Origin of the sequence: Asanoa ishikariensis, from assembly GCF_900107455.1 — a bacterium.
Taxonomy (GTDB): Bacteria; Actinomycetota; Actinomycetes; order Mycobacteriales; family Micromonosporaceae; genus Asanoa; species Asanoa ishikariensis.
On record NZ_FNQB01000007.1, the window covers coordinates 57,672 to 172,213 of the forward strand.

The following is a 114,542-nucleotide window of genomic DNA, read 5'->3' on the forward strand; positions in this document are numbered from 1 at the left end:
GCCAGGGGGCTGACGCGGAGTCCGGAGCGGCCGAGGGTGCGGAAGTCGGTCAGGTTCATGATCTTTGCTCCCAACGAAACCAACTAGTTGGTTGGATTGGGCAACGGTAGCTCCGAAACAAACCAACTGGTTGGTTTCATCTTGTGACCTACGTCGCCGCCCGGGTTTAAACCAACCGTTTGTATTGTTGGGCGATGCCGTACGACTCATCGGCCACCCGCGACCGGCTCATCGAGGCGGCCTACTGGGAGTTTGCCGAGTTCGGTCTCGCCGGCGGCCGGGTCGACCGCATCGCTACCGCCGCGGGAGCCAACAAGCAGGCCATCTACGCCTACTACGGCTCGAAGGAAAACCTGTTCGACGCGATGCTGCTCCAGCGCATCGACGTGCTGTCCGACACGGTGCCCTTCGATCCGGGCGACCTGCCGGGCTACGCGGGCGCGCTGTTCGACGCCCTCAACGCCACCCCGGAACTGCTGCGACTGACGAGCTGGCGGATGCTCGAGCGCGACGACGCCCCCGCCGGTTGGGTCAGCTCGCACCTGGCCAAGGCCAGCGAGCTACGGGCGGCCAGCCGCTTGCCCGACGACGCGACGGCGCTCGACGTGCTGGAGATCGTGATCGCGATCAGCAGCGCCTGGGTCGGTCTGCCCTCGGAGTTGCGGTCGGCCGGCGGCACGGCACCGACCAAACGCCAGAAGGCCCACCGCGCGATGGTGGTCCAGGCGGTCACCGCCATCCAGGACGCTCTCCTCAAAGACTGACCAGAGGGTCACGACCTGGGCCGACGATGGCGGCCGGGCTTGTGCCTACACGCCCAAAGCACGTAAGCCCAAAAAGACACCTACCGGACCGGGGGGAGTAAGTCCGCGACGCTGCGAGATGGCGGACGCCGCGCCAACCCGCGGCCATGACCGCCGCGTCCCGCAGCACCCGCGTCGGGCCACACGGTGGACGCCGGTCGGCCGGCCCTGTTCGGGCCGGCAACCGGCGTCGTGGGTCAGGCCGCGGTCGCGAAGACGACCACGTTGTCCAGATAGTTGTGGGCCTTGGCGTCGAACTTGCCGCCGCAGGTGACCAGGCGTAGGCCGGCTCGTTCGTTCGGGCCGTACACGAGGTCGGTCGGGAACTTCTTCTTCGGGTACGCCTTCACGCCGTCGACGGTGAAGTTGACCCTGCTGCCGTCCTTGCGTTTGATCATGATCTTGTCGTCCTTCTTCAGTTCGCCCAGCCGGAAGAAGACCGCGGTGTTCTCCTTGGTCGTCACATGGCCGACGACGACCGCGTTGCCGAGCTCTCCGGGCGAGGCGCCCAGCGAGTACCACCCGGCCATCTCGGCCTTGTCCAGCGGCGGGACCTGGAGCGTGTCGTCCTCGTTGAGGCCGAGATTCATGATCTTGGCCTTCACGCCGATCCGGCTGATGTGGATGGACGCGGGCTCCGAGCGGGCCAGGCGGGCGGGTGCGGCCGTCGTGCTGGTCGTCGGCGCCGGGACGGGGTCGAACATCGGTGCGTCCGCGGCGGCCGGCTGCGGCGGGGTGGGCGTCTCACTGAAGGACGCGCCGAGCAGGCCCGCTCCGAACAGCGCTGTCACGGCGACGAGGACGGCGCCGGCGGCGCGCCACAGTTTCTCGTGGCGGCCGCCGGTTTGCCCCGTCGTGGAATCAGGCCAGCGAGCCATCGGTCCGGCGACGACGCAGGAGAACGAGCCCACCGAGCGACGCGGCGCCCAGCAGGGTGCCACCCGCGGTGAAGAGCTTGATGTCGGTGCTGGTGCCACCGGCGCCACCGTCGACCCAGCCCTTGGGAGCGTCGCACTCCTTCTTGTCCTCGTCACCGCCCGGCTTGCCGTGCTCGTCAGCCTTGGCCGACTCGGGCTTGGCCTCCGCACCCGGCTTGCCCTCGGCGCCCGGCTTGGCTTCCTCGCCCGGCTTGCCGTGCTCGCCACCCTGCTCGGCGCACGCCTGCGGCCAGTCGTGGCTGCCAGGCTCGTCGGCCAGCGCGATGCCGGGCGCGATCAGCAGCGCCGCGCCGCTGAGTGCGGCGGTGGCGATGACCTTGCCCAAGAACTTCTTCGACATGATTCGATGTACCTTCCCTTGCCCGGTGCCCCATTTGCCCGACGAAGGTCGGGCCATGACCGACACTAACCCTTTTGCGAAGTTCGTTCCGGTATGATCGGTAAACTTCACTTTTGCCGATTGTGGGACAGGAGTGGTGCTATCGGGCGCGTGGGACTCCGGCCGAGCGCAACCGGGTCCGCAGGTCCGCAGCCACCTGGTCGGTCGATCCGTCGAGCACCGCGAGCGCTTCTGACCACGCGGCCCGCGCGCTCGCCGCGTCGCCGGCCTCGGCCCGGGCGTCGCCGAGATCGGTCAACACCTCGGCCAACGCGGCGTGGGTGGCGAGGCGCCGATAGCAACTCGCCGCCCGCTCCCAGCTCGCCACCGCCCGATCCCGGTCACCGACCTGCCGATGCGCCTTGCCGATCAGCACCCAGCTATAGCCGACGCCCTGGACGTCTCCGATCGCCTCCGACAGCGCGAGCGTCTCGTGCAGCAGGTCGATGCCCTCCGCCACCCGCCCCGACGCCGCCGTGCTGCCCGCGATGACCCGTCTGACCCGGACCTGGTCGCGCTTCTGGTCGACCGACTCCAGCAGGGCAAGCGCGCGGCGGCCGTGTGCGATGGCGTCGTCGTGGCGGTTCTGCTCGGCGCGGACGTAGGCGCGGTTCAGTTCGATGATCGCCAACTCGTGCTGGTTCCCGAGCGGCGAGGCCAGTTCCTCGGCGCGCGCCAGCCACGCCATCGCGCCGTCCAGGTCGTGCGCCACGAACAGCGCGCCGGCCAGGCTGCGGGACAACCGCGCCTCGACTTCGACGTCACCGCTGGCCGTCGCGGTGGCCAGACCGCGCCGCATGATGGCGGCCCACTCCGGCGTGCGGCCGGTGAAATGCAGGAAGTTCTGCATCGTCAGCGCGATGTGCGTGGCCACCGCGGAGGCACCGTGGGCTGCCGCCAATGAGATGACCGCGGTCAGCACCCGCCGCTCGACGGCGAACCACGCCATCGCCTCCTCCGACCCGGCCAGCGGTTCGGGTGTCACCCCGGCCTCGGGGCCGGGTGGCCGGCGCGCGGGCAGTTGCGGCTCCATCAGCAGGTGAGCGGCGTGCGCGGTGGACCGGTAGTGGTCGAACATCCGCGCCAGGGCGGCTTCCCGGTCCCGCGGCGCGTCTTCCTCGTCGCTGAGCCCGGCCGCGTACGCCCGGAGCAGATCGTGCAGGTGGTAGCGGCCCGACCGCTTCTGGACGAGGACGTGCGCCGTCAGCTCGGCCAGCAGCGCCCGCCCGGCGCGCGGATCGAGTCCGGCCAGGCTCGCCGCCGCGGCGTCTGACACGTCAGGGCCCGGGTGCAGCGACAGGAGCCGGAACATCCGTTGTGCCACCGGGGTGAGCGCCCGGTACGACCAGGAGAACACCGCGGGCAAATCGGCGTCGAAGCTGTCGAGGCGTTCGCGGGAAAGGGTCAACTCGGCGGCGATCTCCGCGAGTGGGGTCTCCGGCATGGCCGCCGCCCGCGCCGCGACGACGGCCAACGCCAGCGGGAGGCGGCCGCAGCGCTCGATGATCTCCGCCACCGCGGCGGGTTCGCGCGCCATCCGGTCGGCACCGAGGCGCCGGGTCAGGCCGTCCCGGGCCTCGTCGGCGGCGGGCAGGTCCAACGGCACCGGATGCGCGCCGCCGGTGGTGATCAGGCCGGTGATCCGGTTGCGGCTGGTGACGATCGCCAGGCTGCCCGGCGCGCTCGGCAGCAGGTGCCGGATCTGCTCGAAGTCACGGCAGTTGTCGAGCACCACCAGCACCCGACGGTCGGCGAGAATGCTGCGGTACAGCCCGGCGAGCGCGTGCAACTCGGCCGGCAGCGTCTCCTGCGGCACGCCCAGCGAGCTCAGGAAACCGCGCAGCGCCTCCGTGGCGGTCATCACGAGGCCTTGCGCGGCGAACCCGCGCAGGTCGGCGTAGAGCTGCCCGTCGGGATAGGCGGGGGCCAGCCGATGCCCCAGATGCACCGCCAGGGTCGTCTTGCCGACGCCGGGCATGCCGTCGACGGCGAGCGCCACCGTGTCCCGCCCGAGCCGCCGATCATCGTCCAAAAGGGACTGAGCCCGGGCCAGCACGTCGTCTCGCCCGCTGAAGAAGGGATGATCCGGCGGAAGCTGGGCCGGCGTGGGCATCGTGGGCTCCGCACTCTTGTCGCCCTGGTGCAGCAGCCGGTCGTACGCGTCGAGCAGCTCTGGACCGGGGCTGATGCCCAGTTCGTCGCGGAGCCGCCGGCGGACGACCTGGAACAGCACGATCGCCTCCGCCTGCCGGCTGTCGGCCGCGAGAGCCGACAGCAGCCGGGCCTGCAGCGCCTCGTCCAGCGGGTGCACGGCGGCCGCCTGGCGCAGGGCCGGCAGGACCAGCCTGACGTGCCCGCCGCGCAGGGCGATGTCGGCGGCGTCCCGGACGGCCTGGGCGCGCTCGGCCTCGATGGCGACGAACGCGGGATGGGTACGCGCGACGGGCTCCAACCCGGCCGCGCAGTGCCCGTTCCACAACGCGAACGCCTCGGCGTACAGGCGGACCGCCTCGCCCGCCTCCTCCGACTGCCGCGCCCGCCCGACCAGAGCACGGAAGCGCAGCAGGTCCAGCGACTCCTCGGTGACCCGCAAGCGGTAGCCACCACCGTGCCGCAAGAGGTAAGCGCCGGCCGAGCGGACGGGCAGGTCGGGCTCGATCAGGCGGCGCAGCGTGCCGATGTAGCGGTGCACGACGTTGACCGCGCTGCTCGGCGGATCGTCTTCCCACACGGTGTCGACGAGGTCGGCCAGGCTGACCACCGACCCCGCCCCGGCCAGCAACAGCGCCAGCACGAGCCGCTGCTGGCGACCGCCGAGGTCGAGGTCGGCCGGGTCCCGCCGGGCTCGCACGGGACCCAGGATGGTGAAGCGCACAGTCACGTCGTCCCCCTGCTCTTGAGGAACCTCTGGGGTTCACCAAGCAGAGACAGGCGACCGGTGCGGCTTGTGACACGACGACGCGGCGGGTGACGAGGAGAACCTCCCCGCCACCCGCCGCCGCCCCTTCAATCAGGCGGTCTCGCGTGCGGCCCGCTCGATGAACGCCGCCGTCGGGCCGGGCCGGGACACGAAGACCGCGTGGGACGCGCCCTTGACGCTCTCCGTGACCGCGTGCGCCCGATCGGCCATGAAGTGCTGGACCCGGGCTGGAATGTTCTTGTCAGCCTCGGCGATGAGCTGGTAGCTGGGGATGGTGTGCCAGGCCGGCTCCCCCGCCCCTTCGTTCAGCGCCGCCGCGGTGACCGGGCGCTGCGCCACGGCCATCAGGGCCGCGTCCTTCTTCGGCACGTCCGCGGCGAACTGGTCGGGGAACCGCTTCTGGTCGACGTAGAGGTCGACGTTGCCGTCCGGCAGCCCGACCGTCGTCAGCGTCTCCCCGAGGGTGCTGCCGGGGAACTTGCTCGACAGGTCGAACGCGCTCTCACCCTGCTCCGGCGAGAAGGCCGCGACGAAGACGAGCGCCTTGACGTCCGGGTCGCCGGTGGCGGCGGTCGAGATGACGCTGCCCCCGTACGAGTGTCCGACCAGGACGATCGGGCCGTCGATGGACTCCAGGAAGGCGCGGACGCTGGCCGCGTCGGAGGACACACCCCGCAACGGGTTCGCGGCCGCGACGACCGGGTAGCCGTCGTCCCGCAGGCGGCGGGTCACCTCGCTCCAGCCGCTGGAGTCGGCGAACGCGCCGTGCACGAGGACGACGGTCGGCTTCGCGGCACGGTCGCGGTTGGCCTCGGCGCCGCTGCCGATCGCCAGCACACCGCCGGCGGTGAGCAGGGCGGAGGCGGCCGCCGCGATGCCGAACAGGCGGAAGTTCTTGTTCATGGGAAATGCTCCTTCGAAAGAGTCCTTAGCGGACGGTGAACGCGTAACGCAGAGCGCCGATCGCCTGCGCCGTGGCCGCGCGGGCGGCCCGGGTGTCCTTGAGCGGGTTGAGCATCATGAAGTCGTGGCAGATGCCGTCGTAGCGCACCGTCGTGACCGGCACCCCGGCGGCACGGAGCTTGGCCGCGTAGGCCTCTCCCTCGTCGCGCAGCACGTCAGCCTCGGCGACGACCACGAAGGCCGTCGGCAGGCCGCGCAGTTCCTCCGTGCTCGCGCGCAACGGCGACGCCGTGAGCTCCCGGCGTACCGCGTCGTCCGGGGCGTAGTTGTCCCAGAACCAGGCCATCGCCTTGGCCGTCAGGTTGGTCCCCTCGGCGAACTCGACGTAGCTGCCGGTGTCCTGGCCGGCGTCGGTGACCGGGTAGTACAGCGACTGGTGCACGAACCGGACGTCACCGCGCCGCTTGGCCAGGATGGTGGTCGCGGCGGCCATGTTGCCGCCCGCGGAGTCACCGGCGATGGCCATCCGTGCGGCGTCCAGGCCATAGGCCGCACCGTCGGCCACGATCCAGCGCGCCGCCGCGTACACCTGCTCGATGGCCACCGGATAGTGCGCCTCCGGCGACGGGGTGTAGTCGACGAACGCCACCGCCACGCCGGCACCCACCGCGAGCTCGCGGATCAGCCGGTCGTGCGTGCCGGCATTGCCCAGCACCCAGCCGCCGCCGTGCACGTAGAGCACCACCGGCAGCATCCCGGTGACGCCCGGCGGCCGGACGAGCCGGACGCGCACGTCGCCGACCTCGGCCGCGACGGTCACCCACCGCTCGTCCACCGCCGGCGCCTCGACCGGCGCGGCCTGCACCGAGTCGAGGACGTGGCGGGCGGCGACCGGGTCGAGCTCGTAGATGAGCGGTGGCTTGGACGCGGCCTCGGCGAACTCCCGGGCGGCGGGTTCGAGCACAACTTCGGACATGTGATGCCTCCAACTCGGTGTGGTCCCTGTGCTCACAAAAGCTAGGGAGGCCGAGTGCGGAAGCGGTGGCGAACGAGTGACGGTCGCCGGTCACCGGATTACCTGAGGGTTTGAGCTCCGCGCGCCACGACGAGCAGGGCGACGGGTTAGGACTCGACCGTCTGCGGTGGATCGTCCGGGTGCGACCCGGCGTGCCGGCGCAGGCCCTCGCGCTCGCGCTCGTGCCGGTCGAAGCGCCGCATGGCATCAGCCACCCGCGCGTCGTCGGCACCGGCGATCGGCTCGCCCATCAGCTTCGCCGCGATCGCCTTCGGATCCAAGGCGTCCACGATCATCGAGTGTAGGCAGGGCCGCCGGGGGTTGCCCGGCGGCCCACTCGCCGTCAGGCCGGGAGGGTCCAGCGCTGGTTGGCCACACCGGCGCAGTCCCAGATCTGGATCTGAGTGCCGTCGGCCGTTCCGCCGCCGGCCACGTCCAGGCAGCGGCCCGACTGCGGGTTGACCAGCGAGCCGTTCGCGCCCGCGGACCAGACCTGCGCGCCCGTGCCGTTGCAGCCCCAGAGCTGGACCACGGTGCCGTTGGCGGTGCCGCTCGACCGCACGTCCAGGCACTTGCCCAGGCCTCGTACCGTGCCGTCGGCCCCGATCGTCCAGCGCTGCGCGCCGGTGCCGTTGCAGCCCCAGATCTGAATCTTCGTGCCGTCGGCCGTACCGCTGGCGTTGATGTCCAGGCACTTGTTCGTCGCGGCGCTGACCACCTGACCGGTGCGACCACCGCCGCTGCCGCCCGGGATCGAGACGCCGAACCGCTGCTGCGCCTTCTCGAAACCGGCGAAGCCGAGGCCGGAGCCGGCGACCCGGGTCGTGGTGCCGCGCGCGGTCACGGTGCCGTCGCCGCGGTCCAGGTAGACCGGGCCGCCGCTGTCGCCGGGACGCGCCGCGATCTGGCCGTCGAGCTGGGTCGCCTCCCACAGCCGCTGGGAGTCCGTGCCCTCGAACCGCACCTGGAGGTTGCAGATCTGGCCGCCGACCGTGTTCGCGCTGGTGTAGCCGGACTGGCACAGCCGCTCGCCGACGAACGGCGCTCCGCCGCCGGTGACCGTGAGTTGCTGGTTGCTGTTGCCGCCGCCGACGTAGATGCGGTTGCTGACCGTGTTGGTCGGGATGACCAGCACGTCGAACGTGTTGTCGTCGCCGCCGATGTTGCCGATGAGCTCGCCGGCACCGTCGGTGATCCGGTTGCCCGGCTGGCCACAGTGGCCGGCGGTCAGGACGGCCGGGCCGCTCGGGGTGTTGACGCCGTACCCGGCGGTGCAACCCGCGCCGATGCTCGTGTTGATGATCCGGGCGCCGCCGGACCAGGGCGCGCCGTCGTCACCTCGGGACACGGGCCGCAGCCGTTCCTCGACGCTGAAGGTGACCGGCACTCCGACGGCCGCGAGGGTACGGGCGCGGACGGCGTCGACTTTGACGATCAGGCCCGAGCCGTCGGGTCGGGCCTTGATCCCGTGGAAGCCGGGGTCCGTGCCGAGCTGTGCCTCGATGGTCGCGGACGCGGCCAGCAGCTCCGCCCTGGAGTAGGCCGCACTCGCGACGCGTACCGGTGCGATGGTCCTGGCCTTCGCGATGGCGGTGGCCACCGGAGCCGGCATAGGGCCTTTCCACCAGACGGCCACCGACTTCTCTTCGATGACGATGGACGCGAGTCCTGGGGCAACAGCACGTACCACCGTCGCGGCCTCGATCAACGGTAGCTGCGTGCGGGTTTCCGCGGCGTGTGCCGGCGCGGGGGCACCGAACACCACGATGGCCGCCAGGGCCGCGATTCTTCGTGAGGTCATGGGCATGACTCACTCCTTCGACGAGCGGGGACGGTCGCTCTGCCGGTCTTTGTCGCACCGGACCCGGTGCGGCGGCAACCGTCGGAATTCCGCGCCTTGACCGGTCGTACGCCGGTCCGTATGGTGCCGCGCCCGTCAGCGCCAGTCCCAGGCGATCCCCAGCACGCCGGAGTCGACGCCGGACGCGATCAGGTGCACGGCGTGGTGCCGGCTCAGCGCCAGCCCGCCGATCACGTGGCGCTGGTCGGCCAGGTCGAACTGGGCGAAGGCGCGGGTGCCGGCCGGCAGCGCGGCGGGGTGGAACTGCACCTCCAGCAGGCACTGCTCGGCCGGGTAACGGAAACCGAAAGCGAACTCGGAGCACCTGCCCGCGCCCGGGTCGACCAGCCGGCTCTCGAACACCCAGGTGTCCCCGGCCCGCAGCGCCTCCTCGAACACGAGCTCGTAGACCATCGCCGGCGCGGACGGGTGCACGAGGCGGCGGCCGAGCCGGCAGTTGCGCACGGGCCGGGTGCGCAGCAGGTGGGGGTCACAGCCGCCGTCGCCGTAGAAGCGGGCCACGTACCGGTCGACTCCGTCACGCAAGGCCCGGATCGCGGTGCGGACGCGCAGACCCGCGAAGCGGCCGTCGTCGTCGACGTCGACCCGCTGCTGGACGCTGACCAGCTCGAGGTCGTCGGGGCCGGAGTCGGCCACGGCGTCGAGCAGCTCGGCCACGGGACCGATGTCGGGCAGGCGCCTCCGCACCCGCAGCAACCGCGAAAGCGCCCCGGTGGGCAGCCGGAGCACGTCTTCGAGAGCGGCCACTGTGGAGTCGTTGCCCGGCCGGCACCGCCCGGTCTGCCAGTCGCTGAGGCTGGAGAGCGCGATGGAGACGCCGCGCCGCGCGAGATGCGCGCGCACCCGGTCGAGGGAGAGCCCACGGTCGCGGATCGCCTTCCGCAGCGCCAGATGGAAGGGCCCGGTGTAGAGCACGCGGGACGCATCGATAGCGGTCAGTGTACAGGCCGGACCGGGCCTTCGCGGAGACCCGGTCCGGCGTGCGTCACTGGGACAGCTCAGCCACCTGGTCGGCGGTGAGCCGGAGCGCCGGCCCGCGGGCCGCGGCCGCGGAGGAAGGCGGGTCGGCCGGGCGACGCGTGTGCCAGTCCGTGACCGCCTGGTACGCCGCCGCGATCGAGAGGAGCCGGTCCTCCGCGTACGGCAGGCCGCCGAGGATCGTGCCGATCGGCACACCGGCGGCGGTGAAGCCGATCGGGAACGCGATCTCCGGCAGGCCGATGATGTCGAACGGCACCGGGCCGGTCTGGAGCACCACGTCACACTTGTCGAAGATCTGGTCCAGCACGCGCTCCAGCAGCAGCACCTTGGCCCGCTGCCCCGTCAGGAACTCGTTGCCGCCGAACAGCGCACCCTGCAACCACCCCGTCAGCGAGACACCGAAACCACGCAGGTCGTCGCGCAGGTACGGCATGAACGGCTCGCTGCGCTCGGGCAACCGCACGTTGTTGAAGGTGTTGCCGGTGAGCAGGTTCCACTCGTCCGGCAGCGGCACCTCGACCACGGTGGCGCCGGGGATCGCGGCCAGCGCGGCCAGGAACGCCTGGCGGGCCAGGGCGGTCGCCGAGGTGCCGCTCGCGAAGCCGGGCGGCACACCGATCCGGGTGTTCCACCGCAGCTTGACCGCGCCGCGGTGGCGGACCGGCGTGGCCGCGTCGATCAGGTTCGGCACGTCCGGCAGACCCTGCGTACGCGGGTCCTCCGGGTCCTCGCCCGCCATCGCGGTCAACATGATCGCGGCGTCCTTGGCGTTGCGGGCCAGCGGGCCGGGATGGTCACGGGTGTAGGTCAGCGGGATGATCCCGTGCAACGACACCCGACCCATCGTCGGCTTGATGCCCGTCAGGTTCTGCGCGTTGGACGGCGCGGTGATGGAGCCACCGGTCTGGGTCCCGATGCCCGAGGTCACCATCCGGCCGGCGACCGCGGTGGCGGTGCCGGTCGACGAGCCGCCCGGGTCCTGGTTCGGGTTGGTCGGCGTCCACGCGTTGACCGTGGTGACGACACCGTCCGGAGTGGTCGCCCGGGTGGTGGCCAGCGGACCCATCTGCGTCTTGCCGACCACGATCCCGCCGGCCGCCTTGAGCCGGGCCACGGCCGTTGCGTCGAACGGCGGCACGAAGTCCTGGAACAGGAAGGAGTTGGCCGTGGTGGGCACCCCGGCCGTGTAGTAGTTGTCCTTGATGGCCAGCGGAATGCCGTGCAGCGCACCACGACCGGGCCGGCGCCGGGCGGCTTCCCGTGCCTGCTCCAGCAGAACCACGTTGAACGCCTTGTACGTCCCGTCGTACGCGACGATCCGGGCCAGGTAGGCCTCGAGCAACTCCTCGGGCCGTAGCTTGCGCTCCCGGATGAGCCACGCGGCCTCGGCGATGGTGAGCTCGGTCGGATCGCCGAACGAGCCCGGCTTCACGAACGCGTTCGGGTTGTCCAGACTGGGTTTCCTGGACCCGGTCGCCCTCGCCACGGCGGGCAGGGCGACCGCCCCGGCCGTGGTGACGGCAGCGAGGGCCGCGGTGCGGGCCAGGAACGCCCGGCGGTCGACCGTACGGTCCGCGGGCTCGGCGCTCATGACCGGCTCCATTCGGTGCTGATGGAGGGATAGAGCAGCGGCGCCGGCTGCTGCGACAGCGCCCGGGCGACGACCGGGTCCGTGCCGGCGGGCGCCGGCAACTGGTAGGCGGCGATCTGGGTGATCGTGCCCCGGACGAAGGACCGCAGCGAGGCGAGCACGGAGTCGCGGCCGGGCGTGCCGGTCTCCGGGTCGTCGGAGGTGCCGGGCGGCAACTGGTCGAGGTCGATTCCGAGGGAGGCAAGCCGGGTCCGGATGAACACATCCAGCTCGGCATCGGTCGGCGGGGTAGGCGCCACTGGCTCTCCTTGCACCGATGAATAGGTGAAAGCCAATCTGCGATCCGCCGATCACAGTACGATTACGCCAAGATCACGGCGCGGTGAACCGGTAAGGGGTCAGAGCACTGTGGTCACTGTCCGTCCCGCCGCAGGAAGTCGAGCATGACCGACAGTGTCCGATCCGGATCCTCGAAGCGGGCCGCGTGTCCGCCGGACACCTCGACCAGCCGGGCGCCGGGGATGCCGTCGGCGATCTCTCGTGAGTGGACGGGCGCCACACACCGGTCCCCGGTCGCGACGACCACCAGGGTGGGCGCCGCGACCCGGCCGAGGTCCGCCCGGACGTCGAGGCGCGCGCCGAGGTCGGTCTGGGCCACCGTGCCCGGCGCCGGGTCCGTGGTCAGCAGCGCCGCGTACTGGCCGACCTGCTCGTCGGTCAGCGTCGCCAGGAACTCCTCGGCGAAAGACATCGCGACCAGCAGTTTGCCCAGGTCGGCGTCGCCGCGGGCGAACATCGCGCCCCAGAGCTCCAGGTTGAGCCGCAGGGTCGGCCGGGCCTTGGCGAAGCCGACGACGCTGACCAGCCGCGAGACTCGCGAAGGATGCCGGGCGGCCGCGGTGATGGCGATCGGCGCGCCGAGGGACGCCCCGCCGAGCGCGAAGGTGTCCAGCCCGGCCGCGACGGCGGTCTCGACCACCCGGTCGGCGACGGCGACCACGTCCAGCGAGGCCTCGGCAGGGCTGTCGCCAGAGCCCGGCAGGTTCGGCATGACCACCGTGTGCCGGGCCGCGAGACCGTCCAGCACGGTCCCCCAGCTCTTCGGCCCGGTGCTGCCGGTGCCGTGCACGAGAACGAGTCCGGGGCCGGCGCCGCGCACGTCGTACGAAAGAGGTTCGATCACTTCTGAAACGTAGAGTCGCTAATCGCGTCGCGTACCCCGATTCCCGTAGAATTCCGCGGGGCGGAACACTAATTGATTTGTCTTCATCTCTCCGTAGTTAACGTTTACTCAAATAGCATCGCGCTCGGGTATGGGCTAGGAATGGTGACGTGAAATCCGATCCACCGGTTGCCGAGATTCTCAGCGGCACCCAGGCCATGGTCCGGTTGGTCGCCGACCAGCTCCACGCGGACGCCGCCGCCGCACTCGACACGGCCGCGCTGGTGTCCGGCTATCCAGGTTCGCCGCTGGGTGGCTTCGATCAGGAGCTCGCCCGCGCCCGCACAGGGTGGACCGACCTCCACGTGGTGCACGAGCCCGCGCAGAACGAGGAGCTCGGCGCGACGGCCGTCTGGGGCAGTCAGCTCGCGCCGCTGCTGCGCAATCCTCGCCGGCAGGGCGTGCTCGGCGTCTGGTACGGCAAGGCGCCCGGCGTCGACCGTGCCGCGGACGCGCTGCGGCACGGCAACTTCACCGGCGCGCACCCGTTGGGCGGCCTGCTCGCCCTGTGCGGCGACGACCCGACCAGCAAGTCGTCGACGCTGCCGTCCGCGAGCGAGACCCTGCTCGCCGCGCTGGGCATGCCCGTCTTCCAGCCGTCCGACGTGCAGGAGGTCCTCGACCTCGGCCGCCACGCGATCGCCGCGTCCCGGGCCAGTGGGCTCTGGACCGCGCTGAAGGTCACGACCCAGGTGGCCGACGCGGTCGAGTCGGTGATCGCGGGTCCCGACCGGGTCAAGCCGATCGCGCCGACGGTGCTCCACGAGGGCCGGCCGTACGTGCACCGGCCCAGCGCCGAGTTGCTCGGCCAGGCGTCCCTGGACAAGGAGGCGACGTTGCAGGGGCCACGAATGGCGCTGCTGCTGGCCTACCTGCGGGACAACGGCCTCAACCGGGTCGTGCACAGCTCCCCCGAGGACCGGATCGGCCTGGTCGCGTCGGGTTCGGCCTACCTGGAGCTCCGCGACGCGCTGCGCCGGCTCGGGCTGGCCGACGACGAGCGCGGCATCCGCCTGCTCAAGCTCGACGTCGTGTGGCCGCTGGAGCCGGACGCGATCCGCGGGTTCGCGGAAGGGCTCGAGGAGATCCTGGTCGTCGAGGAGAAGGGCCCGTTCGTCGAGACCGGGATCAGGGACCTGTTGTACGACCTCGAACAGCGCCCCGTCGTACGCGGGAAGCGTGCCGAGAACGGCGCTCCGCTGCTGCCGACCGGCGGCGGGCTCGACAGCGACACGATCGCTGCGGCCGTCGCGGCAAGGCTGCGACGGCTCGGCCTGCTCCCGGACGCGGCCCCGGTGCGCCCTAAGGCAGCCCGGACCGCACTGCCGTTGCTGGCGACCCGCTCGCCCTTCTACTGCTCGGGCTGCCCGCACAACCTGTCCACCGCCGCGCCGGAGGGCGCCCTGGTCGGTGCCGGCATCGGCTGCCACACCATGGTGCTGTTGCACCCGGAGCGGCGCGACCAGGTGGTGAGCGCGACCCAGATGGGCGGCGAGGGCGCCCAGTGGATCGGGCAGGCGCCGTTCGTCGACGCCGAGCACATCTTCCAGAACATGGGCGACGGCACGTTCCACCATTCCGGCTCGCTGGCCGTGCGGGCGTCGGTGGCGGCCGGCACCAACATCACCTACAAGCTGCTCTACAACTCGGCGGTCGCGATGACCGGCGGCCAGGAGGTGCGGCCGGCGCTGTCGGTGCCGGACCTGACCCGGTGGCTGGCGGCCGAGGGCGTCCGCCGGGTGATCGTCACCACCGACGAGCCCAAGCGCTACCGGGGTGTACGGCTGGCCGGCATCGCCGAGGTGCGCGACCGCACCGACCTGATGCGTGCCCAGGAGGAGCTCGCCGCGACGCCGGGCGTCACCGTGCTGGTGCACGACCAGCAGTGCGCGGCGGAGAAGCGGCGGCTGCGCGGGCGCGGCGACCTGCCGGCGCCGACCCGGCGCATCATGATCAATGAGCGGGTGTGCGAGGGCTGCGGCGACTGCGGGCACAAGTCGCAGTGCCTGTCGGTGCGGCCGGTGGACACGGAGTTCGGTCGCAAGACGCAGATCCACCAGTCCTCGTGCAACACCGACTACTCGTGCGTGCACGGCGACTGCCCGGCCTTCCTCGACGTGACGGTCGCGGCGCCGGTCGCCCGAACGCCGGTCGCGCCCCCTTCCGTCGCTGACCCCGGCGAGCCACCGCGTACGGACGCGACGATCCGGTTCGTCGGCATCGGCGGCACCGGCGTGGTCACGGCGGCCCGGCTGCTCAGCGCGGCGGCGCACCTCGACGGCCGGCACGTCCGCGGCCTCGACCAGACCGGCCTGGCCCAGAAGGGCGGCCCGGTGGTCTCCGACGTGCGGATCCACGCGGACGACCGCCCGCGCTCCAACCGGGCCGGGCGCGACGGCGCGGACGTCTACCTCGCGCTCGACCTGCTCGGCGCGACCGCACCCGACAACCTGGCCGTGCTCTCCGCGGAGCGCACGGTCGCCGTCGTCTCGACCAGCGCCGTGCCGACCGGCGCCATGGTCATCTCGCCGGCGCAGCGGTTCCCCGAGCTCGACGCCCTGGTCGGCGCCATCGAAGCGCGCACCGACCGGGACCGCAACGTCTACCTCGACGCCGAGTCGCTGGCCGAGCGGCTCTTCGGCGACGGCATGCCGGCGAACCTGATCGTGCTGGGCGCCGCCTGGCAGCGCGGCCTGTTGCCGGTGTCCCGGGCGTCGCTGGAACGGGCCATCCAGGAGAACACCCGCAACCCGGGACCGTCGCTGGCGGCGTTCGGCTGGGGACGCGCGGTCGTCGCCGACCCGGACGCGGTGCGCGCCGCCGTGGCACCTTCGCCGCGGCCGGCACCCGCGCCGGATCCCGCCGCGGACGCCCTGGTCGCCCGCGTCGACACGACCTCCGACCCTGAGCTCGGGCGGCTGCTGCGGATCCGGGTGGCGGAGCTCATCGCGTACCAGAACGCCGGGTACGCGCGGCGGTACGTCGACCTGGTCGCCCGGGTACGCGACCGCGAGACCGCCCTGGGCACCGACGGTGCGCTGACCCGGGCCGTGGCCAGGCAGCTACACCGGCTGATGGCGTACAAGGACGAGTACGAGGTGGCCCGCCTCAGCCTCGACCCCGCCCTCGACGAGGCGGTCGCGGCCGAGTTCGGCCCGGGCGCGCGGTACGCGTACCGGCTGCATCCCCCGGTGTTCCGAGCGCTCGGCCTGCGCCGCAAGCTGGCCCTGGGTCGCTGGTTCCGGCCGGCGTTCGTCGCCCTGCGCGCGTTGCGGCCGGTGCGCGGCACACCGCTCGACCTGTTCGGCTACGCCCGGGTCCGCCGACTGGAGCGGGCGCTGCTGGCCGAGTACGAAGAGGTCGTCGCGGATCTGGTCGCCGGGCTCACGCCTGGCCGCCACGCCCTGGCCGTGGAGATCGCCGAACTGCCCGATCAGGTGCGCGGCTACGAGGACGTCAAGCTCGCCAACGCCGAGCGCTACCGTACCGACCTGACCGCCCTGCGGCGTCGATGGGCGGCCGAGGAGGACGCACTCGCCACGCGTTAGCATTCCCCGATTTTGATCATCAATATCTGGGAGCGGTAATGCGACGCCTTGTTGGCGCGATGATGTTGGGTCTGGTTGTCCTGGGTGCCGCCGCGTGCGGATCCGACGACGGAAAGGCCGACGCGGCGGCGCCGTCGTCGTCCGCGGCGGCTCCGAGCGCGACCGCTGGTGGCTCCGACGCCACCAAGGCCGCCTGTGAGGAGGCCGTCGCGATGGGTGAGGCTGCCGCGACGCTGTTCACCACCAAGACCGACGAGCTGAAGGCGTTGGCCGGCGACGGCGAGAACGTCGACGACGCGGCCATGGATGCCAAGGTCACCGAGGTCGAGACGCAAATTCGTGGCGAGTTCACGAAGTGGACCGAGAAGCTGACCACGCTGGCCGCCACGGACGTCGAGGCGCCCGTCAAGGCCGCGCTGACCGACGGCGCCGCGACGATGACGAAGCTGAACAGCCCCGACGACCAGACGCCGTTGGGCCAGGTGCCGACGACGCTGACGGGGATCACCACCAAAATCAAGACCGCCTGCGCCTGATCGACAACGTGTCGCGGACCCACTACCGAGAGTGTCGGTGGCGGGTCCGCTCCGTCTGAGGGTTTACTGTGCGTGCTGAAACGCCCAGACGGGCCGAGACCGTCCCGTGCCTGGTCAGGGCCGCGTCAAGATGCGACTTGCCCTCTCGCCAGCCTCAGGAACCTGGGTTACGGTGAGGCTCCTGCCCCCGATCCCAGCGGGAACTATGACTCTCTGTAAGGAAGACGCAGCCCCGCACGTCATAGAGGTCGGCGCCATCAAGCCGGCTCTGATGCGTGCGGCGCGGCTGTTCGCCGAAACAGTTCTGGTGCCTACCGGCCTGCTCTACATCCTGCTGCACACCGCCGGCCTGCTGCCGGCGCTGCTGTCGGTCCTGGGCTGGTGCACGCTGACGGTCGCGATCCGCTGGATCTCCGGCCGCCACCTGCCCGGCACGCTGCTGGTCTGTGCCGGCTCGCTGTGTGCCCGGGCGAGCGTCGCGCTCGCGTTGTCCAGCGCCCTGGTCTACTTCGTGCAGCCGGTGATCGGCTCGCTGTTCATGGCGGCCCTGTTCCTGGGCAGCGCCCTGCTCGGCCGGCCCATCACCCAACGCCTGGCCCGTGACTTCGTCGCGCTGCCGGCCCAGTTGCACCACCACTCCGGACTCAACCGGGTCTTCGCCCAGACGGCCGCGCTGTGGGGCCTCGGCCGGTTGATCGACGCCGGGATGAGCATCGGCTTCCTGCACATGGGCGTCGACTTCGCCATCCTGTCGCGCGGCGTGTTCAGCACCGCACTCACGATCCTGTTCGTCGGCATCTGTGCGGCCTGGGGCATCCGCAGCCTGCGCCGCATGCCGGACGTGACCTTCCGCTTCGGCCGGACGCCCGCTGCGGCCTGACCCGCACCGCACGGTCCGCGCGGCCCCTTGCGCGCAACGCATGCAATCGTATGGCCGCATCGAACGGGGTATGTTTCACGCATGTCCCCCGCGCAGCGCCGGCGCCGCCCGCCGGCCGAGAGCCCCAGCGCGCCGCCCGCCGCCGCCAACCAGCGCCGGGCCGTCCCGACGATGCAGGACATCGCGGACGCGGCCGCGGTCTCGCAGAGCACGGTGTCGCGGGTGCTCAGCGGCGTCGAGACCCGGGTGCCGATCGCGGCCGCCACGCGCGAACGCGTCATCGCGGCCTCCCGGCAACTCGGCTACCGCCCCAACCCGCTCGCCCGGGGGCTGCGCGGCGCCTCGACCAACCTGATCGGCGTGGTCGTCCGCGACTTCAGCGACCCGTTCTTCGCCGAGGCGATCGAGGCGCTGGTCAAGGAGTCGATGGCGCACGGCTACAACGTCGTGCTCGGCCACGTGCACCCCGGCCTCGAGGAGGCCATCCCGCTGACGTCCGTGCTGGAGACCCGGCACACCGACGCGATCATCCTGCTCGGCGACGTACGCGTGCATCCGCAACTGCTCGACGACCTGCGCAGCTCGCGCGTCCCGGTGGTGGCGCTCTGGCAGGGCACCAGCCCGCTGGACTTTCCCAGCGCGGACACCGACGACCGGGCCGGCATCCAGGCCGGGCTCGAGCACCTGACCGCCCTCGGGCACCGGCGGATCGCCTTCCTCAGCGCGGAGCTTCCGGGCGAGTTCTGGGTCCGGGAGCGGGCCTACGTCGACTTCATGGGCGAGCGACTCGGCGGCGTTCCGGACGGCTACCTGGAGCGCTGCCCCAACACGATGGCCGGCGGCGACGCCGCGTTGCGCCGGCTGATGGCGCTGCCCCAGCCACCCACCGCGGTGGCCACCTCGACGGACCTGATCGCGGTCGGCGTCCTGCACGCGGCGCACAGCCTCGGCGCAACCGTGCCCGACCGGCTCTCGGTCGTTGGCTTCGACGACATCCAGATCTCGAGCCACACCGTGCCGGCCCTGACCACGTCCCGGATGCCCACCGCGAAGATCGTCAGTCACGCGATCAACCGGGCCGTCGCACTGGCCCGTGACCAGGACGGCGCCCGGCGACCCGACCTCGAGATCTTCACCCCGGAGCTGATCGTCCGGGAGTCGACGGCCAAGCCGGCCCGACGGCGCTAGCGGGGCAGCCACACCCGCATGCCGATGGCTCCCCGGTTCGCCCACGAGTAGTAGGGGACGAGCGGGGCGGTGCGGGCCGGCTCGACCGGGACGTCGATGCCGACCACCTCGTCACCCAGGTCCGGCCGCGGCACCGCGACCGCCTCCCGGTCCGGGTCCCAGCGGACGTCTTCGACGTCGAAGCCCGCCGGCAGGTCGACCGACTCGACACAGTAGACGATCGGGCCGCGTTCGAAGGCCACGCAGCCGCGTACGGCGTCGACCCGCGGATCCGGTTCGGTGCGGCGGACCGCCAGCGCGAGGTCGAGGGTGACCTGGTCGCCGGGCTGCCAGGCGCGCGTGCGGTGCACGTAGCCGGTGGCGACCTGGGCGGGCTCCTCCCCCGCGACCGACAGCCGCGCGTCGCGACACCAGCCCGGCACCCGCAACGACAGCGTCCACGGCTCGGCCGCCGACCGCACGACCTCGACGTCGATCCGCCCGTCCCACGGATAGCCGGTGCGGACCGACAGCTCGACCTCGTCAGTGCGGATCGCCGCGGTGGCGTACTGGTGGAGCTGGATGCCCGTCTCGTCGCCGGTCGCGAGGTACTGCCGCCAGGAGCTGAGCAGCCGCATCAGGTTGGGCGGGCAGCACGCACACGCCTGCCACGGCCGGCGCCGGCCGTGCCCGTCCGACTCGTACGTGCGGCGGGTGCGGCGGTGCAGCGGGTTGACGTAGAAGAACTCCGTGCCGGACCGGGACAGCCCGGAGAGCACGCCGTTGTACATCGCCCGCTCGATGTCGTCGGCGTACCCCGGCTCGCCGGTGGACAGCAGCAGCCGCCAGGCCAGCATCACGCTGGCGATGGCCGCGCAGGTCTCCGCGTACGCCCGGTCGGGTGGAAGCTCGTAGGGGTCGCCGAACGCCTCGTCCCGGTGTCGGCTGCCGAGCGCCCCGGTCAGATAGCGCCGGGTGCGCACCATGTCGTTCCACCGGCGTTGGACGGCGGCCAGCAGGTCCTCGTCGTCCTGCTCGGCGGCCACGTCGACCGCGCCGCAGTCGAGGTAGAGCTGCCGGACGCTGTGCCCGGCGACCTCGGGCGCCTCCCGCACCGGCGCATGGTCCTGCCAGTAGGCCGGGCCGAAGCGTCCCTCACCGAGCAGGCCGTGCCCGCGCAGGTCGAGCATCCGCGCCGCCAACGCCAGATAGCGCGGCTCGCCGCACACCCGGCCGAGCTCCACCAGCGCCATCTCGATGCCGGGGTGGCCGTCGATCCCGTCCTTGCCGCCGGCGCCGAGCGCGGCGCCGGCGTGGTCGACCGCCCGGACCGCGATCCGCAGCAGCCGGTCGTCGCCGAGCGCCCGGTGCCAGGCGATGCCCGCCTGCACGAGGTGGCCGACGCAGTAGAGCTCGTGACCCCAGGCGAGGTCGCGATAGGGCTCTCCGTCGCGAAGCACCTGCACGAAGCTGTTGACGTAGCCGTCGGGTCGTTGGGCCGCGGCCACGACCTCGATCGCCTCGTCCGCCGCGGCCCACAGCGCGGCGTCGGGTGCGGTGCCGAGCTCCCAGCCGACCGCCTCCAGCCACTTGTAGACGTCGGAGTCGAGGAACGGCAGGACCGCGCCGCCGGAGTCGGCGCTCGCCCGGTAGTCGCCTGTGGCGCCGGCGGCCAGCCGCAGGTTGTCGAGCGTGCCGGCCCGCCGCAACTGGGCGAAGCCGTGCGGGACGGTCCGCTCCCGGTTGGTCCGCAGCCGGTCGGCCCAGAATCCATCGTGGATGGTCACCCGGTCGCCACCGAGCGGCCGCAGCCGAGACCGTGCCGGCCACACCACGCCCTCACTCATTTGACTGCTCCGCTCATCAGGCCGGACACGTAGTAGCGCTGCAACAACAGGTAGACGCCGACGCACGGGATGATCGAGATGGTGATGCCCGCCTGGAGCATGCCCCAGTCCGTGCCGCCGAGGCTGGTCTCGGTGCGGGCCGCCGCGAGCACCACCGGCAGCGTGAACTTGGAGCTCTTGCTCATCATCACCAGCGCGCCCAGGAACTCGTTCCAGCTCATGATGAAGGCGAAGAGCGCGACCGTGACCGTGGCCGGGACGGTCGCCGGCAGGAACACCCGGCGCAACGACTGCACGGACGACGCACCGTCCATGATGGCCGCCTCCTCCAGCTCCCGGGGCACCGCCGCGAAGCTGTTGCGCAGCACGTAGAGGCTGAACGGAAGCTGGATCGCCGTGTGCACGACGGCCAGCCCGATCAGCGAGTTGGTCAGGCCGAGCTTGGCGAACATCAGGAACATCGGGGTCAGCAGCGCCTGGTACGGGACGATCAGCGCGAGCAGCAGCACCACGAAGAGCAGTTCCTTGCCCGGCACCGGGAACCGGGCCAGCCCGTACGCGGCCGGCACGGTCAGCAGCAGCGTGAACAGGATCGTCAGCATCGCGGTGCCGAGGCTGTTGAACAGGTAGACGGGCAGGCCCTGCTGGTATTCCCAGAGCCGTTGGTAGCTGTCCAGGCTCAGCGCGCCCGGCAGGTAGGTCGGCGGCGACGCGGCCGCCTCCGCCGTCGGCTTGAGCGAGGCGAGCACGGAGGCCAGCAGCGGCATCAGCATCACCGCGCACAGTGCCAGGCACACCGCGCCGACCAGGTAACCGCGCCGCCTCATGGGTGACTCCGCCGGGTCAGCAGGAGCTGGACGACGGTGAACGCGAGGATGGTCAGGGCCAGCACCATCGACAGCGCCGCACCGTAGCCGAGCTTCAGGTACGGGAACGAGTTGAGGTACACGAAGAACACGGAGGTGGCCGTCTCGTTCTGCGGCTGGCCCGCGGTCATGATGTAGAACTGGTCGAACGCCAGCAGCGAGCCGATGACGCTGAGCAGCGTGACCAGCAGGACGGTCCGCAGCGTGAGCGGCAGGATGATCCGGGTGACCCGCTGGCGGTAGCTCGCGCCGTCGACCAGGCTCGCCTCGGTGACGTCGCTCGGTATGGCCTGGATGGCGCCGACGAACAGCACCATGCCGAAGCCGATCACCTTCCACACCACGGAGGCGATGATCGCGAGGTTGGACCGGTCGGCGTCGACACCCAGCCAGACCACGGGATCGCCGATCACGCCCAGGTCGAGCAGCACCTTGTTGACGAAGCCGAAGTCGGTGCTGAACAGCCAGTACCAGAGCAGGCTCGAGACGCCGAGCCCGATGACCACGGGCGTGAACACGACCGTGCGGGTCAGCCGGCGCACCGGCGAGTTGTGGGCGGTCAGCAACGCCAGCAGATAGCCGCCGACGATCAGGACCGGCGTGATGATCAGGGTGTATTTCAAGGTGAACCCGAACGACACCCAGAACTGACGGTCGCCTGCCGCGCGCGTGTAGTTGTCGAACCCGACCCACCTCGGTGGAGTGAGCAACGACCAGTTGTGCAGCGACATCCAGGCCATCCGCACCAGCGGATAGACCGTGAAGATGAGCACGAACAGCAGGGCCGGGCTGAGGTACGCCAGCCCGACCCAGCCGTTCCGCCGTCCCCGACGCACGTCGCCTAACCCTGGCTGGCGACGGTCTTCATCGCCTTCTTCGCGTCGGCGATGATCGTGTCGAGGCTCTCGTCGGTGTAGTAGGCCTTCTGGAGCATCTGCAGCCACGGGCCCTGCGGCGAGTTGATCTGCTCGAAGAACGTCAGCGTGTACGGGGTGCGGCCGACGTCGAGCGCCTTCGCCACGTCCTGCACGAGTGGCTCGGCCTGGAAGTACTTGTTGTCCACCATGTCGGTGCGGGTGGTCAGGTTCAGCGCCTTGGCGTAGACCTCGACCTGCACCTCGTCGGACAGCAGGAACTTCATGAAGTTGACCGCGTCGGCCACGCGCTTGCTGCCGCGCGGCACCACGACGAGGTCGCCGCCGATGAACGACGCGGACGAGTTCGGCGTGACGCCGGGCAGCAGCCCGATGCCGAACTTCATGTTGGGGTTCTGCTGGCGGGCCAGCGTGATGTTGAAGTTGCCGGTGCCCATCATGCCGACCTTGCCGGTGCCGAACTGGAGGTGGAACGTCTCGCCGTTCTCCGCCCGGTCACCCTCGTGCACGTTGCCCGCCTTGACCATGTCGCGGGCGAACTGGAGCACCTGCTTGACGCCGTCGCCGGTCAGCGGTTCGTCGCCCTCAGCGGTGGCCTCGATCTTCGCGCCGGACGCCCACATGAGCGGACCGACGGTGAAGATGTTGCAGCCGGCGCAGTTGCCGGGCAGGTAGTAGCCCTTGACGTCGCCACCGAGCGCGGTGATCTTGTCCGCGTACTCCTTGAGCTCCGTCAGGCTCGTCGGTGGCTTCTCGGGATCCAGCCCGGCCTTGGTGAACAGGTCCTTGTTGTAGAACAGCGCCGAGACGTCCGCGTAGAGCGGCACGCCGTAGAGCTTGTCCTCGTAGGTTGCCACGGTCATGTGGCCCTTGCTGGCGGTCGCGATCTCGGGCCAGCTCTTGATGCGGTCGGTGAGGTCGACGAGCTGCTGCGCCTTCTCGAACTGGGGCGCGTAGATCAGGTCCATGCCCATCAGGTCGGGCACCTCGCCGGAGGCGATGCCCTGCGCGATCTTGCCGACCATCTCGGTGTGCGGAATGTAGGTAAGAGCGACCTTGCAGTCGGGGTTCTTGGTGTTCCAGGCCTCGACCAGCAGGTCGACCATCTGCTTGTTGCCGCCCGAGCGTTCCCACATGGTCAGCTCGCCGCTGCTCGCGCACGACGTCGTCGCGGGCTGGACGGCTTGTTCCTCGGTCGGCTCCGGATCGGAGCCGCAGGCCCCGACCAACGCGACTGTCGCCAGAGCGGCCACGACGGGCCGCCAGTGCTTCACCATCACACGCCTCCTCCATGCCGAGGGGGTCCCGGACGGCCCGAAACGAGGGCGGACGACCACCGTGAGGCATCCGGTAAGCCGGCACGCTACTCCGCACCGCATACGATTGCACTCATTCGTTTTCATATTGAGATGTTCGATGTCTTGACCCGTTGACGGGGCCGGCGGGCCGGGCCTAACCTCTGTCCCACCAAGCGGCGGACGACCGCGTACCCACCCCTGTGCGATCCCGTCTGCCGAAGGATTACCGCGATGCGTGACGTCCATCCAGCGGTCGAGAAGGCCGTCGAAACGCTCCCGCTCAACTCGTTGACCCGCCGCCGCCTGCTGCGCGGCACGGGCCTGGCCAGTGCGTCCCTCGCCGCCTCCGCGCTGCTCGCCGGCTGCTCCGACGATCCGGCGGTCGCCGAGGGCGCGGTCGGCAACTTCCCGCGTACGCCCGCCTGGAAGTTCGTCTTCGTCTGTCACGTGACGACCAACCCGTTCTTCACGCCGACCCAGTACGGCGCCGAGGACGCGTGCAAGCTGCTGGGGGTCCAGTTCCAGTGGACCGGCTCGGTCAACTCCGTCGTGGCGGAGATGGTCGACGCCACCAACACCGCGGTCAGCGCCAAGGCCGACGGCCTCGCGGTCGCGGTGGTCGACAAGGCCGCGTTCAAGGCGCCGGTGGACCAGGCGCTCGACGCCGGCATCCCGGTCGTCTCCTTCAACGCCGACGGCGCACCGGACGACCCCGGCACCAACCGGCTCGCCTACATCGGACAGGGCCTCTACGAGTCGGGCTACGAGCTCGGCCGGCGGGCTCTCACCCAGCTCGACGGCGGCGAGGTCGCGGGGTTCATCGCGACGCCGGGCCAGCTCAACATCCAGCCCCGGATCGACGGCGCGCAGGCGGCGTTCAAGGACTCCGGCAAGCCCGTCACGTTCACCCCGATCGCCACCAACGCGGACGTGACCCAGGGACTGTCCATCATCGACGCGTACGTGCAGGGTCATCCGAACCTGGCCGGGCTGCTCGCCGTCGACGCCGGCTCGACCCAGAGCGTCGGGCAGACCGTGGCCAAGTACAAGCTGCGTGACAAGGGTCTCAAGGTGGCCGGCGGGTTCGACCTGGTCCCCGAGACGCTGGCCGCGGTCAAGAGCGGCGACCTCGACTACACCATCGACCAACAGCCGTACCTGCAAGGCTTCCTGCCGGTCCTGGCCCTCTACCTGCACAAGCTGACCGGCGGCCTGCTGTTCCCGACGCAGACCAACACCGGGCTGCTGTTCGTCACCAAGGACAACGTCGACCCCTACCAGGGCACCAAGACGCGGTACGAGGGTTCGGACACCGCGGTGAAGCTGGTGGAGCGCTCCGGCCCGATCGCGCACCCATGAGCGTTGTCGTCGACAAGCCCCGCGGGCCCGCGCTGGCCCGTCGGGCGTGGACCGGGTTCATCCGCCGGCGCGAGGCGAGCGTCCTGGTGGTCGCGATCGCGCTCGTCGTCTACTTCCAGGCGTCCACGCCGCTGTTCCTGACCACCGACAACCTGCGCAACATCGCCCAGGCGACCGCGCCGACCGCGATCGTCGCCGTCGGCATCGTGTTCCTGCTGGTCAGCGGGGAGATCGACATCTCGGTCGGGATGGTCGCGGCGCTCGCGCCCTACCTGATGCACTACGCGATCGACTTCTACGGTGTGCCGGCCGTGCCGGCGATCGTGCTGGCGCTGCTGATCGCGGCCGGCATCGGCCTGGTGAACGGGCTGATCACGACCCGGCTGAAGGTGCCCTCCTTCGTCACCACACTGGGCATGTTCTACCTGCTCTACGGCATCCTGCTGACCACCTCGCGGGCGTACCCGGTGGCCGTCCCTGCTTCGGCCAAAGGCGACGTGCAGACCTGGCTCGGTGCCGGCGACTGGGCCTCGCTGAGCTGGTGCCTGCTGCTGGTGGTGTTCTTCCATCTCGTGCTGACCCGCACCCGCTGGGGTCTGCACACCATCTCGGTCGGCGGCAACATCCTCGGCGCCACCGAGGCCGGCATCCGGGTCAACCGCGTGAAGGTCGGCAACTTCATGCTCGTGAGTACGCTCGGCGCGTTCGCCGGCCTGATGGAGGCCTTCCGGATCAACTCGATCGACCCGAACATCGGCGGCGGCACCCGCATCACCTTCACTGCGATCGCGGCGGCGGTGATCGGCGGCACCGCGCTGGCCGGCGGCTCCGGCACGGTCATCGGCGCGCTGCTCGGCATGTTCGTGCTCGCCGTGCTCCAGAACGGCTTCAACCTCGTCGGCGTCAGCGCGAACCCGTTCTTCCTCATCCAGGGCCTCGCGATCCTGGTCTCGATGATCGCGAACCAGTACCTGTCGCGGCTGCGTCGCGCGGGAGGGAGCTGAGATGGCTGACGCGTTGCGGGTCGAGGGTGTGGCCAAACGGTTCGGTGCGCTGACCGCACTGCAGGACGTGAACCTCCATGTTGGACGCGGTGAGGTGCTCGGGCTGCTCGGCGACAACGGTGCCGGCAAGTCCACGCTGATCAAGGTGATCTGCGGCTTCCACCGCCCGGACGCGGGCCGCATCCTGGTCGACGGCATCGAAGTGGTGTTGCGCAGCGTCGACCACGCGCGGTCGCTCGGCATCGACACCGTCTACCAGGATCTGGCGCTGGTCAACGAGCTCAGCGTCTACCACAACATGTTCCTCAACCGGGAGCACCGGATCGGGCCGCTGCTCAACAACCGCCTGATGCGCCGCCTGGCCGAGGAGCACCTGCGCGAGATGGGCGTCGACATCCCCGACGTGACCGTCGAGGCGGCCAAGCTCTCCGGCGGCCAGCGCCAGGCGATCGCGGTCGCGCGGTCGGTCTACTCGGCGGCACGGATCCTGCTGCTCGACGAGCCGTTGGCCGCGATGGGCGCGAAGGAAGCCACGATCATCCTGGACCTGGTCGCCGACCTGAAGGCCCGCGGCGACGTCGCGATCGTCATCATCGCGCACAACTACGCGCAGGCGCTCCAGGTCTGCGACCGGGTGGCCATCCTGCAACAGGGCCGGATCACCTTCGACCGCCCGACCGCCGAGACCTCGGTGGCCGAGCTCACCGACCTGATGGTCGCGGACTACCGCGGGCGCCGCCGGGCCGCCCCGGGGTGAGGGTGGGTGGCGGCCCGGCCGGGCGCGGGCCGCCATCCCCGACTTGCGCTGCCCGGGTGGGTCGCTGTTAGTGTCCGCCAAATGAAAATGGTTTTCATTACGGCGGGCCTGTGCGCGGCGTTGGCAGTCGGTGGCTGCGCCGACGGACCTGTTCCCGCACCTGCTGCGAGCGCCGCTTCCGTGGACCTGACCAACTGCGGGCTGCCGCTGCACGTGGCGGCGCCGCCCAAGCGCGCGGTCACGCTGGAACAGAACGCGACCGAGATCATGCTCAGCCTCGGACTGGCCGACCGGATGGCCGGCACGAGCTACCAGACCGACCCGGTGCTGCCCGCGCTGCGGCCCGCGTACGACAAGGTGCCGGTGCTCGCGAAGCTGTACCCGTCGCGCGAAGCGGTCCGGGTGGCCAGCCCCGACTTCGTCTACTCCACGTACACGTCCGCGTACGCTCCGGACGCCGCCGGGCCGCGCGCCGATCTGGCCAAGCTCGGCGTGCCCGCGTACCTCTCCCCCTTCGCCTGCGAGAACGCCGCGGACGCGACCGCCACGGTCAGCTTCGACGCCTTGTTCGGCGAGATCCGCGACATCGCGAAGGTGTTCGGTGTGCCCTCGCGGGGTGAACAGCTCATCCGCGAGCAGCAGGACCGGCTGGCCGGCGCCACCGTTCCCGCGAGCGATACCTCGCTGCTCTGGTACTACTCCGGCACCACGACCCCGTACGTGGCCGGGCACGGTGGCGTGCCGGACGCGGTCAGCACGCTGGTCGGGGCGCGCAACGCGTTCGGCGACGCCAGCCAGAAGTGGCCGGCCGGCAACTGGGAGGAGATCGCCAAGCGGAACCCGGACGTGATCGTGGTGGCCGACCTGACCCGCGGCGGTGACGGTGACAGCGCCCAGTCGAAAATCGACTTCCTGCGCAAGAACCCGGTCACGTCCACATTGGATGCCGTGGCGGCGGGCCGATTCGTCGTCGTGCCGGGCTCGTCGATGGACCCGTCCATCCGCAGCGTCGAGGCCGCCGAGTTGGTCGGCGCGGGCCTTCGGAAGTTCGCCCGATGACCGCACTGGACCGGGCCGACGCCCGGCGCCTGCTCGCGCTCTGGGACACGCAGCAGTCCGCCTACGTCGCCCATCGGGAGCAACGCTTCGAGGCGATGTTCGACGTCCTGCGGCTGCACTGCCCGGCCGACCTGACGATCCTCGACCTGGCCTGTGGACCCGGCGCGATCAGTGACCGGGTGCTGGCCGCCTTCCCGGAAGCCACCGCCGTGGCGGTCGACTACGACCCGGTCCTGCTGCGGATCGCCCGCGGCGTGCTGGACGGCCCGCGGGTCGAGGTGCGCGACGTCGACCTCGTGGCCGACGGGTGGTCCGCCGCGTTGGCCGGACGCCGGTTCGACGCCGTGCTGAGCTCCACCGCGCTGCACTGGCTCTCACCCGACCAGCTCCTGCGCGTCTACACCGCCGCCGCTAACCTGCTGCCGCCCGGCGGGGTGCTGCTCAACGCCGACCACCTGCGCTACGACGGTTCGGCGACCGCGCTCGGCGAGATCGCCCGCCAGCACGAGGTCGACGTGCGGGACGCGGCGTTCGCCGAGGGCGCGCTCACCTACTCCGCCTGGTACGCCGAGGCGGCCCGCCATCCGGAGCTCGCCGGGCTGGAGGCGGAGCGGGAACGGCGGTTCGCCGACCGGCCGCCGCAGGCCCTGGCGTCGTTGGAGTTCCACCTCGCCGCGCTGCGCACGGCCGGGTTCACGGAGGTCGGCACGGTCTGGCAGTACCTCGACGACTACGTCGTGTTCGCCCGTCGATGAAGGCGGCGGCGCTTCTGCTCGTCCTGGTGCTCAGCATCGCGGTGGCGGTCACGGTCGGGGTCGCCGACCTGTCGGTCACGGACGTGCTGCGCTCCGTCGGCGCCCACCTGGGTATGCCGGTGCGGCCGTTGCCGCCCCTGCCGGACAGCATCGTGTGGGAGCTGCGGCTGCCCCGGGTGCTGCTGGCCGGGCTCGTCGGTGCCGGCCTGGCCGTCTGCGGCGCGGTGCTGCAGGCGCTGACCCGCAACCCGCTCGCGGACCCGTTCCTGCTCGGCATCTCCTCCGGCGCCTCGACCGGCGCGGTGGCGGTGCTGGTGCTCGGCATCCAGATCGGAACGGGTCCGGTCGACCTGACCACCGGCGCGTTCGCCGGCAGCGTGGCCGCGTTCGCCGCGGTCCTGCTGCTGGCGGGCCAGCGCGCCACCGAACCCACCCGGATCGTGCTCGCCGGCGTCGCCGTCTCCCAGCTCTTCAGCGCGGTGACCAGCCTGATCGTCATCTCCGACGCGCACAGCCAGGACACCCGCAGCATCACGTTCTGGCTGCTCGGATCGCTGACCGCCGCCTCGTGGACGACCGTCACGCTCTGCGCCCTGGTGACCGGCGCCGGCCTGCTCGTGTGCTGGGCCGCGGCGACGGCGCTGGACGCGTTCGCGTTCGGCACCGACGCGGCGCGCTCGCTCGGCTTCTCCCCCGGCCGCACCCGGCTGCTGCTGTTCGGCGTCACCGCGCTGGTGGCGGCCACCCTGGTCGCGGCGAGCGGCGCGATCGGTTTCGTCGGGCTGACGGTGCCGCACGCGGTGCGGTTCGTCGTCGGCGCACGACACCGGGCGCTGCTGCCCGCCTGCGCGGTGGTCGGCGCGATCTTCCTGATCTGGGCCGACACGGCGGCCAGGACCGCGTTCGCACCGCAGGAGCTCCCGGTGGGCGTACTCACCGCGCTGCTCGGAGTGCCGGTGTTCGCGTTGGTCATGCGGCGCCGGGCGGGCACACCGTGACGGCCGCTCGCGTGCACGCCGACCGGGTGGGCTGGCGTGTCGGCGCGGTGCCGATCCTGGCCGAGGTGGCGCTGACGGCCGCACCGGGCACCACGGTCGGCCTGCTCGGCCCGAACGGGTCGGGCAAGTCGAGCCTGCTGAGGCTGCTGGCCGGGCTGACCCGGCCGGACTCCGGTGAGGTGCTGCTCGACGACGTGGTTCTGGGCACGCTGCGGCCGCGAGCGCTGGCGCGGCGGATCGCGATGGTCGCCCAGCAGGCGGCGACCGATGTGGACATGTCCGCCCTGGAAGTGGTGTTGTTGGGCCGGATCCCGTTCAGGCCGCGGCTTGCCGGGGTGTCCGCGCCCGACGTGGAGCTGGCCCGGAACGCCCTCGCCGAGGCCGGGCTGGCCGGGTTCGAGCGGCGGCGCTGGTCCAGCCTGTCGGGCGGCGAGCGGCAGCGGGTTGACCTGGCCCGCGCGCTGGTGCAGGAACCGGACCTGCTGCTGCTCGACGAGCCGACGAACCACCTGGACATCAAGCACCAACTGGAGCTGCTGCACTTCCTGGCGTCGTCGCCCACGACCGTCGTGGTGACCTTGCACGACCTGGACCTGGCCGCCCAGTACTGCGACCGCCTGGTGCTGTTGCACTCCGGTCGCGTCGTCGCGGCGGGCTCGCCGGCGGAAGTGCTGACCCCGGACCGGATCGCGCAGGTGTACGAGGTGCGGGCCGACGTGGACACCACACCCGACGGCCGACTCCGAATATCGTATGGCCGCCCCGGCGACGAGGCCACCGCGGGCCGATGGGAGAAGGCGGTCAGCTAGGGCGTTCGCGGTGGCCGGCGATCACGTCCGCGGTCGCCGCCGCCAGCGCGAGCACCATGAAGCCGATCGTCACGTACAGGCCGGTTCGGAAGGCGTCGGCGTAGTTGCCGTCGGTGGTGGCCAGCCGGCTGAAGAAGACCGCGCCGATCGCGGCGATGCCGATCGCCGAGCCAATTCGTTGCCCGGTTTGCAGGACGCCGCCGGCGCTGCCCGCTTCGGCCACCGGCACCTGGCTCAGGGTGAGGTTCTGGTTGGGGCTGATCACCAGGCCGCTGCCGATGCCCGCGCAGAGCAGTGGCAGTGCGGTCGCGAAGCCCGCGCCGCGGCCCTCGACGAAGTGCAGCGCGAGGATCACCAGGGCCAGTCCACCGATCACCATGCACAGACCGGTGACGACCAGCACCCGGCCGTAGCGGTTGACGATCCGGCCGCCGAGCATCGCGCCCGACGCCGAGCCGAGGGCGAACGGCGTGACGGTTAGGCCGGCCTCAAGCGCTGAGTAGTGCAGGCCGTTCTGGAGGAACAGCGTGAAGATGAAGAACGTCGTCGTGAACCCGGCGAAGTACGCCAGGGCCAACAGCGACCCGAGCGCGAACGAGCGCCGCCGGAACAGCGTCAGGTCGACCAGGGGCGACGCGCGCCGGCGCATCTGCAGCCGCTCCCAGGCGACGAAGAGCCCGAGGACCACGAGCCCCGCCAGGATCAGCAGCCAGACGATCGGACCGTGCCACTCCCTTTCCTGTACGAGCGGCAGCAGCACCAGCGCGACCCCCGCGCCGAGCAGCACGACGCCGATCGGGTCGACACCACGGCGCGGGGCCTCCTCGCCCGTGTGGCCGGGGATCCACCTCGTGCCGAGCACGATCGCGACGATGCCGACCGGGACGTTGATGTAGAAGATCCAGCGCCAGCCGTCCTCGGTGCCGGCGATGGCGATGATCGCGCCGCCGAGCAGTGGGCCGAGAGCGGTGGAGATGCCGATCGTCGCGCCGAGCGCGCCGAACGGCTTGCCGCGTTCGGCCGGCTTGAACATCTGCTGGACGAGGCCGGAGACCTGTGGGTTGACCACGCCGGCCGACGCGCCCTGCACGAGGCGGGCGCAGATCAGCCACAGCTCGCTGTCCGCCACGCCCGCGGCCGCGCTGGCCGCGGTGAACCCCGCCAGTCCGAGGACGAACAGCCGGCGCCGCCCGTGCGCGTCACCGAACCGTCCGGCGGGGACCAGGACCAGGCCGAACGCGAGGGCGTACCCGGAGAGCACCCATTGCAGGCCGCCCGAGCTCAGGCCCAGGTCCGTCTGGATCGACGGCAGCGCCACGTTGACGATGCTGACGTCGAGCAGGGTCATGAACGCCGCGATCAGGGCGACCGTCATGGCCCGCCACCGAGCGTCTACCGCGCGCACTTTCTGGACATTACGGGAAGCTGCCGACGAGAACGACTACTCAGGCGGCCCGGTCGTCCAGTTCGTCCTCCCACTCCCGGCGCAGCACTGCCGGGATGTCGCCGCGCAGGGCGTCGCGCACCAGGTCCAGCTCATCGGAGGTCAGCGGGAACGCCGGGAACGCCTTGCCGACCACGGCGGCGAACGCCGAACCCCGCCGGGCCAGTGCCGGTGCGGCCGCGACGTAAGCGGCGACGTACGGCGTGACCAGCTCGCGCTGCGACAGCGTCCAGAGGCCCTCGGCCAGCGCCCGGAAGCGGCTGACGGAAACGTCCCCGGTCATCGCCGCCCAGGCTTCCGCCTTCGCCTCGGCCGTCGGGCGCGCCGCCAGAGCAGTCACCGCGCCGAGGTCGCCACCGGCCGTGCCGTCGCGCAGCCGTTCGGCCTCGATCTCCGCCGCCTCGATGCCGCCGAGCTCGGCCAGCCGGCGCACGGTGGCCCACCGCAGCGCCGGGTCGAGCGCCAGGCCCTGGTCGGTGGCGTCCGCGGCTAGCCAGCGCCGCAGCAGCGCGGCGTCGCTCGTGCTCCAGGCCAGCCCGCCCGCCAGCGCGATCGCGCGCTGCTCGTCCGGCTCACCATCGAGCTTGCACGCCGCAGCGACCACCTCGAGCGCGGCCGGCACGTCCGACGGCGGCAGCGCGCGGCGCACCAGATCCTTCAGCGTGCGGTCGAGGGCGGCGGCCACCAGGGTGGACGAGGTCTCGCGCGGAAGCTGTCGGGCGACCAGGTCCAGGTGCGCGGCGGGCGGCACCTGGTCGAGCAGCGTCGCCCACAGCACCGCACGCACGAGCGGATCGCTCAGGGCAGCCAGGTCGCGCACGACGATGTCGTACGAGAACGGGTCCAGCTCGATCCGGGCGAAGGTCTCGCCGTGCGCGTTGGGCACCACGACCAACCCGGCCCACTCCGGCAGCGCCACCGGCTCGTCCGCCAGGTCGACCAACCGTTCGCCGACAGGCTCCAGCGACGGGGTGTACGCGGCCACGGTGAAGCGGTGCGGCCGCACGCCCTCGCGGGTGAACACCGGCACGTCGCCCGCGCGGGAGACCTTGATCGTGTCGTGGCCCGACTGCCGCAGCCACACCTGCGCCCAGCCGCGCACGTCGCGCGGTGAGGCGGCGTCGAGCGCCGACAGCAGGTCTTCGAGCGTCGCGTTTGCGAACCGGTGCCGGGTCAGGTGCGCGTTCACGCCGGACAGGAAGTCCTCCGTGCCCAGCCAGGTCACCAACTGCCGGAGGACCGCGTTTCCCTTGCCGTACGAGATGCGGTCGAAGATCGTCGTGGCGGTGTCGACGTCGGGCACGTCCTGCGCGGCCGGCGCGACCGGGTGGGTGGAACGGCGGCGGTCGGCGAGGTACGCGCCGGGCTTGTACGCGGCCTCGAACGACACCCGGGTGCCGGCGTACCCGGCGGCGAACTCGGCCACCTCGAAGCCCATGTAGTCGGCGAAGGACTCGTTGAGCCAGGCGTCCTCCCACCACACCGGGGAGACCAGGTCGGCGAACCACATGTGCGACATCTCATGGGCGACCACCATCGCGCGGCGCCGGCGGTTGTCGTCGGTGACCCGCCCGCGCGGCAGCATGAGCTCGTTCCACGTGACGCAGCCGGGGCACTCCATCGCGCCCCAGTTGAGGTCGGGCACGAAGACCTGGTCGTACGAGTCGAACGGGAACGGCTCGGTGAAGATCTTGGCGTAGTGGTCGAAGCAGACCTCGGTCACCCGGCGCAGCTCGGCGGCGTCGCGGTTCAGTTCCGCCGCCAGCGAGCGGCGCGCGTGCCAGCCCATCGGGACGCCGCGGTGCTCCCACGTCACGCTCGCGTACGGCCCCGCCGCGACGGCCAGCAGGTCGCACGGGATCGGCGGGGTGGTGGCGAACTCGAACCGGCCGCTTTTCGCCTTCGTGAGTCGCCCGTTGGACAGCACCGTCCACTCTGGATCGGCGAGGACCGTCACCGTGATCGGCGCCTTGAGGTCGAGCTGGTCGAAGCAGGCGAACAGGCGCTGGGTGATGTCCAGGCCCAGATACCCGCCGACGTAGCGCTCCCCGTCCACCGGGTCGGTGAAGGTGTGCATGCCCTCGCCGTCGGTGACGTAGCGCAGCCGCGCGTCGACGACCACCTCGTGGGTCCCCGGGGTCAGGCCTTCCAGCGTTATCCGTTTCTCGTCGTACGCCGGCGTTATGGTCTCGCCATCGACCGTTACGTCGATCGATGTGGCCTGGTGGAGCTCGAGAAACGTGTCGCCGCCGGTGGTGTCGAAGCGCACGGCGACCTGGCTGCGGAAGTCGTCCGGGGAGGTGACGTCGAAGGTGAGGTCATAGGAGACCTCGGAGAGCATGGCGGCCCGGGCGCGGGCTTCGTTCAGGGTCAGCGACACCCCGACAGGTTAGTTGCCGTTCTGGGTGACACCTGGCCTGGTCCACTGCGGCACGGGGCGACCATCCCTGCGCCAGCGCGTGTACGTGGGGTCCTGCGGCCAGCCGTCGGGCGAGTCCTCCCACGCCTCCTGGCGACCGTACGCCGTCAGGTCCAGGAGCTTGTGCGACGACATGATCGCCTCGACGCCGCGGCCGGTCGTCTCGTACGTCAGGAAGAACCGGTCACCCTGGCGCAGGAAGCAGGCGATGACACCGCCGCCGGCGTACGCGGGGTCGGTGATGCCGTGCGTCGAATACCAGGGGTGGGTGTAGCCCATGAACTCGCGGTAGGGCGCCATCTCCGCGTAGGTGCCCTCGCCGAAGACGGCGAAGGAGATGCCGCGCGCTTCGAGGTAGGCAGCGTCGTGGAAGTCCCAGATGCTGGCGGTGCAGCCTTCGCACTGGTCCGCGAAGGACTTGCCGTCGTGCCACATGTGCTTGTAGACCACGAGCTGGTCGCGGCCCTGGAAGATCTCCTCCAGCGGCGTCTCGCCACGCGCCCCGACCAGCGAGACCGGTGCGACCTCGGTCATCGGGAGCCGGCGGCGGGCGGCGGCGATCGCGTCGCCCTCGCGGGTGTGCGCCTTCTCGCGAACCAGCAGCGTCTCGCGTTCGCGGATCCAGGCCTGGCGGTCGACGATCTCGGGTGCGGACATGCCGACTATGCTAAACATAGTCAGCACTCGGGTAAAGAGAGTAAGGCGGAACGTGCCGATCAAGCGCAGCTACGGAGAGCACGGAGACGCGTGCCGCGCCGCGAACGCCCTCGACCTCGTCGGCGACCGGTGGACGCTGATCCTCGTGCGCGAGCTGATCCTGGGCCCGAAACGGTTCGCCGACCTGCAGGAGTCGGTACGCGGCATCACCCCGGCGGTCCTCGCCGACCGGCTGCGCTTCCTGCGCGAGGCCGGCATCGTCGAGCAGGTCGTCCTCGCGGACCTGGCCCGCACTCATGCCTATGCGGCGACGGAATGGGGCCGCGGCCTGGAGCCGGTCCTGGCCGCGCTGGGGCAATGGTTCTCGGCCGGACCCGACCCGAGCACCTCCGGCGGCATGACTCCCGACGGCATCGTGGTCGCGATGCGCACGATGGGTGCGGCCGACTCAAACGTCGCACTACGCCTCTACGACGAGCGCCGATCCGACCCGCCGGTGCACACCTACGACGCCGGCACTCCCGCCGCCGCGACGGTCACGTCCGACTCGACGGTATGGAGCGAGATCCTCTTCGGCGGGCTCGCTCTGGGCGACGCGGAACGCGACCACGGTGTGGTCGTCGAGGGCGACCGGGCCGCCGTTGTCCGACTCGTACGTGGCTACGCCTCGGCGGGCGATGAATAACAGAGCAGACAGTCCCCGTTCATCAGGTCGGCTCGGCGGCCACCTCGCCCGCTACTGGCGTCAGCTCGAACAACCCGTCTTGTGCGGCCAGGTTGCACTTCGCCGTACGACCGGCGACCTTCACGAGAGCAGCGAGGTTCGCGACTCGACCGCGGTCGTTCGCCAGGGTGATCAGCCTGCGGAACACCTGCGCGGTGACGTCGACATCGGCGGTGGCCCGGTGGCGGTTCGCTGGCTGCGAGATTTCGAAGTGCGTGAGCAACGTGTCGAGCCGGTAGTTCACCAGGCCAGGAATGCAGTGCTTGGCGAGCAGGATTGTGTCGAGGAGATTGGTGCGGGCGAGCGTCGGGCAGTGTTCTCGCTGGTTGTAGATGATGTTGGCTTCGGTGGCGGCGTGGTGGGCCACCAGTAGGTACGGGGTGTCGCCCGAGAAGCGGCGGTCCACCCCGCCCAGGGCTTCGGTTGGGGTCGGGGCCACGCTGAGCTGCGCGGCCGTCAGCCCAGTCTGCGCGGTGCCAGCCGGTGTTACCGGCGCGAACGCGGGAGGCCGGATCAGCGATGTGCTCCTACCTGTCTCTTGCCACCCCTCGTCCTCGTAGCGCAGTGCCAGAACGGCTATCTCGATCGGCTGAGATGGGTAGCCGGTGGGTGTCGTTGCCTCGAAGTCGATGACCACGAACGTCATCGACCGGAAGGCGGGATCCGCGGTCAGACCGCCCATGCACTCGCCCCTCCTCTGAGCTGGAGGGATCCTGTTTGCATGCTGCCACGTTTGGCGCCACCTACCCGCCGGGCCAGCCGGCGACCTGCGTTAAGTGCCCACCCATCGGTCCGTATGGATACGAATGGTCGGCGCACCGGTACGTGCGAATCGTGCTGCGGTGGGACGTGATCTAGCGAGAGCGATCTGTAGAAACGGGCCTGTATCCCCACGAGGAGCTGGCCCGTTTCTCTGCGTTGTGTGGATGCGATCCCGTTGCGCCTAAGGCCACTGGATCGCGGACAGCGTCTGGACCGCCGTCGATCCCGCAGCGGCTATCAACGCCGCCCGGACCTCGCGACCCAACGCCTGGAGAATGCCGGCTCGCGGGTTGCCGTCTTTGAGTTCGCGGTCCATCGCATCGAGGTCGGCCCCGGTCCGCGTGCGCACATCGGCGCTGACGTTGTCGAGAAGCTGCCGCGCGGCGGCGATGAACGCCTCGACGTCGTTGCGCTGGTCGAACGTGAACGTGCCGGTCTGCGTCGCGCCAGGGCTGCCCTGCTGGATCTGCGACCCGTACACCGATCCGTGGATGTTCGTGATGTTGACCAGCGGGACGAAGTGCTCGGTCCTGGTCTTCGGGTCACTGATGGCCTCTTCCATCTCGGTGACCCCGTAGTGCGTGATCTGGACCGACGGCAGCCCGTCCATCGTCCAATGCGGCCTGACGAGATGCTCGCCCTCAAGCCACTTGATCGCGGCGGCCACGTCGTCTTCGCTCGGTATCGGACCAGACCAACCGTCTGGGACCTTGAACTCGTCTGTTTCCGCGAGGTGGTACTCGTTGCCGCCGGTCTTGTCGTAGATCCATTTCGCCAGGATCGTGCGTAGCTGACGTTTGCCTTCAAGGTCCACGAACTGCTCCTGTTGATCATTACCGGGGTATTGCCGACAGGGCTCATTAGACCGTCGTCACGCCGCGTGGGCACAATCGCCGGAGGTTCTGCCACGTAAGCCGCGAATCTCGTCACGCTGGGTGTTCTCCTTCGACTGAGACGAACCGGCGCGTCGCGCGTCGACCGCGAAGCCCCATCTCTCGGGCGCTAGCACAGCGAACACCGAACAAGTCCCGCCGCGTCCCAACGAAGGTGGCGCAATCTCCGCCCACGCGCGTGCGGTGCTGGTCAGCGGCGCGGCTCCCGCAGCCGGCTGCTTGGTCAACGACCGCATGCGAGCGTCGTCGAACGCACGTGCGCAGGCCTCGACGAAGGTTGTGGATCACATCGCGAGGCCCGCGTCGTAAGTATCCAAACTTCACCTCGGGTGTCCGCCTCACGGGTCAAGCTCACGTAATGTTCGTAGCCGATGGGCCAGAGAGGCTGATCGCTACAGCCTCGCCACGGCGGCCCGGAGGAACTCGTCGCGGCGGGGGGTGTGTTCCGGAGGGTCGCACTCGGTCCGGGTGTTGAGCGCCGCGACGGCGTCCCAGTAGGGCACGTCCGTGGCGCGGGTGTCGCTGGCGCGTTCCCAGCCCTCCAGCACGAACCGTGGCGCGTCGTTGCCATGAGCCAGGAACGCCTGCTTGCGGAGTTCGCCGAGGTCCACGCCCGGGTGGCCGACGCCCGCCGTCTTCCAGTCGATCAACGCGCCGCTCGACATCATGTTCCCCGGCCACACGTCCCCGTGTACGAAGACCGACGGACCGGGAACGGCGCCCTGGACAAGTGCGTCGGCGTGCGCGAGTAACGGCGTGGTCGGCATCCGCCCCAGCCGCCGGTCCAACGCGAAGTCGTCGACGGCGATCGGCCGAGCCCGCCACGGCAGAAGGTCGGACGGGGTCAGCGAGATCCGATGGACCCGCGCGATCGCCGCTCCGGCAGCGCGGAGCCGGTCGACGCCGACCCGGGCCGGCCACCCGCTCGCACCGGGCACGACGGTCTCGAGGCTGACCGGCACGCCGGCGATCAGCGTGCCGCCGAGCAGCCGCGGAGCCGGCAACGAATGTCGCTCGGCCATCAGCAGCGCGGCGACGTTGGTGGCGATCATGTCGTTGTCGATGCGGGATGTCGGTGCCCGAAGGACCACCTCGACCGACGAGACCCGAAGCAACCAGGGACCCTCGCCCGCGTGCAGCGCCCGCACGCTCACCACCCGGGCGGCACGGTCGACACACGTCGCCGCCCAGGCCAGCAAGGCCGAATTACCCGTCCCGCACAGTCAGTCACCGTGACAGACCCGACGGGAACTGTCCAGGGCGCCGGGCGGCGACACGAGCCGCCCGGCGCCCGAGAACTAGTGCCGGCTGTCCGCCCGGCACGGCACCTGCTGGTGCCGGAACTCACCGGCTTCGCGCCCGTTGACGAACACCGTCAGTCGACCGGACCGGAACCGCTCCGCCACCGACTTGCCGGGCTTCACAGTCTGCGCCCGGCCGTTGCCGAACCGGACCGTGATGTTGACGCGGCCCGTGTTGCGCACCGTCACCGTGCTCGACCGCTCGCCGCACCGCGCCGGGCTGAAGGAGAGCTGCCATGACGGCGCGGCGGGTGCCTTCCAGACGATCTCCTGGCACACCCTGCCGCCGGCGAAGCGCACGTGGTTCACGCGGGCCACCGTGCCGTCGTTGTACGTGCCCTGCCCGACCGCGAACGCGACCACCCGGGCGTTCGGGTTCGCCGTGCGGATCTCGGTCAGGGTGCGGTTGTTCGCGTACGACCCGCCGCCCTCGGAGACCATGCCCGGGATCGTGGCGCCGGTCCAGAACTTGCCCTGGTCCACGTCCCACGTCGTCGTCTGGCCGCGGGCCGGGTTGCCGTCGATCTGGTAGTACGGCTCGTAGACGATCGCGCCGTCCTCGGAGCCGTTGTTGGTCAGGTCGAGGAACAGCCGGTACGCCGGCAGCGCGGCGGCGTTGCCCGCCGGGATCGGTGTCCCGTCGACCGTGGTCCCGTCCAGCTTGGTCAGCTCGTAGCTCAGCGCCGAGACGTCCGAGAGCTTCACCCGCGTCGGCAGGTTGTAGCGGTACTGCACCGCCGAGTCCTGCACGGGCGTCGCGACCTGGGCTCCGTTCGGCACCACCTTCACGGTGCCGCCGGCCTTGGTCGTCCAGCCCTTCGTGTTCGTGAGCGTCGACGTCGAACACCGACTCGCGGGAGTGGCGGCCGCAGCCGGCGCGGCCGACACCACCGCCAGCCCGCCCGTCACCGCCAGAGCGGCGACCACACCACCCAACGCACGCTTCAACAAGGGAAACTCCTCGATCGATCGGCGCCGCGTCCCGACGGGAACGCGACGGGGCGGCCATCCGCCACCCCGTATGGGTCAACGACTCACCCGGCCGCGTTGAACGGACCGTCACCCGCACCGGGGTCGCCCAACCGGGGCGTACCTCACGTTCGCAAAGCCACCCAGGCGCAAGCCCGCCTAACGTCCTAAATGCCCGCTTGCGCCTACCCTGGGCGTGTGCTGGTGCTGGTGGGGGTCCACGCCGTGATGGCTGTGGTCGCACCTGGGCTGGTGCGGTGGCTCGGTCGGCGCGCGCTCTACGTCGTCGCGCTCGCGCCGCTCGCCGCGCTCTGCTGGGCGCTCGCGCGCACGAACGACACCGTGACCGAGTCGTACACCTGGGTCACTCAACTCGGCATCGGCCTCGACCTGCGGATGGCCACCCTCAACTGGCTGCTGGTCGTGCTCGTCACCGGCATCGGCGCGATCGTGCTGGCCTACAGCGTCCGCTACTTCCCTGAAGACCAGACCGGGCTCGGCCGGTACGCCGCCGTGTTCGTCGCGTTCGCCGGCGCCATGTTCGGCCTCGTGGTCGCCGACAACCTGCTCCTGCTGTACGTGTTCTGGGAGCTCACCACCGTCTTCTCCTACCTGCTCATCGCGCAGGACCCGACCCGGCGCGCGAACCGTTGGGCGGCCACCCAGGCGTTGCTGATCACCACTCTCGGCGGCCTCGCGATGCTGGCCGGTTTCGTGGTCCTGGGCGAGTCCGCCGGCACGTACCGGTGGTCGGAGATCGAGGCCAGCCCGCCGTCAGGTGGGCATCTCGCGGCCGCGGTGGTGCTGATCCTGCTCGGCGCGCTCAGCAAGTCGGCGATCTTCCCGTTCAGCTTCTGGCTGCCGTCGGCGATGGCCGCACCGACGCCGGTCAGTGCCTACCTGCACGCCGCGGCGATGGTCAAGGCCGGCGTCTTCCTCGTCGCGCTGCTCGGGCCGACGCTCGGTGCCGACCCGCCCTGGCGTCCGCTGCTGCTCGTCACCGGCGTGCTCACCATGCTCCTCGGCGGCTGGACCGCGCTGCGCCAGAACGACCTCAAACTCATGCTGGCGTACGGCACCGTCAGCCAACTCGGCCTGCTCACCGCGGTCTTCGGCGGGAGCAACCGCAACGCGGGCCTGGCCGGCGTGGCCCTGCTGCTCGCGCACGCGCTCTTCAAGTCGACGCTGTTCCTCGTCGTCGGGATCATCGACGTCAGCACCGGCACCCGCGACCTGCGGGAGCTGAGCGGTCTCGGGCGGCGGGCACCCGTGCTGGCCGCGATCGCGATCCTGGCCGGCGCGTCGATGGCCGGGCTGCCGCCGTTCGCGGGCTTCGTCGGCAAGGAGGCCGCGTTCGACGCGTTCCTGCACGGGTCCGACACAGCGGACCTGTGGGTGCTGGCCGCGCTGGTGATCGGTTCGACCCTGACCGTCGCGTACACCCTGCGGTTCCTCTGGGGTGCCTTCGCCGACAAGCACGAACAAGAAGCGAGCCTGAATCCGATCGCACGAGACTGGCTGGTCTGGCCCGGGATCCTCGCGGTCGCCGGGCTCGGCGTCGGCGCCGCCGCCAAGCCGCTCGGCGGGAGCCTGGACCACTACGCCGACCTGTTTCCCGAGGTAGGCGCCACTTACCACCTCGCGGTGTGGCACGGGTTCACCGGGCCGCTCGGGCTTTCCGTCCTGGTGCTGGTGGCCGGCGGAGCGCTGTTCCACTACCGGCAACGGATACCGGGAACGCGGCTGCCGTTCGACGGTGGCGCCGTCTACCAGCGGGTGATGAACGGCCTCGACCGTGGGGCGGTCGAGCTGACCGGTGCCACCCAGCGCGGCTCGCTCCCGTTCTATCTCGGTGTCATCCTGCTGGCGCTGGTCGCCGGCCTGGGCGGGACCCTGATCGGTTCCGCGCCGTGGCCGGACGACGCCCGCGCCTGGGACACCTCGCTGCAGGTCGTGGTCGCGGTCGGGATCGTCGTCGCGGCGGTCGCCGCGGTGCGGGCGTTGCGCCGGCTGACCGCGATGGTGCTGGTGGGCATCTCCGGGTACGGCGTCGCCGTGCTGTTCATCCTGCACGGCGCCCCCGACCTGGCGCTGACCCAGTTCCTGGTCGAGACCGCGACGATCGTGATGGTCGTGCTGGTGCTGCGCCGGCTGCCGGCCAAGTTCTCGGAGCGGCTGATCCGCACCAGCCGGGTCGGCCGGATCGCGCTCGGCATCGCGGTCGGCGTGGTCGCGGCGGGCATGACGTTCGTGGCCGTCGGCGCGCGCGAGGCGACCCCGGTCTCCACCATCTTCCCGGAGTTGGCGGGCTCGTTCGGCGGCGGCGGCAACGTGGTCAACGTGATCCTGGTCGACATCCGCGCCTGGGACACGATGGGCGAGGTCTCGGTGCTGGTCGTCGCGGCCACCGGCGTCGCCAGTCTGATCTTCCGCCGCACGGAGGCGCTGGCCCGCCGGCGGGGCGTGCCCGGGCCGGCCGTAGGACCGCCGGGCTGGCTGGGCGCCGGCCCGAGTGGACAGTCGATCATCCTGCAGGTCGTCACCCGCCTGGTGTTTCACCCCATCGTGCTGTTCTCGGTCTTCCTGCTGTTCTCGGGGCACAACGCTCCCGGCGGCGGGTTCGCCGGGGGACTGGTGGCCGGGCTGGCGCTGACGGTCCGCTACCTCGCCGGCGGGCAGGCCGAGCTGACCGCCGCCGCTCCGATCGACGCCGGCATCGTCCTCGGCGCCGGGCTGCTCGTCGCGGTCGGCACCGGCGTGCTGGCCCTGCTGGCCGGCGGCCAGGTGTTGCAGACGGCGATCGTCGACCGGCACCTGCCCGTGCTCGGCGACGTGCACCTGGTCACCTCGATCTTCTTCGACATCGGCGTGTACCTGGTCGTGGTCGGCCTGATGCTCGACATCCTGCGCAGCCTCGGCGCGGAGATCGACCGGCAGGAGGTGGCCGCGGGATGAGCCCGAACCTCACGTACGTCGCCGTGGTCGGTGTCCTCTTCGCCGCCGGGGTGATCCTGCTCCTGGAGCGCAGCCTGACCCGGGTGCTGATGGGCGTGGTGCTGCTGGCCAACGGCGTCAACGTGCTGATCCTGGCCGGCGGCCGGTACGGCGGCCCACCGATCGTCGGCACCACCCCGGACGACGAGATGAGCGACCCGCTGCCGCAGGCGATGATCCTGACCGCGATCGTGATCACGCTGGGGCTGACGGCGTTCCTGCTCGCGCTGGCCTACCGGTCCTGGCGGCTGGTCGGGCACGACGAGGTGCAGGACGACATCGAGGACCGCCGGATCGTCGAGCTCGCCGAGCGGGACGCGGGACCCGAGGTCGAGGACGTCGACGACGAGGCCGAGGCGCCGTGACCGCCCTGGTGCCGCTGCCGGTGGTGATCCCGCTGTTGGGCGCGGCGGTGACGTTGATGCTGACCCGGTTCCCGCAGGCGCAGCGGCTGGTCAGCCTGGCCGCGCTCACCGGGGTGCTCGGCGTGTCCGCCGCGCTGCTGGTCGTGGTCTGCGATGACGGCCCGCAGGTGGTCGCCGTCGGGGCCTGGCCGGTGCCGATCGGCATCGTGCTCGTGGCCGACCAGTTCTCCGCGTTGATGCTGGTCGTCTCCGCGGCCGTCACGCTCTGCGTGCTCGTCTATTCGATCGGCCAGGGCATGGCGGACGGCGGCGAGGACACCCCGCTGTCGATCTACCACCCCAGCTACCTGGTGCTCACCGCCGGCGTCACCACCGCCTTCCTCTCCGGTGATCTGTTCAACCTGTACGTGGGCTTCGAGATCCTGCTGGTCGCCAGCTACGTGCTGATCACGGTGGGCGGCACCGAGGACCGGATCCGAGCCGGCACGACGTACGTGGTGGTCAGTCTGCTCTCGTCGTTGTTGTTCCTGACCGCGATCGGGCTGATCTACGCCGCGGCCGGCACCCTGAACATGGCCCAGTTGGCCGGCCGCCTGGACGCCCTGCCGGACGGCGTGCGGCTGATGCTGAACTGCGTCCTGCTGCTCGCGTTCGGCATCAAGGCAGCGGTGTTCCCGCTCTCGGCGTGGCTGCCGGACAGCTATCCCACCGCGCTCGCGCCGGTCACCGCGGTGTTCGCGGGCCTGCTGACCAAGGTCGGCCTGTACGCCATCATCCGCGTGGAGACGCTGCTGTTCCCTGGTGGACCGACCCGCGACCTGCTGCTGGTGCTCGCCATGCTGACGATGCTGGTCGGGATCCTCGGCGCCATACCGCAGACCGACGTGAAGCGGCTGCTGTCCTTCACCCTGGTCAGCCACATCGGCTACATGCTGTTCGGGATCGGGCTGTCCAACGAGTTGGGTGTGTCCTCCGCGATCTTCTACGTGGTGCACCACATCACGATCCAGACGACGTTGTTCCTCGTCGTCGGGCTGATGGAGCGGTACGGCGGCACCACCGCCCTCGACCGGCTCGGCGGCCTGGCGGCCCTTTCCCCGCTGCTCGCCGTGCTGTTCTTCGTGCCGGCGATGAACCTGGCGGGCATTCCGCCGTTCTCCGGATTCCTCGGCAAGCTTGGCCTGATCGAGGCGGGCGCCGCGGCGGGCGGTGGACTGCGCTGGGCGCTGGTGGCCGCCGCACTCGCGACCAGCCTGCTGACGCTGTACGCGGTGGCCCGGGTCTGGAACCTGGCCTTCTGGCGCCGCCCGGTGCGGACTGCGGCGTCCGGGCCGATCGAGGGCGCGGCGTTGCCCCGCCTGATGGTCGGCGCGACCGTCGCCCTGCTCGTGCTCGGGGTCGCCCTGACCGGCATCGCCGGGCCGCTGTTCGATCTGACCGGTGACGCCGCCGCCGACCTGCTGGAGCGCGCGCCCTACGTCGACGCGGTCCGCGGCGAGGGAGTGCGATGACCCGCCGCGACAACACCATCTTCGCGCTGCTCGGGCTCACCCTCGTCTGGATCCTGCTGTGGGGCACATTCTCCTGGGCGAACCTGCTCGGCGGCCTGGGCGTCGCCGCGGTCGTGCTGATCGCCTTCCCGCTGCCGCCGGTGGTGTTCGGCGGGCGGCTCCGCCCGGTCGCGCTGGCCCGGTTCGTCGGCTGGTTCGCCTACGACCTGGTCCTGGCCAGCGTCCAGGTCGCCGCGCTGGCCTGCCGCCCCGGAGCCCCACCCCACAGCGCGATCATCGGTGTACGCCTGCGCGTCAACACCGACCTCAACCTGACGCTGACCGCCGAGGCGCTCTCGCTCGTACCCGGAAGCCTGATCCTCGAGGTGGACCGTTCTCTTGGTGTGTTGTACGTGCATGTGCTGGACGTGAGCGACCGCGCCCAGGCCGAACGCTTCCGGCGCGACGTGCTGGCCCTGGAACGGCGGATCGTCGAAGCGGTCGGCTCGCCGTCCGAGTTTCTGCTTGTCAACCAATCCGAGAGTGCAGGCCCATGACCGCTGTCGCCATCACCGTGACCGTCATCCTCGCGGCCGCCGCGCTGCTGGCCCTGATCCGGGCGCTGCGTGGACCGTCCATCCTGGACAGGGTCGTCGCCACCGACGTGCTGCTCGCCATCATCGTGGCCGCGATCGCCACGGAGGCGGCCTACACCCTGGACGCAACGGCGCTGCCGGTCCTCGTGGTGTTGTCCACCCTCGGTTTCACCAGCTCGGTCAGCGTGGCCCGCTTCGTCCGGACCGACCGGTGAGGGCCCTGGACGTCGCGGCCTCGGTGTGCCTGATCGCCGGGGCGGCGTTCAGCCTGGCGGCGGGGGTCGCGCTGATCAGGTTCCCGGACATCCTGTCCCGCATGCACGCGGCGACCAAGCCCCAGGTCCTCGGCCTGCTGCTGGTGCTGCTCGGCTGCGGGCTTCGGTTCCGCAACACGGTCGACATCACGACCCTGGTGCTGATCGGGGTGTTCGCGCTCACCACCGCGCCCGTGGCCGCGCACATGATCGGGCGGGTCGCGTACCGGTCGGGCGAACACCGCGCGGACCTGCTGGTGATCGACGAGCTAGCGGACCACCAACGTCGGTGAGACCTCCTGGTCCGGCTGCCGGCGACGCGCGTACCGTGATCTCATGCTGCGGAGTTGGCGGTGGGCCGGGTTCGCCCTGGCTGTCGGCGTGTTCGCGGCGGGCACGTCGTTCGCCGCGGGTGGCTGGTCCGCGCTCGTGGTCGCCGAGATCGTCCTGTTCGTCGCGCTGGCCTTCCTGTGGTCGCCGTTGGCCTTTCCCCGCTCGATCGGTGCGGCGGACGCGCAGCAGCGCAGCGGCGTCGATGGCCGACCGGTGATCTATTGGCGGCCCGGATGCCCCTACTGCCAACGGTTGCGGCTCCGGCTGGGCCGCCACGGGCGCCGCGCGCACTGGGTCAACATCTGGACCGACCCGGCCGGCGCGGCGGCGGTCCGGGCGATCGCCGGCGGCAACGAGACGGTCCCGACCGTCGTGGTCGACGGCGAGTCACGGGTCAACCCCGACCCGGCCTGGCTGCTCGGGCGGCTCCGCGCGTAGGTTGACACCGCTATAGCTACCCGCTATCTATTACGGCGTGCAAGACGTCGTGTTGGCCATGCTGGCCAAGGAGCCGGCCTACGGCTATGACCTGCGTGCCCGGATGCGCGAGGCGCTCGGCCCGCTGGGCGACGCGATGAACGCCGGTCAGATCTATGTCGCGTTGGCCCGGCTGGCCAAGGCCGGGCTGGTGACCTCGGAGCACGACGAGGGCCTGCCGGACCGGCCTGACCGCCGGGTCTACGCCCTGACCCCGGCCGGACAGCAGCGGGTCGCGGGCTGGCTGACCGAGGTGAGCTGGCCGAAGCCGGACCTCGCCGAGTTCCACCTCAAGCTGGTGGCCGCCGCGGCCGGCCGGCTGGCCGATCCCGTCTCGCTGGTCGACGCGCAACGGCGCGAGGTCCTGCGCCGGGTGCGTGACGCCCAGCGCGCGGCGCTGGACCGGTCGGTGGATCCGGTCGCCGGTCTGCTGCTGGAGGGCGTCGTGCTGCGGCTGCGGGCCGACCTGGAATGGCTGGAGGCCTGCGAGCGCACGTGGGCGTCGCGCGCTGGGCACGCCGAGTCGTGATGGCGCTGCGAGCCCATGGGCTGACCAAGAGGTACGGCTCGCACAACACGCTGGTACGCGCCGTCGACGAGGTCGACCTGGAGGCGCCCACCGGGCAGACGTTGGCGATCATGGGCGCGAGCGGCTGTGGCAAGTCCACCCTGCTGCACCTGCTCGGCGGGCTGCAACGCCCGACCGACGGCCAGGTGTGGCTGGGCGAGAACCGGGTCGACACGATGAGCGAACGGGCGCTGGCCCGGCTGCGGCGCGACGACGTCGGGTTCGTCTTCCAGTCGTTCCACCTCATGGATGAGCTCACCGCGGTGGAGAACATCGAGCTCGCCGCGCTGCTGGCAGGCCGGTCGCCGGGGCGAGCCCGCAAGCGGGCGTTGTACCTGCTGGACCGGGTCGGGCTGGCCGACCGCGCCATGCACCTGCCCTCGGCGCTGTCCGGCGGGCAACGGCAGCGGGTCGCGATCGCCCGCGCGTTGAGCAACGAGCCGCTGGTCGTGCTGGCCGACGAACCCACCGGCAACCTGGACACCGCCGCCACGCTGGAGGTACTGCGGCTGTTCGACGAGTTGCACGCCGCGGGGCAGACGCTCGTGGTGGTCACCCACGACGCCCGCATCGCCGCGGTCGCCGACCGGGTGATCGCGATGCGCGACGGCGCCTTCGCCGACGACAACCGGCTCGTTGGCACCGTCTACGACGGTCGCCGCTGACGTGGCGGGTCGCCTCCTGCTGGTGTGCCGGCTGTTGGTGCGGGACTTGCGCCGCCGCCGGGCCGAGACCCTCCTGCTGCTGGTCGCCGTCAGCGCCGCGACCGCCACGCTGACCCTCGGCCTCACGCTGCACGACGTCGCCGCGCGGCCCTACGAGCAGACCCGTTCCGCCACCGCGGCCCGGACGTGATCCTGACGCCCCGGGCCACTGGCCAGGCCGCGTTGGACGAGCTCGCGCCGCGGACCGCCGGGCCGGCCGTCGCTGACCACAGTGGACCGTTTCCGATCGCCTATCTGACGATGACGGCCGGCGGCACCACCGCGCACGTCGTGGTCGAGGGCCGGGACGGCGCGCCCGTGTCGGTCGACCGGCCCGCGCTGACCGACGGCACCTGGGTGCGCCCCGGCGGCGTGGTCGTCGAGCGCGCCTTCGCCGACGGCCTCGGCATCCGCACCGGCGACACGGTCAGCGTCGACGGCCATCCGCTGCGGGTGACCGGGACGGCGGTCACGGCGGCGCGGGCGACGTATCCCTATGCCGGGTGGCACTACCCGGGCAGCGTCCTGGTCGAACGCGGCGGCCTGGTCTGGGTCGACCGCACTGAGCTCGCGCTGCTCGCGGGCGATCAGCCGCCGTCGTACACCCTCAACCTCAAACTCACCGACCCGGCCGCGGTCGCCGGCTATCGCGTCGGCGACCAGCTCACGACGTGGCAGGCGATCGACGAGCTCAACGGCCGGCTGTACGGCGACGCGCGGCTGACCCTGCTCGTCGGAAGCTGGCTGCTCAGCGGCCTGGCACTGGCCGGCGTCGCCACCATCGTCACGGGCCGGATCATCGGCCAGCGCCGCCGGGTCGGGCTGCTCAAGGCCGTTGGCGCCGGACCGGCCATGATCGCCGCGGTGCACCTCGCCGAGTACCTCGTGATCGGGCTGGCCGCCGCCGCCACCGGCCTGGCCGCGGGCTGGTTCGCCGCACCCGTGCTGATCCGCCCCAGCGCCGGCCTCATCGGCTCGATCAACGCCGCGCCACCCGGGCTGCGTACGGTGCTCGCGGTAACGGTCTTCGCCCTGGGGATCGCGGTGGCGGCGACCCTGGTGCCGGTCATCCGCGCCGCGGCCACGAGCACGGTCCACGCGCTGGCGGATGCCGCGACGCCACCGCGGCGCCGACGTTGGCGCATCTGGCTGTCCCGGCAGCTCCCCACGCCCCTGCTGATCGGAGTGCGGATCAACGCGCGCCGGCCGCGCCGGGCCCGCCTCGTCACGGTGAACACCCTGATCACCACGACCGCGATCGTCGCGACCCTCATGCTCAACACCCGTCCGAAGCCGGACTTCGACCTCGGCTACACGGACCTGGCCAGCCCCCGCGGCGAGCGACAGGACCAGGCTCTGCTCGTCGTGATCGTCGCGCTGGCGGTCCTCGCCCTCGTCAACGCCGTCGTGAGCAACTGGACCGCGGTCCTGGACGCCCGGCACCCGCTGGCCGTCGCGCGAACGCTCGGTGCGACGCCCGCCCAGGCCGGCCTGGGTCTGGCGCTAGCGCAACTGCTTCCCGCCGTGCCGGGAGTCGTCGCGGGAATCCCAGCCGGCATCGGCCTCCTCACGCTCGTCAGCCGCGACGAGGTCCAGCACCCACCCGGTTCATGGCTGCTCGCCACCGCGCTCGGAGTCCTGCTCGCCATCGCCGCCCTGACCGCGATCCCCGCACTGCTCGCCACTCGCCGCGCAGTCGTGGACACCCTCCAGTCAACGCCCGGGTGATCACCAGCGAGTTGGGGGCGGTGTCGCATTCGATCCGCAGCAGGAAGTCGTCGATCACGACGTTCACCGCTATCGCGGCGCTGGTCGCGACTCGCCGGGAGTTCGTGGACTCCCTCCGGTTGGCGCCCGGCTGATCACCAGCGAAATCGGGCCGCGCCGCCGTTGATCCGTGACAGGAGGTCTTCGATCGCGCCCACGGCCCCGTCGAGGCAGCTCTCCTTCACGCCAGCACGCTGCGGCGAGCGGTCGAGCACTGTGACGGTCCGCAACACGGGCCGCGTCAACATTGCGGTCCGGTTCGGCAACGGCCGCTCGGAGACCGTGAAGCCGGGCAAGCCGGCGGTGGAGCGGTTCCGGGCGGGCCGACTGACCGTGTAGGTCAACGGGCGCGAAGCCTGCCAGTTTCCGGCACCAGCAGGTGCCGTGCCGGGCGGACAGCCAGCACTAGGTGCTCTGGCCCGGGCGGCCCACGTCTCACCGCCCGGGCCGGCCTGGACGGTTCCTGCAATGTCTGTCCCTTGTAGAGGGAAGACTTCCGCTCGAGGACTGCTAGTGACGCGCCCGGGCGGTGACACGCCAGCGAGGATCGGGGCGGTTCAACCATCGAGGTCCGAGACCGTCAAGCCGGCGAGCTTGTCCGCGCCCAGGAGAAAGGTCGATCTCGAAGATCCGCTCGTCGATCACCGTGAAGCCGGCCCCCCGGTACCAGGCTGGACCCGGTGCGGGCGATGATGCCGGCCGCGCGGTTGACCACCGCGGGCTGACAGAGGGTCACGAACCTGGTCCATGGGTCGACATGTGGTGGGCCACCTCGGCCGCCCCGGTCACCTGGGCCGGGGCGAGTAACGTACGCGAACCGGTGTCGGCCGGAAGACCACGTCGGGGTCGCGCAGCTTGATAATGTCCTCGAACTCGCCGGCCCTCGATGCGGCCAGGAACGCCCCGACCACCCGCCGTTGCGCGAGCAGGTCGGCGTTGGGTGCGGTGTCCCCACCGCGCATCCGCCCGGGGCGAGAACGTGACAGGCCCTGCCCTCCGCCGATCTCGGCGAACTGCGTAAGCAGGCGTTCTTCGCCGGTACGCCGAGGCGAGGCATAGCGATCTAGCCTGTGCCCCGTGAGCTACGACATCACGATCGCCGCCCATCGGGCGCTGACGGTTGACCTCGTGGAGGCGTGGGCCGCCGAACGGTCCTGTTCGGTCCGCCGCGAGCCGGACCACCTGGTCGTCGTACCGCCATCGGGAAAGGCACCCATCGAGGTATGGGGTCCGGACCCGGCCGAGGCGGACGACTTCGAGGAGGCGCTTGCCGCCGCCTGCCTCGCGCCGCGCTGGATGGTCGAGGTGACGACCACCGCCACCGCGCCGAAGGCGACGATCGCCATGCTGCGGAACCTCGCGCGGCACCTCGCGGAGCACACCGACGGTGCGGCCTTCGACACGCGGCAGGACGGCCTGATCTGGCCACGCGGCGTGCGGAAGTCCACGGTCGCCGCGGGCGAGCGGCAGACCTCGATGCTGACGCTCGACTGGTTCGTCGCTCCCAGCCGCTGGGCCCGCGCGGCGGGCGAGCTTGTGGACCTGCTCGCGCGGCTCTGCCCTGAAGCATTGCCGACCCGCTATGGCGAATGGGAACCGCCACCACATCGCTTCGACCGCGAACCGTTCACGCGAGCCGTCCTCGACACCGAGCTGCTCTGGCGCGCGACGCGGCCCTGCTTCGGCGGCTCGGCGCACCCGCCACACGACGGTGGCCGTCCGGTCGGTCGCATCACACTGAACTTCGACGGCGGGCTCATCCGCGCTGACGACCGGTGGCGGGATGTTGTCGTCGACCTTTTCACCGCGGGCGCCCGCAGGTTCGGCGCGTTCTTCGCGGCGGCTCAGGACGAGCCGGGCCAGGTCGTGTCCCGCAACAGCATCTGGTCGACCACCGGGTTCCTGAGCCAGCGCGCCGAGCACATCCTCCGCGGGCGTGACTGGCAGGGCCTGCCACCGGTGCCGATGTGGCTGAGCTGGTACGGCGACCCCTACGCGAGCCTGGTCAGCCCCGGGCTGGTGCGGCTCAGCGAAGATCCGCGGTCGCGCGCCGACCTGCCCGAGGTCGTACCTCCGGCGGAGCCGACCTATCGCCATCGTCCCCCGTTCGTGGACGCCCACGGGTCGACCGTGTTCGAACCGGCCCAACCGGAAGACCGCGCGCCCCACATCCCCGAGTTGGAGTCCTGATGACGTGGCCCCGGCGTGCGCCGGCGCGCGACGAGGTCGACGCGTGGTTCGCGGCCGTGCTTGCCGGCACCGCTTCCCGGGACGAAGCCGACAGGTGGGCCGCGCAGTGGTTCACCGGCGACGCCGACCGGCTCGTCCACGACGAGCACGTCTGGTGGGCACTCGGCCTGCTGTACGGCGTCGATCTGCCTGCGGACCGGACCGGCACCTTCCTGCACGACGACGAGCAGGTCCGTGAATGGCTCGCGGAGTTTCGCGCCCGCTGTGCCGCGTCGCCGATGGGCGACGGCTGAACTGTGGCTGTCGCGCACGGCCTCGGACTTCCTGTTCAATGAAGCAGCCGGGTGGACGAGCAGGCGAGGAGCAGCGACATGCAGCAGGTTCAGGGTGTGGTGGCTCGTAAGAAGGGCGCACCGGTCGAGATCGTCACGATCAATATTCCGGATCCGGGTCCGGGTGAGGCCGTGGTGAAGGTGTTGTCCTGCGGGGTCTGCCACACGGACCTGCACTACCGCGAGGGCGGCATCAACGACGACTTCCCGTTCCTGCTCGGCCATGAGTCGGCGGGCATCGTCGAGTCGGTCGGTTCCGACGTCACCGAGGTGGCGCCCGGTGACTTCGTGGTGCTCAACTGGCGTGCGGTCTGCGGACAGTGTCGGGCCTGCAAGCGCGGCGAGCCGCACTACTGCTTCGCGACGCACAACGCCAAGCAGAAGATGACCCTCGAGGACGGCACCGAGCTCACCCCCGCCCTCGGCATCGGCTCGTTGGCCGAGAAGACCCTGGTGGCCGCCGGGCAGTGCACGAAGGTCGACCCCGAGGCGCGACCCGCGGCGGTCGGGCTGCTCGGCTGCGGCGTGATGGCCGGGATCGGTGCCGCCATCAACACCGGTGCGATCACCCGGGGCAAGAGCATCGCGGTCATCGGCTGTGGCGGTGTCGGCGCGGCCGCGATCGCCGGCGCGGCGTTGGCCGGTGCGAGCCCGATCATCGCGGTCGACATCGACGCGAAGAAGCTCGCGAAGGCCAAGCAGCTCGGTGCCACGCACACGATCAACTCCTCGGACCAGGACCCCGTCGAGGAGATCAAGAGAATCTGCGCCCAGACGTACGAGGGTGCCGACGGCGCCGACGTCGTCGTCGAGGCGGTCGGCCGTCCAGAGACCTGGAAGCAGGCCTTCTACGCCCGCGACCTGGCCGGCACCGTGGTCCTCGTCGGCGTGCCGACCCCGGACATGAAGGTCCCCGACCTGCCGCTGATCGACGTCTTCGGCCGCGGCGGCGCACTGAAGTCGAGCTGGTACGGCGACTGCCTGCCGAGCCGCGACTTCCCCATGCTGGTCGACCTCTACCGCCAGGGCCGCCTGGACCTCGACGCGTTCGTGAGCGAAGAGATCGGCCTGGGCGATGTCGAGGCCGCATTCGACAAGATGCACCACGGCGACGTGCTCCGGTCGGTCGTCATCCTGTAGACCACCACGATCCAAAGGGCCGGAGCCGGGAGGCGCCGGCCCTTTTCGTCGCAGGCCGCAGCAGTCAATAACACCGGCCAGATCACGCTCTCCGCCGACCAGTTCGGCCCGCTGCAGGCAAAACTCCGCGCCAATGCCGTACCACAATGGATCTTGTCCAGCTCGAATAGCCAATCTTGCCGGCAAATTGGGCGCTGTTTTGAATAGACCAGTCCTAATGAGACCGCAAATTCGCACTAAGCGCGTCCGAGTATTGACTGCTATCGGCATGCGCGCTGATACTCGTGCCACCCCAAGGGAAGAGGTGCGATGTCGTCTCCGGTCCCCTCCGCACAGCGCTCGGCCAATCGGGCCCGGGTCGTTCGTGCGTTGCGGGAACGCGGGGCGCAGAGCCGGCGTGCGCTCGCCGAGATCGGCCTGTCGCGCTCCACCGTCAAGAGCGTCATCGAGGAACTGCTCGACGACGGCACGATCATGGAGGTGTCCGACGCCGACCGGCGGATCGGCACCGGGCGACCGCCCACGCTCGTCGGGCTCAAAGGCGATCTCGGCGTGGCCGTGGGCATCGAGATCGCCAACGGCATCGTGCGGGCGGCCGTCTGCGACACCGCTCAACAGCTCCTGTCGCACGACGCGGTGCCGATGGACGACCACACGCCGCCCGAAGCGACGCTCAAGACGGCGGGCACGCTGGTCGGGCACATGCTCGACCGGCTCGGGCTCGGCAGGGACCGGGTGCTCGGCGTCGGCGTCGCGATGCCCGGGCCGATTCAGCGCAACACCGGCGTCAACGGCCGGGCGACGACGCTCAAGCCGTGGGTCAACGTCAACCCGTACGCGACCGCGTCCGACGCGTTTCGCCTGCCGCTGGTCGTCGGCAACGACGCCAACTTCGCCGCGCTGGCCGAGACCACCTGGGGTGTCGCCCGCGGCATGCGCGACATCGCCTACGTCTACACGGCGTCGGGCATCGGCGTCGGGTTCATCCTCGGCGGCGCCCTCTACGTGGGTGCCAACGGCACGGCCGGCGAGCTCGGCCACACCACGATCGACGAGAACGGCGAGGTCTGCCAGTGCGGTGGCCGCGGGTGCCTCAACACCCTGGCCAACGCCGACTCGATCACCCAGAAGCTGTGGCGCAGCCACCGCGACCGGTTGTCCATCGCCGACGTGATCAAGATGGCGGAGATGGGCGACGTCGGCTGCCGACGGGTGATCGCGGACGCCGGCCGGCACATCGGTCTGGCGGCCGCCAACATGTACAACCTGCTCGACCCGGAGCTGATCGTCCTCGGCGGGAACCTCGCGCCGGCGGGCGAGCTCCTGCTGGCTCCGTTGCGTGAATCGATGGCCCGGCGTGCGATCCACGCCGGGGACGTGCTGCCTCCGGTCGTCGTCGGCGCGTTGGACGAACACACAGTGGTCGTCCTCGGTGCCGCGGCGGCGGTGCTGCGGGACACCGAACGGTTCCCGCTGCCCGGCAAGAAACAGTAAGAAGCCCGAACGGCCAGGACCCGAACGGGCCCTGGCCGCCCAGCCACACGCCAGTGCGGGCACTCACACCACATTTGGCCGGCGGTTGCACCCGCCGACCGAACGCCAAGCGCCGCGGGTCGAACCCGTCGCGCCTTCACCCGGTGGAGCAACCATGAATCTACCTCGATCCCCAGGAAGAGCGGCCCTGGCCGCCGTCGCGGCGACCTTGCTGCTGTTGGCCGGTGCGTGCAGCGATGCCGCCGCACCCGCCGCGAGCGGAGAGAAAGCCGGCAAGATCAAGATCGCCCTCTCCAACTCCTTCATCGGCAACCAGTGGCGCGTCGAGATGGAGAACGTCTACAAGGCCGCCTGCGCCATGCCGCCGTACGTCGACCAGGTCGAGTGCAGCGTCTTCAACGCCGGCAACGACGTCTCCACCCAGTCCCGCCAGATCTCGAACCTCATCTCGCAGGGCGTCGACGCCATCGTCATCAACGCGGCCTCGACCAGTGGCCTCAACGGCGTGGTGCAGCAGGCCTGCGACCGCGGCATCGTGATCGTGTCGTTCGACAACACCGTCGACAACCAGTGCGGTCTGACCGTCAACACCGACCAGATCAAGTTCGGCCAGCAGCTCGCCCAGTTCATCGTCGACGAGCTCAACGGTCAGGGCAACGTGGTGATGGTGACCGGTGTGGCCGGCACCGGCGCCGACAACGACCGCAACAAGGGTGCCAAGGAGGTCTTCGCGGCCAACCCCGGCATCAAGGTCGTCTCGAGCTACACGGGCATGTGGGACTCGGCCACCGCCCAGCGCGCGACCAGCGCCCAGCTCCCCAACCTCCCCGAGATCCACGGCGTCTGGGTGTCCGGCGGCACCGACGGTGTCATCAAGGCGTTCGTCGCCGCCAAACGGCCGATGCCGGTCGTCGGTGGCGAGGCCGAGAACGGCTTCCGCAAGTTCATGGCGGGCATCCTGACCCCGAAGGTGAACGGCATGTCGATCGGGCAACCCCCGTTCCTGTCGGTCATCTCGCTCGAGCTCGCCCGCGCCGTGGTCAAGGGCGAGCACCCCAAGTCGAGCATCACGATCCCGTTCCCGGTGGCGACGTCGGACAAGATGGTGCCCGGCGAGACGGTCTTCCCTGACCTGCCCGACAGCTTCTTCGCCGACTTCACCGACTCGGGACCGAACGCCACCGTCATCCTGTGCCAGGAAGCGGCCACGGACGGCACCCCGTGCCCGGGCAAGACCCTCGACGTCAACCTCGGCACGCCATGACCGAGACCTCGTCGATGGCGCCGGCGCAGGCGGAGCCCGGCTCCGAGACCCTGGCGGTGCGGGCATCCGGCGTCGACCGCGCCTTCGGCGGGGTCCAGGCCCTCCGGGACGCGTCGTTCGCGGCGCGTCCCGGCGAGATCCACGCCCTCGCCGGTGAGAACGGCGCCGGCAAGAGCACCCTCATCAAGGTCCTGTGTGGACTAATTAAGGCCGACAAAGGCACGGTCGAGATCTTCGGCACGGAGGTCAGTCGCGTCGTCGAGCCGGCCGCCAGACGCCGGATGGGGGTGGCGACGGCGTTCCAGGAGCTGTCGCTGCTCCCCGACCTCACCGTGGCGGAGAACCTGCTCCTCCAGGACCCGCCGCGGGGCCGCCTCGGGCTGGTTCAGCGCAGAAGACTGGCCCCGGCCGCCGAAGAGATCCTCAACAGGTACGGCGTCGACGACATCGACCCGCGCGCCACCGCCGCCGATCTCTCGGTCGCCCAGCGGCAGGTGGTCGAGCTCGTGCGGGTGCTGGCCGGCGAACCCCGGGTGGTCATCCTCGACGAGCCGACCGCCGCGCTGGCCGACCGCCAGGTCGACTGGCTCGCCGGGCACATGCGGCGGCTGCGGGACGCCGGCTCCTGCGTCATCTTCACCTCGCACCGCTGGCGCGAGATCGAGTCGCTCGCGGACCGGGTGACCGTGTTCCGCAACGGCACCCATGTCGCCACCCGGGACACGCTGTCCGAGGCGGAGGCCGTCACGCTGATGAGCGGACGGTCCTTCGCCGGGGCGTACCCGCAGATCACGACCGAACCGACCGACGACAACGCGCTGTCCGTGACGAACCTCCACAGCGGGCGCCTCGCCGGGGTCGACTTCGACCTGCGCCGCGGCGAGATCCTCGGCGTCGGCGGCCTCGCGGGCCAGGGCCAGCGAGACCTGTTCCTCAGCCTGTTCGGTGCGCAAAGGGTCAGGCGGGGAACGATCGCGGTCGACGGCAAGGCGGTCACGATCCGCTCCCCGAAGGACGCGATCCGGGCCGGCGTCGGCATCGCCTACGTGCCCGAGGACCGCAAGGCCGAAGGCCTGTTCCTGCCGCTGTCGATCCGGGACAACATCGCCGCGGCCACCCTGTCGCGGCGGGCCACGGCGGGCTTCGTCAACCGTGGCAAGGAACGCGCCGTCGTGAAGTCCATCGTGGACCAGCTCAACATCGGTGCCGGCCGGTCGACCAACCGGGCGGCCGACACCCTCTCGGGCGGCAACCAGCAGAAGGTCGTGATGGCCCGCTGGCTGCTCACCGAAGCGCGGATCCTGCTGCTGTTCGACGTCACCCGCGGCGTCGACGCGGCCACGAAGCACGACATCTACGAGTTGGTCGGGACGCTCGCCGCGCAGGGCCGGGCGATCCTCTACTACTCCAGCGAGACCGAGGAGATCGCCCACCTCTGCCACCGGGTCCTGGTGCTGCGCGAGGGTCGCGTGGCGGCCGAGCTCGCCGGTCCGGTCGGCGACGCGGAACGGATCGTCGCGGCGTCCATCAAGGAGGGTCAGGATGCGTGATGCGTTACGCCGGGTGAGCCTCGGCTACCTGGTGCTGGCCGCGACCGCGGTCGCCTACATCGTCGTCTACACCTCGCGACTGGGCCGGTTCCCCACCTCGTTCGACTACCTGTCGATCCTCAACACCACCCTGCCGCTCGTGTTCGTCGCGATCGGCCAGAGCCTCGTCGTCCTCACCGGCGGCATCGACCTGTCGGTCGGCGGCATGGTCAGCGTCTGTGTCGCCGTGACCGCCACGACGGTGTCGTCCTCGATCACCTGGCTCTTCGTGGTGTTGGCCATCGGCACCGCCTGCGGTGCGCTCAACGGGCTCATCGTCGCCTACGGCCGGATAGCCCCGATCCTCACGACCCTGGCCACGCTGTCCATCTTCACGGGTCTCGGTCTGCGCGTGCTGCCGGTGCCGGGCGGCTCGATCCCGCAGGAGGTGCGCCTGGTCCTGACGAACCCGGCGACCCCGACGGGCCTGATCTGGCTCGGGCTCGCGGTCGCCGGTTGGCTCGTGCTGCGCCGCACCCGGTTCGGCATGCGGGTGTACGCGATCGGCAGCGACGAGGCCAGCGCCCGCGCGGTCGGTGTGCCGGCGGCGGCCGTGAAGCTGAAGGTCTACGCGCTCTCGGGCCTGTGTTCAGCGCTGGCCGCCGTGTTCTACGTGTCGACCACGACCTCCGGCGACGCCAACGCCGGCAACCCGTTCATCCTCACCTCGATCGCGTCGGTCGTCGTCGGCGGCGTCGCGTTCAGCGGCGGACGGGGCAGCGCGCTCGGTGCCGTCGCCGGCGCGGTGGCGCTCACCCTCGTCATCGACATCCTGTTCTTCTCCGGCATCGACCCGCTCTACCAGTCGCTGTTCCAGGGCCTGTTCCTCGTCGTGGCGGTCCTGCTCGGCACCGTCGCCGCCCTGGCCGCCCGCCGCCGGAGGCAAGCATGAGCAGCCGTCGCGTCCTGTACGCCCTCGGCGGCACCGTAGCCGTCCTGCTCGTCGGCGCGATCCTGCACCCCGGATTCGCGTCCTGGTCGAGCCTGCGGGTGATGCTCGTCGTCGCGAGCTTCACCGGCTTCGTCGCGGCCGGGCAGATGCTCGTCGTGCTCGTCGGCGGCATCGACCTGTCGATCCCCTGGGTCCTCAATGGAGCGGCGATCGTGCTCACCACGTCGAGCCTCGGCCAGACCTCGCGGGCACCGCTGGCGATCCTGCTGGCGCTCGGCGTGGGCGCGCTCGTCGGGCTCGGCAACGGCATGGGCGTCGCCTGGCTCGGCGTGCCCGCCGTCGTCATGACGCTCGGCATGAACGGGGTGATGCAGGGCCTGACGCTGGGCCTGTCGAAGGGTTTGACGTGCGCGTCGTGCGGCTCGTACGCACCGGAGCCGTTGCGCGGCCTGTTCGACGGCGCGCTGCCGGCGCAGCTCTTCCTCTGGGCCGGCGTGGGCCTGTTCATGACCGTCCTGCTCACCCTGACCACCTTCGGGCGCCGGGTGTACGCCGTCGGCGTCAACCCCCGCGCCGCGTTCCTGTCCGGCGTCGGCGTCCGCGGTGTGACCGTCGCGCTCTACACGCTGAGCGGGGTCTTCGCGGCGCTGGCCGGGATCGCCCTCGTCGCCTACGGCGGGCAGCCGTCGCTGGGCCTCGGCGACCCGTACCTCTTCGAGTCCATCGCCGCCGTCGTGGTCGGCGGCGTCTCCATCCTCGGCGGGCGCGGCCACTATCTCGGCGTCATCGCCGGCTCGCTGACCCTGGTGGCGGTGACGACGTTCCTCCAGGCCCAGCGCGTCCCCGAGTACGGCCGCCTCATGATCTACGGCCTGGTCATCCTCGCGATCCTGTTCGCCTACGGCCGGGAGAAGGCTCATGACTGACGTGACCGTGTTCGACGACATCCCGTGCGAGCTCGGCGAGAGCGCGCTGTGGGACGGCTCGCGGTTCTACTGGGTCGACGTCCTCGAGCGCCGGATCTACGCCAAGGCGTGGCCGTCCGGACCGGTGCTGACGTTGCCGGTGCCGGACCTGGTCGGCAGCGTCGCGCTGCGGGCCGGCGGCGGACTGGTCGCGGCGTTGCGGGACGCGATCGCGTTCTGCGACGTCGACGCGGGCACGGTGGAGGTCGTGCGCACGGTCGACACCCCGCCCGGCACCCGCCTCAACGACGGCGCGGTCGACCCGCACGGCGCGTTCTGGGTCGGCTCGATGGACCTGGACGAGAAGGAGCCGTGCGGCTCGTTCTACCGCGTGGACGCCGAGCTCAGTGTCACCACTGCGTTCGGCGGGATCGTATGCTCCAACGGGCCGGCCTGGAGCCCCGACGGCACGACCATGTACCACGTGGACTCCACGATCCGCCTGATCCGCGCGTATCCGGTCTCCCCCGACGGCGAGACCGGTGAGGGCCGGATCTTCGTGTCCGATGAGGACAATGACTGGTTCCCGGACGGGGTCACGATCGATGCTGAGGGCTACGTCTGGAACTGCAAGTTCGGCGGCGGCCGCATCGTCCGCTACGCCCCGGACGGCACCGTCGACCGGGTCGTGCCGGTCCCGGTGGCCAAACCGACCCGCTGCGCCTTCGTCGGCCCCGACCTGGACGTGCTGGCGGTGACCTCAGCCCGCGTCGGTGGCGACGAGTCGCCGCTGGCCGGTCAGGTGCTGCTGCTCGACCCCGGCGTCCGCGGCCTGCCCGCCCCCCGCTTCGCCGGCTGACTATCGTTGACCTGGTGGCACTACGGTTCGAGACGCGCGCGTCCGACTCGTCGTGGGTCGACACCGTGTGGACCTGCACGAGCGGCCAGGTCACGGAGATGACGTCGGTCGCGACGCCGTGCTGGGGTCTGGTGTTCTGGGAGCGGGAGGGCCGGGCGTACGCGGGTGTCACCGGACCCGAGACCAGGACTGGCACCGCGCCGGTGCCCGAGGGCGCCAGCTTCGTCGGCATCGAGTTCGCGGTGGGCACGTCGCTTCGGGCGTTGCCCACCGCGGACCTGGTCGACGGCGGCGCCGAGCTTCCCGACGCGACCCGCCGGGCCTTCTGGCTCGACGGCGTCCGGTGGGAGACGCCAGGCCCCGACGACGCCGAGGCCCTGGTCGCCCGTCTCGTCCGGGCGGGCGCCGTGGTGCGCGACCCGCTGGTCGCCGACGTCCGCCGGGGCTACCGTCCCGAGGTCTCGGCGCGCACCCTCGAACGCCGGTTCCGCGCCGCCACTGGACTCACCCAGGGCGCCGTGCGGCAGATCGAGCGTGCCCGGGAGGCCTCGACCCTGCTGGCCGCCGGCGCCCCGGTGGCCGACGTCGTCACGAAGCTCGACTACTTCGACGAGCCACATCTGAGCCGGGCGCTGCGCCGGTACGTGGGCCGCACCGCCGGGCAGCTCCACGGCGGCGCGGGCGGCACGATCGCCCTGGCGCTGGATCAGCCGACGTCGTAGATCAGCTTGAGGATGCCGTTCGGGTACGACTCGGAGTCGCGCAGCTTCAGCATCTGCTTCTCCTTGTCGGCGCCGCTGAACAGGCTCTTGCCGCCGCCCAGCAGCACCGGGAACACCAGCAGGTGGTAGCGGTCGACCAGGCACGCGTCGGCCAGCCGCCGGGCGAGCTCGGCGCTGCCGTGTATGAAGATCGCCCCGCCCTCGGTCTGCTTGAGCGCCGCGATGTCCTCGGTCGAGCGCAGGATCGTCGTCGGACCCCAGCCGTCGACGAGCGCGTCGTCGGTCAGCGTGGTCGAGACGACGTACTTGGGCAGCTCCTTGTACGAGGCGTGGTCCTGCGATTGCGGCCAGGTCTGGGCGAACGCCTCGTAGCTGCGCCGACCGAACATCAGCGCCGTCGTGTCCGCGAGCTCCTCACCCTTGATCGACCAGGCCTCGGGCACGAACTCGAGGTCCTTGAACACCCAGCCACCGCTGCGATGCTCCTCCCCCGGCCCACCACCCGGTGAGTCCACGACACCGTCGAGCGACATGAAGCCCGTGTAGACCAGATCACGCATGTGTGGTTCTCTCCCCATGAGTCGTTCGGCGTACTCGGATCATGCTAGAAAAGCCCCGGCCACCCGTCTTGTACGAAAACGACACGGCCCCCTATGGGTGCCAGCCCGGATGGACGGCGGCCCGCACGAGACCGCACGCTGGCAGCGTGTCCCTCTTCTGGCGGATCTTCCTGCTCAACGCCGCCGTGCTCACCGTGGCCACGACGCTGGTGCTGGCCGGTCCCGTGACGGTCTCCACGCCAGTGCTGCTCACCGAGGCCGTCGTGCTCTCGCTCGGGCTGGTCGCGATGCTGGTCGCCAACGGGGTGCTGCTGCGGGTCGGGCTGGCGCCGCTGTCCCGGCTCACCCGGACCATGGCGACCGTCGACCTGCTCCGGCCGGGCAACCGCCTCGCCGTCAGCGGGCGGGCGGGGATCGCCGACCTGATCGAGACCTTCAACACCATGCTCGACCGGCTGGAGGCGGAGCGGGCGGCCAGCACCGGGATGGCCTTGACCGCGCAGGAGGACGAGCGCCGGCGGATCGCGCAGGAGCTGCACGACGAGGTCGGCCAGACGCTGACCGCCGTGCTGCTTGAGCTCAAGCGGGTCGGTGACCAGGCACCGCCGGGCGTACGCGCGGAGCTCGTCGAGGTCCAGGAGACCACCCGCAACAGCCTCGACGAGATCCGCCGGATCGCCCGCCGACTGCGCCCCGGCGTGCTCGCCGAGCTCGGGCTGGTAAGCGCGATCAGGTCGCTGGCGACGGAGTTCTCCACCGGCGGCCTCCAGGTGCGCCACCACATCGACCCCGACCTGCCCGATCTGGGCGACGACCGGGAGCTGGTGCTGTACCGGGTCGCGCAGGAGGCGCTGACCAACGCGGCCCGGCACAGCGACGCCCGTACCATCGAGGTGTGCCTGCGCCGTGGAGTCGGCGAGGTGCGGTTGCGGATCAGCGACGACGGCCGGGGGTTCGCCGGTGCGCCGGAGGGTGCCGGGATCCGCGGCATGCGCGAGCGCGCGTTGCTCATCGGTGCCGCTCTGAGCCTGGGTTCCGCCACGGGTGGCGGCGCTGACGTGCGCCTGCGGGTGCCCTGCGACGCGGGAGGTCGCTGAGAATGGCCGAGACCAGGATCCTGCTGGCCGACGACCACGCCCTGGTGCGCCGCGGCGTCCGGCTGATCCTCGACGCCGAGCCCGACCTGACCGTGGTGGCCGAGGCCGCCGACGGCGCCGAGGCGATCAGCCTGGCCCTCGAACACCGGCCGGACCTCGCCGTCCTGGACATCGCGATGCCGCGGCTGACCGGCCTGCAGGCGGCCCGGGAGCTGTCGCGGTCGATGCCTGACCTGCGGATCCTGATCCTGACGATGTACGACAACGAGCAGTACTTCTTCGAGGCGCTCAAGGTGGGCGCGTCCGGGTACGTGCTGAAGTCGGTCGCCGACCGCGACCTGCTGGCCGCCTGCCGGGCCGCGATGCGGGGCGAGCCGTTCCTCTATCCGGGCGCCGTCAACGCGCTGGTCCGGCACTACCTCGACCGGGTCAGGGACGGCGAGGGTGTGCCGGCCCGGGCGATCACCGATCGAGAGGAAGAGGTGCTCAAGCTGGTCGCCGAGGGGCACTCCTCGCGGCAGATCGCCGACCTGCTCTACATCAGCGTCAAGACCGTCGAGCGGCACCGCGCCAACCTGCTCCAGAAGCTCGGCCTGCGGGACCGGCTCGAACTGACCCGCTACGCGATCCGGGTCGGCCTCATCGAACCGTAGGGTCGCGCACCTCCGTTTGTGGGTGTCCGCACCGATGTTCGGGGGTCCGTGCGGCGGGCGATCGTGTCGCATGGCCACTGCATATACCGGATCGCCGCGAGGCTCCCGCGCGTGAACGGGTACGCGCCCGTCGCGGCGATCGTCATCTTCTCGGTCGCGTTCGTCCTGATCGCCACCGAACGGATCCATCGGGTCGCCGTCGTGCTCGGTGCCGCCGGGCTGATGGCCGCGCTCGGCCTGCTGCCGGGCGACGACGTGTTCTATTCGGAGCACGCCGGCATCGACTGGGGCGTGATCTTCCTTCTGCTCGGCATGATGATCATCGTCGGGGTGATCAAGCAGACCGGCGTCTTCGAGTACCTCGGCATCTGGGCCGGCAAGCGTTCGCGCGGACAGCCGTACCGGCTGCTGGTGCTCCTGATGGTGATCACCGCGGCGGCGTCGCCGTTCCTCGACAACGTGACCACCGTGATGCTGGTCGCCCCGGTAACCATCGCGGTCTGCCAGCAGCTTCACCTGCCCGCGGCGCCCTACCTGATCGCCGAGGCGCTGGCGTCGAACATCGGCGGCGCGGCGACCCTGGTCGGCGACCCACCCAACATGATCATCGGAACCCGGGCGGGGCTGACCTTCAACGACTTCATCGTCCACATGAGTCCGATCGTCGTCGTGCTGTTCGTGCTGTTCGTCATCATGGCCCGCTTCATGTTCCGGAAGTCCTTTGTGCACAATCCCGATCGCGCGGAAGCGGTGATGCGCCTCAATGGCAACGCCGCCATCAAGAACAAGGCGCTGCTGGCCCGCTGCCTGGTCGTGCTGCTGCTGGTCACCGTCGGCTTCGCCCTGCACAGCGTGCTGCACCTGGAACCGGCCATCATCGCGCTGCTCGGTGCCGGCCTGATGGTGCTGGTGTCCGGGGTGAGCGCGGCCGACTACCTCGCCGAGGTCGAGTGGACGACGCTGGTCTTCTTCATGGGCCTGTTCGTCATGGTCGGCGGCCTGGTCGAGACCGGGGTCATCCACGCGCTCGGCGGCTGGGCGGTCGACGCGATCGGTGACGACTACTTCGTCGCCGCCACCGCGCTGGTGTTCGGCTCGGCCATCCTGGGCGCGTTCTTCGACAACATCCCGTACGTGGCGGCGATGGCGCCCGTGGTCGAGGACCTGGTGGCCCGCGCGCCCGATCCGCAGACCGGCGAGTCGCTGTGGTGGTCGTTCGCGCTCGGCGCGGACCTCGGCGGCAACGGCACCGCGGTCGCGGCGAGCGCCAACGTCGTGGTCATCGGCATCGCCGCCCAACACGGCCAGCCGATCTCCTTCTGGGAGTTCACGAAGTACGGCATCGTCACGACCGCGGTGACGGTGAGCGTCGCCTGGGGGTACGTGTGGCTGCGCTACTTCTAGCTTCAGCGCCGCTCCGGCAGCAGGCCTTCCTCGTGGTCGAGCTCCCGTTGCAGGACGCGCAGGCCCTCGTCGGGGAGCTGGCCGGCGTCCCGCCAGCGGAGCACCTCTTCGCGCTGTGCGTCGATGGCCGCACGGCGCACCCGCAGCGCCGCCTCGTAGCGGGGCGACACCGGCACCTCCGCCGAGTCGGAGTCCCGGAGCAGGTCGATCCGGCCCTGGTAGCGGGTCCGACGAGCGCGCAGTTGGGCCCGGGTGGCCTCGATCGCGCGCGACTCGTCCTCGTCGCCCTCCTCGGCCAACTCCTCGAGCCGTTCCAGGGCCGCCTCGACCGAGGCCGCGCGGGCCTCGTTGCGGAGCCGGGCCTGGTCGGACTTGTTCGCCCGCAGGCCGAGCATCCGCACCAGCGGCGCGAAGGTCAGACCCTGGCCGACCAGCGTGACGAGCACCACGATGAAGGTGCAGAACAGCAGCAGGTCGCGGTCCGGGAACGGCGCGCCGGAGTCGGTGGTCAGCGGGATCGCGAAGATGGCGGCCAGGCTGATCACGCCTCGGGTGCCGGCCCAGCTCAACGCGACCACCTCGCGGCCGGGCAGGCCACGGCGGGGCTCGCGCTCCGCCTCGTCGCCGTCGTCGTTGATCAGCCGGGTGTGCAGGGAGCGGGGCAGCGACTGGGTGAGCAACAGCCACAGCGGCCGCAGCAGCAGCACCACGCCGACGCTGATCGCGACCGCGATCACGATGGTCGACAGCGCGTACTGCTCCAGCCCGCGGACGACCCGGGGAAGCTGCTGGCCGATCAGCAGGAAGACGAAGCCTTCGAGCAGGAACTCGACGAGCCGCCAGACCGCGGTGGTCTGGAGCCGGCTCGCGCCCGAGGAGCGCGGCGCATGATGACCGATGATCAGACCCGCGACCACCACCGCGAGTACGCCGGAGACGTGGATCTCCTCGGCCAACAGGTACGCGCCGAACGGCGTGGCCAGCGAGATGGCGTTGCCGGTCAGCGGGTCGTCGCGCAGCCGGCGCAGCAGCCGGACCAGCCAGGCGACGGCGACGCCGACCAGAACACCGCCGGCAGCGGCGAACACGAACTGGCCGACCGCCGAGCCCCAGGAGAACCCGTCGCCGACGGCGGCGGCCACCGCGACGGACAGGATGGTCAGCGCCGTCGCGTCGTTGAGCAGGCCCTCGCCCTGGATGATGGTGAGCACGCGGGGCGGCAGCCCGACCTTGCGCCCGACGCCGAGGGCGGCGACCGGGTCGGGCGGGGCGATCGCGGCGCCGACCGCGATGCCGGCCGCCAGGGTCGCGCCGGCGACGAACCAGGCGAACCCGATGCCGATCACCAGGGCCGTGGCCAGCACCAGCAGCACCGAGAGGCTGACCACGATCCGCAGGTTGCGGCGGATCGCCATCAGCGACGAGTCCAGCGCCGCGCCGTAGAGCAGCGGCGGGATGACGAACGTCAGGATGATCTGCGGGTCGAGGCTGATGTTCGGTCCGGGCAGCACGGAGTACGCGATGCCGATGAGCGGCAGCAGCGCGGCCGCCGGCAGACCGGTGCGCTCAGCCACCCACCGGACCAGCACGACCACCGCGACCGCGGCAAGGACGAAAATCAAGATCGTTTCGACGCTCACCGGTTCCATTCTCCAGATGGCGGCGGGTTCGACCTACCGCGCGACGGCCGTACCCATAAAAGATGATCAACAGCGTCGCCGCCATGGGTGGCAGCACCCATTTCACGAACGCGGTTGGACGGCACGCCGGCCGTACCCGCAAGCTCGTCAGGTGTCCCTGTTCTGGCGGATCTTCCTGCTCAACGCGGCCGTGCTGTCCCTCGCGACCGCTTTGCTGCTGTTCACCCCGGCCACGGTCTCCACCGCGGCGCGGCCCGGCGAGGTCGCGGTCGTCTTCGCCGGCCTCGCGGCCATGTTGGTGACGAACGCCGCACTTCTGCGCCTCGGCCTGGCCCCGCTGTCCCGACTGACCCGCACGATGGCGACGGTCGACCTGCTGCGCCCCGGCCGGCGGCTGGCGGTGGCCGGCAACTCCGGCATCGCCACCCTGATCCGCACGTTCAACACGATGCTCGAACGCCTGGAGGCCGAGCGCGCGACCACGGCCGGCCGGGCACTGTCCGCGCAGGAGGCCGAGCGGCGGCGGATCGCGCAGGAACTCCACGACGAGGTCGGCCAGAGCCTCACCGCCGTGCTGCTGGAGCTCAAGCGGGTCGGCGACCAGGCGCCGCCCGGCCTGCGCGCGGACCTCGCCGAGGTGCAGGAGACGACCCGCAACAGCCTCGACGAGATCCGCCGCATCGCCCGCCGCCTACGCCCCGGGGTGCTGCACGAGCTCGGCCTGACCAGCGCACTGCGGGCACTGGCGACGGAGTACTCGACCCGCGGCCTCAACGTCCGCGCCCGGATCGGCCCGGACCTGCCGGACCTGCACGAGGAGGCCGAGCTCGTGCTCTACCGCGTCGCGCAGGAAGGCCTGACCAACATCGCCCGGCACGCCCGGGCCGAGCGGGTCGAGCTCACCCTGCGGCGCACGGACGACGGCGTGGAACTGCTGGTCGGCGACGACGGCCGCGGGCTGCGCGGTGCACCGGAGGGAGCGGGAATCCGCGGCATGCGCGAACGCGCCCTGCTGGCCGCCGCCGACCTCACCGTCGGCGCGGGTCCAGGCGGCGGCACCGAGGTGCGGCTGCGGATGGGTGTCAGCACCGATGCGGAGCCGGTCCGGGAGCGGCAAGGCTGAAGGTCCTCAGCTTGGGAGGCCCCCGATGCCCGTTTCCGTGGAACCCATGATCGGCCGCGACCTCAGAGATCGCGACAACCGCCCGACGGGCAAGATCCGGGCCGTCTACCGCTATCCGGCCGAGCTGGAGATGCCGTGGGGTGTGGCAGCGGTGGTCAGCGGGCGACTGCTGCGCTCGATGCACCTGGTCGACCTGAAGGACGCCGACATCGAACCCGACGCCGTGCGCGTGCCGCACGCCAAGCAGACCATCACCAGCGCGCCGCACTTCACCCCGCTGGTCGGCGACACCCTCTCGGAAGGCCACGCCGCACAGGTCCGCGACCACTACCTGAGCTGACGCGCCACTGCGGCCCGGGCCCGCGACCGACGCGCCAGTGCGGCCCGGGCCCGCGACCGACGCGCCGCTGCGGCCCGGCCACTACCTGAGCTGACGCGCCACCGCGCTCCGGAACGACGCGGCGAAGCGGTCCGGCTCCTCCAGCCAGGGAAAGTGGCCGGCGTTCTCGATGACGTCGACCTCGCAGTCGAGGAGCGTTCCGAGCCGGCGCAGGGCGTCGGCGGGGCGGCTGTCGCCGACTCCCCCGATGATCATCGCGCCGGGTGGCAGGAGCTGTTTCAGCTCTGGCACGCGCGCTTCGAGCGGCGCGTCGCGCATCGCCGCGTTGAGCTGGGCGTTCATCGCGTAGTTGACGGGCCGCAGCATGCGGGCCGAGGCATCGGCCCATGCCCAGGCCCGCATGCGGTCGGCGTGGTCGGTGAACCACGAGAGGGTCAGGTACTCGATCTCCTCGGCGTCGGTGCGCGCGGCGGTCGCGTCGAGCTCGTCGAGCCTGGCCTGTTGCTCGGCGGTGCGCCGCTCCCGCGCCCCGTCCCGCCACGGGTCCAGGAACGGTCCGGCGAGCAGGACGAGGCCGGCCACGCGCTCAGGGTGTGCCAGCAGGAAATAGCTGGCCAGGTTGGTGCCGTACGAATGCCCGACCAGCACGACCCGGTCGTGTCCCCAGGCGTCGAGCAGCGACACCAGGTCCTGGATGTGGCGGGAGAGTAAGCGCTCACCAACCCAACCGGACCCGCCGGTCCCGCGCTGGTCGTAGCGGTGGACCACGCACAGGTCCTCGACGAGTTCCGCGACCGGCGCGAGGTAGTCGGGGACACCGGGCCCGCCGTGCAGCATGACCACTCCCGGGGCGGCCGTGCCCACGGTCCACGTGCGCAGCAGCACGCCGTCGTCCATCTCGATCATGTGGCGGCAGCGTAGTGCGGCCAGGTCCGGGTAGGCGCACCTGACAAGTCGCCGGGCTGCGACGTCGGAGGGATGTAGCCAGTTATTAGGAGGACGAACCATGAGCTCAGCGTTCGAGACGCTTCGCCGCGACTTCGGTGGCGACATCATCGAACCCGGTGCGGCGGACTACGAGTCCGCGAGCCGCACCATTTTGGCGTCGGGCAGTCCCGCCCAGGTGCTGCGACCCAAGAACGTCGGCGATGTGCAGGCCGCGGTCAGGTTCGCGAAGGGCAAGGTGCTGTCCGTACGCGGTGGCGGGCACGGTTTTCCGGGCTTCGGCACCAACGACGGCGGTGTCGTGATCGACCTGAGCGACCTCGCGGACGTGGAGGTCGTCGACAGCGAACGCCACCTCGTGCGGATCGGGGGCGGCGCGACGTGGGGACCGGCCGCGGTCGCGTTGGCGCCGCACGGCCTGGCGATCTCGGCGGGCGACACCAAGGACGTCGGCGTGGGTGGGCTGGCCTTGACCGGCGGCATCGGCTGGAAGGTCAGGAAGTACGGGCTGGCCCTCGACAGCGTGGTCGGCGCCGAGGTGGTCACCGCCGCAGGCGAGGTCGTGCGCGCGTCGGAGACGGAGAATTCCGACCTGTTCTGGGCGATCCGTGGTGGCGGCGGCAACTTCGGGATCGTGACCGCGTTCGACTTCGTGGCCCACCCGACCACCGATGTCTTCCACGGCCGGATCACCTTCCCGGCCACGGAGGCGGCGACCATCCTGCCTGGATGGGCGGACTACATGCGCACCGCGCCGGAAGGGCTCACCTCGGTGGCGAACCTCGCCAACCCGATGGCCGGCGGGCACAAGGCTCCCGTCGAGATCCACGTCATGTTCGACGGCGACGACGAGCAGGAGGCCGCCGCCGCGCTCGACCCGATCCGCGGGCTCGGGACCGTGGTCGACGACGACGTCGCGCTCAAGCACTATGCGGACTCCCTTATGGACGGAGCACCGCTGCCGCTGGGCCTCGCGCTCGTGAACCGCAGTGCTTTCGTCGACCGGGACTCGGTGCCTGACGTCCTGCGGATCCTGACCGAAGTCGGTGCGGCGGAGCACTCGCCGTTCATCGCCGTGCGCAGCGTCGGGGGTGCGGTCGCCGAGATCCCGGCCGATGCCACCGCGTACGCCCACCGGCAGGCAGAGCTGATGTTCGTTCTGGTGACCGGTGGCCCGCAACCGATGGTCGACGCTGCCCGTCCGGCGCTGGAGGCGATCTGGTCCAAGCTCGCGCCGCACATCGACGGCATCTACGGCAACTTCGTGTCGACCGCCACCGACGACGATGTCGCCGGCATCTACCCACCGGCGACGTACCACCGACTCGCGGCGGTCAAGCGGAAGTACGACCCGGACAACCTGTTCGCCCGAAACGAGAACGTGCGTCCGTGAGAAGCGCTGATCAGAGGGCATCAATCTGATCTCACCGACTAGCCAACCAGCGCAATGATGGTTAGCCTACCCTAACCGTCAGGCCGCTGGAGCCTGCTCGGATCCAGAGAACGGAACCCCTCATGCGCGCGTGGCGTCCGATCCTCGCCGTGGCGGTGCTCAGTGCCGCCCTCGCGGGTTGTGGCAACAACACAGACAGTGGAGGCACCGCCCCCGCCGCCGCCGCGGGCCCGTGGTCGTTCACCGGCGGGTCCGGCAAAGAGGTCAAGGCGGACAAGGCTCCTACCCGGATCATCGCCCACGCGGGCGAGGCCGCGGCGCTCATGTCGTTCGGCATCAAGCCGGTCGGGATCTACTCCGACGAGTCCGTCAAGACCGATCCGAACCTGAAGAACCTGGACCTCTCCGGCATTACGATCCTCGGCGAGGAGTGGGGCAAGATCGATGTGGAGAAGGCCGCCTCGCTCGCGCCGGACCTGATCGTCGGCGACTGGTGGCCGGCGGAGAAGGCGCACAGCGGCATGGAGGAGGGCGTCGACGAGAAGAGCAAGAAGCTCGCCGAGCTCGCTCCGATCACCGGCGTCTCCCAGGGCAAGTCCATCGTGGAGCTTGCCGAGGGCTACGAGGCCCTGGCCAAGAGCCTCGGCGCCGACGTCGACAAGCCGGAGATCGCGGCCAACAAGAAGCGCTTCGAGGAGTCGGTCACCAAGTTCAAGGACGCGGTGAAGGCCAAGCCCGGCCTGAGCGTCGCGGCCATGTCGCCGGCTGACGACAAGGTCTACGTCGCCAACCCGGAGTACGCGCCCGAGCTGCTCGACCTCCAGAACTTCGGCATGGATGTGCTCAACCCGGCGAGCCCCGACCCGGGCTTCCCGTACTGGGAGAACCTGAGCTGGGAGAACGCCGACAAGTACCAGCCGGACCTGATCCTGTGGGACGGCCGCTCGTTCACCCCGACCGCCAACGCCGAGTGGGGCAAGAAGCAGCCGACCTGGTTCAAGCTCAAGGCTGCGAAGGCCGGCGCGACGGTTGCCTGGCCGGCGTTCTGGCTGCACACGTACGGCGACTTCGCCACCGAGCTCGACAAGCTGACCGAGGCAGTCAAGGCCGCGGATCCGAATGTCGGTGGTTAGCCCACCGGCGACCACGCGCGTCGCGCGGCGAGCCTCTGCCCTCGGGCCGGGGCTCGTCGCGCTGTGCGGCGTGCTCGCCGTCGTCGCGTTCCTGAGCGTGACGCAGGGTTCGCGCGACATCGGCCTGTCCGAGGTGCTGCACGCCCTGCGCGGCCTCGACGACGACGGTTCGATCAGCAGCACCATCACGCTCGAGCTGCGAGTCCCCCGCACCCTGCTGGGCATCCTGGTCGGCGCCGCGCTCGGCGTGGCCGGGGCGATCCTGCAGGGCGTGACCCGCAACCCGCTCGCCGACGCGGGCATCATGGGCATCAACTCCGGCGCCGCCGCCTTCGTAGTGTTCGCCATCACCGTGCTCGGCGTGCGCGGCGTCGGCGTCTACGTCTGGTTCGCCTTCGCCGGCGCGATCGCCGCCCTGGTGCTCGTCTACGCGATCGCCTCGCTCGGCCGCGAGGGCGCCACCCCGGTCAAGCTCGCCCTGGCCGGCGCGGCCGTCACGGCCGGGCTGGCCTCCGTCACCACCGGCATCATCATGACCAATGTGGACGCCCTCAACGAGCTGCGGTTCTGGCAGGTCGGTTCGCTGGCCGGCCGGTACGCGCCGATCCTGACCGGCGTCGCGCCGTTCCTGCTCGTCGGCCTGGTCGCCGCGCTCGGCTTCGGCCGCGCGCTCAACGGCCTGGCACTCGGCGAGGACATGGCCCGCGGCCTCGGTCAGCACGTCGGCCGCACCCGCATCGCCGCGTTCGCCGTGGTCGCGGTGCTCGCCGGCGCGGCCACCGCCGCCTGCGGGCCGATCGTCTTCGTCGGGCTCATCGTGCCGCACGTGGCCCGGTTCATCTGCGGTCCGGACTACCGCTGGATCCTGCCGTACTCGATGCTGCTCGCCCCGATCGTGCTGCTGCTGGCCGACGTGCTCGGCCGGGTCGTCGCCGCACCGGACGAGGTGCAGGTCGGCGTGGTCCTCGGTGTCGTCTGCGCGCCGGCGTTCGTCGCGATCGTGCGCTACGCCCGCCTGTCGGAGGCCTGAGTGACCACAACGCTGTCCAAAGTAGAGGCCCCCGCCGTCGACGTGGCCGCCGCGCTGCGCCGCAACCGCCGGCGCCGCGGCACCCGGGCCACGGTCGTGCTCACCGCCCTGGCCGTGCTGGTGTTCGCCCTCTTCGTCGTCACCATGATGATCGGCAGTTTCCGGATCGGCCCGTTCGACGTGATCGCCTCGGTGCTGCACCTGTCCGACAACGCCGGCGTCGACTTCGTGGTCCGCGAGCTTCGGCTGCCGACCGCCATGGCCGGCCTCGGTGTCGGCCTCGCGCTCGGCGCCTCCGGCACGATCTTCCAGCAGGTGCTGCGCAACCCGCTCGCCTCACCGGACTTCGTCGGCGTGACCTCCGGCGCCGGCCTCGCCGCGGTCGTCGCCATCGTGATGCTGGGCACCGGCGGCCTCGTGGTCAGCGGCCTCGCCCTCGGCGGCGCCGTCCTCGCGGCCTCGCTGATGTACGTGCTGGCCTGGAAGGACGGCGTCACCGGCTACCGGTTCATCCTGATCGGCATCGGCATCGCGGCCTTCTTCGACGGCCTGATCGGCTTCGTGCTCTCCCGCGCCAAGCTTTTCGAGGCCAGGCAGGCGATGCACTGGCTGACGGGCTCGGTCGGCCAGGCCAGCGACACGGAGCTACGTCTGCTCTTCGGCGGGCTGCTGGTGCTGCTGCCGGTGGCCGTCCTGCTGCAACGCCCGCTGCGGGCCCTCGACCTCGGCGACGACACCGCCCGCACGCTGGGCACCCGGGCCGAGCTCAGCCGCGCCGCACTGCTCGGCACCGCCCTGGTCCTGGTCGCCCTGGCGGTGTCGGTGGCCGGCCCGATCGTCTTCGTCGCCCTGGTCGCCGGACCGATCGCCAATCGGCTGCTCGGCCCGGCCACCGGCGGCATCGTCGCCGCGGCGCTGGTCGGCGCCGCCACCCTGCTGGCCGCCGACCTGGTGGCCGTGCACCTGTTGCCCACCGCCCTGCCGACCGGCGTCGTGACCGGCGCCGTCGGCGCACCCTATCTGCTGTGGCTGCTGGCCACCACGAACCGGCAAGGAGCGGGCGGTTGAGCCGACTGCGCACGAAAGAGCTGACTCTCGGGTACGACGACCGCGACGTCGTGAGCAACCTCGACGTGACCATCCCCGACGGCAAGGTCACCGCGATCGTCGGCGCCAACGCCTGCGGCAAGTCCACATTGCTTCGTGGGCTGGCCCGGCTGCTGACACCGCGCGGCGGCGCCGTCTATCTCGACGGGACCGTGCTGGCCGACCTGCGTACCCAGGATGTCGCCAAGGTGTTGGGCCTGTTGCCGCAGTCGCCGGTGGCGCCGGACGGCATCACGGTCGCCGACCTGGTGTCCCGCGGCCGCTATCCGCACCAGGGCTGGTTCCGGCGCTGGAACGACGACGACCACGACGCGGTCAGCAAGGCGCTGGCCGCCACCGGCACCGCGGACCTGATCGACCGGCCGATCAAGTCGCTCTCGGGCGGGCAGCGGCAGCGGGTCTGGGTCGCGATGGCGCTGGCCCAGGACACCGACCTGCTGTTGCTCGACGAGCCGACCACCTACCTGGACATCAACCACCAGGTCGAGTTGCTGCGCCTGCTGCGACAGCTCAACGCCGAGTCGGGCAAGACCATCGTGGTGGTGCTGCACGACCTCAACCTGGCCTGCCGCTTCGTCGACCACCTGATCGCGATGTCCGACGGCAAGATTGTTTCTGAAGGCCCGCCGACCGAGGTGGTAACGGCCGACCTGGTCGAGGCCGTCTTCGGCCTGAGCTGCCTGGTGGTCCCGGACCCGGTCGCGGGTACGCCGATGATCGTGCCGGCCTAGCTTCTAGCGGTGCCAGGCTGCCCAGAGGGTGGCGTACGCGCCGCCGGCGGCGATCAGGTCCGCCGGTGTGCCGAGTTCGACGATGCGGCCGTGCGCCATGACGGCGATCCGGTCGCAGGTCTGGGCCTGGGTGAGCCGGTGCGCCACCACGATCGCGGTGCGGTCGGCCAAGAGGGCCGCGCTGGCCAGGTCGAGCTGCCGGGCACCGGCGCTGCCGGCTTCGGCGCTGGCCTCGTCGAGGATGACCACCGGCGGGTCGACCAGCGCGATCCGGGCCAGGGCGAGCTGCTGCGCCTGGCTGGCGGTCAGCGGGTGCTCGCCGTCGCCGACCCGGGTCGCCAGACCGTCGGGCAGCGCGGCCACCCACTCGTCGGCGCCGGCCAGCTTCAGCGCGGCGTGCAGGTCCTGGTCGGTCGCGTCCGGCACGGCCAGGCGCAGGTCGTCGGCGAGGGTGCCGGCGAACACGTGCACCTCCTGGGTGACCACGCCGACGACGCGGCGTAGCTCGTCCGGCGCGAGGTCCTGGATCGGCCGGCCGCCGAGGAGCACGTCGCCGCCGGTGGCCGGGAAGACCCCGCCGAGGATGGCCGCGAGGGTGGTCTTGCCGGCGCCGCTCTCGCCGACTACGGCCAGCGACTCCCCGGCCGGGATCTCGACCGACACGTCGTGCAGCACGGTCGGACCGTCGAGGTAGTGGTGCCGGACCGCCGTCGCGACCACGCTCGTCGGGGGCCGCGTCGTGGGCCGGTCTCCGCCGCGCCGGGCGGGCGGTTCGAGGTCCGCGACGCCGACCAGCCGGGCCAGCGCGGCGCCGGCCGACTGGACGTCGTTGAAGGTGACCAGCAGCATGCCGAGCGGGCCGAACAGGCGGTGGAACAGCAGGGCCGCGGCGGTCACCTCGCCGACGGTGCTCGCGTCGGCGCGGACCAGCAGGAAACCGGCGAGCAGCACCGCGGTGAGGCCGATCGCCTCGGCGTAGTTCATCACGTTGGCGAACCAGAGGAACCCGCGAACCGCCTTGAGCCGCGCGTCGACGGCGCCGCGGGAGGCCTGCTCGACGCGGGCGCCCTGGCGGTCCTCCATCCCGTACGCGTGCACCGTGCGCGCACCGTGGAATGTGGACAGCAGGCTCTGGGTGCGGACCGCGACCGCGCGCCGTTCCGCCGCATAGCGGGCCTCGGCCTGGGGCAGGAAGCGGCGCAGGCTGACCGCGTACACCGGGAAGACGACCAGGAAGGCCAGCGCGATCCGCCAGTCCAGCGTGGCGAACCCGGCGAAGGTGATGGCGACGGTGACCAGCGCACCGAACACGTCGGCGGCTAGTTGGGTGGCGTCGGTGACCTGCTCGACGTCGTCGGTGACCCGGGAGGCGACGTCGCCGGAGCCGGCAGCCTCGAGGCGGGCCGCGTCCATCCGCAGCGCGTGGTCGAGCACCTCCTCGCGGAGGTCGGCGCAGGCGCGTACGCCCCACTCGGCGACGAGCCAGCGCGCGGTGCCGGTGAGCACCGCGGCGGACAGACCGGCGACCAGCGTCCAGGCCGCGATGCGCAGCAGGTCATGGGTGCTGCCGCGGTCGGCGACCAGGTCGACGAGCCGGCCGAGCAGGATCGGCACCATGACGGCGGATCCGCTGGCCGCCGCCGACACCAGCACGGAGGCCAGTCCGAGCAGTGGATAGCGGCGCAGCTTGCGCCAGAACGCGGCGGCGGTGGCGCGTCCGCTCGCGACGGGCAGGATGGCGGCGGTCATCGCAGCACCACATCCGCGTACGCGGGAAGGTCGAGAAGATCTCGATGGCGTCCCGTGCCGGCGACCCGGCCGCCGTCGACGAAGACCACCCGGTCGCACCGGTCGAGCAGCGGCGCGCTGGTGGTGACCAGCACGGTGGCCCGCCCGCCGGTGGCCCGGTGCGCCCGCACGCCTTCAGCGATCGCGTGCTCGGTGACCGCGTCGACCGCGGTCGTCGGGTCGCGGAAGACGGTCACCGGCCGGTCCGCGAGCAGCGCCCGGGCGACCGCGACCCGCTGCCGTTGGCCGCCGGAGAGGTTGGAGCCGTGGTCGAGCAGCGCATGGTCGAGCTCCTTGCCCAGGTCGGTCATGGACGCCGCCGTCATCGCCTCGGTCATGGCGCCGTCGTCGACCTGCCCGTCGTCGGTGCGCAGCGCCTCGCGCAGGCTGTCGCCGAACAGGTCGACCGCGTGCGGCTCGACCAGCATGGCCCGGCGCAGGTCAGCGATGTCGAGCTCCTGCAGTGGTGTGCCGGCCAGCGTCACGCTCCCCCGCTCCGGCACCCGGGCGCCGGCGAGCAGGTCGGTGACGGCGTCCGCGGCGGCTATCTCGGTCGTGACGACGCCGAGCAGTTCCCCCGGGTCGACCTTGAGGCTGAGGCCGTCGAGGCCCGCGGTGTGCACGTCGTCGAGGACCAGCTGGCCGGTTTTGGCGGGTGTGCTTCCGGACGCGGCCCGCTCAGGCGCGGCGAGCACCTCGGCGACCCGGGCGGCGCTGGCCCGGGCGGTGGCGAGCTGGAACACGCAGTGCGCGAGGTTGAGCACCGGGTCCGTGAGGAACGCGGCCAGCCCGACGATGGTGATCAGCTCACCGATGGTGATCCGGCCGCGCAACGCGAACCAGCCGGAAAGCGCGGAGACGACGGCGATCAGCAGGCCGGTGGTGAAGGTGGACACGCTGACGAACGCCGAGCCGGCCTTGATCGCACCGATGTTGGCCCGCAACGAGGTACGGCTCGCGGTGCGGTAGCGGCGCGCGGCCTCCTCGACACCCCCGAACCCACGCAGCGGCCGCAGCCCGGTCAGCAGGTCCGACGCGGTGCCGGCGGCCTGGCCGAGCGACTCCTGCTTCGCGGAGGTGTGCCGTTCGACCACGGGCCCGAGCGCGTTGAGGGCGAGCACGAGGATCGGGATGCCGATCACGAGCCCGATGCCGAGCGACCAGTCGATCCGCAGCAGCACGACGGTCGAGACCACGAGCCCGAGCGACGCGGACACCACCCGGCTGCCGATCTCCAACAGCTCCGAGGCGTTCTGGGTGTCGGAGGTCGCGATCGACAACAGCTCGCCGGTCTGCCGCTCGGTGCTGATCCCCCGCCCGGTGACCACCCGCCGGACGACCTGCAGGCGCAGGACGTGCGCCTCTTCGAGCTCGGCCTTGGAGAGGAACCAGAGCCCGGTGCGCCAGCCCATGGTGAGCGCGGTGAACAACGCGAAGACGCCGAGGACCGACCAGACCATCGCCCACGTCGAGCCGGTGCCGACAGCCTGGTCGATGACCAGACCGATGGCCACGGGTACGAGCGCCTCACACACCTGATGCAACGACCAGAAGCCGGCAGTCAGCGCGACACCGCGGCGCTGGCGCCGGAACATCTCACCAATGAGCCGGCGGGTCGGGTTCGCCTCTGCCATTCCACCCCACCTACGACAAGTTAGGAGAGGCTAACTTGCCGCCGGGGGCCACCGTCAAGCCGATTGCCGGCCGCCCTACAGGTGGTGATCCCGGCCCCACACGTACAGATCGCGTTCGCGGCGGCGTTTCGGAACGGCGGCGAGGACGAGGCGACGGAAGAGGCCGAGGTTGGCGGGCAACGCGGCAATGTCGCCGGCCCGCAGCCGTGGACTGGCGACGATCAGAGCACCGTCACGCATGGTCACGACGGCGCGGTACTGGCGTACGTCGCCGGGACCGTCAGGGCGGAACAACGTCTCGCCCGGACGCCGCGCGCGGATGATGTGGCGTGCGCCCGGGTGAAGGTGATCGAGGAGGGCGTGCGGGCCGTCCGGTTCGCCTTGGCGGACGAGCCTGGCCAGCGTGTCCGAGTCGACGGAGACGAACGCACCCGGATCTCGCGGCCACCGCCAGCGGTTCCACGAAGGCCGGAGGTCGGGGGCCGTTCCCGGCGGTGGCCACGCCGGGGCCGCCTCGAGAAAGGCGATGTCGACGTTCGTTTCGGCCAGCCGCGAGCGCAGCCACGCCCGCTGGAACTCGTCGGCCGTCTGCCAGGTCCACACCAGGCCGCCGCCGCTGGTCCGGCCGGCTCCCGGCAGGTGGTGACAGACATCGGCGATCGCCGCGATCTGGGCGAGGTGCCCGTCGGGATGCGTCGCGTGCTCTGGTCGGTTCGCGAGCAACCGGATCTCGATCATCGCCCGCGACAGCAGGGTCACGTTCGCCTCGTGGAGCTGGTTCCGCGACGGGGTTCGACGCGGACGCATGGCCAAAACCGTATCGCCCTGTCGCTGTCAGTCTGGGTCGAGGTCGATCCGGACGGTCAACGGGCTGGTGTCGGACAGCCCCGCGGTGGCCAGGCACAGTCGGCGGGCCAGGCCGGCGTGCGCAAGGATCCGTCGGCGTTCGGCCGGGTCGTCGTCGGGAAGCAGGCGAGCGACGCCGGTGCGCCATCGCCCGCGACTTACCTTGACCCGGACGCGGGGATCGGCCTCCACATTGCGCACCCAGTCGGCGTCGCGGCCGTGCTGGGAGACCAGCCAGAAGGCCTCGCCGTCCGAGCCGTCGCAGACCGGTGTGCGGCGCGGCTTGCCCGAGCGCCGCCCGGTCGTCTCCAGCAGAGCGTCACCCGGGATGGGGAGCCGCAGCGTCCACGCGAGCCGGACGACCGGGTTGACGACCCGCCGCTGAATCGCCATACGCCCGGATTACCCCGGATCGCGTGGAAGATGCGCCTGCGTAATCGGCCCCCGACGGGGTATTTAGTAGCTATCAGCCCGTCCGTCCGAGGAGAGGAACCACAGATGCTCGCCACCGTTGTCAGGCGTTGGGCCGTCGTGGCGGTCGCCCTGCCGCTGGCCGCCGCCGGGATTCGAAAAGTCAGTCAGGTCGTCGAAGCCCGCCGCGGACCCAGCGGGGTGACCAGGAGCATGCGGCAGTTCGCCGATCTGCTCGGCATGGGGCGCCGTAAGCGGCGTCGGTTCTTCTGAGTTCGGCCCAGCCCTCCGGGAAGTGAGACGGTCACACCCTTCGGCCCATTGACGCGACGCCCGGAAACACTGACGCTCATCATTGGATGGTCACTGCGTCGCGGGGAGCGTGTGATGAGCCGGAGAATCTTCAGCATGGGCACTATCTGTGTCCTGATGGCGTCGCTGGCGGCGGTCGTGGCCGCCACGCCCGCACTGGCGGACCCAGGCAACGGCACCCGGTTCAAAGCCCCGCCCGCGCCGTCGGCGGCTGCCGTGGCGCGTATGGCCGCCGTGCCTGCGCGGACGCCCCAGATCACGCCGCGGCTCACGCCGGTCATCTTTCCGCCCGATGGTTATTACAACTGCGCGGTCGACAACCTATGCGTTGTCGTATGGGATCCCAACTACCTGTACGTCTACGGCAACGGGTCGGCGAGGATCGGCGCCTGGCGGCAGTTCAACCTGTTCAACTGCTACGAATACACGCTGATCGACTGGTACTCGTTGGGCTTCTACCACAACAACCAGCGGCCGTCGGGGCCGAACGGCATACGGTCCTATTTCAGGAACCAGTACCACAACAACCTGACGACCATCACGCCGGACAACATCGGGCATGGGTACATGTGGGACCCGATCTGGTACATCAGGAACTGCTGACCGTTCGGCCGAGGCCGATCGTCCGTACGCGGGACCCCGATCGGCAGACCGCACCGATCCCACTCGTCCGCACGTACGGGGACTAAGGGATCATGTGGTCGTGAGCTTCGATCTGGTAGTGCTGGCAGCTGGGACCACGGCGACGTTGGACGATGTGCGGGCAATGGCGGATCGGTCCGTCGGCCGGCCGCGGGTGGAGGGCGACCCCGACCCGCGGATCGCGGCCTTCTACGAGGATCTGCGGGCCGGTTTCAGCGACGACCCGGCGTACGACGGTGACTCGCCCTGGGTGACCACCCCGCTGGTGGTCGGCGTCGACCACGTGGCGATGTCGATCGTCCACTCCCCGGTCGGCGACGACGCCGTGGACGTCGTGCTCCAGCTCGCCGAGAAGCACGGCCTCGTCGTCTACGACCCGCAGGGTGACGAGGCGACCGGCCTGGACGGCGATTACGCCGACGCGGTGGGCTGACCTCAGACCTTCGCCACGACCTCTTCGATCACCTGGACCATCTTGTCCTGCGGCACGATCTTCGGGGCGGCGAACAGGACCAGGCGCAGATCCTCCTGGTACGGGAGCGTCACCACCACGATCCGGATCGAGTCCGAGACGTAGCCGACGCCCGCCTCGCCGACGTCCTCGACCGGAAGCTCGCGCGCCTTCAGCTTGGTGGTGGACGACGAGCCGAGGACCTTCACCACCGCGCTCGCCGGCAGGATCTGGCACGCGGAACTGATCTTCGCCAGCCGCTCCGGGCCGGTCGGCGAGGGTGGCGCGGCCGATGGCGGAGCCGGCACCCACGCACCGCCGCTCGCGCCCTCCGCGCCGCAGCCGGTGAGCGCCGCCACCACCACGCACGCCAACAGCAGACTCCGAACAACCCCGTTTGCCCCGAACAATGGAACGACCTTCCGGTACGGGCGCCGGGCGTACCCCGGACGCTCTGTTGATCAAGCGTTGACCCGCGTGCCGGCGTCACGCGGACGTGGATGAACTTCCGATGACCGATCGGGACAGCCCGGCCGCCCGGCGGCTTCGCTGTGAGATCGTTCGCGGCGGGAGGTGCGGATGCTTCTCGTCGTGCTGCTCGGCCTGTCGGCCGCAGTCCTTCTCTCGGTCGCGGCGGCGCTGCAGCAGCACGCGGCCCAGCGGGTGGCGCGCGCGAAACCGGTCCGGCGCGGGCCGCTGCCGCTGCTCGGGGTGGCCCACCGGTTGCTGCGCTCGCCGATGTGGCTGTCCGGCCAGGTCGCCGGTGCGCTGGGCGCCGGCGTGCAGGGTGCCGCGCTGCACCTCGGCTCGGTCGCGCTCGTCCAGCCGCTGCTGGCCACCCAACTGCTCTTCGCGCTGCCGCTCGGCGCGCGGCGCACCCGGCGCCGGCCGCGGGCCAGTGACTGGTTGGCGGCCGCCGCCATCGTCGGCGCGCTGACGCTGTTCCTCTCGGTCCGCGGCGCGGTGCCCGCAGGCGGACACTCCGACCCTGGTCGCGTGCTGCTCGCGGTGGTCCTGACTGCGGCCCTGGCCGGCCTGCTCGTCACCGTGGCGGCGACCTGGAAGCCCGGCTACGCCACCCTGCTCGCCGTCGGCGGCGCCCTCTGCTCCGCGTTGGCCGCGGTCCTGCTCAAGGTGACCTCGGAGAGCGTCGCCGAACGCGGCGTGGTGGTGACGATCCAACACTGGCCGATGTACGCGCTGCTCGGCGCGATCGCCGGCGCTCTGGTGCTCGGCCAGCAGGCGTTCGCGTCCGGCTCGTTGGCCGCCGCCGTGACCGCGGGCTCGGTCACCAATCCCGTGGCCAGCTACCTGCTCGGCATCCTGGCCTTCCACGCGGCGCTTCCCCACGGTGCCGGCCCTCGGGCCGCCCTGGCCGGCGCGGCCGTGCTGCTGGGCACCGGTGCCTGGGTGCTGAGCCGCTCTCCCCTCACCGGCGTCTCAGGCGGCGAGCTCGACGTCCGGCAGCCTCGGCGGGCGGAGGCCGGCCAGCATGGGCAGGTCCTTGCTGATCACGCCCGTCACGCCGATCCGCCGCGCGTGCGCCAGCGCGGACGGCGAGTCCACCGGCCAGGCCAGCACGGTGTCGGTGGCCCGGCGCAGTTCCTCGACAATGGGCGCGGACAACAGCCGCAGCCGGATCGACACTCCGTCCACCCGGCCGCGGCGCAGGCGGGCGCGCAGGCGGGCCAGTTGCAGCGGGTCGCTCGCGGACAGGATCCGCCGCACGTGCGGCTGGCCGGCGAACGCGTCGAGCATCGTCCACTGCTTGGTGCACACCGCCACCGGTACGCCCGGCGCGTACTCCCCCAAAGCCTCAGCGACCAGCGGCGCGACCGCGAGTGACGGGCCCTTGAGGTCGAGCATCAACCTCGGGTCGCCGGCGGCGGTGGCCAGCACCTCGGGCAGCGTCGGCACGACCAGGTCGCGCCGCCGGTGCACCTCGAGCCACTTCTCCCAGTAGAGGTGCGGTCCGATCGCCTTGCGGTGCCGGACCTCCAGCGAACCGCGATAGAGGTGCACGTCGGCCTCGACGAGGTCGACGTCGGCGGCGAGCGCGGCGCGCAGGTCAGCAAGGGTGTTGCCGGCCCGGTGTGCGACGGAAAGCAGGCTCATGAGCGGCAGAGTAGCGCTCCACGAATGCCCGGACGCCGATGCCTGGGCGACCGGGGGTTGAGCAGCCGGCAAAGAGACGGTACGAGTGCGTGCGGGTGGGACGCCCGGGATATGTGAGACGGATTCTCCGGATCCTCATCTTTTGCGCCTTACGTCCGGCACTATCGGCCGTACGGGCATGAGCGTGCCGCATGTCCGGCTCGGGACCGGAGTGACGCGAGCGGCTGATTACGGGGGATCAGAATGAAGAAACGAGCGCGGCTCGGTGCCGTGGCAGTGATGAGCGCGATGGGTCTGCTGGCGCAGGTTCCCGCGTTCGCCCGGGTGCAGTCGGAGGTGACCGGCCCGGTCACGGACAGGTGTGCGACCACGGACGCGCCCGCGGACGACTGGGCCGAGCCGTACGACGGCGAGGTCTACCTGGACCCGGCACCGACCGACGTGCCGTTGCCGCCGCTGGCCGCCGCGCCGCACGGGGTCGCACCGAGCCCCGACCCGTCGGCGCCACCCGCGGTGGCGGAGCCGACCGCCACCCCCGCGCCGGCGGACACCGCCGGACTCGCCGCGCCACAGGTCGCACCCTCCCCGGGGCCGACCGACCTGCCCCCGGTCGCACCGCAGACCGCGCCGACGCCGGCCCCGGCGGTGTCCGGCGTGACGGTCGACCCGCCGGCCGTCGCCGGTCCGACACCCAGCGCCGAGCCGTCTGCGCCGGGCCTGGCCACGGTGCCGCCGGCGGACCCGCCGTCGCAGCCGGCCGTGGTCGTGCCGGGACCCACCGCCACCCCCGACCCGAACCTGCCGATCGACCCCAGCACCGACCCCACGGCGCTGGCTGACCCCTCGACGCTGGCTGACCCCACTGCGCTGGCTGACCCCACGGCGCTGGTCGATCCCCTTGCCCCGGTCGACCCGAACGCCCTCGCCGCGCCGACGCCGACCGCCGACCCGAGCACGCTGCCGGGTTTGACGGTGGAGCCGGACGCGACCGCCATGCCCGACCCGAACGCGCTGCCGGGCGGAGTCGGCGGCGGAGCGGCCGAGCCGGGTGTGCCGGTCGAGCAGTTGGTCGTCCCCACGCCGGCTCTCACCCCGGACCCGCTGGCCGCCGCTGCGACCGAGGCGCCCGGTCTGGTCGCGGCCGAACCGGAGCTGACACCGACACCGAGCGCCGCACCCGCCGTCGCCGAACCTGACCTCGCCGCGCCTGACCTCGCCGCACCCGATGCCGCCGCGACCGGGCTGGCGCCGGCCGCGCCGGACCCGGCCGCCGCCCTGGGTGAGCCGTCGGCCGCGCCGTCCGGTGTGCTGCCGGGCGTCACCCCGAGCGCCGCGCCGTTCGACCCGTACGCCCTGGCGCAGCCGGCCGACCCGACCACGGTGACCGGGGAGGCCGCACCGCAGCCCGGTTGGAGTGGCAGCGCGCAGGACTGGTCCGGCCTGCCGCAGGACGACGGGTGGAGCCAGGACGGTTCGGTGCACAACGGCGAGAGCACGTGGATCGACGAGGCCCCGGCGGCCGACTCGTTCCAGGCGCCGGAGGCGGACGCGTGCGCACCGGACGCGGAGCCGCCGGCCGCCGACCCGTACAGCGACGGCTACGCCGATGGCTATGACGCCGGCTACGAGGCGGCGCTGGAAGAGCACGGGCTGCTGGACGAGCAGTGGTCGACGGAGCCGGAGTACCAGCAGGAGGCGGACCCGGCGCCGGAGACGCACAACTACGAGGAGCCCGCGCAGCAGCACAGCGAGCCGCAGCGGCACGAGCCGCAACAGTCCTACCAGGACGCTCCGGACGTGCGTGACGTGCCGGACGCGCCGGCCCCGCAGCGCGAGCCGGTCGCGGTCGACCCGGTCCCGCCGGCACCGGTGAACCCGGAGCCCGTCGTGCAGGAGCCCATGGCACACGGACCGATGGCGCAGGGACCGATGGGTTACGGACCGATGGCGCACGAACCGGCCGCGCAGGAGCCCGCCGCGCAAGAGCCGGCCGCGCAGGAGCCCGCCGCGCAGGAGCCGGCACGGGTCGACGCCGGCCCGTGGGGTCCGGGAGCCGCGGGCATCACCGTGGCGAAGCCGACCGGCGAGGACCCCGGCAACGGTCCGGCGACCAATAGCTGGATGCCCGGCGACGCGGGCGCGGAGACCAAGGACGCCAAGCCGGCGAAGAAGACGTCCAAGACCACCAAGGCGGCCAAGGCCAAGACGGCGAAGCCGAAGACGGCGGGCTAGCCCCGTCCACCCGCCGCCCGCAGCCTCGTCCGGCGCTGCGGGCGGCGCGGTGTGTCCGGGGTCAGGAGGCGGTCACCGCCACCTCGAGCCAACCGGGACTGCGCCGGTCGAACTCGCGGTAGCCGGACAGCACGTCGGTCAGCGGCTCGTGCTGGGTGAGCATGCGCCGGGTGTCGACCGCGCCGTGCTCCACCATGGACAGCAGTCGAGGGATGTACCGGGGATGGTTCCCGTTCCCCATGTTGATTTTCAGGTTCCGGTTCATCGCCAGGCCGAGCGGGAAGAACCGGTCGGTACGCGGATAGACCCCGACGATGCCGAGGGTGCCGGCCTTGGCGAGGCTCTCCACCGCCCACTCCCCCGCCTGGGCGGGCGCGTCGCCCGGCTCCCACTGGCCGTCGTGCGCGTTGGTCACCGGCGCGATGGTGCGCACCTCGTCGCGATGCTCGGCGTCGTGCGCCCGGGCGTCGGCCGCGGCGGGACCGGACCGCGCACTCTCCGCGTCGACACCGACGGCGTCGATCGCCCGGTCCGGACCGGTGCCGAGGGTCAGCTCCAGCAACGCCTCGACGGGGTCCTCCCGGTCGAAGTCGACGATCTCGGCGCCCAGGGCGCGGGCCCGTTCGAGGCGGTCCGGATGGTGGTCGACGGCGATCACCCGGCCGGCGCCACGCTGGAACGCCGACAGGATCGCGAACTGGCCCACGGGTCCGCAGCCGAAGACGGCCACCACGTCGCCGTCGGAGACGTTGGCGATCACGGCGCCGAAGTAGCCGGTCGGGTAGATGTCGGACAGCGCGATCGCCGCGTCGTCGGAGACCGCGTCCGGCAGCGTGAACATGTTGGTGTGCGCGCACGGCACCCGCACGTACTCGGCCTGCGTCCCGTCGAACGAGCCGGTCGAGGCGGGCGAGCCGTAGGACGCCGTGCCCGAGCGCCGGCCCGCGGGGTTGATCTCGTCGCACTGGGCGAAGTAACCGGCCCGGCAGTAGACGCAGGAGCCGCAGCCGAGCACCGCGGAGAGCAGCACCCGCTCGCCGGCCACGTGGTTGCGGACGCCCTGGCCGACCTCTTCGACCACACCGACACCTTCGTGCCCGAGGATGGTCCCCGGCCGCATGCCCGGCACCGTGCCACGGACGAAGTGCAGGTCGGTGCCGCAAATGGCGGCGGTGGTGATCCGTACGACCGCGTCGGTCGGGGTCTCGAGCTTGGGCTCGGCCACGTTGTCCAAGCGGATGTCGCCCACGCCGTGGAACACGACGGCTTTCATCGTCGACCGCCTCTCGATGCGAGGATCGGGGCGGGCCGGCGGCATCACGTCGACGGGGCGCGATGCGCTGACCCGTCTCCCTCACCATCGCACGGCCCGCGCGGCGTCGCGGCGATTAGGCTGGAACTCCTCGCCCCGGTTTGCCGCACACCAGTCGACCCGAGGGATGCACGGCATGGCGACGACATATCTGGAAACCGATAACCGGACCAGCACGGCCGCGGACGGGATCACCTACGCGTACCGCGAGTCTGGCGTGGGCGACCCGCCCCTGGTGCTGCTCCAGCATTTCCGCGGCAACCTCGACAACTGGGATCCGGCCCTGATCGACGCGCTCGCGGCGAACCGCCGCGTGATCATGTTCGACTACGCCGGTGTCGGCGCCAGCACCGGCAGCACCGCCGACAACGTGGACCAGATGGCCCGCGAGACGACCGCGTTCCTCACCTCGCTCGGGCTCGACCGGGTCGACCTGCTGGGCTTCTCGATCGGCAGCTTCGTCGCCCAACGCATCGCGCTGGACCGGCCCAGCCTGGTGCGCCGGCTGGTGCTCGCCGCCACCGCGCCCCAGGGTGCGGAGGGCATGTTCGGCTGGGCACCCGAGGTGATCGGTGCGCTGAACACCAAGGAGGGCAGCCCGGACGGCTATCTGTCGGTGTTCTTCGCCGACAGCGACAGCAGCCGCGCGGCCGGGGCGCAGACGCTGAAACGCATCTTCGCCCGCGACGCCGGCCGGGACACACCGGTCTCGTCGGATGCCTGGACCGCGCAGTACGACGCGGTGGTGCGGTGGGGCAATCCGGACCACGGCGCGCTGCAACGCCTCAGCGCGATCGACATCCCGGTCTTCGTCGCGAACGGCGACCACGACCCGATGATCCTGCCCCGCTACAGCCACCTGGTCGCCGGGCTGCTGCCGCACGCGGACATCAAGACGTATCCGGACTCCGCGCACGGCTTCTTGTTCCAGCACTTCCGCGAGTTCGCCGACGACGTGACCGCGTTCCTGGACGAGCCGGACGTCACGGGGTCCACCAGCCGAGGGTGACGCCGTCCGGGTCGTAGCGCCGGCGCACCTGGCCGAGCCGCTCGCGGATGTCGTCGGGCCAGCACGCGGCGACCCGCTCCGGCGTGATCGGCTGGGCCAGCACGTTGGGGTTGTTCACGGCGGAGATCCACGGCGCGGCGACGCTGTCCCAGCGGGCGGCGGCGGCCGGCACGACGGTGTCGAAGAGCTCCGGCTGCGCGGACACCAGCGCGATCACGTAGTCCGAGGCGCGGCCGCCGACCGCCGAGCCGCCGGGGACGTCCCGGCTGGTGGCGCCGCCGAGGTGCCGCCACTCGGCGGCGAAGAACGGCGAGTCCGTCGCGTCCGGGCCCGCCATCTCCAGGAACACCGTCGCCAGACCCTGGTCGGCCCGATCGATCATCGTGCCGTGCACGTACGCCGGGATCGGGTCGGTCGGGTCGTTGTGGATCCGGCCCAGCTCGGTGGTCGGCACCTCACCGAGCAGGTCGAGGTAGACCGGCGCGGCCGCCCGCAACGGCGCCACCAGCCGCTCCCCCTCGGCCGGGTCGCCCGGGAACGCGAACCGCACGCCCAACAGCTTCCTGCCCCGCATCGGCTCGGGCACCTCCGGCAGCGGCGGGAACGCGACGGCCTGCACGCTGGTGGTCACCCGGTCGTCGGCGCCGTCCGTCCAGTCGACCCAGGCGCGCAGCATCCGGTCGATGTCGGGAGTGTCCACGAAGAACGATCCACCGTAGACGGACGTCAGCTCGACCAGCCGGACCCGCACCTCGGTCACCACGCCGAGCCCGAACTTGCCGCCGCGCAGCGCCCAGAACAGATCCGGGTTGGTGTGTTCGTCAGCCTCGACCACCTCGCCCTCGCCGGTGACGACCGTGAACCCGATCGCGTAGTCGGAGCTGAAACCGTGGCTGCGGGCCAGCGGTCCCATCCCACCGCCGAGCAGATAGCCGACCGCGCCGACGCGCGGGGACGAGCCGGTGATCGGGGCCAGCCCGTACGCGGCCGCCGCGTCGACCACCGCCTTCCAGCGCACGCCGGCGCCGATCGCCGCCGTGCGGGTCTCCGGGTCCACGTGCAGGTGGTCGAAGCGGGAGGTGTTGAGCAGCAGGCCGGACCCGATCTCCAGCTCGGCGCCGTGCCCGGTGCCCTGCACGGAGATCCGCATGCCGGCCTCGCGGGCGTACCGCACCGCCGCCACCACGTCCGCCACCGACGTGGCCGTCGCCACCAGTTCCGGGCGCGGGTTGAAGGCGAGGTTGAAGCCCGCCACGGCCGCGGCGAAACCCTCGTCGCCGGGCTCGAGAACCGGTCCGCCGACCTTGCCGGCGAGTGTGGAAGTCATTTCGCTGATCCTTCCTGGGTGTGGCTCAGTCGGCCCTGGGTGGGCCGAGCAGTCCAATCTCGGTGACATCGAGGGACGCCTGTAGCTCGCGCATCACGATGTCGTCGATCTCGCGGCGGTCCCGCATCGCAGTGACGGCCAGCCGCTCGTGCTCGAGCACGCCAAGCCGCAGCCGGCGCTCGAGCTGCTCGGCGCTGGTCAGCTCGGAGTGCCCGTCGCCGCTGCGGGCCTCGCTGACGGCCAACTCGTAGTCGCCCCGGACCCGGTCGGTCATGTACGCGGGAGCGGACAGCGACCGCGCCACCGCCGGCAGGGCGGCCAGCCCGGCTTCCGCCGCCCGGACCCGGGCGTGCCGGGCCTCGTCGATCCGGGCGCTGTCGCCGGTAAGCCCGGCCCAGCGGACGATCATCGGCAGGGTGAGCCCCTGCACCAGGATCGTCGTCAGGATCACCACGGAGGTGACGAAGACGATCAGGTCCCGGTCCGGGTAGGGCGTGCCGTCGGAGAGCACCGACGGGACAGCGAGGGCCGCGGCCAGGGAGACCGCTCCGCGGAAGCCGGCCCACCCGTACGCCGTGCGGACCTTCCAGTTGAGCCGCCTGGTGCGCTGGACCGCGCGGCGGTCGAGCAGCCGGATCAGCAGGGCTGCCAGGTGGATCCAGACGATCCGCGTCACCATCACGACGGCGGCCGCCGCGAAGGCGATGCCTACGGCCCGGCCCATCTGGTCGTTGTCGATCCGCCGTGCGGCGGCCGGGATCTGGAGGCCCACCAGGACGAACAGGCTGCCGTTGACGATGAAGGTCGAGAGGTTCCAGAAGGCGAACGCCTGCACCCGGGAACGGGCCCGGATGACCCGCGGGCCGGCGTACGAGTGGACCAACCCGACCACCACGACGGCGACCACGCCGCTGGCGTGGATGACGTCACCCACGAAGAACGCCGCGAACGGGGTGAGGATCGACAGGCCGCCCTCGCGCAGCGGGTCGTCCATCCGCCGTCGGATCCAGATGAACAGGGCGCCGGTGACCAGGCCGGCGATCAGCCCGCCGACGATCGACCAGATCAGGTCGCCGGTGATCGCCAGCAGCGAGGGCGAGGTGCCGTCCACCAGCATGCCGAGCGCGACCGCGAACAGCACCAGCGCGGTGCCGTCGTTGATCAGGCTCTCCGCGCGCAGGGTCGTCAGGTTGCGGCGGGGCATCCGCTTGGCCAGGCCGGCGACCGCGGCGGCGTCCGTGGGCGCCAGGACGGCACCCAGGATCCAGGCGGCGGCCGACGCGACCCCGATCGCCTGGAGCGAGTAGGACAAAGCAACCATGGTTGCGATGACCAGGCCGATCGCGGACAGCAGGATCACCCGGATGTTGGCCCGGATCTCCCGCAGGCTGGTGTTGAGGCTCTCCCAGTAGAGGATGCCGGGCAGGAAGATCACCAGGACCGCGGACGCGGGCAGCCGGACGTCGGAGAGCCGCGGAATGAACGCCAGCAGGCCACCCATCACGAGCAGCAGGACCGGCGGCGCGACGCTGTAGCGCCGGCCGATGGTGGTGCCGACGATGACCGTCGCGCCAAGTGCGACGACCACGAGCAACCCTTCCAGCACCGCTTCACCCCCGTGTCCGCGGCTGGACCACCACCAGCATGCCGCGAACAGCCCCCGAACCAGGTGTGATCTAGGCCGTGTCCTGCCCTGATGAAGCGGCGGCTACCGCAGGTGCGGGTGCACCAGCTTCAGGGACAGCCACGCGGTGCCCACCCCGATGACCACGCCGATCACCGTGTCGATGAAACGCAGGATGGGCTGCTGCCACGGCTCCACGGGGCTGATCGTGGACACCACCAGCACCACGGCCGTGGTGATCGCCGCCGTGGTCGCGTCGCCCGGCCGGCCGATCAGCAGCCCGACCGCCGAGGAGATGCCGATCAGGAGCGCGAACGCCCAGAGGTGGAACGGCAGGAAGACGAGATAGACCAGGCAGATGACGAAGCTGATCAAGGTGCCCGACATCCGGGAGACGCCGGCCGCGAGGCTCTCCTGGAACGAGGCCCGGCTCACGAAAATCGTCGCGAGCGCCGCCCACATCCCGCCGAGCAGGTCGCTGTCGCGGCTGTCGAGGTAGACGTGGGTGAACACCCCACTGGCCAGCCAGAAGGCGAGCAGGCAGGCCAACCCGAGCACCGTGCTCTCGGCGAGCGCCAGCCGCACCCGCACCGGTGTCGGCGGCATTTTCGCAGGCTACCGCCGCGAACCCTTAGGAGTGCGGGGTTTCCGGGATCTCGACGTCTACTGTGGTCTGCTCCCGCAGTGCGGTGCTGACCGTGCAGTGCTTCTCGTGCACCCGCTCGGCGACCGACCGGAACACCTGCTCCGCCTCGGCGTCGTCCGGCGGCAGGGTCACGTCGTACGTCATGGTGATCGACCCGAGCTTGTTGGGCTTGACCCGCTCCGCGTCGAGCGTGGCGGCGAGCCGGGCCAGCCGGTGCCCGCGCTGCGCGGTCAGCGGCTCCACGGTGACGATGTTGCACCCGCCGAGCGCCGCGAGCAGCAACTCGACGGGGGTGAAGTCGGCGCCGTCCGACAGCCCGAAGCGGATCTCGGCGCCGCGACCGTTGCGGGCGACGTAACCGCCGTCATCGGTGCGCTCGACCTCTACGTTGTAGCCCATCTATTGATCATGCCACTGCCGCCCGGGCCGGGTCAGCCGTGGGCCTTGCCCCGCCCGCCCGGGCCGGTCTTCTTGCGGGGCTTGACCGTCACCGAGATCGGGCTGCCCTCGAAGCCGAACTCCTCACGCAGCTTCCGCTCGACGAACCGCTGGTAGCCGGGGTCGAGCAGGCCGGTGGTGAACAGCACGAAGCGCGGTGGCCGGGTGCCCGCCTGAGTGGCGAAGAGCACACGGGGTGCCCGCCCGCCGCGGACCGGGTGCGGGGTCTCCTGCACGAGCGCGGTCAGCCACTGGTTAAGCTGGCCGGTCGGCACCCGGGCCTCCCAGGACGCCAGCGCCTTGCGCAGCGCGGGAGCCAGCTTGTCGACCGCCCGGCCGGTCTTGGCCGAGATGTTGACCCGGATCGCCCACGGGATCCGCTTGAGCTCGCGGTCGATCTCCTTCTCGAGCTGGTAGCGCCGGTCGTCGTCGACCAGGTCCCACTTGTTGAAGGCGATGACCAGGGCCCGGCCGGCCTCGACCACCATCGTCAGGATCCGCTGGTCCTGCTCGCTGATGGGCTCGGACGCGTCGAGCAGCACGGCGGCCACCTCGGCGGCCTCGATCGCGCCGGCGGTGCGCAGCGACGCGTAATATTCCGTGCCGCTCGCGTGGCTGACCCGCTTGCGAAGCCCGGCGGTGTCGACGAGCTGCCAGGTCTCGCCGCCGATGCCGACCAGCGAGTCGACCGGGTCGACGGTGGTGCCCGCGACCGAGTCGACGACCGCGCGCTCCTCCTTGGCCAGCTTGTTGAGCAGCGATGACTTGCCGACGTTGGGCCGGCCGACCAGCGCCACCCGGCGCGGGCCGCGCGGGGCGTCGTCGTCGATCGGCGGCGCCGGCTCCGGCATCGCGGCGAGGATCAGGTCGAGCAGGTCGCCGGAGCCCCGGCCGTGCAGCGCGGAGACCACCTGTGGCTCGCCGAGGCCGAGCGTCCAGAGCGAGACGGCCTCCATCTCGATCGCGTTGTTGTCGGCCTTGTTGGCGACCAGGATCACCGGCTTGTTGCTGCGCCGGAGCATCCGCACCGCGGCCTCGTCGACGTCGGTCGAGCCGACCATCGCGTCGACCACGAACAGCACCACGTCGGCGGTCTGCACGGCGATCTCGGCCTGCATCGCGATGGCCTTGGCCCGGTCGCGCGCGTCGGGCTCCCAGCCGCCGGTGTCGACGACCGTGAACTGGCGGCCGTTCCACTGGGCGTCGTAGGGCACCCGGTCCCGGGTCACGCCCGGGGTGTCCTCCACGACGGCCTGCCGGCGACCGATAATCCGGTTGACCAATGTGGACTTGCCCACGTTGGGCCGGCCGACCACGGCGACCACCGGCACAGGGCCGGTGTCGATGGCGTCGGCATCCACATCGGACACCTCAGGATAGGGCGACGTCATGCCGTCACCATGGCACGCAACCGCGCGACCGCCTCGTCGATGCCCATCGCCGTGGTGTCGAGCACCACCGCGTCGGCCGCCTGCTGCAGCGGGTCGGCCGCCCGGGTGGAGTCGAGCGTGTCGCGCCGCAGGAGATCGGCGTGGGTGTCGTCGACGGACGCGGTGGTCTCCAGCGAGCGGCGCCGGGCGCGCGCGTCGGCGGACGCCGTCAGATAGACCTTGAGGTCGGCGTCGGGCGCCACGACCGCGCCGATGTCGCGGCCCTCGACCACGATCCGGCCGGCCGACTCGATCAACGCACGTTGCTGTCCCACCAGTAGCTGGCGCACCGCGGGCACGGCCGCCACCGCGGACACCGCGGCGGTCACCTCCGGGCCCCGAATGTCGGCGTCGACGTCGACCCCGTCGGCCCGCACGTGCGGGGCCGTCGGGTCGGTGCCGATCGCCAGGTCGAGCTCGCCGGCCACCTTTGTGATCCCTTCCAGGTCGGACAGGTCGACGCCGTAGCGCAGCACCGCCCACGTCACGGCCCGGTACATCGCGCCCGTGTCTAGATATTGAGCGTCGAGCGCGGACGCCAGCCGCCTCGAAACGGTGGATTTGCCGGAACCCGACGGGCCGTCCACGGCCACCACACACCGACCGTTAGCCAACTCGTCTGCCACCGTTCCTCCTCGCCGTCAGCACCTATTCTGCCTGGTCGGGCAGAATCAATCGCCGACGGCCTTGAACAGTGCCCCGACCTCGGCGTTCGTGAGGCGCCTGGTGCGACCGGGTTTGAGATCACCGAGGCGGATCGGCCCGATCGCGGTGCGCACGAGCCGGTTGACCGGGTGGCCGACGGCGTCCATCATCCGGCGGACGATCCGGTTGCGCCCCTCGTGGATCACGATCTCGATCTGCGCCGACCGGGCGAACGCGTCGACCAGCCGGAACTTGTCGACCTTGGCCGGGCCGTCCTCGAGCTCGACGCCGCTGAGCAGCGACCGGCCGACCGCCCGCGGCAGCGGACCGGGCACCTCGAGCACGTAGGTCTTCGGCACCCCGAACGAGGGGTGCATCAGCTTGTGCGCCAGCGTGCCGTCGTTGGTCAGCAGCAGCAGGCCCTCGCTGTCGGTGTCGAGCCGCCCCACGTGGTAGACCCGCTGGTCGACCCGGTCGAGGAACTCGTCGAGCGCGGTGCGCCCCTTCTCGTCGGCCATCGTCGAGACCACCCCGCGCGGCTTGTTGAACGCGAGATAGACCAGGTTCTGGTCGACGATCAACCGCTGCCCGTCGACGTAGATCTCCGCGCGGTCCGAGTCGACCTTGTCACCGAGCTGGGCGACCTTGCCGTCGACCGTCACCCGGCCACGGAAGATCAGGTCCTCACAAGCCCTGCGGGACCCTACACCGGCGCTGGCCAGCACCTTTTGTAGGCGCTCAGCGTTCGCCATCTGCCACCTCGTCGACATCGTCAGGAAGGAACGGCGCCAGGTCCGGGAGCTGGTCGACAGTGTCGAGTCCGAGCTTCTCCAGGAACAGCGTCGTCGTGCGGTAAAGGTACGCGCCCGTCTCCGGCTCCGTGCCGGCCTCCTCCACGAGACCCCGCGCGGTGAGTGTGCGTACGACGCCGTCGCAGTTCACACCCCGGATGGCGGAGATCCGGCCTCGGGTGACGGGCTGCTTGTAAGCGATCACCGCGAGGGTCTCCAGCGCCGCCTGGGTCAGCCGCACCGACTGCCCGTCGAGGACGAACCGTTCGACGTACGCGGCGTACTGCGGACGGGTGTAAAGCCGCCACCCGCCGGCGGCCCGGCGCAGCTCGAAGCCGTGCCCGGCCGAGGTGTAGCCGGCCGAGATCGACTCCAGCGCCGCCGCCACCCGCTCCGTGGGCAGTTCGAGCACCTGCGCCAGGACGATCTCCTGCACCGGCTCGTCCACGACGAGCATGATCGCCTCCAGGGCGCCCCGCAGCTCATCCTCATCGATGGTCGGAATTTCGGCATCGGATACGCGCGACGTTGCGGGCGTGGCGACCTCGGCCGCACTGTCGCCCGGGGTGGCGCCGGGGTCGGCCTCATCGGCCAGGTCGACCAGCTCGGTGTCGGGCGGCGCCTCGGGCAGCTCGGCCGCGACCAGCGGGTCCAGCTCCTCGGGCGCGGTGACGTCCTCGGCGGCGCCGATCGCCTGTGCCGCGTCGATCGTGTCGGCCTCTGCCGCGAGCTCAGACTCCTCCGCAGGTTCCGGCTCGGTCACCCCTTCGGGCTCTTGGCGTGGGCGTTCCCATGGGGGCACCCAGGCTGCTGCCTGTTCGGCCAGGGATGCCTCGCGGCCCGGGTCGGCGCCGCCGCGCTCCGTCACTGGTCCTGCTCCTTAGCTTGTTCAGCTTCTTCCGGTGCCGGCTGCTCCGGTGTGCCGGCGTACTCGTCGACCTTCAGCTCGCCGACCGCGTCGCCGCCGATCCAGCGGACCGTCAGCTCGCCCAGGGCCTGCACCTGCTCGAAGCCGATCAGGTTCTCCCGGTAGAGCTCCAGCAGCGCCAGGAACCGGGCGACCACCTCGAGCGTGCTCTCGCAGTCGATGGTCAGCACCTGGAACGTCGCCGTGCCGGACCGCCGGATCCGGTCGCGCAGCAGTATCGCGTGCTCGCGGACGCTGACCTTGACGTCGTGGATGTGCGCGATCGACACCGTGGGCGGAGCCGCTTTGGGGGTCATCGCCCTGATCGCGAGTTTCAGCAGCCGGTCGGCACCGATCCCGAGGACGAGCTCCGGCAGCGCCTCCGCGTACCGCGGCTCCAGGGTGACCGCCCGCGGGTAGCGCCGGGCGCCCTCCTGCTCCAGCAGCGCGATGTGGGCGGCCGCCTCCTTGAACGCCTTGTACTGCAGGAGCCGGGCGAACAGCAGGTCGCGGGCCTCCAGCAGGGCCAGGTCCTCTTCGTTCTCCACCTGGGCGGCGGGCAGCAGCCGGGCCGCCTTGAGGTCGAGCAGGGTGGCCGCCACGACCAGGAACTCGCTTGCCTCGTCGAGCGGCCAGTCGTCGCCCATCGCCCGGATGTAGGCGATGAACTCGTCGGTGACGCTGCTCAGCGACACCTCGGTGACGTCGAGCTTGTGCTTGCCGATGAGCTGGAGCAGCAGGTCGAACGGGCCGGTGAAGTTGGCCAGCCGCACGGTGAACCCGGTCGCCGGTGCCGCGTCGGGCGTCAGGGCGTCGGCTGGCACCGACCCCTCGACCACGACGGGCGACGCAGGGGAAGCATCGGGTTCACTCACCGTTCGACCGTAGTCCACCGCTGTAACGGCGCCGTTCACGCCCACACCTCACGCACCGTCAGCACCGGCAGAAGGCCGGTGGAACCAAAGATCAGCGCTCAGCTTGCGCGGCGATGACCTCTCGGGCGAGCTGGCGGTAGTTGCGGGCACCGGACGACGCTGGGTCGAGCGTGGTGATCGGCGCGCCGGCCACGGTCGACTCGGGGAACTTGACCGTCTTGGTGATCACGGTCTGGTAGACCTTGTCGCCGAACGCCTCGACCACCCGTTGGAGCACCTGGCGGCAGTGGGTGGTGCGGCTGTCGTACATCGTGGCCAGGATGCCCTCGAGCTCGAGGTCGAAGTTGAGCCGCTCGCGCACCTTGTCGATGGTGTCGAGCAACAGGGCCACACCGCGCAGGCTGAAGAACTCGCACTCCAGCGGGATGAGCACGCCGTGCGCCACGGTCAGCGCGTTGATCGCGAGCAGGCCCAGCGACGGCTGGCAGTCGATCAGGATGTAGTCGTATTCCTTGCGGACCGAGCGCAGCACCCGGGCCAGCGCCATCTCGCGGGCGACCTCGTTGACGAGCTGGATCTCGGCAGCCGACAGGTCGATGTTGGCCGGCAGCAGGTGCAGCCCGGCGACGTCGGTCTTGATCACCACGTCTTCGGCCATGACGTCGTCCTGCATCAGCAGGTTGTAGATCGACAGGTCGAGGTTGTGCGGGTTGACGCCGAGGCCGACCGAGAGCGCACCCTGCGGGTCGAAGTCGACGAGCAGCACGCGGCGGCCGTATTCGGCCAGCGCGGCGCCGAGATTGATGGTCGACGTGGTCTTGCCCACGCCACCCTTCTGGTTGGCCAGGGCGATGATCCGCGCCGGGCCGTGCCGATCGGTCGGCATCGGCTCGGGGATCGGCTTGCGCATCGTGTAGGCGGCCGGGTCGGCCGGGCCGAGCTCGGCACCGAGGTCGAGAGCGGACTGTTGCGCACGGAGCTGCGAGGTCCACGCCTCGGCACGGTCACCGTTGCCAGCCATGTCCCTGCCTACCCCCTCCCGACGAACGTCCCACGCCGGAGTCCCGACTGTACGCCACGTCCCACCGGCCCCGGGTGCACCATATCGGCGTGTCGACACGCCAAGAAGCGGGTGTCAGCTATGTGCCCGCGGGTGTGCGGTGGCGTAAACCTCGCGCAACCGCTCCACCGTGACCAACGTGTATACCTGCGTCGTGGTCACGGACGCGTGCCCCAGCAGTTCCTGCACCACCCGCACATCGGCCCCGCCGTCGAGCAGATGCGTCGCGTACGAGTGCCGCAACGTGTGCGGAGACACGGCCCGCGCGCCCTCGACCGGCAGCCCGGCGCCGGCCGCGGCCTTGCGCAGGATCGCCCACGCGCTCTGCCGCGACAACGGCCCACCGCGGGCGTTGAGGAACACGGCCGGCGCTTTGGCCGCGAGGGCCGGACGGCCCCGCACCAGGTAGGCGTCCAACGCGGCCCGCGCGTAACCACCGACCGGGACGATCCGCGTCCGTCCGCCCTTGCCGTGCAGAGTGGCCGAGCCACTCTCCAGATCGAGGTCGTCGACGGCCGCGCCAACCGCCTCGGAGATCCGCGCACCGGTGCCGTAGAGGAACTCCAGCAACGCCCGGTCGCGTAGCTCAAGCGGCCCGTCGCCGCCGACGGACTCGAGCAGCCGCAGCACCTCGTCGACTTCGAGCGCCTTGGGCAGCCGGCGGGGCAGGCTCGGCGGCTTGACGTCGCGGCTGGCGTCGTCGGCGGCCAGCCCCTCGCGCACCGCGAACCGGTGCAGCCCGCGCACGGCGGAGGTGGCCCGGGCCGCGGACGCCGCCGACAGCGGCGGGTGCTCCGCGTCACCGTCCCGCAAGGCGGCGACATGCCCGGCGATCTCGGCCGGCGTCGCCGCCGCGAGGTCCGTCACCCCACGCCGGGCCAAGGTCACGAGATAGCGATCGAGATCACGCCGGTACGACGTCAGCGTGTTGCCCGACAGCCCACGCTCGACGGTCAGGTGGTCGAGGTAGACGCGGACCGCCCGCCGCAGAGCGGCCGCCGGCTCAGGCATTTCACTCGCGGGTGCCGGCGCGGACGCGGGCTCGCCCACCCCACGCGACGGCGAGGCAGGCGCGGGCTTGGCGCCCGCGCGCGACCGTCGCGCGGACGCGGTGCCGCCCGGCGCGCCCGAAGGCGACACTGCTGCGGGTTCGGGCATCGCGCGCGACGGCGGCGCCGGTGACTGTGGTGCTTCACCGGCGCCGGGCGTCGCGTGCGTCGCGGTCAGGCCAGCGCCTCCGCCAGCGGCAGGTGCCTCATGCCGTGCGCCTCCGCGACCGGGCCGTAGGTGACCTGGCCGTCGTAGGTGTTCAGGCCCAGGGCCAGCGCCGGGTCGCGGCGCAGCGCGTCGCGCCAGCCGCGGTTGGCGAGCTCCAGGGCGTACGGCAGCGTGACGTTGGTCAGCGCGTAGGTGCTGGTGTGCGGCACCGCGCCGGGCATGTTGGCCACGCAGTAGAACATCGACTCGTGGACCTTGTAGGTCGGGTCCGCGTGCGTCGTCGGACGCGAGTCCTCGAAGCAGCCGCCCTGGTCGATCGAGATGTCGACGAGCACGCTGCCCGGCTTCATCCGGCTGACGAGCTCGTTCGAGATCAGCGTCGGGGCTTTGGCACCGGGCACCAGCACCGCGCCGATCACCATGTCGGCGTCGAGAACAGCCCGCTCGACCTCGTACGCGTTCGAGGCGACGGTCTGCAGGTGGCCCTGGTAGATCGCGTCAGCCTGGCGGAGCTTGTTGATGTTGCGGTCGAGCAGGAGCACCTCGGCCTGCATGCCGAGCGCTATCGCGGCCGCGTTCATGCCGGAGACGCCGGCGCCGATCACGACGACCTTGGCCGCGTACACGCCGGAGACGCCGCCCATCAGGATGCCTCGGCCGCCGCCCTGGCGCATCAGCGTGTAGGCGCCGACCTGCGGTGCGAGCCGGCCCGCGACCTCGGACATCGGGGCGAGCAGCGGGAGCGCGCGGTCGACGGTCTCGACGGTCTCGTACGCGATGCCGGTGACCTTGCGGTCGATCAGCGCGTCGGTGCACTCCTTGGACGCGGCGAGGTGCAGATAGGTGAAGAGCACCTGGCCCGCGCGCATGCGGTGGTGTTCCTCGGCGATCGGCTCCTTGACCTTGAGCACCAGGTCGGCGGTGCCCCAGACCTCGTCCGGCCCCGGCAGGATCGTCGCACCGGCCGCGGCGAACTCGTCGTCCGTGATGGACGAGCCGAGCCCGGCACCGGACTCGACGAAGACCTCGTGACCCGCGCGGGCGAACTCGTGGACGCCTGCCGGCGTGATCGCCACGCGGTACTCGTGGTTCTTCACCTCGCGTGGGATTCCGACCTTCACATTGACACCTTCTCTCCCGCGTACGCCCGGTCACCGTTGACCAGGTCGTCTCCCGCGTCGGCGGCGAGTCTAGGGCGCCCCGGATCGCGGGGGCACACCCGCTCACCAGCGGACGCGCATTCAGTATTGCCCGCGGCTCGTGATCACCACACGGGGGCCGAAAGAAGGGCCCCCTGTGACTCAGGAGGCCCTTCTGAAACTCAGCGCACCAGCGGAGTGTCCGGGTCGCGCAGCGGGCGCCAGTCCTCGTCCCGGGCCCGGGCCGCGGCGAGCACACCGGCCACCGCGGCCGCGTTGGTGATCTCACCGCGCAGCGCCATCGCCACCGCCTCGTCCAGCGGCACCCACTCGACCGTGATCTCCGCCTCCTCGTCGGAGCGCTGGAACCGCTCCGCCTCGGGGATCGAAGACAGGCCACGCGCGAGGAAGACCCGGATCAGCTCGTCCGAGAAGCCCGGCGAGGTGTGCAGGTCGACCAGCAGGTCGAGCCGCTCACAGCGCAGGTCGGCCTCCTCGGCGAGCTCGCGGTCGGCGGTGCCGGTCGGTGGCTCCCCGGCCACGTCGACCAGGCCGGCCGGCAGCTCCCACATCGCCTTGCCGATCGGGTGGCGGTACTGCCGGACCAGCAGTACCCGGCCCTCGTCGTCGAGCGGCACCACGCCCACCGCGCCGACGTGCCGCACGTAGTCGCGGTCCGCCTGGCCACCGCCGGGCATGGTGACCCGGTCGGTGACCACGCTGAAGATCTTGCCGTGGAACCGCTCGATCCGATCGAGCACCGCGTACGCGTGCACCGACGTCACGACGATGCCGTCGCGCTGGCCCGCCCGTTGCTGGCCAGTTCCGGCTCCTCGGCGGTGAGCTGGTCGACCGGCAACTGGTCGGCCAGCGAGTAGGTCACCGCCGCCTTCACGAACGCCGCGAACAGCGGGTGCGGCCGGGTCGGCCGGCTCTTCAGCTCGGGGTGCGCCTGGGTGGCCACGAAGAACGGGTGGAGCTCCCGGTCGAGCTCGACGAACTCGACGAGCCGCCCGTCCGGCGAGGTGCCGCTGATCGCCAGCCCGGCCTTGGTCAGCGCGTCCCGGTAGGCGTTGTTGACCTCGTACCGGTGCCGGTGCCGCTCGGACACCTCGGTGGTGCCGTAGGCCTCCGCGACCAGCGAGCCCGGCGTCAGCTTGGCCGGGTAGGCGCCCAGCCGCATCGTGCCGCCCAGGTCGCCCTTGCCGGCGACGATCTGCTCCTGGTCGGCCATCGTCGCGATCACCGGGTGACCGGCGGTCTCGTCGAACTCCAGCGAGTTGGCGTCGGCGAGCCCGGACAGGTTGCGGGCCACGTCGATCGTCATGCACTGGAGCCCGAGACACAGGCCCAGCGTCGGGATGCCGTTCTCGCGGGCGAAGTGCGCCGCACCGATCTTGCCCTCGATGCCGCGGACGCCGAAGCCGCCCGGGATCACGATGCCGTCGACGCCGGCGAGTGCGGTGGCCGCGCTCTGCGGGGTCTTGCAGTCGTCACTGGGCACCCAGCGGATCTGCACGCGGGCCGTGTGGTGGAAGCCCGCCGCGCGGATCGCCTCGGTGACCGACAGGTAGGCGTCGGGCAGGTCGACGTATTTGCCGACCAGCGCCACGGTCACCGTGTGCTTCGGGTGGTGCACCCGCTCCAGGAGCTCGTCCCACGCCGCCCAGTCGACGTCGCGGAACGAGAGGCCCAGCCGGCGCACGACGTACGCGTCGAGGCCCTCGCGGTGCAGCACCTTCGGGATGTCGTAGATGCTCGGCGCGTCCGGCGCGGCGATGACCGCCTCGCGGTCGACGTCGCAGTACAGCGACAGCTTGTGCTTGAGCTTCTCCGGGATCTCCCGGTCGGAGCGGCAGACGAGCGCGTCGGGCTGGATACCGATGTTGCGCAGCGCCGCGACCGAGTGCTGGGTCGGCTTCGTCTTCAGCTCGCCCGACGGCGCCAGGTACGGCACCAGCGAGACGTGCAGGTAGAAGCAGTTGTCCCGGCCGATCTCGTGGCGAACCTGCCGGATCGCCTCGAGGAAGGGCAGCGACTCGATGTCGCCGACCGTGCCGCCCACCTCGGTGATCACCACGTCCGGGGTGCGGCCCTCGTCGTCAGGGTCGCCCATCGCCCGGATCCGGGCTTTGATCTCGTTGGTGATGTGCGGGATCACCTGGACGGTGTCTCCCAGGTATTCGCCGCGACGCTCCTTGGCGATCACCGCCGAGTAGACCTGACCGGTGGTGACGTTCGCCTTCCCGGACAGGTCGCGGTCGAGGAAACGCTCGTAATGGCCGACGTCGAGGTCCGTCTCCGCGCCGTCCTCGGTGACGAAGACCTCACCGTGCTGGAACGGGTTCATCGTTCCAGGGTCGACGTTGAGGTAGGGGTCCAGCTTCTGCATCACGACCCGGAGGCCGCGTGCACTCAGCAAATTGCCGAGGCTCGAGGCGGTGAGGCCCTTGCCGAGCGAGGAGGCGACACCCCCGGTAACGAAGATGTGTTTGGTCAGCCGTCCTGATGGGGCCAAGGCCTGCTCCCGTGGTCGTTTGTCAAGGTCGAGATCATGCGATCCACGGGATTCCACGGTAACACGTCCGCGCGGTCATGCCGCGCCGACACCCTCCGCGTCGACCTCCGGGGCCGGCTGGGCCGGCCTCGTGAAGTCGCTCGCGTGATCAAGCACACGTAGGGCGGTCAATGCCGCCATCGGGGCCACCACCGCCGCGGCCGCGCCGGCCAGGTCCAGGGCGGTCCCGCCGAGCAGCCCGCCGAGCACCACCGCGACGCCGATGCCGATCGCGCCGGCCCGCACCGACGGATACAGCCCGTACGCCCGGCGCAGGCCACCCCAGTCGCGCAACAGCGCCAACCAGAGCAGCGCGGCGCCGACCAGGGCCAGCAGCGTCAGCGGGCTCCCGACCAGGGCGTCGAGGTTGGCCTTGCTGGCCCGTTGCAGCGTGGTGCCGCCGGTGCCGTCGCCGAGCGCCTCCACGAACCGGCCCAGGCTGCCGCGCTCGGCGGCCGGCTGGCGCACCTCGATCCAGGCGAACACCGAGGTCACCGCGACTCCGGCCACCGACGCCCCGGCCAGCCGGCCCAGGGTGAGCCAGCCGCCGGTGCTGAGCGCCGTGGCGATGCACACACCGGCGGTCAACGCCACCGCGCCGATCGGGTCCGAGCCGACGTAGGGGCTGCCGACCAGGAACACTCCCACCGCACCGACCACGGCCACCACGAACGGGCGCCACGACTTGCTGAAGCGCTGGGCTAGCACGCCTGACCCGAGCAGGACACCGGTGAGGAAGACGCCCAGACCGACCGTGCCGACACCCGCGTACCGGTTGCCGTCCAGGACCGAGTAGCCCGCCACGCCGTTGAGCTGCAGCCGGGCGCCGGTGAGCAGGTCGAGGCCGACGACCGTGCCGGCGATCGTCACCACCATCGCCAGCGGCCCCAGGGTGCGCCGGAAGGCCGGGGCCAGCCGGACCGCGGCGGTGGCGGCGGCGAGCACGAACACCTGCACCGCGGCGAACAGGTAGCCCGGCTGCCCGCCCCGCCACCACGGCACCAGGTCCGCGACGATGGCGGCCGGGATCGCGAGCGCGGACGCGAGCAGCAGGATCTCCACGGCGTCGCTGATCGGCTTGCGGACCGACGGCTCGTCGCCGCCGTGCCGCCGGGCCCGCCGCAGCAGCGGCACCACGACGATCGCCAGCACCAACTGCACCGCCGCGAGCACGCCGAAGAACCAGGTCGCGACCGACTGCTGCGCGCCCGCCTCGCGGTCGGCGTCGGCCGGGAAGGTCACCGCGTCGGGCAGCCGCTCGGGCCGGCCGGCGACCGAGGTCGCGGGCTGGCCGACGAACCGCCGTTCCGGCAACGGCCGGTTGAGCGTGGTCAGCGCGGTCGGCGCCAGGTCGACGAGCTGGATGTAGCCCTCCCGCCCGGTGCTCGGCGATGTCAGCCAGCCGCCCTCCCAGCCCGGGCCGTCGGCGATCGCCACGTGCAGCCGGCTCGTCTGGTCGGTGTCGGCCAGCCCGGCGACCAGCACGAGCGAGTTGTCCGGTCGGGCGGCGAGCACCCGGGCCAGCACGGCGTCGGCCCGCGCGGCGGCGGTCTGCCGCACCGCCGGGTCCGCGCCGCTGACCGCGCCCAGGTCGACCATGCTGAGCGTGCATTCGCTCAGCAGCTTTCGCGGGTCGGCGGGCAGCTCGGGCTCGTAGGTGTCGACCCGGCCGTACGGCCGTGCGGCGGCGACGGCGGCGCCCGGCCCGACGGCGGAGGTGCAGCGCACCGACTCGGGCAACGCACCCGGCACGGCGCCCCAGGTCTGCGACCGCTGGTTGTACTGCACCGCCTGCCGATCCAGGTCGGGCAGGAACGCGCCGATGCCGTCCGGACGCTGCACGTCGACGGTGAGCGGCGGGCAGGCCGCGGTGACCGGCGTGCTGCGCCGCCACCCGGCGAAGTTGCCGGCGCCGAGGGTCAGCCAACCGTCGACCGGGCACGTCGGCTTGAGCGCCGACCGCACCGACAGCGAGCCGATCGAGCCGTGCTCGGCCAGCCGCCACAGGTTGGGTGTGCCGCCCTCGGTGACGTCTTCCCAGCGCAGCCCCGGAATGCCCACCAGCACGACGTAGTCGGCCGACCGCCGCGGCTCCGCGGTCGCCGGGCGGATCGACAGTGCGGCCAGGCCGCCGGCCAGGGACAGCACCACGAGGAGGTACGGGACGATCCGCCGGATCATGTCGGCACGAGCTCTGCGTAGATTCCCTCGAGCTGGGTGATCGTGGCTTCCTCGGTCGGCCAGGTCTTGGACCGCTGGAACCCGCGCGCCCGGTATTCGGCGCGCTTGGTCTCGTCACCCAGCAGATCGCGGACCGCTTCCGACACGGCCGCGACGTTACCCGCTGGGACCAGCATCGCCGCGTCGCCGACCAGGTCGGGCAGCCCACCGACGGCGGTCGCGACCAGCGGGACGCCGGCCCGCAGGGCCTCCTGGGCGAAGAGCTGGCGGGCCTCCCAGTCGCTGGTGACCACGGCCACGTCGGCCGCCTCCAGCAGGTCGGCGATGTCACCACGGTGGCCCAGCAGGGTGACGGGGGCGTGGGTGGCCGAGATCAGCGCCGCCAGCGGCAGGTAGGCGGGCCCGGAGCCGGCGACCAGCACGGCCGGCACTGGCCGGATGTCGCGCCAGGCGGCGGCCGCCTCGACCAGCACGTCGTAGCGCTTCTGCGGGTGCAGGCGGCCGACCGAGAGCACCACCGCCTGGTCGCGGTGCAGGCCGAACTCGGCGCGGACGGCGGCCCGGCCTCGTCGCGGCTCGGGCAACTCCGGAGCGGCGACGGGTGCGAGCCGGGCGTCCCGGGCTCCGAGCGCCCGGGCCCGGTCGACCAGGTCCTCGGAGGCGCCGAGGCAGACGTCGGCGTTGCGGGCCACGACCCGCTCGGCGAACCGCGACGCGTAGCCGCGCAGCCGGCGGGCCAGGACCGCGTTGTGCCAGGTGACGACCAGCGGCTGGCGCGGCTTGGCCAGGACGGAGACCAGGCCGGCCCGCAGGCCGTGCGCGTGGACGACGTCGACCTCGCCGGCCAGCGCCGCGCGCAGGGCGCCGATCGCCCGGCGGTCGTTGATCGTCGGGTTGGGCGGAATCTCGACGGGGACGAACCGGGCACCGGCGGCGGTGAAGCGGAATTGCTCCTCGGTGGCGGCCGGGCCGGCGACGGTCACGGTGGCACCGGCCGCGCTCAGGCCGCGGACGACGGAGGTGACGTGCTGGCCCACGCCGCCGGTGCTGGAGGCCAGCACCAGGCAGACGGCACCGGTCCAGCGGTGCCCCCGTTCGGCGTCGGTCACGCCCCCACTCCCTCCCCCATGTGCGCCACGAACCGGTTCGGCATGGCCGTCCCGGCTCGTGCGGCGATGCTATCGGGACGGTGGCCACGGTCGGTGCCGATGGAGCCGGTCCGACCCGATCGCTGTCGGTCTTCGGTCATTCGTCGTCCGCCCGCCGTTCATTGTCCGTGATGCCGTTGACCGGGTACGACGTGGACCCGGTTTAGCGACGCCGCAGACGGCGCCGGACCGCTGCCACCGCCGGACGCACGTCGTGCCGGTCGAGCGGGTACGCGACCGCGAGGAACACCAGCACCACCACGATGCCGCCGACGATGCCGTGCCAGAGCGCGGTCGGCTTGGTCGTCGCCTGCCCCCCGCTCAGCGCGTCGGCCACCGCCCAGCCCGCGGCCGCCGCGGCCGCGCCCGCCGTCAGCCCGACCACCAGCGCCCGGCCGAATCCGGCCAGCGCGGCGCCGCCGGCCCGGCGGTGCACCGCCAGCGTCAGCAGGACGCCGAGCACGAGCATGCCGACCGAGTTGGCCAGGGCCAGGGCGAGCAGCCGGTTCTCGACGGACAGCCCGGCGGCCAGCGCGAACGCGGCGACCGAGACCGTGACCCAGCCGATCGCGGTGGCGATGGCGGCGGGCTTGGGCAGGCCGCGGGCGTAGAGGGCGCGGCTGAAGATGGCGAACAGGCCGTACCCGATGAGGCCCGGTGCGAACCCCGCGACCGCGCCGGGCAGGCCGTCGAGCGCGAAGAAGCCGCCGACCGGCTCGGCCACGGCGGCCAGGGCGGCGGCGCCGAGGCAGCTCAGCAGCAGCACGCCGCGAGCGGCCGGGGCGAGCCGGTCCCGGTAGCCCGGGTGGTCGCCGGTGCTGTGCGCGGTGGCCAGGGCCGGGTAGACGGCGGTCGCCACGGGCACCGCCAGGATCGCCCAGGGCAGCAGGTAGACCGCCTGCGCGACGGTGAACACCACTGCGGCACCCTCGGGTCCCTGGTTGGCCAGGCGCAGCGTGACCACGACCGCGACCTGCTGGAGGCCGACGGTCAGCACGCCGGCACCGGCGAGCCGGCGCGCGTGCCGGCCGGCGCCGGCCGGGAACCGCCAGGTCGGGCGCCACGACAGGCCCAACCCGCGGACCGGGATCAGCAAGCAGAGCGAGAGCACCAGGACGCCCAGCGTGGTGCCGACGGCCAGGATGAGCTGGCCGCCGACGCCGACCTGGGGCACATCGGCCCGGACGCCCTCGACGGCGGCGAACAGGCCGTAGGTCGCCGCGACCACCACGCTGGACAGCAGGGGTGCGAGAACCGGCCAGGCGAACCGGCGGTGGGCCTGGAGCACGCCGGTGAGCACGACGCCGATCCCGTACAGCGGAAGCTGTGGCGCGAAGATCCGCAGCATCAGCACGCCGGCGTCGCGGGCGGGCGCCGATATGTCGCCCGTGAGCCCGTCGATGATCGGGCCGGCCAGCAGCACCACCGCGACGGCGAGCGGCACGAGCGCCGTGAGCGTCCAGGTGAGCAGCGCAGCGACGGTGCCGGCCTCGGTGCGCCGGTCGCCGGCCGAGACCGCGCCGGCCAGCAGCGGCACGACCAGCGCCGCGAGCGCGCCGCCCGCGACGATCTCGAAGATGATGTTGGGGACGGTGTTCGCCGTGACGTAGGCCGTGCCGAGCACGGTCGAGCCGACGAACCAGCCGAGCACGGCGGTACGCCCGAAGCCGGCGACCCGGCTGAGCACGGTGAGCCCGCCGATCAGGCCGGCGGCCCGCGCGACGCGCGGGCCGGGTACCGGAGGGGGTACGGCGGTGCTGGGAGGGGTGGACGCGCTCACGTCGTCAGGGGCGCCGTCCGAGCGCGTCGATCTCGCGCAGCACCGGGGTGCGGGCGATGACCTGGGTGAAGCTGACCCGCTCGCTGGCGGCCGTCAGCCCGGCCAGGCCGGCGAGCAGCGCGGCCCGGCCGACCGGGCCGGTGCGGGCGGCCAGCGCTACGCCGAGCAGCGCGCCGAACGCGTTGGCGCCGGCGTCGCCGAGCATGACCTCCTCGCCGAGGTCGTCGGGGAGGATGCCGGCGGCCGCGCCGAGCGGGCCGGCGACCAGCCCGCGGGCGGGGCCGGCGGCGAGCGGCGCGGCGACCAGGGCACCAGCCTTGATCGCGCGGCCGGGGCGCAGGTCGAGCAGGTTGAACAGGTTGGCGGTGCCGGCGATGACGCCGGCGCCGAGCGCGACGTCGACCGCCGTGCCCAGCCGGCCGCGACCGGGCCGGTCGGCGGCGAGCAGCGCGCTGGCCGCCAACGCCGCCGCGCCGACCCCGGCGATCTTGACCAAACCGCTGGTCACCCGGCCGTCCCGGAGAGCGCCCAGGTGGCCCTTGAAGCCCTTGGCTTGATGCTCGGGTCGCCCGCCGACGAGGTCGTCGTAGAACCCGACCGCGCCCGAGCCGAGGCCCGCCACCAGAGCCGCGCCGGCCGCGGGAGCGCTGCCGGCGCCGGCCGCGGCGCTGGTCGCGGCACCCACCGCGAGCGCCGGCCCGGCGGCCAGGGTGACCTGGTGGCCGCGGAAGTTGGTGCGCTGCAACGCCTGCGCACCCCGCAGCCCCCGCAGCGCCGCCCGCGCGATCAGCGCACCGGCGGTGGCCAGGGCCAGCGGACGGCCGCGGCTCATTGCGGCTGCTGGGGCATCATCGAGGCGGCCCCGGCGCCCAGGCCGTACTGGCCGGCCTTGTTCTGGGTGATCATCTGTTCGGTGGCCAGCGCGGCGACGACCTGGCCCTGGGTGGTGTTGGTGTTGTCGATCGTGCTGATCGACTTGACCAGTGCACCGTCACCGCGGATCGCCGCGATCACGTTGCCGTCGCTGGCGCCGTTGCCGGCCACGACCACCGAGCCCTGCTTGTCGAACTGGCTGACCATCGTCACCACGGCCTGGTCCTTCTGGACCGAGTCCTTGTCGACGTAGGGCAGCCCGGTCACGATCACCACGGCCTGGGCCTGCTCGGTGACCTTGTCCTTGCCGGCGTCCGCGTAGCCGATGTACTTGGCCTTCTCGTACGCCGTGAGCAGCGCGGTGACCTCGGCGGCGGCGGGCGGTGTGCCCTGCGTGCGGTCGAGGACGGCGCTGGCCAGCAGCGCGCTGGCGGTCTCCACCCCGTCGCTGTTGCTCGGCAGGCCGGTGGTCGAGATGTTCGGCTGTGCCGCCGACGACGCGAGGTAGAGCAGTTCCTCCGCGTTGCCGGGGAGGAAGAACGAGTCCTGCATCTCGATCCGGCCGGTGATCGTCGCGCCCGCTGTGGTCAGCATCGCGCGGACCTGGTCGGCCTGGTCGCGGCCGCTGGGGAGGGTCACCATCAGGACCTTGCGACCGGTCAGCCGGCCCGGGAGGGCGACCTGCGCCATCTCGGCCGCGAAGTCCTCCTCGCTCTTGAGCTCTTCCTGAAGGCTGGAGACCTGGTCCCGTAGCTGGGTGTTGTCCTTGCGCAGCCCGGAGACACGCTCGTTGAGCGAGTCGGCCACCGGGCCGTTGAGCGCCGCGGTGCCGACGACCAGCCCGATGGCCAGTGCCAGGAACACCGCGGTGAGTGACACCACGTGGTACCGGAAATTGATCACGCTGTTTGCCTTCTGATTCGGTCGGGCACGCCCCGCCCTTAGCTGAAGAGCTGTCCCAGTTGGAAGACCAAATTGTTCCACCACTCGGAAAGCACACCGAGATAGGCCTTGCCCACCGTCGAGACGGCGACCGCTGAGGCCATGGCGGAAAGGGCACTGAGCACCAACAACAGCAGCGAGGAGCCCGAAATGCTCTGCCGGTAGAGGCGGCTGACGCCCTTGGCGTCGACCACCTTGCCACCGACCTTGAGGCGGGTGAGGAACGTGGATGCCATCCCGCCGCGCCCCTTGTCGAGGAACTCGATCAGGTTGTTGTGGGTGCCGACCGCCACTATGAGCGTGGCACCCTTCTCGTCGGCCAGCAGCATCGCGACGTCTTCGCTGGTCGCGGCGGCCGGGAAGGTCAGCGCGGAGAGCCCGAGCTGGTGCACCCGGGCCAGGCCCGGCGCGCGCCCGTCCGGGTAGGCGTGGACGATCACCTCGGCGCCGCAACGCAGCACGTCGTCGGTGACCGAGTCCATGTCGCCGATGATCATGTCGGGGGTGTAGCCCGCCTCGACCAGCGCGTCGGCACCGCCGTCGACACCGATCAGGACCGGCTTGAACTCCCGGATGTACGGGCGGAGCACGTCGAGGTCGTCCTTGTACTCGTAGCCCCGCACCACGATCAGGCAATGACGCCCGGCGATGGTGGTCTCTACGTCGGGGACCCCGACGCCGTCGAGCAGGAGGTCGCGCTCCTGCTTGAGGTATTCCATCGTGTTGGCGGCGAACGCCTCGAGCTGCACGGACAGCCCTTCGCGGGCGTCGGCCATGGCCTTGGCCACGGTATCCGTGTCCTGCCGGGTGCCGTGAGCGATGGGCTCACCGTTGACGAACAGGGTGTTGCCGTCGATCCGCACGGTCTCGCCCTCGCGGAGCGCCTGGAAGACGCTCTCGCCCAGGTCGTCGACCAGCGGTATGCCGGCCTTGACCAGCACTTCCGGCCCGAGGTTGGGGTAGCGACCCGAGATCGACGGCTTGGCGTTGAGCACTGCGGTGACACCGACCGCGACAAGCGAGTCGGCGGCCACCCGGTCAAGGTCGACGTGGTCGATCACGGCGACATCGCCTGGGCGCAACCGGCCGACCAGACGCTTGGTCCGGCGGTCGAGGCGCGCGGTGCCGGTGATTGTGCCCGGTTCGGCGCTCCGGGTCCGGCGCAAGGTGGGTAGACGCATCGTGACCATCCTGGCATGTCCGGCGAACGAATAGCGGTCGCGACATGCCTGAGCAGGGGTGCTAGGTGGTGTGACCAGGCGCGTGACAGCTCTCAGCGAACCATGCGGGCGCCACCCGCGGCGGTGGTCCCCGTCACACCCTGCCCTTCTGCGGTCGGGTTCGCCCACCCATGGTGTGCGACCCCGGGCGCCTAACCGCGACGTTCCCGGGCCGCCACCGCGAGCAGTTCTTCCGCGTGGGCGATACCCAGATCGGAGTCCGGCAAACCCGCGAGCATGCGCGCCAGCTCACGGGCGCGCTCGGTGTCTTCGACCACTCGCACCCCACTGGTGGTCACCGCACCGCCGGTGTCCTTGACCACGACCAGGTGCCGATCGGCGAACGCGGCCACCTGGGGCAGGTGGGTCACCACCAGCACCTGGTGGGTGCGGGCCAACCGGGCCAGCCGGCGGCCGATCTCGACCGCCGCTCGCCCGCCGACGCCGGCGTCGACCTCGTCGAAGACCAGCGTGGGCGGGCCGCCGGCGCCGGCGAAGACCACCTCGATCGCCAGCATCACCCGGGACAGCTCACCACCGGAGGCACCCTTCTGCAGCGGCAGGCTGGGCGCGCCGGGGTGGGCCAGGAGCCGGAGCTCGACGTCGTCGGCACCCTCGGCGCTCACCGCGGTGGCGGGCAGCACCGCGACCTCCACCCTGGAGTGCGGCATCGCGAGCCCGGCCAGCTCGACACTGACCTGATCGGAGAACCGGCCGGCGGCCTCCTTGCGGGCCGCGGTGACCTTGCCGGCCAGCGCCGTCACCTCGTCTTCGAGGCGCTGCCGCTCGCGGTCGAGCTCGTCGAGCAGGTCGTCGGAGGTGTCCAGCTCGCCCAGCCGGCCCCGGGCCCGGTCGGCCCAGGCGATCACCCCGTCGACGTCGTCGGCGTATTTGCGGGTCAGCGCCCGCAGCTCGGCCCGCCGCTCGTAGATCGTCGTCAACCGGTCGGGGTCGGCGTCGAGGCTGTCGAGATAACCGGAGAGCTCGGCGGTCACGTCACCGATCAGGGTGGCCGCCTCGTCGAGGCGCGCGGCGAGGTCGCCCAGCTTGGCGTCGACGCCGGACTGCCCCTCCAGGGACCGCTTGGCCGCGCCGAGCAGGCCGGTGGCGTTCGGCGCCTCGTCGGCACCGTCACCGGCCACCGCCTGGTAGGCCGCGATCGCGGCCACCCGCAACCCCTCGGCGTGCTCGAGCCGCTGCGCCTCGGCCTTGAGGTCATCGTCCTCGCCGGGCTGGGGGTCGACCCGGGTGATCTCGTCGAGGCCGAGCCGGAGCAGGTCGGCCTCCTGGTTGCGCTCGCGGGCGTTGCGCCGGCGGTCGGCCAGGTCGTCGGCCACCGCCCGCCAGCGGGTGTAGGTCTCGCGCATCTGGCCGAGCAGCTTCTCGTGGTCGGCTCCGGCGAAGCGGTCGAGCGCGGCGCGCTGCTCGGCCGGGCGGAGCAGGCGGAGCTGGTCGGACTGGCCGTGCACGGCGACGACCTGCTCGCCGATCTCGGCCAGCGTCGCCACGGGCATCGAGCGGCCACCGACGTGGGCGCGGGATCGGCCCTCGGCGGTCACGGTGCGGCTGAGCAGCAGCGACCCGTCGTCGTCGGGCTCGGCACCGGCGTCGCTGACCCGCGTGTGGACGGTCGTCGCGATGCGGCCGGAGAGCCGCAGCCGGCCCTCGACAATCGCGCGCCCAGGGTCGGCCCGCACGCGGCCGGCATCGGCCCGGCCGCCGAAGAGCAGCCCGAGACCCGTCACCACCATCGTCTTGCCAGCACCGGTCTCACCGGTGATGACGTTCATGCCACCGGCGAGCGGCAGCGTCGAGTCGTCGATGACCCCGAGCCCGGCAATCCGCAACTCTTCCAGCACAGGACACGACAGTAGTGGCGGGGTCCGACAGTTGACCAGCCACGGCCCCGGGTCGCCGAAATTGACAGCACGCTTTACCGGTAAACCGTTTGGCAGCCGGTTCGTCATCCGCCGTTCGTCTGGCGCTCATGGCCGGGCCGGGCTGGTTACGGAAGCTCTGTGGTTATGGCTCTGATCAGCGTCGTCATCCCGGTCTACCGGGTGGAGGCCTACCTCGCGGACTGTCTGGACTCGGTGCTCGGGCAGCCCGGTGACCTCGAGGTGGTCGCCGTCGACGACGCCTCCGACGACGGGTGTGCCGCGATCCTCGCCGCGTACGCCGCCCGCGACGACCGCCTGCGGGTGGTCACCCTGGACCGCAACTCCGGGCTGGGCGCCGCCCGCAACGCCGGCCTCGCGGCCGCGACGGGCGAGTTCGTCTGGTTTCTCGACGGCGACGACTGGCTGCCGGCGGGCAGCATCGAGGCCGCCACCGAGCGGTTGCGCGCCACCGACCCGGACGTGCTGGTCCTCGGCTACGGCCGGGTGTACGCCGACGGCCGCGTGGAGACCCACCTGCCCGGGGTGGAGGCCGACGTGCGCACCGACCGGCCGGTCACCCTGGCCACCGCACCCCGGCTGGTCGAGCACCTCTGGCTGGCCTGCACCAAGATCTTCCGCCGCTCGTCGCTGCCGGTGGCCTTCCCGACCGGCTGGTACGAGGACGTCGCGTTCGTGCTGCCCGCCCTGCTCGCCGCCGAGCGGATCGTGCTGCTCGACCGGGACTGCTACGCCTACCGCCAGCGCGACCGGCAGATCACCCGTACGGTCGACGACCGGCATTTCGACGTGTTCGTCCAGTGGGACCGGGTGTTCGCGTTCATGGATGCCGACCCCGACCGGTACGCCGCCGCCCGCCCGGCCGTGTTCCGCCGGATGATCTGGCACTGCCTCCAGGTCCTCGGACACGAGCAAAGGATCGCGCGCAGCCGCCGGCGGGCGTATTTTCTACGAGTGAGCGCCCAGTACCGCCGGCACGAGCCGGCCGCCGGCGTCCCGATGCCAGGCGGCAACGAGGGCGTCAAGCAGCGTCTGGTGGCCGCGGGTGCCTACAACCTCTACGAGGGCCTGATGGCCGCCTGGAACGTGCGCAAGCGGCTCTCCGGCGCCCGCCGGCCCGCTCCGGTCGCGTCCGCGCCACCGCAGCGCGAGCGGGTCGCCGGTTGATCTCCGCTGAGCTGCGCGCCTCGGCGCCCGAACGGCTCGCCGACGCCGTCGGCACCCGGGTGGTCCGGCTCGGCACCACCGCGCTCGTCATCGCCGGTTCCGTCGACCAGCTCCGCGACATGGCGGCCGGCCCGTTCGCGGCCGAGCCCGCCACCCGCGTGCGGGTGCTGGTCGCGTACTGGCGGCACACACCGTGGTCGGCACCGGTCGCACCGGCCCGGCACCTGATCCGGCACCGGGTCGCCCGACCGCACTTGCGCCGCGGCTCGGCGGTCGTCTCGCTGCGCTACGCCCGGCCCGTGCCCCTCGGTGACGCCATCCGCACCGCGCTGACCGCGCTCGCACCCAGCAACCCCTGGCCCCGGGCGGCGCCGGTGGTGGCCGACCCGGTGCGGTTCGACGCCACCCGGGTCAACCCACGTGGCCGGCGCCCGGCCGCCTACCGGCCCGAGGCACCCCGGCTGCTGCTCGACTCCCCCACCTTCGACGCCGCGGCCCTGGCGCGGCTACGCGGCGCCGGCGCGGCCACCGTCGGGCCGCGCGTGGGGCCGGCCGCGCTCGCCGCACTGTGCGCGACCGGCGTGCTGGTCGACGCGTCCGCCGTCCCCGTGACGATCCGGGCCGCGCTCGCGCCCGACCTGCTGGCCGTCCTCGACGAGCCGCCGCCCGGGCCCGACGCGCTCGCGGTCGAGGCGCGCAGCGTGCGGCAGCGCCGGGCGGCGCTGCGCCACCACGCGGCCGGGCTGGGCGACCCGCCGGCCGTCACCGCGATCCTCGCCACCCGCCGCCCCGAACTGCTCGGCCCGGTGCTCGCGATGCTCGCCGGCCAGACGTACCCCCGGCTCGAGATCGTGATCTGCCTGCACGGCGTTTCCGCGCCCCCGGGGCTCGTCGAGGCCCTGTCCGGGCGGCCGCACCAGATCGTCGAGGTGCCGGCCGAGGCGAGCTTCGGCACGGTCCTCGGGCTGGCCACCGCCCGCGCCGCCGGCACGCTGGTGACCAAGGTGGACGACGACGACACCTACGGCCCGGAGCACGTCTGGGATCTGGTGCTGGCCCGGCACTACTCCGGCGCGACGCTGGTCGGCAAGGGCAGCGAGCTCGTCTTCCTGGAAGACCGCGGCACCGTGCTGCGGCGCCGCTCGGGCGTGCCGGAGGCGTTCGGCGAGATGGTCTCAGGCGGCACGATGCTGCTCGCGAAGGGCGACATCGAGGCGGTCGGCGGCTGGCGGCCGGTGCCCCGGTCGGTCGACCTCGGCCTGATCCAGCGGCTGGTCCGGGCGGGCGGCACGATCTACCGCACCCACCCGCTCGGCTACGTCTACCACCGGCGGGCCACCGGGCACACCTGGGACCCGGGCGAGGACTACTTCCTGCGCAACGCGTCGGCCACCTGGCCGGCGATCCCGCCGGACGCGCTCGCCTAGATCTTCGCTTTGGCCTAGATCTTCGCTCCGCGCCAGCCGTCGACCGGCAGGCCGAACTTGGCCACCAGCCGGTCCGTGAACGGGCGCGGACGCAGCCGGACGATCCGCACCGGCAGCGTTCCCCGTTGGACGGTGATCTGGGCGCCGGGCGGCAGGTCGTAGACGCGGCGACCGTCACAGCACAGCACGGCCAGGTTGGTGAACGGGTCCACGGTGATGGTGAACGTCGACGTCGGCGCCGTCACCAGCGGCTTGCTGAACAGGGCGTGCGCGCTGATCGGCACCAGCAGCAGCGCTTCGACCTCGGGCCAGACCACCGGGCCGCCGGCGGAGAAGGCGTACGCGGTGGAGCCGGTCGGCGTCGCACAGACCACGCCGTCGCAGCCGTAGCGGGACAACGGCCGGCCGTCGACGTCGACCAGCAGCTCGAGCATCTGGGCCCGCTGTCCCTTCTCGACGCTGATCTCGTTGAGCGCCCACGACTCGACCACCTCGCCGCCGGGCGTGAGCTCCGCCCGCACGTCGAGGGTGAGCCGCTCGTCCACCGTGTAGTCACGGTTGACCACGTCACGGACCGCCTGGTCGATGTCGTCGATCTCGGCCTCGGCCAGGAAGCCGACCTTGCCGAGGTTGATGCCGAGCAGCGGTGCCTTCGCCGGGCGGGCGAGCTCCGCGGCGCGCAGGAAGGTGCCGTCACCGCCGAGCGCGAACACGATCTCCGCACCGTCGGCGGCGTCCAGATCGCTGCGCGGCACGACACCGGGCACCTCGAGGTCGTCGACCTCGTCGGCCACGACGCGCACCTCGAAGCCGGCCCGGATCAGGTCATTGGCCACCGTACGGGCGTGCTCTGTGCTCCGCCGCCG

108 protein-coding genes (2 of these 108 cut by a window edge) are annotated in these 114,542 nt (G+C 71.5%); 52 read left to right on the forward strand and 56 right to left on the reverse strand.

Features of this window, described 5'->3' with window-relative positions; translation table 11 throughout:
* Window positions 1-59, reverse strand: the start of a protein-coding gene (locus BLV39_RS41220) for an aldo/keto reductase (RefSeq protein ID WP_090804801.1). It extends 991 nt beyond the left edge of the window; the window shows 59 of its 1,050 coding nt (coding positions 1-59); the start codon lies at window positions 57-59; the stop codon falls past the left edge of the window.
* Window positions 60-194: 135 nt separating this feature from the next.
* Here BLV39_RS41220 and BLV39_RS41225 point away from each other — a divergent pair, with 135 nt between their 5' ends.
* Complete coding sequence (locus BLV39_RS41225) at window positions 195-764, forward strand: TetR family transcriptional regulator (protein WP_090804803.1); 570 nt, start codon at window positions 195-197, stop codon at window positions 762-764.
* Between the two features lie 236 nt (window positions 765-1,000).
* Here the strand turns inward: BLV39_RS41225 and BLV39_RS41230 are convergent, their stop codons facing one another.
* The 11 genes from BLV39_RS41230 to BLV39_RS41280 form a co-directional block, all read right to left on the reverse strand.
* Entirely contained in the window at window positions 1,001-1,681 is a 681-nt protein-coding gene (locus BLV39_RS41230) for a class F sortase (protein ID WP_090804805.1), read from the reverse strand.
* On the reverse strand, window positions 1,665-2,081 hold the full coding sequence (locus BLV39_RS43490; protein ID WP_090804807.1) for a hypothetical protein: 417 nt from the start codon (window positions 2,079-2,081) through the stop codon (window positions 1,665-1,667). Before BLV39_RS43490 ends, BLV39_RS41230 begins: the two co-directional genes overlap by 17 nt.
* Window positions 2,082-2,220: 139 nt before the next feature.
* Complete coding sequence (locus BLV39_RS41240; RefSeq protein ID WP_090804809.1) at window positions 2,221-5,001, reverse strand: AfsR/SARP family transcriptional regulator; 2,781 nt, start codon at window positions 4,999-5,001, stop codon at window positions 2,221-2,223.
* Between the two features lie 129 nt (window positions 5,002-5,130).
* Window positions 5,131-5,943 (reverse strand): alpha/beta fold hydrolase, encoded by an 813-nt coding sequence (locus tag BLV39_RS41245; RefSeq protein WP_090804811.1) that lies wholly within the window; start codon window positions 5,941-5,943, stop codon window positions 5,131-5,133.
* 25 nt (window positions 5,944-5,968) lie between these two features.
* Window positions 5,969-6,919 carry an alpha/beta hydrolase gene (locus tag BLV39_RS41250; protein ID WP_090804813.1) on the reverse strand — a complete coding sequence of 317 codons (951 nt, stop codon included), beginning with the start codon at window positions 6,917-6,919 and terminating at the stop codon, window positions 5,969-5,971.
* A gap of 146 nt (window positions 6,920-7,065) precedes the next feature.
* A complete protein-coding gene (locus BLV39_RS41255) occupies window positions 7,066-7,248 on the reverse strand; it encodes a hypothetical protein (protein WP_143050128.1) in 183 nt (60 codons plus the stop codon).
* Between the two features lie 53 nt (window positions 7,249-7,301).
* Entirely contained in the window at window positions 7,302-8,759 is a 1,458-nt protein-coding gene (locus BLV39_RS41260; protein ID WP_239084107.1) for an RICIN domain-containing protein, read from the reverse strand.
* A 135-nt stretch (window positions 8,760-8,894) separates the two neighbouring features.
* Complete coding sequence (locus BLV39_RS43495; protein ID WP_090804817.1) at window positions 8,895-9,734, reverse strand: helix-turn-helix domain-containing protein; 840 nt, start codon at window positions 9,732-9,734, stop codon at window positions 8,895-8,897.
* A gap of 70 nt (window positions 9,735-9,804) precedes the next feature.
* Entirely contained in the window at window positions 9,805-11,391 is a 1,587-nt protein-coding gene (locus BLV39_RS41270) for an amidase (protein WP_204083038.1), read from the reverse strand.
* Window positions 11,388-11,690, reverse strand: coding sequence for a hypothetical protein (locus BLV39_RS41275; protein WP_090804821.1), 303 nt, complete (start codon window positions 11,688-11,690; stop codon window positions 11,388-11,390). Before BLV39_RS41275 ends, BLV39_RS41270 begins: the two co-directional genes overlap by 4 nt.
* A 113-nt stretch (window positions 11,691-11,803) precedes the next feature.
* Window positions 11,804-12,574 (reverse strand): alpha/beta fold hydrolase, encoded by a 771-nt coding sequence (locus BLV39_RS41280; protein ID WP_204083039.1) that lies wholly within the window; start codon window positions 12,572-12,574, stop codon window positions 11,804-11,806.
* A gap of 149 nt (window positions 12,575-12,723) precedes the next feature.
* Between BLV39_RS41280 and BLV39_RS41285 the strand changes: the two genes are divergently transcribed.
* From BLV39_RS41285 to BLV39_RS41300, 4 genes are all read left to right on the forward strand, one after another.
* Window positions 12,724-16,161 carry an indolepyruvate ferredoxin oxidoreductase family protein gene (locus tag BLV39_RS41285; RefSeq protein ID WP_204083040.1) on the forward strand — a complete coding sequence of 1,146 codons (3,438 nt, stop codon included), beginning with the start codon at window positions 12,724-12,726 and terminating at the stop codon, window positions 16,159-16,161.
* Window positions 16,162-16,199: 38 nt separating this feature from the next.
* On the forward strand, window positions 16,200-16,697 hold the full coding sequence (locus BLV39_RS41290; RefSeq protein WP_143050131.1) for a hypothetical protein: 498 nt from the start codon (window positions 16,200-16,202) through the stop codon (window positions 16,695-16,697).
* Between the two features lie 205 nt (window positions 16,698-16,902).
* On the forward strand, window positions 16,903-17,577 hold the full coding sequence (locus BLV39_RS41295; protein WP_090804825.1) for a DUF3159 domain-containing protein: 675 nt from the start codon (window positions 16,903-16,905) through the stop codon (window positions 17,575-17,577).
* Window positions 17,578-17,658: 81 nt separating this feature from the next.
* Window positions 17,659-18,765: a LacI family DNA-binding transcriptional regulator gene (locus BLV39_RS41300; protein ID WP_090804827.1), complete on the forward strand. Its 1,107-nt coding sequence runs from the start codon at window positions 17,659-17,661 to the stop codon at window positions 18,763-18,765.
* Here the strand turns inward: BLV39_RS41300 and BLV39_RS41305 are convergent.
* Genes BLV39_RS41305 through BLV39_RS41320 form a run of 4 tightly spaced genes read right to left on the reverse strand, consistent with a single transcriptional unit; the run spans window position 18,762 to window position 23,609 of the window.
* Window positions 18,762-20,591: a glycoside hydrolase family 127 protein gene (locus BLV39_RS41305; RefSeq protein WP_090804829.1), complete on the reverse strand. Its 1,830-nt coding sequence runs from the start codon at window positions 20,589-20,591 to the stop codon at window positions 18,762-18,764. The genes BLV39_RS41300 and BLV39_RS41305 overlap by 4 nt on opposite strands.
* The gene (locus BLV39_RS41310; RefSeq protein ID WP_090804831.1) at window positions 20,588-21,418 is read right to left on the reverse strand and encodes a carbohydrate ABC transporter permease; all 831 of its coding nucleotides are present in this window, start codon (window positions 21,416-21,418) and stop codon (window positions 20,588-20,590) included. The genes BLV39_RS41305 and BLV39_RS41310 overlap by 4 nt, the downstream gene beginning before the upstream one ends.
* Complete coding sequence (locus BLV39_RS41315) at window positions 21,415-22,293, reverse strand: carbohydrate ABC transporter permease (RefSeq protein WP_090804833.1); 879 nt, start codon at window positions 22,291-22,293, stop codon at window positions 21,415-21,417. Before BLV39_RS41315 ends, BLV39_RS41310 begins: the two co-directional genes overlap by 4 nt.
* Window positions 22,294-22,298: 5 nt before the next feature.
* Window positions 22,299-23,609: an ABC transporter substrate-binding protein gene (locus tag BLV39_RS41320; RefSeq protein WP_090804835.1), complete on the reverse strand. Its 1,311-nt coding sequence runs from the start codon at window positions 23,607-23,609 to the stop codon at window positions 22,299-22,301.
* A gap of 252 nt (window positions 23,610-23,861) precedes the next feature.
* Here BLV39_RS41320 and BLV39_RS41325 point away from each other — a divergent pair, with 252 nt between their 5' ends.
* The 7 genes from BLV39_RS41325 to BLV39_RS41355 all read left to right on the forward strand — a co-directional run bounded on the left by BLV39_RS41325 (window position 23,862) and on the right by BLV39_RS41355 (window position 30,371).
* Entirely contained in the window at window positions 23,862-24,989 is a 1,128-nt protein-coding gene (locus BLV39_RS41325; RefSeq protein WP_090804838.1) for a sugar ABC transporter substrate-binding protein, read from the forward strand.
* A complete protein-coding gene (locus tag BLV39_RS41330; protein ID WP_090804839.1) occupies window positions 24,986-25,993 on the forward strand; it encodes an ABC transporter permease in 1,008 nt (335 codons plus the stop codon). The genes BLV39_RS41325 and BLV39_RS41330 overlap by 4 nt, the downstream gene beginning before the upstream one ends.
* A 1-nt stretch (window position 25,994) precedes the next feature.
* Window positions 25,995-26,750 carry an ATP-binding cassette domain-containing protein gene (locus BLV39_RS41335; protein ID WP_090804841.1) on the forward strand — a complete coding sequence of 252 codons (756 nt, stop codon included), beginning with the start codon at window positions 25,995-25,997 and terminating at the stop codon, window positions 26,748-26,750.
* An 81-nt stretch (window positions 26,751-26,831) separates the two neighbouring features.
* Window positions 26,832-27,809 carry an ABC transporter substrate-binding protein gene (locus tag BLV39_RS41340; RefSeq protein WP_090804843.1) on the forward strand — a complete coding sequence of 326 codons (978 nt, stop codon included), beginning with the start codon at window positions 26,832-26,834 and terminating at the stop codon, window positions 27,807-27,809.
* Entirely contained in the window at window positions 27,806-28,564 is a 759-nt protein-coding gene (locus tag BLV39_RS41345) for a class I SAM-dependent methyltransferase (RefSeq protein WP_090804845.1), read from the forward strand. Before BLV39_RS41340 ends, BLV39_RS41345 begins: the two co-directional genes overlap by 4 nt.
* Complete coding sequence (locus BLV39_RS41350; protein ID WP_090804847.1) at window positions 28,561-29,562, forward strand: FecCD family ABC transporter permease; 1,002 nt, start codon at window positions 28,561-28,563, stop codon at window positions 29,560-29,562. Before BLV39_RS41345 ends, BLV39_RS41350 begins: the two co-directional genes overlap by 4 nt.
* Window positions 29,559-30,371 carry an ABC transporter ATP-binding protein gene (locus BLV39_RS41355; protein ID WP_239084108.1) on the forward strand — a complete coding sequence of 271 codons (813 nt, stop codon included), beginning with the start codon at window positions 29,559-29,561 and terminating at the stop codon, window positions 30,369-30,371. Before BLV39_RS41350 ends, BLV39_RS41355 begins: the two co-directional genes overlap by 4 nt.
* Here the strand turns inward: BLV39_RS41355 and BLV39_RS41360 are convergent.
* The 3 genes from BLV39_RS41360 to BLV39_RS41370 form a co-directional block, all read right to left on the reverse strand.
* On the reverse strand, window positions 30,364-31,746 hold the full coding sequence (locus tag BLV39_RS41360; RefSeq protein WP_090804849.1) for an MFS transporter: 1,383 nt from the start codon (window positions 31,744-31,746) through the stop codon (window positions 30,364-30,366). The two genes, BLV39_RS41355 and BLV39_RS41360, sit on opposite strands and share 8 nt — an antisense overlap.
* A gap of 70 nt (window positions 31,747-31,816) precedes the next feature.
* Complete coding sequence (gene pepN / locus BLV39_RS41365; RefSeq protein WP_090804851.1) at window positions 31,817-34,195, reverse strand: aminopeptidase N; 2,379 nt, start codon at window positions 34,193-34,195, stop codon at window positions 31,817-31,819.
* A 9-nt stretch (window positions 34,196-34,204) separates the two neighbouring features.
* Window positions 34,205-34,891, reverse strand: a complete 687-nt coding sequence (locus BLV39_RS41370) for a DUF899 family protein (RefSeq protein ID WP_239084109.1) — start codon at window positions 34,889-34,891, stop codon at window positions 34,205-34,207.
* Between the two features lie 52 nt (window positions 34,892-34,943).
* Here BLV39_RS41370 and BLV39_RS41375 point away from each other — a divergent pair, with 52 nt between their 5' ends.
* Window positions 34,944-35,576 carry a winged helix-turn-helix transcriptional regulator gene (locus BLV39_RS41375; RefSeq protein ID WP_176985356.1) on the forward strand — a complete coding sequence of 211 codons (633 nt, stop codon included), beginning with the start codon at window positions 34,944-34,946 and terminating at the stop codon, window positions 35,574-35,576.
* 22 nt (window positions 35,577-35,598) lie between these two features.
* On the opposite strand, the gene BLV39_RS41380 is transcribed toward BLV39_RS41375, so the two are convergent.
* The 4 genes from BLV39_RS41380 to BLV39_RS41395 all read right to left on the reverse strand — a co-directional run bounded on the left by BLV39_RS41380 (window position 35,599) and on the right by BLV39_RS41395 (window position 39,522).
* Complete coding sequence (locus tag BLV39_RS41380) at window positions 35,599-36,297, reverse strand: 3'-5' exonuclease (RefSeq protein ID WP_090804855.1); 699 nt, start codon at window positions 36,295-36,297, stop codon at window positions 35,599-35,601.
* Between the two features lie 261 nt (window positions 36,298-36,558).
* The gene (locus BLV39_RS41385) at window positions 36,559-37,191 is read right to left on the reverse strand and encodes a hypothetical protein (protein WP_090804857.1); all 633 of its coding nucleotides are present in this window, start codon (window positions 37,189-37,191) and stop codon (window positions 36,559-36,561) included.
* Window positions 37,192-37,662: 471 nt separating this feature from the next.
* The gene (locus BLV39_RS41390; protein ID WP_239084110.1) at window positions 37,663-38,418 is read right to left on the reverse strand and encodes a phosphotransferase family protein; all 756 of its coding nucleotides are present in this window, start codon (window positions 38,416-38,418) and stop codon (window positions 37,663-37,665) included.
* 150 nt (window positions 38,419-38,568) lie between these two features.
* Entirely contained in the window at window positions 38,569-39,522 is a 954-nt protein-coding gene (locus tag BLV39_RS41395) for a hypothetical protein (protein WP_143050132.1), read from the reverse strand.
* Window positions 39,523-39,738: 216 nt separating this feature from the next.
* Between BLV39_RS41395 and BLV39_RS41400 the strand changes: the two genes are divergently transcribed.
* The 11 genes from BLV39_RS41400 to BLV39_RS41450 are packed head-to-tail and all read left to right on the forward strand — an operon-like array spanning window position 39,739 to window position 49,049.
* Window positions 39,739-42,495 carry a Na+/H+ antiporter subunit A gene (locus BLV39_RS41400; RefSeq protein WP_090804863.1) on the forward strand — a complete coding sequence of 919 codons (2,757 nt, stop codon included), beginning with the start codon at window positions 39,739-39,741 and terminating at the stop codon, window positions 42,493-42,495.
* A complete protein-coding gene (locus BLV39_RS41405; RefSeq protein WP_090804866.1) occupies window positions 42,492-42,899 on the forward strand; it encodes a Na(+)/H(+) antiporter subunit C in 408 nt (135 codons plus the stop codon). The genes BLV39_RS41400 and BLV39_RS41405 overlap by 4 nt, the downstream gene beginning before the upstream one ends.
* On the forward strand, window positions 42,896-44,410 hold the full coding sequence (locus tag BLV39_RS41410; protein ID WP_090804868.1) for a Na+/H+ antiporter subunit D: 1,515 nt from the start codon (window positions 42,896-42,898) through the stop codon (window positions 44,408-44,410). Before BLV39_RS41405 ends, BLV39_RS41410 begins: the two co-directional genes overlap by 4 nt.
* Entirely contained in the window at window positions 44,407-44,946 is a 540-nt protein-coding gene (locus BLV39_RS41415; RefSeq protein WP_090804869.1) for a Na+/H+ antiporter subunit E, read from the forward strand. The genes BLV39_RS41410 and BLV39_RS41415 overlap by 4 nt, the downstream gene beginning before the upstream one ends.
* On the forward strand, window positions 44,943-45,200 hold the full coding sequence (locus BLV39_RS41420) for a monovalent cation/H+ antiporter complex subunit F (RefSeq protein ID WP_090804871.1): 258 nt from the start codon (window positions 44,943-44,945) through the stop codon (window positions 45,198-45,200). The genes BLV39_RS41415 and BLV39_RS41420 overlap by 4 nt, the downstream gene beginning before the upstream one ends.
* A complete protein-coding gene (gene mnhG / locus BLV39_RS41425; RefSeq protein WP_090804873.1) occupies window positions 45,197-45,532 on the forward strand; it encodes a monovalent cation/H(+) antiporter subunit G in 336 nt (111 codons plus the stop codon). The genes BLV39_RS41420 and mnhG overlap by 4 nt, the downstream gene beginning before the upstream one ends.
* Before the next feature lie 43 nt (window positions 45,533-45,575).
* A complete protein-coding gene (locus BLV39_RS41430) occupies window positions 45,576-46,010 on the forward strand; it encodes a glutaredoxin domain-containing protein (RefSeq protein ID WP_090804875.1) in 435 nt (144 codons plus the stop codon).
* A gap of 37 nt (window positions 46,011-46,047) precedes the next feature.
* Entirely contained in the window at window positions 46,048-46,578 is a 531-nt protein-coding gene (locus BLV39_RS41435; RefSeq protein ID WP_090804877.1) for a PadR family transcriptional regulator, read from the forward strand.
* Entirely contained in the window at window positions 46,578-47,282 is a 705-nt protein-coding gene (locus BLV39_RS41440) for an ABC transporter ATP-binding protein (protein ID WP_176985357.1), read from the forward strand. The genes BLV39_RS41435 and BLV39_RS41440 overlap by 1 nt, the downstream gene beginning before the upstream one ends.
* Window position 47,283: 1 nt before the next feature.
* Complete coding sequence (locus BLV39_RS41445) at window positions 47,284-47,472, forward strand: hypothetical protein (protein ID WP_090804881.1); 189 nt, start codon at window positions 47,284-47,286, stop codon at window positions 47,470-47,472.
* Window positions 47,469-49,049 carry an ABC transporter permease gene (locus BLV39_RS41450; protein ID WP_090804883.1) on the forward strand — a complete coding sequence of 527 codons (1,581 nt, stop codon included), beginning with the start codon at window positions 47,469-47,471 and terminating at the stop codon, window positions 49,047-49,049. The genes BLV39_RS41445 and BLV39_RS41450 overlap by 4 nt, the downstream gene beginning before the upstream one ends.
* Window positions 49,050-49,183: 134 nt before the next feature.
* On the opposite strand, the gene BLV39_RS42770 is transcribed toward BLV39_RS41450, so the two are convergent.
* Both BLV39_RS42770 and BLV39_RS43500 read right to left on the reverse strand, forming a co-directional pair.
* Window positions 49,184-49,432, reverse strand: coding sequence for a hypothetical protein (locus BLV39_RS42770; RefSeq protein ID WP_143050133.1), 249 nt, complete (start codon window positions 49,430-49,432; stop codon window positions 49,184-49,186).
* Between the two features lie 441 nt (window positions 49,433-49,873).
* Complete coding sequence (locus BLV39_RS43500) at window positions 49,874-50,050, reverse strand: hypothetical protein (RefSeq protein WP_176985358.1); 177 nt, start codon at window positions 50,048-50,050, stop codon at window positions 49,874-49,876.
* A 115-nt stretch (window positions 50,051-50,165) separates the two neighbouring features.
* Here BLV39_RS43500 and BLV39_RS41455 point away from each other — a divergent pair, with 115 nt between their 5' ends.
* From BLV39_RS41455 to BLV39_RS41500, 10 genes are all read left to right on the forward strand, one after another.
* Window positions 50,166-51,278, forward strand: coding sequence for a hypothetical protein (locus BLV39_RS41455; RefSeq protein WP_090804885.1), 1,113 nt, complete (start codon window positions 50,166-50,168; stop codon window positions 51,276-51,278).
* Complete coding sequence (locus tag BLV39_RS41460; RefSeq protein ID WP_090804887.1) at window positions 51,278-51,571, forward strand: hypothetical protein; 294 nt, start codon at window positions 51,278-51,280, stop codon at window positions 51,569-51,571. The genes BLV39_RS41455 and BLV39_RS41460 overlap by 1 nt, the downstream gene beginning before the upstream one ends.
* 78 nt (window positions 51,572-51,649) lie before the next feature.
* On the forward strand, window positions 51,650-52,750 hold the full coding sequence (locus BLV39_RS41465; RefSeq protein WP_090804889.1) for an S-(hydroxymethyl)mycothiol dehydrogenase: 1,101 nt from the start codon (window positions 51,650-51,652) through the stop codon (window positions 52,748-52,750).
* Between the two features lie 309 nt (window positions 52,751-53,059).
* Complete coding sequence (locus BLV39_RS41470; RefSeq protein WP_090804891.1) at window positions 53,060-54,244, forward strand: ROK family transcriptional regulator; 1,185 nt, start codon at window positions 53,060-53,062, stop codon at window positions 54,242-54,244.
* Between the two features lie 154 nt (window positions 54,245-54,398).
* Window positions 54,399-55,508, forward strand: coding sequence for a sugar ABC transporter substrate-binding protein (locus tag BLV39_RS41475; protein ID WP_090804893.1), 1,110 nt, complete (start codon window positions 54,399-54,401; stop codon window positions 55,506-55,508).
* Window positions 55,505-57,058, forward strand: a complete 1,554-nt coding sequence (locus tag BLV39_RS41480) for a sugar ABC transporter ATP-binding protein (protein ID WP_204083041.1) — start codon at window positions 55,505-55,507, stop codon at window positions 57,056-57,058. The genes BLV39_RS41475 and BLV39_RS41480 overlap by 4 nt, the downstream gene beginning before the upstream one ends.
* Entirely contained in the window at window positions 57,051-57,989 is a 939-nt protein-coding gene (locus BLV39_RS41485; protein WP_090804895.1) for an ABC transporter permease, read from the forward strand. The genes BLV39_RS41480 and BLV39_RS41485 overlap by 8 nt, the downstream gene beginning before the upstream one ends.
* Window positions 57,986-58,915, forward strand: a complete 930-nt coding sequence (locus BLV39_RS41490) for an ABC transporter permease (protein ID WP_090804897.1) — start codon at window positions 57,986-57,988, stop codon at window positions 58,913-58,915. The genes BLV39_RS41485 and BLV39_RS41490 overlap by 4 nt, the downstream gene beginning before the upstream one ends.
* Window positions 58,908-59,753, forward strand: a complete 846-nt coding sequence (locus BLV39_RS41495) for an SMP-30/gluconolactonase/LRE family protein (protein ID WP_090804899.1) — start codon at window positions 58,908-58,910, stop codon at window positions 59,751-59,753. Before BLV39_RS41490 ends, BLV39_RS41495 begins: the two co-directional genes overlap by 8 nt.
* Window positions 59,754-59,767: 14 nt before the next feature.
* The gene (locus tag BLV39_RS41500; RefSeq protein WP_090804901.1) at window positions 59,768-60,475 is read left to right on the forward strand and encodes a helix-turn-helix domain-containing protein; all 708 of its coding nucleotides are present in this window, start codon (window positions 59,768-59,770) and stop codon (window positions 60,473-60,475) included.
* Here the strand turns inward: BLV39_RS41500 and BLV39_RS41505 are convergent.
* Window positions 60,460-61,035, reverse strand: a complete 576-nt coding sequence (locus tag BLV39_RS41505) for a dihydrofolate reductase family protein (RefSeq protein ID WP_090804903.1) — start codon at window positions 61,033-61,035, stop codon at window positions 60,460-60,462. The two genes, BLV39_RS41500 and BLV39_RS41505, sit on opposite strands and share 16 nt — an antisense overlap.
* 146 nt (window positions 61,036-61,181) lie before the next feature.
* On the opposite strand from BLV39_RS41505, the gene BLV39_RS41510 reads away from it, so the two are divergent.
* From BLV39_RS41510 to BLV39_RS41520, 3 genes are all read left to right on the forward strand, one after another.
* Window positions 61,182-62,132: a sensor histidine kinase gene (locus BLV39_RS41510; RefSeq protein WP_090804905.1), complete on the forward strand. Its 951-nt coding sequence runs from the start codon at window positions 61,182-61,184 to the stop codon at window positions 62,130-62,132.
* A gap of 2 nt (window positions 62,133-62,134) precedes the next feature.
* Window positions 62,135-62,785 carry a response regulator gene (locus BLV39_RS41515; protein ID WP_090804907.1) on the forward strand — a complete coding sequence of 217 codons (651 nt, stop codon included), beginning with the start codon at window positions 62,135-62,137 and terminating at the stop codon, window positions 62,783-62,785.
* A gap of 111 nt (window positions 62,786-62,896) precedes the next feature.
* Window positions 62,897-64,189, forward strand: a complete 1,293-nt coding sequence (locus tag BLV39_RS41520) for an ArsB/NhaD family transporter (protein WP_090804909.1) — start codon at window positions 62,897-62,899, stop codon at window positions 64,187-64,189.
* Window positions 64,190-64,191: 2 nt separating this feature from the next.
* Here the strand turns inward: BLV39_RS41520 and BLV39_RS41525 are convergent, their stop codons facing one another.
* Complete coding sequence (locus tag BLV39_RS41525; RefSeq protein ID WP_373315450.1) at window positions 64,192-65,829, reverse strand: Na+/H+ antiporter; 1,638 nt, start codon at window positions 65,827-65,829, stop codon at window positions 64,192-64,194.
* Window positions 65,830-65,980: 151 nt separating this feature from the next.
* Between BLV39_RS41525 and BLV39_RS41530 the strand changes: the two genes are divergently transcribed.
* Window positions 65,981-66,952 (forward strand): sensor histidine kinase, encoded by a 972-nt coding sequence (locus BLV39_RS41530; RefSeq protein WP_090804913.1) that lies wholly within the window; start codon window positions 65,981-65,983, stop codon window positions 66,950-66,952.
* 25 nt (window positions 66,953-66,977) lie between these two features.
* Window positions 66,978-67,292 carry a hypothetical protein gene (locus BLV39_RS41535; protein WP_143050134.1) on the forward strand — a complete coding sequence of 105 codons (315 nt, stop codon included), beginning with the start codon at window positions 66,978-66,980 and terminating at the stop codon, window positions 67,290-67,292.
* A gap of 81 nt (window positions 67,293-67,373) precedes the next feature.
* Here the strand turns inward: BLV39_RS41535 and BLV39_RS41540 are convergent, their stop codons facing one another.
* Window positions 67,374-68,198, reverse strand: coding sequence for an alpha/beta fold hydrolase (locus tag BLV39_RS41540; protein WP_090804917.1), 825 nt, complete (start codon window positions 68,196-68,198; stop codon window positions 67,374-67,376).
* Between the two features lie 100 nt (window positions 68,199-68,298).
* Here BLV39_RS41540 and BLV39_RS41545 point away from each other — a divergent pair, with 100 nt between their 5' ends.
* From BLV39_RS41545 to BLV39_RS41565, 5 genes are all read left to right on the forward strand, one after another.
* A complete protein-coding gene (locus BLV39_RS41545) occupies window positions 68,299-69,630 on the forward strand; it encodes an FAD-binding oxidoreductase (RefSeq protein ID WP_090804919.1) in 1,332 nt (443 codons plus the stop codon).
* 122 nt (window positions 69,631-69,752) lie between these two features.
* Window positions 69,753-70,763 carry an ABC transporter substrate-binding protein gene (locus BLV39_RS41550; protein ID WP_090804921.1) on the forward strand — a complete coding sequence of 337 codons (1,011 nt, stop codon included), beginning with the start codon at window positions 69,753-69,755 and terminating at the stop codon, window positions 70,761-70,763.
* Window positions 70,750-71,793, forward strand: coding sequence for a FecCD family ABC transporter permease (locus BLV39_RS41555; RefSeq protein ID WP_090804923.1), 1,044 nt, complete (start codon window positions 70,750-70,752; stop codon window positions 71,791-71,793). Before BLV39_RS41550 ends, BLV39_RS41555 begins: the two co-directional genes overlap by 14 nt.
* The gene (locus BLV39_RS41560) at window positions 71,794-72,861 is read left to right on the forward strand and encodes a FecCD family ABC transporter permease (protein WP_239084111.1); all 1,068 of its coding nucleotides are present in this window, start codon (window positions 71,794-71,796) and stop codon (window positions 72,859-72,861) included.
* Window positions 72,858-73,631, forward strand: a complete 774-nt coding sequence (locus BLV39_RS41565) for an ABC transporter ATP-binding protein (protein WP_090804925.1) — start codon at window positions 72,858-72,860, stop codon at window positions 73,629-73,631. The genes BLV39_RS41560 and BLV39_RS41565 overlap by 4 nt, the downstream gene beginning before the upstream one ends.
* A 3-nt stretch (window positions 73,632-73,634) precedes the next feature.
* On the opposite strand, the gene BLV39_RS41570 is transcribed toward BLV39_RS41565, so the two are convergent.
* From BLV39_RS41570 to BLV39_RS41585, 4 genes are all read right to left on the reverse strand, one after another.
* Window positions 73,635-75,380 (reverse strand): ABC transporter ATP-binding protein, encoded by a 1,746-nt coding sequence (locus tag BLV39_RS41570; protein WP_090804927.1) that lies wholly within the window; start codon window positions 75,378-75,380, stop codon window positions 73,635-73,637.
* Window positions 75,377-77,053, reverse strand: coding sequence for an ABC transporter ATP-binding protein (locus tag BLV39_RS41575; protein ID WP_090804929.1), 1,677 nt, complete (start codon window positions 77,051-77,053; stop codon window positions 75,377-75,379). Before BLV39_RS41575 ends, BLV39_RS41570 begins: the two co-directional genes overlap by 4 nt.
* 75 nt (window positions 77,054-77,128) lie before the next feature.
* Complete coding sequence (locus tag BLV39_RS41580) at window positions 77,129-77,860, reverse strand: hypothetical protein (protein WP_090804931.1); 732 nt, start codon at window positions 77,858-77,860, stop codon at window positions 77,129-77,131.
* A 27-nt stretch (window positions 77,861-77,887) separates the two neighbouring features.
* Entirely contained in the window at window positions 77,888-78,292 is a 405-nt protein-coding gene (locus BLV39_RS41585) for a nitroreductase/quinone reductase family protein (protein WP_090804933.1), read from the reverse strand.
* Window positions 78,293-78,397: 105 nt separating this feature from the next.
* On the opposite strand from BLV39_RS41585, the gene BLV39_RS41590 reads away from it, so the two are divergent.
* The 3 genes from BLV39_RS41590 (at window position 78,398) to BLV39_RS41600 (ending at window position 79,697) form a co-directional block, all read left to right on the forward strand.
* Window positions 78,398-78,583: a hypothetical protein gene (locus tag BLV39_RS41590; protein WP_090804935.1), complete on the forward strand. Its 186-nt coding sequence runs from the start codon at window positions 78,398-78,400 to the stop codon at window positions 78,581-78,583.
* A 156-nt stretch (window positions 78,584-78,739) separates the two neighbouring features.
* Window positions 78,740-79,225 (forward strand): hypothetical protein, encoded by a 486-nt coding sequence (locus BLV39_RS41595; protein ID WP_090804938.1) that lies wholly within the window; start codon window positions 78,740-78,742, stop codon window positions 79,223-79,225.
* Between the two features lie 100 nt (window positions 79,226-79,325).
* Window positions 79,326-79,697 carry a hypothetical protein gene (locus BLV39_RS41600; RefSeq protein ID WP_239084112.1) on the forward strand — a complete coding sequence of 124 codons (372 nt, stop codon included), beginning with the start codon at window positions 79,326-79,328 and terminating at the stop codon, window positions 79,695-79,697.
* Window positions 79,698-79,699: 2 nt separating this feature from the next.
* Here BLV39_RS41600 and BLV39_RS41605 read toward each other — a convergent pair whose 3' ends face one another.
* Window positions 79,700-80,089 (reverse strand): hypothetical protein, encoded by a 390-nt coding sequence (locus BLV39_RS41605; RefSeq protein ID WP_143050135.1) that lies wholly within the window; start codon window positions 80,087-80,089, stop codon window positions 79,700-79,702.
* Between the two features lie 205 nt (window positions 80,090-80,294).
* Between BLV39_RS41605 and BLV39_RS43505 the strand changes: the two genes are divergently transcribed.
* Both BLV39_RS43505 and BLV39_RS41625 read left to right on the forward strand, forming a co-directional pair.
* Window positions 80,295-81,560 (forward strand): DMT family transporter, encoded by a 1,266-nt coding sequence (locus BLV39_RS43505; RefSeq protein ID WP_176985360.1) that lies wholly within the window; start codon window positions 80,295-80,297, stop codon window positions 81,558-81,560.
* A 513-nt stretch (window positions 81,561-82,073) separates the two neighbouring features.
* A complete protein-coding gene (locus tag BLV39_RS41625) occupies window positions 82,074-84,062 on the forward strand; it encodes a hypothetical protein (protein WP_143050137.1) in 1,989 nt (662 codons plus the stop codon).
* A gap of 61 nt (window positions 84,063-84,123) precedes the next feature.
* Here the strand turns inward: BLV39_RS41625 and BLV39_RS41630 are convergent, their stop codons facing one another.
* Window positions 84,124-85,335: an alcohol dehydrogenase catalytic domain-containing protein gene (locus BLV39_RS41630; protein ID WP_090804950.1), complete on the reverse strand. Its 1,212-nt coding sequence runs from the start codon at window positions 85,333-85,335 to the stop codon at window positions 84,124-84,126.
* A gap of 175 nt (window positions 85,336-85,510) precedes the next feature.
* On the opposite strand from BLV39_RS41630, the gene BLV39_RS41635 reads away from it, so the two are divergent.
* Window positions 85,511-86,383, forward strand: coding sequence for an alpha/beta fold hydrolase (locus tag BLV39_RS41635; protein ID WP_090805045.1), 873 nt, complete (start codon window positions 85,511-85,513; stop codon window positions 86,381-86,383).
* Here BLV39_RS41635 and BLV39_RS41640 read toward each other — a convergent pair.
* The 21 genes from BLV39_RS41640 to recN form a co-directional block, all read right to left on the reverse strand.
* Window positions 86,358-87,710 (reverse strand): FAD-binding oxidoreductase, encoded by a 1,353-nt coding sequence (locus BLV39_RS41640; RefSeq protein WP_176985361.1) that lies wholly within the window; start codon window positions 87,708-87,710, stop codon window positions 86,358-86,360. The two genes, BLV39_RS41635 and BLV39_RS41640, sit on opposite strands and share 26 nt — an antisense overlap.
* Window positions 87,711-87,735: 25 nt before the next feature.
* Window positions 87,736-89,316 carry a Na+/H+ antiporter gene (locus BLV39_RS41645; RefSeq protein WP_239084113.1) on the reverse strand — a complete coding sequence of 527 codons (1,581 nt, stop codon included), beginning with the start codon at window positions 89,314-89,316 and terminating at the stop codon, window positions 87,736-87,738.
* A gap of 102 nt (window positions 89,317-89,418) precedes the next feature.
* Window positions 89,419-89,940, reverse strand: coding sequence for an FUSC family protein (locus BLV39_RS41650; protein ID WP_090804954.1), 522 nt, complete (start codon window positions 89,938-89,940; stop codon window positions 89,419-89,421).
* A gap of 25 nt (window positions 89,941-89,965) precedes the next feature.
* Window positions 89,966-90,379: an OsmC family protein gene (locus tag BLV39_RS41655; protein ID WP_090804956.1), complete on the reverse strand. Its 414-nt coding sequence runs from the start codon at window positions 90,377-90,379 to the stop codon at window positions 89,966-89,968.
* A 32-nt stretch (window positions 90,380-90,411) separates the two neighbouring features.
* Window positions 90,412-91,809, reverse strand: coding sequence for a ribosome biogenesis GTPase Der (der, locus tag BLV39_RS41660; RefSeq protein WP_090804957.1), 1,398 nt, complete (start codon window positions 91,807-91,809; stop codon window positions 90,412-90,414).
* Complete coding sequence (gene cmk, locus BLV39_RS41665; RefSeq protein ID WP_090804959.1) at window positions 91,806-92,474, reverse strand: (d)CMP kinase; 669 nt, start codon at window positions 92,472-92,474, stop codon at window positions 91,806-91,808. The genes der and cmk overlap by 4 nt, the downstream gene beginning before the upstream one ends.
* 45 nt (window positions 92,475-92,519) lie before the next feature.
* Window positions 92,520-93,245: a pseudouridine synthase gene (locus BLV39_RS41670; RefSeq protein WP_239084114.1), complete on the reverse strand. Its 726-nt coding sequence runs from the start codon at window positions 93,243-93,245 to the stop codon at window positions 92,520-92,522.
* Complete coding sequence (gene scpB, locus BLV39_RS41675) at window positions 93,232-94,152, reverse strand: SMC-Scp complex subunit ScpB (RefSeq protein WP_090804964.1); 921 nt, start codon at window positions 94,150-94,152, stop codon at window positions 93,232-93,234. Before scpB ends, BLV39_RS41670 begins: the two co-directional genes overlap by 14 nt.
* Window positions 94,149-95,084, reverse strand: a complete 936-nt coding sequence (locus tag BLV39_RS41680; protein ID WP_090804967.1) for a segregation and condensation protein A — start codon at window positions 95,082-95,084, stop codon at window positions 94,149-94,151. The genes scpB and BLV39_RS41680 overlap by 4 nt, the downstream gene beginning before the upstream one ends.
* 73 nt (window positions 95,085-95,157) lie before the next feature.
* Window positions 95,158-96,087, reverse strand: coding sequence for a ParA family protein (locus BLV39_RS41685; protein WP_090804969.1), 930 nt, complete (start codon window positions 96,085-96,087; stop codon window positions 95,158-95,160).
* Window positions 96,088-96,201: 114 nt separating this feature from the next.
* Window positions 96,202-97,137 carry a site-specific tyrosine recombinase XerD gene (locus tag BLV39_RS41690; RefSeq protein WP_090804971.1) on the reverse strand — a complete coding sequence of 312 codons (936 nt, stop codon included), beginning with the start codon at window positions 97,135-97,137 and terminating at the stop codon, window positions 96,202-96,204.
* 212 nt (window positions 97,138-97,349) lie between these two features.
* Complete coding sequence (ald, locus tag BLV39_RS41695; protein WP_090804972.1) at window positions 97,350-98,465, reverse strand: alanine dehydrogenase; 1,116 nt, start codon at window positions 98,463-98,465, stop codon at window positions 97,350-97,352.
* Window positions 98,466-98,665: 200 nt separating this feature from the next.
* Window positions 98,666-99,268: an NUDIX domain-containing protein gene (locus tag BLV39_RS41700; protein ID WP_239084115.1), complete on the reverse strand. Its 603-nt coding sequence runs from the start codon at window positions 99,266-99,268 to the stop codon at window positions 98,666-98,668.
* On the reverse strand, window positions 99,265-101,001 hold the full coding sequence (locus BLV39_RS41705) for a CTP synthase (RefSeq protein ID WP_090804974.1): 1,737 nt from the start codon (window positions 100,999-101,001) through the stop codon (window positions 99,265-99,267). Before BLV39_RS41705 ends, BLV39_RS41700 begins: the two co-directional genes overlap by 4 nt.
* A 75-nt stretch (window positions 101,002-101,076) precedes the next feature.
* Window positions 101,077-103,221: a hypothetical protein gene (locus BLV39_RS43510; protein ID WP_090804976.1), complete on the reverse strand. Its 2,145-nt coding sequence runs from the start codon at window positions 103,219-103,221 to the stop codon at window positions 101,077-101,079.
* Window positions 103,218-104,330 (reverse strand): glycosyltransferase family 4 protein, encoded by a 1,113-nt coding sequence (locus BLV39_RS41715; RefSeq protein WP_090804978.1) that lies wholly within the window; start codon window positions 104,328-104,330, stop codon window positions 103,218-103,220. Before BLV39_RS41715 ends, BLV39_RS43510 begins: the two co-directional genes overlap by 4 nt.
* Window positions 104,331-104,532: 202 nt before the next feature.
* Window positions 104,533-106,149 carry a murein biosynthesis integral membrane protein MurJ gene (gene murJ / locus BLV39_RS41720; RefSeq protein WP_090804980.1) on the reverse strand — a complete coding sequence of 539 codons (1,617 nt, stop codon included), beginning with the start codon at window positions 106,147-106,149 and terminating at the stop codon, window positions 104,533-104,535.
* A gap of 4 nt (window positions 106,150-106,153) precedes the next feature.
* Window positions 106,154-106,981 (reverse strand): hypothetical protein, encoded by an 828-nt coding sequence (locus tag BLV39_RS41725; protein ID WP_090804982.1) that lies wholly within the window; start codon window positions 106,979-106,981, stop codon window positions 106,154-106,156.
* Window positions 106,978-107,925, reverse strand: coding sequence for a copper transporter (locus BLV39_RS41730; RefSeq protein WP_090804984.1), 948 nt, complete (start codon window positions 107,923-107,925; stop codon window positions 106,978-106,980). Before BLV39_RS41730 ends, BLV39_RS41725 begins: the two co-directional genes overlap by 4 nt.
* 38 nt (window positions 107,926-107,963) lie before the next feature.
* On the reverse strand, window positions 107,964-109,145 hold the full coding sequence (steA, locus tag BLV39_RS41735; protein WP_090805052.1) for a putative cytokinetic ring protein SteA: 1,182 nt from the start codon (window positions 109,143-109,145) through the stop codon (window positions 107,964-107,966).
* Window positions 109,146-109,336: 191 nt separating this feature from the next.
* Window positions 109,337-111,043, reverse strand: a complete 1,707-nt coding sequence (gene recN / locus BLV39_RS41740) for a DNA repair protein RecN (RefSeq protein WP_090804986.1) — start codon at window positions 111,041-111,043, stop codon at window positions 109,337-109,339.
* Between the two features lie 165 nt (window positions 111,044-111,208).
* Here recN and BLV39_RS41745 point away from each other — a divergent pair, with 165 nt between their 5' ends.
* Both BLV39_RS41745 and BLV39_RS41750 read left to right on the forward strand, forming a co-directional pair.
* Window positions 111,209-112,249 carry a glycosyltransferase family 2 protein gene (locus BLV39_RS41745; protein ID WP_090804988.1) on the forward strand — a complete coding sequence of 347 codons (1,041 nt, stop codon included), beginning with the start codon at window positions 111,209-111,211 and terminating at the stop codon, window positions 112,247-112,249.
* On the forward strand, window positions 112,246-113,676 hold the full coding sequence (locus BLV39_RS41750) for a hypothetical protein (RefSeq protein WP_090804990.1): 1,431 nt from the start codon (window positions 112,246-112,248) through the stop codon (window positions 113,674-113,676). Before BLV39_RS41745 ends, BLV39_RS41750 begins: the two co-directional genes overlap by 4 nt.
* A 14-nt stretch (window positions 113,677-113,690) precedes the next feature.
* On the opposite strand, the gene BLV39_RS41755 is transcribed toward BLV39_RS41750, so the two are convergent.
* A protein-coding gene (locus tag BLV39_RS41755) for an NAD kinase (protein ID WP_090804992.1) crosses the window boundary here: on the reverse strand, window positions 113,691-114,542 show its 3' portion. 36 nt of this gene lie beyond the right edge of the window; the window shows 852 of its 888 coding nt (coding positions 37-888); its start codon lies beyond the right edge, outside the window; the stop codon is at window positions 113,691-113,693.

Bases quoted from the DNA above. Each gene is read 5' to 3' on its own strand.
- BLV39_RS41540 (WP_090804917.1), bottom strand. From the start codon at position 68,198: ATGATCGAGATGGACGACGGCGTGCTGCTGCGCACGTGGACCGTGGGC.
- BLV39_RS43490 (WP_090804807.1), bottom strand. From the start codon at position 2,081: ATGTCGAAGAAGTTCTTGGGCAAGGTCATCGCCACCGCCGCACTCAGC.
- BLV39_RS41625 (WP_143050137.1), top strand. From the start codon at position 82,074: ATGAAGAAACGAGCGCGGCTCGGTGCCGTGGCAGTGATGAGCGCGATG.
- BLV39_RS41640 (WP_176985361.1), bottom strand. From the start codon at position 87,710: ATGACTTCCACACTCGCCGGCAAGGTCGGCGGACCGGTTCTCGAGCCC.
- BLV39_RS41650 (WP_090804954.1), bottom strand. From the start codon at position 89,940: ATGCCGCCGACACCGGTGCGGGTGCGGCTGGCGCTCGCCGAGAGCACG.
- BLV39_RS41480 (WP_204083041.1), top strand. From the start codon at position 55,505: ATGACCGAGACCTCGTCGATGGCGCCGGCGCAGGCGGAGCCCGGCTCC.
- BLV39_RS41580 (WP_090804931.1), bottom strand. From the start codon at position 77,860: ATGCGTCCGCGTCGAACCCCGTCGCGGAACCAGCTCCACGAGGCGAAC.
- BLV39_RS41495 (WP_090804899.1), top strand. From the start codon at position 58,908: ATGACTGACGTGACCGTGTTCGACGACATCCCGTGCGAGCTCGGCGAG.
- BLV39_RS41340 (WP_090804843.1), top strand. From the start codon at position 26,832: ATGAAAATGGTTTTCATTACGGCGGGCCTGTGCGCGGCGTTGGCAGTC.
- BLV39_RS41550 (WP_090804921.1), top strand. From the start codon at position 69,753: ATGCGCGCGTGGCGTCCGATCCTCGCCGTGGCGGTGCTCAGTGCCGCC.
- BLV39_RS41575 (WP_090804929.1), bottom strand. From the start codon at position 77,053: ATGGCAGAGGCGAACCCGACCCGCCGGCTCATTGGTGAGATGTTCCGG.
- BLV39_RS41475 (WP_090804893.1), top strand. From the start codon at position 54,399: ATGAATCTACCTCGATCCCCAGGAAGAGCGGCCCTGGCCGCCGTCGCG.
- BLV39_RS41370 (WP_239084109.1), bottom strand. From the start codon at position 34,891: ATGTCCGCACCCGAGATCGTCGACCGCCAGGCCTGGATCCGCGAACGC.
- BLV39_RS43510 (WP_090804976.1), bottom strand. From the start codon at position 103,221: ATGATCCGGCGGATCGTCCCGTACCTCCTCGTGGTGCTGTCCCTGGCC.
- BLV39_RS41300 (WP_090804827.1), top strand. From the start codon at position 17,659: ATGTCCCCCGCGCAGCGCCGGCGCCGCCCGCCGGCCGAGAGCCCCAGC.
- BLV39_RS41415 (WP_090804869.1), top strand. From the start codon at position 44,407: ATGACCCGCCGCGACAACACCATCTTCGCGCTGCTCGGGCTCACCCTC.
- BLV39_RS41335 (WP_090804841.1), top strand. From the start codon at position 25,995: ATGGCTGACGCGTTGCGGGTCGAGGGTGTGGCCAAACGGTTCGGTGCG.
- der (WP_090804957.1), bottom strand. From the start codon at position 91,809: ATGACGTCGCCCTATCCTGAGGTGTCCGATGTGGATGCCGACGCCATC.
- BLV39_RS41440 (WP_176985357.1), top strand. From the start codon at position 46,578: ATGGCGCTGCGAGCCCATGGGCTGACCAAGAGGTACGGCTCGCACAAC.
- BLV39_RS41545 (WP_090804919.1), top strand. From the start codon at position 68,299: ATGAGCTCAGCGTTCGAGACGCTTCGCCGCGACTTCGGTGGCGACATC.
- BLV39_RS41745 (WP_090804988.1), top strand. From the start codon at position 111,209: ATGGCTCTGATCAGCGTCGTCATCCCGGTCTACCGGGTGGAGGCCTAC.
- steA (WP_090805052.1), bottom strand. From the start codon at position 109,145: ATGCGTCTACCCACCTTGCGCCGGACCCGGAGCGCCGAACCGGGCACA.
- BLV39_RS41290 (WP_143050131.1), top strand. From the start codon at position 16,200: ATGCGACGCCTTGTTGGCGCGATGATGTTGGGTCTGGTTGTCCTGGGT.
- BLV39_RS41685 (WP_090804969.1), bottom strand. From the start codon at position 96,087: ATGGCTGGCAACGGTGACCGTGCCGAGGCGTGGACCTCGCAGCTCCGT.
- BLV39_RS41320 (WP_090804835.1), bottom strand. From the start codon at position 23,609: ATGGTGAAGCACTGGCGGCCCGTCGTGGCCGCTCTGGCGACAGTCGCG.
- BLV39_RS41380 (WP_090804855.1), bottom strand. From the start codon at position 36,297: ATGGGCGGTCTGACCGCGGATCCCGCCTTCCGGTCGATGACGTTCGTG.
- BLV39_RS43500 (WP_176985358.1), bottom strand. From the start codon at position 50,050: ATGCGCGGTGGGGACACCGCACCCAACGCCGACCTGCTCGCGCAACGG.
- BLV39_RS41555 (WP_090804923.1), top strand. From the start codon at position 70,750: ATGTCGGTGGTTAGCCCACCGGCGACCACGCGCGTCGCGCGGCGAGCC.
- BLV39_RS41295 (WP_090804825.1), top strand. From the start codon at position 16,903: ATGACTCTCTGTAAGGAAGACGCAGCCCCGCACGTCATAGAGGTCGGC.
- BLV39_RS41350 (WP_090804847.1), top strand. From the start codon at position 28,561: ATGAAGGCGGCGGCGCTTCTGCTCGTCCTGGTGCTCAGCATCGCGGTG.
- BLV39_RS41465 (WP_090804889.1), top strand. From the start codon at position 51,650: ATGCAGCAGGTTCAGGGTGTGGTGGCTCGTAAGAAGGGCGCACCGGTC.
- BLV39_RS41690 (WP_090804971.1), bottom strand. From the start codon at position 97,137: ATGCCTGAGCCGGCGGCCGCTCTGCGGCGGGCGGTCCGCGTCTACCTC.
- BLV39_RS41245 (WP_090804811.1), bottom strand. From the start codon at position 5,943: ATGAACAAGAACTTCCGCCTGTTCGGCATCGCGGCGGCCGCCTCCGCC.
- BLV39_RS41225 (WP_090804803.1), top strand. From the start codon at position 195: ATGCCGTACGACTCATCGGCCACCCGCGACCGGCTCATCGAGGCGGCC.
- BLV39_RS41420 (WP_090804871.1), top strand. From the start codon at position 44,943: ATGACCGCTGTCGCCATCACCGTGACCGTCATCCTCGCGGCCGCCGCG.
- BLV39_RS41505 (WP_090804903.1), bottom strand. From the start codon at position 61,035: ATGCGTGATCTGGTCTACACGGGCTTCATGTCGCTCGACGGTGTCGTG.
- BLV39_RS41515 (WP_090804907.1), top strand. From the start codon at position 62,135: ATGGCCGAGACCAGGATCCTGCTGGCCGACGACCACGCCCTGGTGCGC.
- BLV39_RS41490 (WP_090804897.1), top strand. From the start codon at position 57,986: ATGAGCAGCCGTCGCGTCCTGTACGCCCTCGGCGGCACCGTAGCCGTC.
- BLV39_RS41405 (WP_090804866.1), top strand. From the start codon at position 42,492: ATGAGCCCGAACCTCACGTACGTCGCCGTGGTCGGTGTCCTCTTCGCC.
- BLV39_RS41270 (WP_204083038.1), bottom strand. From the start codon at position 11,391: ATGAGCGCCGAGCCCGCGGACCGTACGGTCGACCGCCGGGCGTTCCTG.
- BLV39_RS41485 (WP_090804895.1), top strand. From the start codon at position 57,051: ATGCGTGATGCGTTACGCCGGGTGAGCCTCGGCTACCTGGTGCTGGCC.
- BLV39_RS41460 (WP_090804887.1), top strand. From the start codon at position 51,278: ATGACGTGGCCCCGGCGTGCGCCGGCGCGCGACGAGGTCGACGCGTGG.
- BLV39_RS41250 (WP_090804813.1), bottom strand. From the start codon at position 6,919: ATGTCCGAAGTTGTGCTCGAACCCGCCGCCCGGGAGTTCGCCGAGGCC.
- BLV39_RS41630 (WP_090804950.1), bottom strand. From the start codon at position 85,335: ATGAAAGCCGTCGTGTTCCACGGCGTGGGCGACATCCGCTTGGACAAC.
- BLV39_RS41345 (WP_090804845.1), top strand. From the start codon at position 27,806: ATGACCGCACTGGACCGGGCCGACGCCCGGCGCCTGCTCGCGCTCTGG.
- BLV39_RS41535 (WP_143050134.1), top strand. From the start codon at position 66,978: ATGCCCGTTTCCGTGGAACCCATGATCGGCCGCGACCTCAGAGATCGC.
- BLV39_RS41725 (WP_090804982.1), bottom strand. From the start codon at position 106,981: ATGAGCCGCGGCCGTCCGCTGGCCCTGGCCACCGCCGGTGCGCTGATC.
- BLV39_RS41360 (WP_090804849.1), bottom strand. From the start codon at position 31,746: ATGACGGTCGCCCTGATCGCGGCGTTCATGACCCTGCTCGACGTCAGC.
- BLV39_RS41470 (WP_090804891.1), top strand. From the start codon at position 53,060: ATGTCGTCTCCGGTCCCCTCCGCACAGCGCTCGGCCAATCGGGCCCGG.
- BLV39_RS41590 (WP_090804935.1), top strand. From the start codon at position 78,398: ATGCTCGCCACCGTTGTCAGGCGTTGGGCCGTCGTGGCGGTCGCCCTG.
- BLV39_RS41430 (WP_090804875.1), top strand. From the start codon at position 45,576: ATGCTGCGGAGTTGGCGGTGGGCCGGGTTCGCCCTGGCTGTCGGCGTG.
- BLV39_RS41585 (WP_090804933.1), bottom strand. From the start codon at position 78,292: ATGGCGATTCAGCGGCGGGTCGTCAACCCGGTCGTCCGGCTCGCGTGG.
- BLV39_RS41305 (WP_090804829.1), bottom strand. From the start codon at position 20,591: ATGAGTGAGGGCGTGGTGTGGCCGGCACGGTCTCGGCTGCGGCCGCTC.
- BLV39_RS41655 (WP_090804956.1), bottom strand. From the start codon at position 90,379: ATGGGCTACAACGTAGAGGTCGAGCGCACCGATGACGGCGGTTACGTC.
- BLV39_RS41635 (WP_090805045.1), top strand. From the start codon at position 85,511: ATGGCGACGACATATCTGGAAACCGATAACCGGACCAGCACGGCCGCG.
- BLV39_RS43505 (WP_176985360.1), top strand. From the start codon at position 80,295: ATGCTTCTCGTCGTGCTGCTCGGCCTGTCGGCCGCAGTCCTTCTCTCG.
- BLV39_RS41670 (WP_239084114.1), bottom strand. From the start codon at position 93,245: ATGGCGAACGCTGAGCGCCTACAAAAGGTGCTGGCCAGCGCCGGTGTA.
- BLV39_RS41260 (WP_239084107.1), bottom strand. From the start codon at position 8,759: ATGACCTCACGAAGAATCGCGGCCCTGGCGGCCATCGTGGTGTTCGGT.
- BLV39_RS41330 (WP_090804839.1), top strand. From the start codon at position 24,986: ATGAGCGTTGTCGTCGACAAGCCCCGCGGGCCCGCGCTGGCCCGTCGG.
- BLV39_RS41230 (WP_090804805.1), bottom strand. From the start codon at position 1,681: ATGGCTCGCTGGCCTGATTCCACGACGGGGCAAACCGGCGGCCGCCAC.
- BLV39_RS41595 (WP_090804938.1), top strand. From the start codon at position 78,740: ATGGCGTCGCTGGCGGCGGTCGTGGCCGCCACGCCCGCACTGGCGGAC.
- BLV39_RS41325 (WP_090804838.1), top strand. From the start codon at position 23,862: ATGCGTGACGTCCATCCAGCGGTCGAGAAGGCCGTCGAAACGCTCCCG.
- BLV39_RS41310 (WP_090804831.1), bottom strand. From the start codon at position 21,418: ATGAGGCGGCGCGGTTACCTGGTCGGCGCGGTGTGCCTGGCACTGTGC.
- BLV39_RS41570 (WP_090804927.1), bottom strand. From the start codon at position 75,380: ATGACCGCCGCCATCCTGCCCGTCGCGAGCGGACGCGCCACCGCCGCC.